At 47.4% G+C, this 100,624-nt stretch carries 85 protein-coding genes and 1 pseudogene (1 of these 86 only partly in view); 51 read left to right on the top strand and 35 right to left on the bottom strand.

The window, feature by feature from the left end:
• Window positions 1-317: 317 nt before the first annotated feature.
• A complete protein-coding gene (locus H8792_RS04390) occupies window positions 318-809 on the top strand; it encodes a hypothetical protein (RefSeq protein ID WP_185977719.1) in 492 nt (163 codons plus the stop codon).
• 213 nt (window positions 810-1,022) lie between these two features.
• The gene (locus H8792_RS04385) at window positions 1,023-1,862 is read left to right on the top strand and encodes a damage-control phosphatase ARMT1 family protein (protein WP_185977718.1); all 840 of its coding nucleotides are present in this window, start codon (window positions 1,023-1,025) and stop codon (window positions 1,860-1,862) included.
• 384 nt (window positions 1,863-2,246) lie between these two features.
• Here the strand turns inward: H8792_RS04385 and H8792_RS04380 are convergent, their stop codons facing one another.
• From H8792_RS04380 to H8792_RS04360, 5 genes are all read right to left on the bottom strand, one after another.
• On the bottom strand, window positions 2,247-3,452 hold the full coding sequence (locus H8792_RS04380) for an IS256 family transposase (protein WP_185977717.1): 1,206 nt from the start codon (window positions 3,450-3,452) through the stop codon (window positions 2,247-2,249).
• Window positions 3,453-3,570: 118 nt separating this feature from the next.
• Window positions 3,571-4,746, bottom strand: coding sequence for a Wadjet anti-phage system protein JetD domain-containing protein (locus tag H8792_RS04375; protein ID WP_185977716.1), 1,176 nt, complete (start codon window positions 4,744-4,746; stop codon window positions 3,571-3,573).
• Window positions 4,733-8,143, bottom strand: coding sequence for an SbcC/MukB-like Walker B domain-containing protein (locus H8792_RS04370; RefSeq protein WP_185977715.1), 3,411 nt, complete (start codon window positions 8,141-8,143; stop codon window positions 4,733-4,735). Before H8792_RS04370 ends, H8792_RS04375 begins: the two co-directional genes overlap by 14 nt.
• Complete coding sequence (locus H8792_RS04365) at window positions 8,133-8,750, bottom strand: DUF4194 domain-containing protein (RefSeq protein ID WP_185977714.1); 618 nt, start codon at window positions 8,748-8,750, stop codon at window positions 8,133-8,135. The genes H8792_RS04370 and H8792_RS04365 overlap by 11 nt, the downstream gene beginning before the upstream one ends.
• A gap of 1 nt (window position 8,751) precedes the next feature.
• The gene (locus H8792_RS04360; protein ID WP_185977713.1) at window positions 8,752-10,179 is read right to left on the bottom strand and encodes a Wadjet anti-phage system protein JetA family protein; all 1,428 of its coding nucleotides are present in this window, start codon (window positions 10,177-10,179) and stop codon (window positions 8,752-8,754) included.
• A gap of 117 nt (window positions 10,180-10,296) precedes the next feature.
• Between H8792_RS04360 and H8792_RS04355 the strand changes: the two genes are divergently transcribed.
• Window positions 10,297-11,106: a WYL domain-containing protein gene (locus H8792_RS04355; RefSeq protein WP_185977712.1), complete on the top strand. Its 810-nt coding sequence runs from the start codon at window positions 10,297-10,299 to the stop codon at window positions 11,104-11,106.
• 181 nt (window positions 11,107-11,287) lie between these two features.
• Complete coding sequence (locus H8792_RS04350) at window positions 11,288-11,734, top strand: thioredoxin family protein (protein WP_185977711.1); 447 nt, start codon at window positions 11,288-11,290, stop codon at window positions 11,732-11,734.
• A 76-nt stretch (window positions 11,735-11,810) separates the two neighbouring features.
• Here the strand turns inward: H8792_RS04350 and H8792_RS04345 are convergent, their stop codons facing one another.
• Window positions 11,811-12,728: a DUF4382 domain-containing protein gene (locus H8792_RS04345; protein ID WP_185977710.1), complete on the bottom strand. Its 918-nt coding sequence runs from the start codon at window positions 12,726-12,728 to the stop codon at window positions 11,811-11,813.
• 227 nt (window positions 12,729-12,955) lie between these two features.
• Here H8792_RS04345 and H8792_RS04340 point away from each other — a divergent pair, with 227 nt between their 5' ends.
• A complete protein-coding gene (locus tag H8792_RS04340; RefSeq protein WP_185977709.1) occupies window positions 12,956-13,759 on the top strand; it encodes an RMD1 family protein in 804 nt (267 codons plus the stop codon).
• Window positions 13,760-13,781: 22 nt separating this feature from the next.
• On the opposite strand, the gene H8792_RS04335 is transcribed toward H8792_RS04340, so the two are convergent.
• Genes H8792_RS04335 through H8792_RS04320 form a run of 4 tightly spaced genes read right to left on the bottom strand, consistent with a single transcriptional unit; the run spans window position 13,782 to window position 18,789 of the window.
• Entirely contained in the window at window positions 13,782-14,906 is a 1,125-nt protein-coding gene (locus H8792_RS04335) for a glycerate kinase (RefSeq protein WP_185977708.1), read from the bottom strand.
• A gap of 16 nt (window positions 14,907-14,922) precedes the next feature.
• Complete coding sequence (locus H8792_RS04330) at window positions 14,923-16,692, bottom strand: sugar phosphorylase (RefSeq protein WP_185977707.1); 1,770 nt, start codon at window positions 16,690-16,692, stop codon at window positions 14,923-14,925.
• Window positions 16,693-16,741: 49 nt separating this feature from the next.
• A complete protein-coding gene (locus H8792_RS04325) occupies window positions 16,742-17,953 on the bottom strand; it encodes a glycosyltransferase family protein (protein ID WP_185977706.1) in 1,212 nt (403 codons plus the stop codon).
• Window positions 17,954-17,961: 8 nt separating this feature from the next.
• Window positions 17,962-18,789, bottom strand: a complete 828-nt coding sequence (locus H8792_RS04320; protein WP_228766930.1) for an HAD-IIB family hydrolase — start codon at window positions 18,787-18,789, stop codon at window positions 17,962-17,964.
• 197 nt (window positions 18,790-18,986) lie between these two features.
• On the opposite strand from H8792_RS04320, the gene H8792_RS04315 reads away from it, so the two are divergent.
• The 5 genes from H8792_RS04315 (at window position 18,987) to hisI (ending at window position 24,027) form a co-directional block, all read left to right on the top strand.
• The gene (locus H8792_RS04315; RefSeq protein ID WP_185977705.1) at window positions 18,987-20,234 is read left to right on the top strand and encodes a DUF3419 family protein; all 1,248 of its coding nucleotides are present in this window, start codon (window positions 18,987-18,989) and stop codon (window positions 20,232-20,234) included.
• Window positions 20,235-20,237: 3 nt separating this feature from the next.
• Window positions 20,238-21,374 (top strand): GNAT family N-acetyltransferase, encoded by a 1,137-nt coding sequence (locus tag H8792_RS04310; protein WP_185977704.1) that lies wholly within the window; start codon window positions 20,238-20,240, stop codon window positions 21,372-21,374.
• Between the two features lie 104 nt (window positions 21,375-21,478).
• Entirely contained in the window at window positions 21,479-22,300 is an 822-nt protein-coding gene (locus tag H8792_RS04305; RefSeq protein WP_185977725.1) for a UDP-2,3-diacylglucosamine diphosphatase, read from the top strand.
• A 197-nt stretch (window positions 22,301-22,497) separates the two neighbouring features.
• Window positions 22,498-23,577, top strand: a complete 1,080-nt coding sequence (locus H8792_RS04300) for a 3'-5' exonuclease (RefSeq protein WP_185977703.1) — start codon at window positions 22,498-22,500, stop codon at window positions 23,575-23,577.
• 9 nt (window positions 23,578-23,586) lie between these two features.
• On the top strand, window positions 23,587-24,027 hold the full coding sequence (hisI, locus tag H8792_RS04295; protein WP_185977702.1) for a phosphoribosyl-AMP cyclohydrolase: 441 nt from the start codon (window positions 23,587-23,589) through the stop codon (window positions 24,025-24,027).
• A 28-nt stretch (window positions 24,028-24,055) separates the two neighbouring features.
• On the opposite strand, the gene truD is transcribed toward hisI, so the two are convergent.
• The 4 genes from truD to H8792_RS04275 form a co-directional block, all read right to left on the bottom strand.
• Window positions 24,056-25,156: a tRNA pseudouridine(13) synthase TruD gene (truD, locus tag H8792_RS04290; RefSeq protein ID WP_185977701.1), complete on the bottom strand. Its 1,101-nt coding sequence runs from the start codon at window positions 25,154-25,156 to the stop codon at window positions 24,056-24,058.
• A gap of 75 nt (window positions 25,157-25,231) precedes the next feature.
• A complete protein-coding gene (locus tag H8792_RS04285; RefSeq protein ID WP_185977700.1) occupies window positions 25,232-25,690 on the bottom strand; it encodes a hypothetical protein in 459 nt (152 codons plus the stop codon).
• 51 nt (window positions 25,691-25,741) lie between these two features.
• Window positions 25,742-26,668, bottom strand: a complete 927-nt coding sequence (locus H8792_RS04280; protein WP_324187592.1) for a Tim44 domain-containing protein — start codon at window positions 26,666-26,668, stop codon at window positions 25,742-25,744.
• 13 nt (window positions 26,669-26,681) lie between these two features.
• Entirely contained in the window at window positions 26,682-27,266 is a 585-nt protein-coding gene (locus tag H8792_RS04275; RefSeq protein WP_185977699.1) for a class I SAM-dependent methyltransferase, read from the bottom strand.
• A gap of 137 nt (window positions 27,267-27,403) precedes the next feature.
• Here H8792_RS04275 and rep point away from each other — a divergent pair, with 137 nt between their 5' ends.
• The 9 genes from rep to H8792_RS04230 all read left to right on the top strand — a co-directional run bounded on the left by rep (window position 27,404) and on the right by H8792_RS04230 (window position 40,086).
• Window positions 27,404-29,437, top strand: a complete 2,034-nt coding sequence (rep, locus tag H8792_RS04270; RefSeq protein ID WP_185977698.1) for a DNA helicase Rep — start codon at window positions 27,404-27,406, stop codon at window positions 29,435-29,437.
• 31 nt (window positions 29,438-29,468) lie between these two features.
• Window positions 29,469-30,662, top strand: coding sequence for an iron-containing alcohol dehydrogenase (locus H8792_RS04265; RefSeq protein ID WP_185977697.1), 1,194 nt, complete (start codon window positions 29,469-29,471; stop codon window positions 30,660-30,662).
• A 172-nt stretch (window positions 30,663-30,834) separates the two neighbouring features.
• Window positions 30,835-31,539 (top strand): OmpA family protein, encoded by a 705-nt coding sequence (locus H8792_RS04260; RefSeq protein ID WP_185977696.1) that lies wholly within the window; start codon window positions 30,835-30,837, stop codon window positions 31,537-31,539.
• Window positions 31,540-31,562: 23 nt separating this feature from the next.
• Window positions 31,563-32,243: a transglutaminase-like cysteine peptidase gene (locus tag H8792_RS04255; RefSeq protein ID WP_185977695.1), complete on the top strand. Its 681-nt coding sequence runs from the start codon at window positions 31,563-31,565 to the stop codon at window positions 32,241-32,243.
• Window positions 32,244-32,279: 36 nt separating this feature from the next.
• Window positions 32,280-34,211 (top strand): bifunctional diguanylate cyclase/phosphodiesterase, encoded by a 1,932-nt coding sequence (locus H8792_RS04250; RefSeq protein ID WP_185977694.1) that lies wholly within the window; start codon window positions 32,280-32,282, stop codon window positions 34,209-34,211.
• A gap of 217 nt (window positions 34,212-34,428) precedes the next feature.
• Entirely contained in the window at window positions 34,429-36,636 is a 2,208-nt protein-coding gene (locus H8792_RS04245) for a type I secretion system permease/ATPase (RefSeq protein WP_185977693.1), read from the top strand.
• Between the two features lie 82 nt (window positions 36,637-36,718).
• Window positions 36,719-38,011: an HlyD family type I secretion periplasmic adaptor subunit gene (locus tag H8792_RS04240; RefSeq protein ID WP_185977692.1), complete on the top strand. Its 1,293-nt coding sequence runs from the start codon at window positions 36,719-36,721 to the stop codon at window positions 38,009-38,011.
• A gap of 111 nt (window positions 38,012-38,122) precedes the next feature.
• Window positions 38,123-38,716, top strand: coding sequence for a response regulator transcription factor (locus tag H8792_RS04235; protein ID WP_185977691.1), 594 nt, complete (start codon window positions 38,123-38,125; stop codon window positions 38,714-38,716).
• Between the two features lie 41 nt (window positions 38,717-38,757).
• Window positions 38,758-40,086: a TolC family outer membrane protein gene (locus tag H8792_RS04230; RefSeq protein WP_185977690.1), complete on the top strand. Its 1,329-nt coding sequence runs from the start codon at window positions 38,758-38,760 to the stop codon at window positions 40,084-40,086.
• Window positions 40,087-40,166: 80 nt separating this feature from the next.
• Here H8792_RS04230 and H8792_RS04225 read toward each other — a convergent pair whose 3' ends face one another.
• The gene (locus H8792_RS04225; protein ID WP_185977689.1) at window positions 40,167-40,859 is read right to left on the bottom strand and encodes a sulfite exporter TauE/SafE family protein; all 693 of its coding nucleotides are present in this window, start codon (window positions 40,857-40,859) and stop codon (window positions 40,167-40,169) included.
• Between the two features lie 283 nt (window positions 40,860-41,142).
• Between H8792_RS04225 and H8792_RS04220 the strand changes: the two genes are divergently transcribed.
• From H8792_RS04220 to H8792_RS04205, 4 genes are all read left to right on the top strand, one after another.
• Window positions 41,143-41,541, top strand: coding sequence for a type 2 periplasmic-binding domain-containing protein (locus H8792_RS04220; RefSeq protein WP_185977688.1), 399 nt, complete (start codon window positions 41,143-41,145; stop codon window positions 41,539-41,541).
• On the top strand, window positions 41,538-42,719 hold the full coding sequence (locus tag H8792_RS04215; protein WP_185977687.1) for a hypothetical protein: 1,182 nt from the start codon (window positions 41,538-41,540) through the stop codon (window positions 42,717-42,719). The genes H8792_RS04220 and H8792_RS04215 overlap by 4 nt, the downstream gene beginning before the upstream one ends.
• Window positions 42,720-42,736: 17 nt before the next feature.
• Complete coding sequence (locus H8792_RS04210; RefSeq protein WP_185977686.1) at window positions 42,737-46,873, top strand: response regulator; 4,137 nt, start codon at window positions 42,737-42,739, stop codon at window positions 46,871-46,873.
• A gap of 62 nt (window positions 46,874-46,935) precedes the next feature.
• Complete coding sequence (locus tag H8792_RS04205) at window positions 46,936-48,024, top strand: response regulator (RefSeq protein WP_185977685.1); 1,089 nt, start codon at window positions 46,936-46,938, stop codon at window positions 48,022-48,024.
• On the opposite strand, the gene H8792_RS04200 is transcribed toward H8792_RS04205, so the two are convergent.
• From H8792_RS04200 to dprA, 6 genes are all read right to left on the bottom strand, one after another.
• A complete protein-coding gene (locus H8792_RS04200) occupies window positions 48,025-49,590 on the bottom strand; it encodes a YifB family Mg chelatase-like AAA ATPase (RefSeq protein ID WP_185977684.1) in 1,566 nt (521 codons plus the stop codon). It lies immediately after the preceding gene.
• Between the two features lie 12 nt (window positions 49,591-49,602).
• Complete coding sequence (locus H8792_RS04195) at window positions 49,603-49,848, bottom strand: accessory factor UbiK family protein (protein WP_185977683.1); 246 nt, start codon at window positions 49,846-49,848, stop codon at window positions 49,603-49,605.
• 79 nt (window positions 49,849-49,927) lie between these two features.
• Window positions 49,928-50,593, bottom strand: coding sequence for an SPOR domain-containing protein (locus H8792_RS04190; protein ID WP_228766938.1), 666 nt, complete (start codon window positions 50,591-50,593; stop codon window positions 49,928-49,930).
• A 21-nt stretch (window positions 50,594-50,614) separates the two neighbouring features.
• Complete coding sequence (gene argS, locus H8792_RS04185; protein WP_185977681.1) at window positions 50,615-52,375, bottom strand: arginine--tRNA ligase; 1,761 nt, start codon at window positions 52,373-52,375, stop codon at window positions 50,615-50,617.
• A gap of 207 nt (window positions 52,376-52,582) precedes the next feature.
• The gene (gene topA / locus H8792_RS04180) at window positions 52,583-55,039 is read right to left on the bottom strand and encodes a type I DNA topoisomerase (RefSeq protein ID WP_185977680.1); all 2,457 of its coding nucleotides are present in this window, start codon (window positions 55,037-55,039) and stop codon (window positions 52,583-52,585) included.
• 280 nt (window positions 55,040-55,319) lie between these two features.
• Entirely contained in the window at window positions 55,320-56,435 is a 1,116-nt protein-coding gene (gene dprA, locus H8792_RS04175) for a DNA-processing protein DprA (RefSeq protein WP_185977679.1), read from the bottom strand.
• Between the two features lie 61 nt (window positions 56,436-56,496).
• Here dprA and def point away from each other — a divergent pair, with 61 nt between their 5' ends.
• From def to H8792_RS04120, 11 genes are read left to right on the top strand one after another with little or no spacing between them, the layout of a single operon-like run.
• On the top strand, window positions 56,497-57,000 hold the full coding sequence (gene def, locus H8792_RS04170; protein WP_185977678.1) for a peptide deformylase: 504 nt from the start codon (window positions 56,497-56,499) through the stop codon (window positions 56,998-57,000).
• A 3-nt stretch (window positions 57,001-57,003) separates the two neighbouring features.
• On the top strand, window positions 57,004-57,957 hold the full coding sequence (fmt, locus tag H8792_RS04165) for a methionyl-tRNA formyltransferase (protein WP_185977677.1): 954 nt from the start codon (window positions 57,004-57,006) through the stop codon (window positions 57,955-57,957).
• Window positions 57,958-59,283: a 16S rRNA (cytosine(967)-C(5))-methyltransferase RsmB gene (gene rsmB / locus H8792_RS04160; protein ID WP_185977676.1), complete on the top strand. Its 1,326-nt coding sequence runs from the start codon at window positions 57,958-57,960 to the stop codon at window positions 59,281-59,283.
• Window positions 59,284-59,288: 5 nt separating this feature from the next.
• Entirely contained in the window at window positions 59,289-59,912 is a 624-nt protein-coding gene (locus H8792_RS04155) for a DUF4390 domain-containing protein (RefSeq protein ID WP_185977675.1), read from the top strand.
• The gene (locus H8792_RS04150; protein WP_185977674.1) at window positions 59,909-62,092 is read left to right on the top strand and encodes a sensor histidine kinase; all 2,184 of its coding nucleotides are present in this window, start codon (window positions 59,909-59,911) and stop codon (window positions 62,090-62,092) included. The genes H8792_RS04155 and H8792_RS04150 overlap by 4 nt, the downstream gene beginning before the upstream one ends.
• Window positions 62,089-63,429 carry a sigma-54-dependent transcriptional regulator gene (locus H8792_RS04145; RefSeq protein WP_185977673.1) on the top strand — a complete coding sequence of 447 codons (1,341 nt, stop codon included), beginning with the start codon at window positions 62,089-62,091 and terminating at the stop codon, window positions 63,427-63,429. The genes H8792_RS04150 and H8792_RS04145 overlap by 4 nt, the downstream gene beginning before the upstream one ends.
• 30 nt (window positions 63,430-63,459) lie before the next feature.
• Entirely contained in the window at window positions 63,460-64,863 is a 1,404-nt protein-coding gene (gene trkA / locus H8792_RS04140; protein ID WP_185977672.1) for a Trk system potassium transporter TrkA, read from the top strand.
• 27 nt (window positions 64,864-64,890) lie between these two features.
• Window positions 64,891-66,342, top strand: a complete 1,452-nt coding sequence (locus H8792_RS04135; RefSeq protein ID WP_185977671.1) for a TrkH family potassium uptake protein — start codon at window positions 64,891-64,893, stop codon at window positions 66,340-66,342.
• 14 nt (window positions 66,343-66,356) lie between these two features.
• Window positions 66,357-66,944, top strand: a complete 588-nt coding sequence (locus tag H8792_RS04130; protein ID WP_185977670.1) for a class I SAM-dependent methyltransferase — start codon at window positions 66,357-66,359, stop codon at window positions 66,942-66,944.
• A gap of 41 nt (window positions 66,945-66,985) precedes the next feature.
• A complete protein-coding gene (locus H8792_RS04125) occupies window positions 66,986-67,903 on the top strand; it encodes an SPFH domain-containing protein (RefSeq protein WP_185977669.1) in 918 nt (305 codons plus the stop codon).
• A 9-nt stretch (window positions 67,904-67,912) separates the two neighbouring features.
• Window positions 67,913-68,386, top strand: coding sequence for an NfeD family protein (locus H8792_RS04120; protein WP_185977668.1), 474 nt, complete (start codon window positions 67,913-67,915; stop codon window positions 68,384-68,386).
• Here H8792_RS04120 and H8792_RS04115 read toward each other — a convergent pair.
• The 3 genes from H8792_RS04115 to H8792_RS04105 form a co-directional block, all read right to left on the bottom strand.
• Complete coding sequence (locus tag H8792_RS04115) at window positions 68,383-69,285, bottom strand: lysophospholipid acyltransferase family protein (RefSeq protein ID WP_185977667.1); 903 nt, start codon at window positions 69,283-69,285, stop codon at window positions 68,383-68,385. The genes H8792_RS04120 and H8792_RS04115 overlap by 4 nt on opposite strands.
• Complete coding sequence (locus tag H8792_RS04110; protein WP_185977666.1) at window positions 69,282-70,115, bottom strand: tRNA 2-thiocytidine biosynthesis TtcA family protein; 834 nt, start codon at window positions 70,113-70,115, stop codon at window positions 69,282-69,284. The genes H8792_RS04115 and H8792_RS04110 overlap by 4 nt, the downstream gene beginning before the upstream one ends.
• A gap of 107 nt (window positions 70,116-70,222) precedes the next feature.
• Window positions 70,223-71,695, bottom strand: a complete 1,473-nt coding sequence (locus tag H8792_RS04105) for a RimK family protein (protein ID WP_185977665.1) — start codon at window positions 71,693-71,695, stop codon at window positions 70,223-70,225.
• Window positions 71,696-71,831: 136 nt separating this feature from the next.
• Here H8792_RS04105 and H8792_RS04100 point away from each other — a divergent pair, with 136 nt between their 5' ends.
• The 7 genes from H8792_RS04100 to H8792_RS04070 all read left to right on the top strand — a co-directional run bounded on the left by H8792_RS04100 (window position 71,832) and on the right by H8792_RS04070 (window position 78,649).
• The gene (locus H8792_RS04100; RefSeq protein WP_185977664.1) at window positions 71,832-72,914 is read left to right on the top strand and encodes a DUF2817 domain-containing protein; all 1,083 of its coding nucleotides are present in this window, start codon (window positions 71,832-71,834) and stop codon (window positions 72,912-72,914) included.
• On the top strand, window positions 72,911-74,032 hold the full coding sequence (locus H8792_RS04095) for a GNAT family N-acetyltransferase/peptidase C39 family protein (RefSeq protein WP_185977663.1): 1,122 nt from the start codon (window positions 72,911-72,913) through the stop codon (window positions 74,030-74,032). The genes H8792_RS04100 and H8792_RS04095 overlap by 4 nt, the downstream gene beginning before the upstream one ends.
• 150 nt (window positions 74,033-74,182) lie before the next feature.
• Entirely contained in the window at window positions 74,183-75,307 is a 1,125-nt protein-coding gene (locus tag H8792_RS04090; protein ID WP_185977662.1) for a polyamine ABC transporter substrate-binding protein, read from the top strand.
• Window positions 75,308-76,408, top strand: a complete 1,101-nt coding sequence (locus tag H8792_RS04085; protein WP_185977661.1) for an ABC transporter ATP-binding protein — start codon at window positions 75,308-75,310, stop codon at window positions 76,406-76,408. It begins immediately after the preceding gene.
• A gap of 2 nt (window positions 76,409-76,410) precedes the next feature.
• On the top strand, window positions 76,411-77,313 hold the full coding sequence (locus tag H8792_RS04080) for an ABC transporter permease subunit (protein ID WP_185977660.1): 903 nt from the start codon (window positions 76,411-76,413) through the stop codon (window positions 77,311-77,313).
• A complete protein-coding gene (locus H8792_RS04075) occupies window positions 77,310-78,140 on the top strand; it encodes an ABC transporter permease subunit (protein ID WP_185977659.1) in 831 nt (276 codons plus the stop codon). Before H8792_RS04080 ends, H8792_RS04075 begins: the two co-directional genes overlap by 4 nt.
• Before the next feature lie 257 nt (window positions 78,141-78,397).
• Window positions 78,398-78,649 (top strand): hypothetical protein, encoded by a 252-nt coding sequence (locus H8792_RS04070; RefSeq protein WP_185977658.1) that lies wholly within the window; start codon window positions 78,398-78,400, stop codon window positions 78,647-78,649.
• 68 nt (window positions 78,650-78,717) lie between these two features.
• On the opposite strand, the gene H8792_RS04065 is transcribed toward H8792_RS04070, so the two are convergent.
• The 3 genes from H8792_RS04065 to H8792_RS04055 form a co-directional block, all read right to left on the bottom strand.
• Complete coding sequence (locus H8792_RS04065) at window positions 78,718-79,482, bottom strand: sulfite exporter TauE/SafE family protein (RefSeq protein WP_185977657.1); 765 nt, start codon at window positions 79,480-79,482, stop codon at window positions 78,718-78,720.
• A gap of 114 nt (window positions 79,483-79,596) precedes the next feature.
• The gene (gene trmA, locus H8792_RS04060) at window positions 79,597-80,682 is read right to left on the bottom strand and encodes a tRNA (uridine(54)-C5)-methyltransferase TrmA (protein ID WP_185977656.1); all 1,086 of its coding nucleotides are present in this window, start codon (window positions 80,680-80,682) and stop codon (window positions 79,597-79,599) included.
• 126 nt (window positions 80,683-80,808) lie between these two features.
• On the bottom strand, window positions 80,809-81,708 hold the full coding sequence (locus H8792_RS04055) for a hypothetical protein (protein ID WP_185977655.1): 900 nt from the start codon (window positions 81,706-81,708) through the stop codon (window positions 80,809-80,811).
• Between the two features lie 156 nt (window positions 81,709-81,864).
• Here H8792_RS04055 and metH point away from each other — a divergent pair, with 156 nt between their 5' ends.
• Window positions 81,865-85,704, top strand: coding sequence for a methionine synthase (gene metH, locus H8792_RS04050; protein ID WP_185977654.1), 3,840 nt, complete (start codon window positions 81,865-81,867; stop codon window positions 85,702-85,704).
• 102 nt (window positions 85,705-85,806) lie between these two features.
• The gene (locus H8792_RS04045; protein WP_185977653.1) at window positions 85,807-86,946 is read left to right on the top strand and encodes a RelA/SpoT domain-containing protein; all 1,140 of its coding nucleotides are present in this window, start codon (window positions 85,807-85,809) and stop codon (window positions 86,944-86,946) included.
• Between the two features lie 342 nt (window positions 86,947-87,288).
• Here H8792_RS04045 and H8792_RS12785 read toward each other — a convergent pair whose 3' ends face one another.
• Window positions 87,289-87,624 carry a transposase gene (locus H8792_RS12785; protein ID WP_185977652.1) on the bottom strand — a complete coding sequence of 112 codons (336 nt, stop codon included), beginning with the start codon at window positions 87,622-87,624 and terminating at the stop codon, window positions 87,289-87,291.
• Window positions 87,625-87,648: 24 nt separating this feature from the next.
• Window positions 87,649-88,002 (bottom strand): VF530 family protein, encoded by a 354-nt coding sequence (locus H8792_RS04035; RefSeq protein ID WP_185977651.1) that lies wholly within the window; start codon window positions 88,000-88,002, stop codon window positions 87,649-87,651.
• Window positions 88,003-88,183: 181 nt separating this feature from the next.
• On the opposite strand from H8792_RS04035, the gene H8792_RS04030 reads away from it, so the two are divergent.
• Genes H8792_RS04030 through H8792_RS04020 form a run of 3 tightly spaced genes read left to right on the top strand, consistent with a single transcriptional unit; the run spans window position 88,184 to window position 90,913 of the window.
• A complete protein-coding gene (locus H8792_RS04030; protein ID WP_228766929.1) occupies window positions 88,184-88,720 on the top strand; it encodes a cytochrome P460 family protein in 537 nt (178 codons plus the stop codon).
• A gap of 55 nt (window positions 88,721-88,775) precedes the next feature.
• Entirely contained in the window at window positions 88,776-89,468 is a 693-nt protein-coding gene (locus H8792_RS04025) for a response regulator transcription factor (RefSeq protein ID WP_185977650.1), read from the top strand.
• 26 nt (window positions 89,469-89,494) lie between these two features.
• Complete coding sequence (locus H8792_RS04020) at window positions 89,495-90,913, top strand: sensor histidine kinase (protein ID WP_185977649.1); 1,419 nt, start codon at window positions 89,495-89,497, stop codon at window positions 90,911-90,913.
• Here the strand turns inward: H8792_RS04020 and H8792_RS12780 are convergent.
• From H8792_RS12780 to H8792_RS04005, 3 genes and pseudogenes are all read right to left on the bottom strand, one after another.
• Window positions 90,850-91,017 (bottom strand): annotated as a pseudogene (locus tag H8792_RS12780) (hypothetical protein); the annotation flags it as partial. The gene H8792_RS04020 and the pseudogene H8792_RS12780 overlap by 64 nt on opposite strands.
• Window positions 91,005-91,856, bottom strand: a complete 852-nt coding sequence (locus tag H8792_RS04010; RefSeq protein ID WP_407701662.1) for a pyridoxamine 5'-phosphate oxidase family protein — start codon at window positions 91,854-91,856, stop codon at window positions 91,005-91,007. The pseudogene H8792_RS12780 and the gene H8792_RS04010, both read right to left, overlap by 13 nt.
• 308 nt (window positions 91,857-92,164) lie before the next feature.
• Entirely contained in the window at window positions 92,165-92,536 is a 372-nt protein-coding gene (locus tag H8792_RS04005) for a hypothetical protein (RefSeq protein ID WP_185977647.1), read from the bottom strand.
• Between the two features lie 127 nt (window positions 92,537-92,663).
• Here H8792_RS04005 and H8792_RS04000 point away from each other — a divergent pair, with 127 nt between their 5' ends.
• From H8792_RS04000 to H8792_RS03990, 3 genes are all read left to right on the top strand, one after another.
• Window positions 92,664-93,560, top strand: a complete 897-nt coding sequence (locus tag H8792_RS04000) for a LysR family transcriptional regulator (protein ID WP_185977646.1) — start codon at window positions 92,664-92,666, stop codon at window positions 93,558-93,560.
• Between the two features lie 566 nt (window positions 93,561-94,126).
• Window positions 94,127-94,432 (top strand): hypothetical protein, encoded by a 306-nt coding sequence (locus H8792_RS03995; RefSeq protein ID WP_185977645.1) that lies wholly within the window; start codon window positions 94,127-94,129, stop codon window positions 94,430-94,432.
• A gap of 47 nt (window positions 94,433-94,479) precedes the next feature.
• A complete protein-coding gene (locus tag H8792_RS03990) occupies window positions 94,480-96,729 on the top strand; it encodes a hypothetical protein (protein ID WP_185977644.1) in 2,250 nt (749 codons plus the stop codon).
• Between the two features lie 149 nt (window positions 96,730-96,878).
• Here H8792_RS03990 and H8792_RS03985 read toward each other — a convergent pair whose 3' ends face one another.
• Window positions 96,879-97,442, bottom strand: coding sequence for a hypothetical protein (locus H8792_RS03985; protein ID WP_185977643.1), 564 nt, complete (start codon window positions 97,440-97,442; stop codon window positions 96,879-96,881).
• A 392-nt stretch (window positions 97,443-97,834) separates the two neighbouring features.
• Here H8792_RS03985 and rsgA point away from each other — a divergent pair, with 392 nt between their 5' ends.
• Window positions 97,835-98,869 carry a ribosome small subunit-dependent GTPase A gene (rsgA, locus tag H8792_RS03980; protein ID WP_185977642.1) on the top strand — a complete coding sequence of 345 codons (1,035 nt, stop codon included), beginning with the start codon at window positions 97,835-97,837 and terminating at the stop codon, window positions 98,867-98,869.
• Window positions 98,870-99,141: 272 nt separating this feature from the next.
• On the opposite strand, the gene H8792_RS03975 is transcribed toward rsgA, so the two are convergent.
• Window positions 99,142-99,663, bottom strand: a complete 522-nt coding sequence (locus H8792_RS03975) for a hypothetical protein (protein WP_185977641.1) — start codon at window positions 99,661-99,663, stop codon at window positions 99,142-99,144.
• Window positions 99,664-99,843: 180 nt separating this feature from the next.
• On the opposite strand from H8792_RS03975, the gene H8792_RS03970 reads away from it, so the two are divergent.
• Complete coding sequence (locus tag H8792_RS03970) at window positions 99,844-100,011, top strand: hypothetical protein (protein ID WP_185977640.1); 168 nt, start codon at window positions 99,844-99,846, stop codon at window positions 100,009-100,011.
• Window positions 100,012-100,039: 28 nt separating this feature from the next.
• Here the strand turns inward: H8792_RS03970 and H8792_RS12735 are convergent, their stop codons facing one another.
• Window positions 100,040-100,624, bottom strand: partial view of a TlpA family protein disulfide reductase gene (locus tag H8792_RS12735; protein WP_185977639.1) — the 3' portion only. 693 nt of this gene lie beyond the right edge of the window; the window shows 585 of its 1,278 coding nt (coding positions 694-1,278); its start codon lies off the right edge, out of view — the gene reads right to left on this strand; it ends in the stop codon at window positions 100,040-100,042.

Below are 100,624 nucleotides of genomic sequence, written 5' to 3'. Positions count from 1 at the left end.
TTTTAGTACAGATGATTTCTTTTAAGCAAAAAAATCGAGTATTTTTTTACCGCAATCGGATGCTGTAACTTAGCGGGATTTTAAAGGCTGTTGCAATGTTTGGGTTTTATTAGCAGAGCGAAGTTTCCACTTCTTGTCTATGTAGGAAATTTACTGAAAAACCCTGCAAAAAATAGGATTTCCTAAGTTAAACTTAATTGTGGGGAATTAAAATTTCTTATAGCTTGTCCTTTAGTACAGTATCGTTATTTATAAAAGCAAATCATAATAAAAGAAATTCAGGGGAGGGAGACATCCGATTACGGGTGCGCTGAGTTATGAAAGCGGGTTTAACAGAAAAATTAATCTGGTTGAAAGGGAAGAAGGTAGCGGTTTTCGACCCTGACGAAAGCAGAGTGGCGGTTTTAAAACGTTGCTTTGACCATTATGGCGTGGATATGTTGTGGATCGACAACTATCAGGCAGTTTCCGCATTGCTGGAAGCCAGACGTTACAGCACCCATCGAATCTTTTTAACGGTTTTCCTTTATGCCGGTTGGGTTGAAGCTTTCAACGAGACCTGGAGTGTCATGACCCAAAAAAATCCTCATCTGTTGCAGACTCCTCTACTACTGGTCGGTACAGACGAAGAAAAACACGCTTTGTCCGAAAGCATCGACTTGAGCATGTTTAAAGAAATCCTTCCCGAGCCTGTTACGCCAAGAGCTCTCATGCGCACCCTGATGCGTTCTTCTCCATGGGAAGTCGCGGCAGGTGATATTCCCATGGCAACTCTGCAGAGAGGCAGCTCTCATCGCTTGAAGTCTTAATCTTTCAGTCTTGACGTAATCTCGAATCTTTCCGGAAACCGCTTTTCTGTTTTCAAATGTCTTCAATCTTGATTGCACGTAATCTTAGCAGGACGGTTTCGTGGGACAATTTCTTTGAATAAAGAACGATTCACATAAACTTGCCTGTTTGATTCGTGAAAGCGGTTCATTTAACGTTAAACTCTTAATTAACGTCTTAAAGAGAGTTTTGTCATGAAATCCCAACCCGAGTGCTTTTCCTGTCTTTACGGCCAGGCATTGAAAACCAGTCGATTATTGAATTTGCCGGATGAGCAGTGCAAAGCGGTGCTGGATCGGGCGGCGCAGATTTTGCAGGCGCATACACTGGATTCGACCGCGCCGCAGATCGCTAAGGAAATCTATCAGGCGATCAGTGATGTCACCGGAATTGACGATCCGGTGGAAGAAGCCAAGCAGATTGCGATCAGGCAAGTACAAATGATCGACACTTCGCAAATTACCTCATTGGACGATGCGCTCAAATTAAGTGTGATTGGCAATGTCATCGACTTTGGTGCGCCGAACCAATTCAATCTTCAAGCGACGGTCGAGTCGCATTTTAAAGAACCCTTTGCCCGCAATGATATCGAAAAGCTGGAAGCTGATTTGCAGTCCGCTTCTTCACTGGTATTGATTGGGGATAATGTCGGCGAACACATTTTCGACCTGCATCTGTTAAAAGTGATCAAGCAGCAATACCCGCATTTGAAGCTGTCATTTTTTGTGCGCGGCAAACCGGTGATTAACGATGTAACGCTCAAAGAAGCCGAAATTTTTACCGGCACGGCGGAAGTAATCGACAGCGGCGTCGCCACGCCCGGCTATGACCTCAGTGAAGTCAATCAACGCTCTTTTGAAATCTTTAAAGAAGCCGATATTGTGCTTGCCAAAGGTATGGGCAATTTTGAAAGCCTCTTCCAGCAAACCCCGCGCGACGTTTATTACCTGTTTATCGTCAAATGCCAAGTCATCGCCAACGCCATTAATCAATCGGTCAAAGATATGATTCTGTGGAAGGAAGAAATTGATTAGGCGAAGTGTTGTGCTGTCTGTCAGTATTGAGTCGATGAAAGTATTTACTTAGATGCAATCACCGTTTGAGCAAGCCGTTAACAAAGCTAAAAACAACAGGGTAACCGTCAATATAGGTATGTAAAGTATTACATAAATTGCTTTTGCCCTGACACTGCGAAACTCAAAATTCGCAAGGCTGAAAGTGCCAAGGGCAATTCCAGCTAATAGAGCAAAGAAAGGGAGAGGGTCAAGCGAATTAAACCAGTAGGTACTCTGAGCGCTCAAAATAACAAGTATGGCTGGTAATGGAAAAACGCCAATCAATAAGAATATTTTTAAGTGATTTTTCATGGCTCAAAATAATTTTAGAGAGCGTTCAAAATTCTGTGTCAGTCTAGGGTGCTAAATATCCAGCACCCCATCTAATCTGCCTTCAAAGTGTATCGCCAGTTGCGACAGGGCGAGGTTCCAATTCTGGACAGGCATCGTCCATTTCTTGGACGCATTGAGTATGCCAGCATACAACAGCTTCAACAAGCTATTTTCATTTGGGAATCCGCCTTTGGTTTTGGTTAGTTTACGGAACTGGCGATGCACCGCTTCAATCGCATTGGTCGTGTAAATGACCTTACGGATGTAGTCTGGATAGTTAAAGTAGACGCTTAAATTTTCCCATTTACGCTGCCAAGCGTTAATCACAAGCGGATATTGCTTGCCCCATTTAGCATCCAATGCCTCTAGAGCTGTCTCAGCGGCTTGCTTAGTCTGAGCCTGGTAAACAGGTTTTAAATCGTTCATGAATTCTTTCTGATTTTTGGACGCCACATACTTCATTGAATTGCGAATTTGATGCACCACACACAGCTGCACTTCCGTATCAGGGTAAATACTGGCGATGGCTTCAGGAAAACCTGTCAGGCCATCGACACTGGCTATCAGAATGTCTTTGACACCACGGTTATGTAAGTCGGTGAGTACAGAAAGCCAGTAGTTTGCGCCTTCACTTTCTGACAGGTACAGGCCGAGCAGTTCTTTTTTGCCTTCAATATTCAATCCAAGAATCGTATAAACCGCTTTGCTGACATAGCGGCCATTATCTTTGATTTTGTAGTGAATGGCATCGAGCCAAATAAACGGATAGACCGCATCTAATGAACGAGATTGCCATTCTTTCAGATCAGGAATAAGCTGGTCGGTGACAGCGGTAATCGTGGCTTCAGAGACCTCAATGCCGTAGAGTTCTTCAATGTGAAAACGAATGTCTCGATAACTGGTTCCGAGTGCAAAGAGACCAAGGATCTTCTGGTCAATCTCAGGGGTGAGCTTGGTCTGATGCTTTTTGACCAGTTGAGGTTCAAAACTGCCATCACGGTCACGGGGCGTATCAAGCTCGAACTGACCGACACTGCTTTTGACGGTCTTTTTGGAAGAACCGTTCTTGCGGTTGGGCGAATTATCGTTTTCGAGATGCTGTTCCAGTTCTGCTTTGAGAGCGGCTTCAGTGAGTTGTTTAATGAGCGGTGTCAAAACACCATCTTTGCCTGTGAGCCCTTGACCCGCTTGTAATTGCTCAAGGGCTTTATTGAAATCAAAATCGTTTTTGCTCATGTGTCATTCCTTTACGGTAATCATAAATTAATGACACAGAATTCTGAACACTACCAATTCGTTCGGGATTTGTTGACCACTTCAATTTAATGAAAATCCGTGAGGTTTAATGATATGATCAATCCCACTTAAAAGACTCTTGTTCAAATTTCATCTTACATTCAATCGCTAAATTTAAAGCGTGTTCATTGTAACTACCAATTTTCATTCGCTTTAAAGTTCTCAGTTCATTTGTGGAGAAACTATCGTAGCTATTAATATATTGATTCGGCTCCATGTTAAATGCCTTAACAGGCTTATCAATACAAGCATCAAGCATATTTAGAATAGTGAAACCGCCAACATCAATATCACCCCAATGCTGAACGGTATTTGGCCGGCATGCTTCAATAATCATTTTGTATAAACGCTTGAAGGCTGGACTAGGAATTCCCGATGTGAACAGCACCACCTCATCGGTATCTTTTGATGGAACATATTTTTCAAAAGTAGCTTGGTTTTCAATAGTAGTAACAGTTCCAATCTCTAATAAGCTTTCTACTTTTTCCACATAGGATGCCCAGACACCAATACCACCGTCAAAACCCGCATTCAATTCCTTATCGTTCGACTTTAGAGAGATCTCTCCTGACAAATAGACCGGATGATTTAGTTGAACAACCCCATAACTTGTCAATAGTTCTTCAGCAGAGAGGTTTTCACAATTCTCGACGCTCAATTGTTTGATTGCATCGGAAACCTTGCCCTTGATGTCATATAAACGTTTGGAGTGACTTAGATAGATGGCTGAAAAATGGCGGTAATCTATATTGTTGTCATCTTCCCTGTTTAAGATGACAATAGCAGCTCTTACGATCTCTATCAGTTTTTCTGTGTCACCTACATAACACCCTAGAAAACTATTCTTCTTTTTCCATTTATCCTGAGCAAACTCTTTCAATCTTAAAATATAAGGCTGAAAGTTTTCAGCGAATGAAGTTTCAAATACTTCTAATGAATCCTGTATTTGGACGGCTAAAGGGGTGTGATTCAGTAGCTTTATAGCTTTATCGTAGTCATTTAATGATATAGATTTTATACCAGCAGAACCTTTGTATCTGACGACATTAATCAAGCCTGACTTTTCATATTCAGAAACAATTCTTTCAAAACCTAATTCCAAAGATGGACTATTACAACTTCCATATTCTGACAGTATCTTTTCGCTGGTTGATAAGCTCCCTCTGACACCTTTTTCCTGCTTATCAACCAAGGCTTGCAGTGCGATTTGAAATAGTTCATTAGGCTGTTTCATTTAATTTCTCAAGCTCGAAGTTGACCAGACTATCCATCAGTTCTCTGTTGGCTAGTGGGTTTTGTTTAACAAGATTTTTTGCCTTCTCTTTTCCTGTATCAACATCAACATCTATAACGTCATCATCCTTTGTAAGGTAGATGATTGTATTGATGCCAGCATCTCTAAAGCTGCCTTCTTTTTCATCTGGAGCTGCATAAATGGTCTGCAATCCAACATCTCCCATAAATCCTATAGCAGATTGCAAATTATTGAAATCCAGGTCCTTAAACGCTTCATCAAATAAAGCCAATGCCGCTCCATCTGAATGACTATCACAGCGCCATGCAGAGGAAAGTGCCGCAGATAAAGCAATGTACAAAGGAGATTGTTTTTCTCCGCCAGAACCAGAACTAAGTTTATCGCTCAAGTTATCTTGCTCGCCGGAAGAAAGATTTGTCAGAACAAACTCATAAGTGAAATAAGTGCGGTAATCACTACCATCACCGGTTTCAATAATAGCTTCAATCGTTTCCATGACATCATCTGGGATATGATCAAACAGATCATCAGTAGCTTCTAAATCTTCTTTGGAGGACTTTCTAATATAGCTAACTAGATTTTTATATGCTGAATCGGCCCTGTACTTTAATTCATAGCGATGGTTATGCAGTATCTTGTTCTTTAACATACTGTTTATCATCGATATCTGCTCTCGCATCTCTTGGAATTTTCCTTGGAGATTAGCCACGATATCTCTTCTGAATATCAGTTTTATTTCATTATTTACGTTGCTAGCAGATTTTTGGTAACCGGCTAAATTATCAGTCTCGAAAGACTCTTTTTGTTGAACAATTAATGCCCTCAAATCCACTAATTGGTGCTTATCATTGAGCTCAAACCCCCACAAAATTGGATAATAATCTCCATCCTGTTCAGCTTGAGCTAAAAGAGAGTTAAAATCACCTTGGAATCTGACAAATTCTTCAGCTGATTTAGTGTGTAGCTTTTGGGCTTTATTAGCCACGTCTTGGTAGGTACTATCTTCAAGCTCTCCTTGAATGTCATCATTCAATGCAGCATCAAAGAAAAAATCTTCAGCTATTTCGCTTTGTTTTTCGGAAAGCTTTTCAAGATCTGATTGAAGTTCTTCAAGTTCTTTACTCTTGGTTTCAATCAAACCCTCAAGACGACCTATCTTCGCTGGCAACTGTTCTATTTGTTCATCAAAAGGTATTTTCTGCTGCTTTAGTAAATCTCTTTTTGACTTAAGTCCATTAACATAATTTAGATCTATGCCATCTATAAGAATAGTGTTAGCATCAATTTCAGCTTGAATCGACTGAGTTTTTGACTGCAACTCTGAAAAAGAGAGCGGCATCTCACTATCTGCTGCATTCTCTAATAGGGTTATCGTCGTCTCAATATTTGCAGCACTTTCTAGTATTTTCCCATGGTGTTTGAATTGTTCATCAGCTAATTTAGCCAACCTTTTCCACTCAACCATATTGGCTTCAGAGTCTTGTGTAAACTTCCGCTCTGTTCGTAACTCTAATCCCGTTACAAACAAATCGTTTGACAGCATTCCGTCTTGAGTAATAGCAAATCGTTCAGTTCTTAACTGAGTTTCGCTTTCTACTCTTTTATAACGCTGTAACTTGTACTGCAAGAATTTGAGTGCCAAGACATTATCCGATTCTACAAACTCTGCAGCAGTACCATTCAGTTCACCTAGCTTTAAAGAAGCTGTTCTGGATGACTTGACGATTTTTACGCCACTGCTGGCCAAGTTTTCTCTGAGTGCTTGGCGATACACCTTGAAAGCATTTTCTTCATCTTCTAAGGAAACAATGAGTGCTTCACTATCCCCGCCAATCAATGCTTCAATAGCCGGTTGCCATTCAGGGTTTGTTATTTGTGCCAAATGACAGACTGGTGTAGCCTTAACCCCCTCTTTTTCTAGTAGATGGATCAGTGTTCTAGTTTTTGGTTTGATTGGGCTTAAAGGAGATGCAGTCGTAATTAATTCTTGGTAATCGTCGAACGATTTTTTATGCTTGCTTCTTTTTGGATAAGAATCACTTTTTATCTCTTCCAGTCGAACTTTAATTCTACTGACATAATTGAGAAGTCCTGCTATATGAGAGTCTGCATTAACCCGCTTATCTAAATCAGATAAAGCGGCCTGTATGCCTGCGGCAGATGATTTTGTCTTGGCTAAATCTAAAATATCGTAATCAAAAGTCTTTACCGTCCTTAAAATCTTGACCAAATCCTTTTCAGCCTGCTCGAATGTTTGCTTTTCTCTCTCATGGAGTTCGTTCTTCGCCTCTAAGTCTTTGACTTTCTGTTCCGCATCATCTTTACCAATATCGATATTCAATTGCTGAATATTAGCACCAAGCCTTCTTGATTCGAATTTTGCGTGTTCCAGTTCATCTGACTTACTTTTACTTTCTGCTGTTTTTTCGCTGATTTCACTTTCAAGTGAGCTTTCTTGTTCTGTCAATTCATCATTAAGCTTTTCAAAAGAAATCCAATGATAAGAAACCGATTTTGAGCAAAGTCTTATCACTTTATTTGCGTCTGTTGCTTGGCGCTCTAGTTTGACTATTTGCTGAGTAATACTTTCAATCTCAGCCTCAAGCTGCGCATAGTGTTTCTTCTGCGATTGTATTTGCGTGGTATCCAAATCACTTGGGTTTAAAATGAAGTTACGAACAAAACTGGATACATTACCAAGAGATTTGAGCTCAACCGATTTCTTCAAGACAGTTTCTAAACGGTTATGATCAATTTTATTACCTAGACTGGATGGGCTTAAAGCCCTTGCAACCATCTCCACAAATTCACCAGACCGCCTAGCGGACTCAAGGCTAACGATCCCTTCGGCATTATTTTTGTATATTTCAAGACGGGCAAACACGTCCTTTGGCGCGTATGTTCTATAGCTATCACCGTCTGTGTACTCCATAAAATCGTTCTTTGAAACCGATTTGGATGCTTTCATAATGCACAATAGTTGAAATGAAACGTTTTTCTCAGCGGCTCTCGCCTCAATACCGACGATAATGTTTGTAAAACCTCGTTCAGGATGTTCAAAACTTAAGGCAATATAACTGTAGGTATCATCTCTTTTTCGATACTTTCTATAATCCTCTGCATCATTTGGAACAGGACGGTGAACCCCTTGGCAATAAGCTTTAATTGAGCGATCCTCGCCTTTATTTTTTACAGAAGTTTGGGAGTTAAGATTTATCTTCTTCTGATTTCCGCCAAACAGTACGATTTGAATTGCATCAAGTAAACTACTTTTCCCGGCACCATTTTCTCCAACAAATGCAACGCTACCCACAACAGGAATATCAATTGGTTCATAGAGAGACCAGTTCACCAAGGTTATATTTTTAAGCTTCATCTGAGTCTCCCGCTTCTTTTTTTAGATTAGCAATTTGTTCCAATACACCTTGAGCAAACTCTTCATTGGCAATATCTTGAATTGAAGGCATGATAAAGATGTTGGGAAGGTTTGTTTCAACCTCTCTTTCCTTATCCAACTTAATAATCCTTTTATCCGCCAAAGGCTTCAGCATTGATTCAAAAGTCGAATAATTTGTGTCAAGTTCATCTCCTCCGGTTTGGTCCTTATAAACCTCTATAAGCTGACTACCTGTTATTAATACGATTCCATCATCTGAGTTTCCGGAAACTCTTTCTCGATGATAGATAATCCGTAAAACCAATAAGATATTGGTTTGTTCGCGGGGTATCTGAAAATACCTTCTTTTATCGGGCAGGTAACCAACATAACTGTATTCATTATTCACGACCAATTGAAAACCAAATAATGAAAATATATTTTCAAACATTGCTGAGTGAGCAGCGATCAAGTCGAAAACTTTTCTGTCTGTAGCATTTCCTGAACGAAATGCAAATTGATACTTCAAGAGGTGTGAGTTGGCATCAGCGATATCGTTAAAATCAATACCCTGGTTTTCTATAATCGTGTTGACTTCTCTGAACATTTTATTGAACCCTTGTTATCTTAAATGGACGACAATGACAAACATCATGTTCAGTCAGTTCATCAGATAAAATTTCGAATTGATATCGGCTTAAAGTGTTTTTGTAGAGCGACCTTCTTTTAGTAGAAGGGTGGCAAAGCCTTCTTAAAGATGAAAAACAAATATAATGATAATAGTCATCAATAATGACATCTTCAGAATAGAATAGTCTTCCTTCCTGGTCTTCAAACAAGCCTTCTAAGTATTCCTGAACTTTGTCATCATTCATTCGATACAGCTTTCGAAACTCTCGCTTTAACTGGGACCGAATCTTTTCACGTTTTGACAGAGGTTTTCTTGTGCCATCCTTTAACTGGATAGGTGGCTTCTTCCTTTTTGGAAGGTTAAAGTTATCTTCAAAAAAAGCAGTCTCAAGAGAATGAATTCCTGCTTTGAAGTCAAGGTCTCTATCGATGTTTTTTAATTCTTTAAGAGCCGTTTCAAATGCGCTAATTCCCTTGCCATATCGCCTTTGATAGCGGATTGAGTCATTCACTCGCTTAACAAGTTTTCCATGATTTCGGTCTACTCGATTCTTCAAGCTCTCTACACTGCTGAAAATCCTTCTGATTGTTTGTAAATCAGAAAAATATTGGGCTATTTGTTTGTCTGAAGCGCCACTTTCACGGTATTTCTCTAAAATTTCGTCTCGATGATTTGAATATTCCAGTTCATCTATCATCTTTAAAATTTCAGTCTTGTAACGGTATGGATGGTTGTTGCCATTGATTGAATTGAGTGCTTGAAAAGATGGCGTTTCAACAAACTCATTAAAGAAAAGGCTGGCTTTCAGGCTTAGCTCAGCCACTTGACCTATTTTTTCATACAGCTCTAACATTTCAGCACTTAAGGTATTCATTAACCTGCTAACACTGCGAGCTTGAATTACAGCTCCTTTTAGATTGCTTTGAACATCTTCTGCACTATTTCGTTTTTTTTCGGTCAAGTTAATAAGAATAGAGCGTAGAACAGAGACATGGCTACCCAGCTGATCCGACATCTCAAATCTAGATTGAGACAACATCTCTACAAGATTTCCAATTCTTGGTGACATGTAAACGCCAACTTTCAATCCATTCTTATCTGTTTTAAGCCAGCCACAATCCTTCAAGTATTTAAAAATTCGTGATGCTTCAATCTTGGCGGTATCTACAGTAATAAGGTTAACGTTTGAATCTTCCTCTGTGATTTCTACCCCGTTATCCAACACTCTGTCTTCTATGGCTTGACGGATTTCAGCTGAATCTACCATTGAATCTACAGAATCAGCTTCATCTGAATAAAACCCTTCATGTAAATCAGATATAAGATGCCAGTAGAACTCCCTGTTCTTACTAGCTAGGGGTTTGAAGATGTCGTCTGGATAAAACTCAAAAAGATTAAATTTCATAACCACAATTATACTTGCAATAAATTACATGGTTGCATTCTATTACAAGGTTGTAATATTTTGCAACCATAATAAAGTTCACATAGAATACCCCCAATAGATATAGAGCATAATATTATGAAAAAATACGTAAAGTACATTCTTTTAAAATCCTACTGGGAATACGAAGTTTCAAGAAAAGACCTGACTACTCTTTTCGGAGTTAATGAGAAACAAGCCTCAAACTACCTTGCTGAAGTAAGAAAGACATATCCAGATGCAATTGTGTATGACGCTTCGCTGAAAAGATATATTCCAGGTGTCAACATTGAAAAGGCATTACCGAGTAAGGATTTTCAAGAATACCTGAACGTCACCGAGAACAAGGGCTTTGAAACTTATAACATTCTTCCGAGTAAACCTGTTATCCCGGTGTTGTTATATCGTTTGATCTATAAGGCAATAAACAATAAGTTTTCAATTAGTTTTAAGTACCACTCTTTAAACAGTTCTTCAACCAAAGAAAGAAAGGTTTATCCTCACTCATTAATCAATTCAGGATACCGTTGGCACATCCGCGGCTGGGAAGAGGAATCGCAGAAATTTAAGGATTACACGCTCTCTAGAATGGAGCTTGAAGGAATTACGCTAGTTGAGAAAAAGGATGATCGCTCAAATATAGAAAATGACACTGCATGGAATAATGAAATCGGAATATTCTTAATTCCCAACCCTTCTTTAAGCCCTGAAAAAAGAAAAATCATAGCCTTAGATTTCAATATGAGAGATGGAATATTAAGCGTATTCTGTAAAGAAGCATTAATGCTTTATACGCTTAATTCTTATTTAGTCACCGATTTTAGTGAGAAACCAACAACAAACCAGTTATTAGCCATAGGAAATCTAAGCTTTATTTCCAAGTTTTTGCCTTCAAATCAATCAAAGTGAAATATTTAGATAAGTTCATTTGTAACTTCAATTCAAACAAAAGCTTATTATGAATTTAAATTGACTAATCCTAACTTGCCCGTTTCAACTAATGTAACTTTTAATAAAAAGTAACCATTGAAAATCACATCTAACTAATTGATTATTATCATTTGTTAAAAAAAATAGTTGACACAAACGGATGCTGGTAATGTTTATCTGCAACCACTGTCCGTATGTCAAAGCCATCCACAAACGTCTGGTTGAAGATACTCGTATGCTTCGAGACGAATTCGGCATCAATTCCATTGCGATTATGTCCAATGACCCGAACGAATACGCAGAAGACTCTTTCGAAAATATGCAAAAGATTGCCGAGCAGTGGGACTTTCCTTTCCCTTATGTCATCGACGAGACGCAGGAAATTGCCAAAGCTTACGGCGCCGTTTGTACGCCGGACTTCTTCGGCTATAACAAAGACTTGAAATTACAGTATCGCGGACGACTCGACGAATCGCGTAAAGAAACCGCTCAGGAAGGCGTGCGCCGCGACTTGCTGGAGGCGATGAAACAGGTCGCCCTGACCGGCCGGGGGCCTTTAGAACAGGTCCCGTCCATGGGCTGCTCTATCAAATGGAAAGAAGCTTAACCCTCTCATAAACAAAAAACCACGCTGTAATTCAATTACAGCGTGGTTTCCCTGAGCACCCATTTTGCCTGAATGACTACCAGACAAAATTAACTGTTGTCGTAGTATCTTTGATAACAGTTACATTATTAATCACGGTAAATTGCATATCTTCACCGGCCGCCGTCACATCATCAACATCGCTGCGACAAGTAAATGCCAAGGTGTAATCACCGGCCGGCAAGTAGCCGAAGTCATACTCAAAGTCGCCGGTACTATCACTGCGTTTAACCAAAGCGGTTTCCACCGGGTCAGTTGCGGCACCGCTGATATCGCTTGCTGTCGCGGCCGCACCGCTAAATAAATAAGCACTGTTGTAGGTGGTCGAATTGCCGTCCGAGCAGGTCGTTGCGCGAACATATTCATTATCAACTACCCCAACAATTCTACCGACGCTGTCCATCGAAAAAATATTCAAATCCGGCTTAAGCACATAAGTATCCGTACCGGCTTCTTGAACAGATTTACGCAGATCGAAATCGATCATAAAAGTACTGGTCGTATTTTTCTTGACGACAAAATTACCTTTCAGCGTCAAGCCGCCTTCCGATCCACTTGGAATGGTCAAAGGATAATCGGTACCGTCTTTAAAAACAATCGAAGTCTTGGTTCCGGCACCGGTATCGACAAGCAAACGAATTTCCTTATAGGTACCGACTGGCAGGGTGTAGTTACTTAAGAGTGAGACGAAGTTAATCCCCTGCAAGGTCAAAATATCCAATTCCGCCGGTGAGGTGAAAGTAACCTTTTCCCAAGTACCGTCCGACAACTTCAACTGGACTCCGGAAACCTGCACCCAGATATTAGCCGCATCATCAACCGGAGCATCCGACACCAAGAGAGTCATTTGCCCTGTATCGCCTCCGGTACTATCAATCGTACTTAAATCACACCCTTGCAATGCGAACGTCCCAAACAGCGTCGCAAACAATGCCTTTTTAGCCTGAAGTTTCATAATCCTCTCTCTATTTTTATAGTAAACCTCTGCGAACATCTTAATCTATTTACCGTGAAATAGAAACATCCCATATTTTTGGCAAATAGTTGTTTAAACCACTGTTTTAGCACGATTTCACCACTTCCGTTTTTAAGCGATTTCAGCTAAATTGATCACATCCACCCCCTTCGACTTTTTGATCGGCTATTCCCTTCAAAAGTCCAGCCACATCCCGAGGATTCAACATGGCAAACCTTAATCTAATATCCATTTCCCTGCCTGAAGACTTCACCTATCAACAACTGGCCGAACGGATCAAAACCCCGCTAAAGAAAGGAATAGAAGCAACCTATTACGCGGAATATGACGATCACGGAGAGCAACGCTGGCTGTTCTTTACCCAATTTGATGTACTGACCTTTATCAATTGGCCTCGGGAACAAATACTGGCAACCTTGCAAATCCTGGGTCTAAAAGCCAGTGAACCCTTCGAACAGCATTACCTGCATCAGGACTGGGCTTTGGCATGCGATCCCGAATTGCAGGAAGGTTTTACCGTCGATAATCAACAAATCACCCTGTCCGATCTCAGCCTTTGGCCTTTAATGATCGTTGCACTGGTTATCTCGCAAAGTGTCGGACTGGAAAAATTCGAAACCGAAGTTGATCGCTTTTACGCTAAAGGGCGTTACATGCTGGAGCATTCGGGGCGTTTAAGCTGGATGAAACGACATGAATTCTCAAGCTACGCTAAAGAACTCAGCCTGTTACACCACGACATGGTATTGGACCTGATGCTATTGGATAAACCAAACGCGCTTTGGGATAACGAATCCTACGAAAAGCTCTATAACACCCTGGCAAAATCACTGGAACTTCAAGAACGCTTCGAAATTGTCAGCTATAAACTCAATTCCCTGAAAGATGACATGACCATGATGCTTGACCTCTATCAGCATAAACACAGCTCTTTCCTCGAATGGATTATTATCCTGCTGATCTTTATCGAAATTCTGATGGGATTGGCTGACAGCTTCTCTTCCCACTAGAAGCATGGAAAAGAGAACAAAATTACTTTTTCAATAAAGCGACAATCGAAAACAACGTCTGTTTCAACAGCATCGGCGCGAAGCGAAACGCTTCAAACTCTTCCATCGGCCGGGACAAAATACTGAATACGGCTTTAAACTCCGGCAGTTCCGAAGGATGTGTTCCCAAACTGCCGCACACCGCAACGGTCGGAATGGAATATTTTGCACCCAGCTGCGCCATCTGCATCGGCAACTTGCCGAAACGAGTCTGCTCATCCAGACGCCCTTCGCCGGTAATCAACCAATCTATCGGTTGAGCAGCAAAGGTTTTCTCCAGTCCCAAAGCGCTGTTTAACACTTCAAACCCCGGCTCGATATGCGCACCCAAAAGACCGATAAACCCGGCAGCCATTCCGCCAGCAGCACCGGCACCCGGCAAGTCTTTCACCTGACGACCGGTTTTTTCCTCTATTCTCTGCGCCCAATTTTCCAAGCCGCTTTCCAGCGCATTGAAATTCAAATCACTGACGCCCTTTTGTGGTCCGAAAACGCTGGTCGCGCCGGTTTTTCCCAGCAATGGGTTGGTCACATCACTGGCGATCAGCCATTCCACATCCAGCAAACGTTGCGGAATTTCGCCAATGGAAACGATCTTCTTCAACGCCTGCCCACCAAGACCGATCTCTTTACCGCTATCGTCAAAAAACGAAACCCCCAAAGCTTGCAAAGCTCCCATCCCACCGTCATTGGTTGCCGAGCCGCCCAAACCGAGGATAATTTTTTTCGCCCCCAAGTTTAAAGCGGCATCGACCAACTGTCCGGTTCCGTAAGTGTGCGCCTGCAACGGATTCCGTTCGTCAGGCTGCAACTTCGGCAAACCGGAAGCCTGCGCCATCTCAATAATCGCCGTTTCGGTCTGCGCCTGCCAGGCAAAGGTTGCTTTGGTTTTTCGTCCGATCGGATCGGAAACCCATAAACTTTCCTTCTCCGCCAAACCGGCAAACAGAAACGATTCCACAAACCCTTCTCCGCCATCGGACAAGGGCAAGGTAATTACCGTGGAGCCGGGATCGCATTGCGCAATAACCGACTTGGCGATTTCACAAAACTGCACCGCAGACAAGGAACCTTTAAAGCTGTCCGGTGCAACCACATAGGTAGTCATATATCTCTCCCTTGCATTAATCGGTAGATAGCGCCCACAAGGCACTCTCGCCCCCGATCTGTTCCGGCATCAACCAGATCGATTGATACGGCTGCATCACGTAACGCTGTTCGCCGGAAAACACCCCTTGATTATCTAGCAGGTTTATCCAGTAATTGTGGCGATCAAACCCTTCGATCACACTCAAATCGAGAATTTTAATTTCCGGAGTTAAGTTGTGAATTGCCAATAGAGGAAATCTCAAACCTTCACCGTCGCGCCACAATGCAAAATAATCGCTCCCCAGATCCAGCACCTGCTGAGGCGTTTCCGGATGGAAAGCTTTATGTTTTTTACGGCGCTGCAGCAGGTTGGTCAAACGCTTGACGACTTCGGCATTCGAAGTACGCCCGCTCTCGATCAACGCCTGCAAATATTCAAACTCCCATTTACGGCGGTTAATCGAGCGGGTTCGCCCGGTTTTCTCAACTCCGTCATGGTCATTCGGCGTAGCCACCATGCTGTGGATATAAAAAGCCGGAATTCCCTGCAGCGTCATCATAATGTTCTGCGCGCAGATAAAGCGCTCCACCTGCCATTGATCAGGACCGTTACTGTTGTGCGTCTCGCGGAAAGCGCTGAACAAGGCGATATTGATTTCGTACGGACTTTCGGTCCCATCACCGTTGGCTTTCATAGACACGAATCCACCCAGACGGTGCATATTGGTTACCAGATCCTCCACCTCGCGTGGCGGCAAAATCCCTTCAACCGGACGCAAACCGATCCCGTCATGGGATGCCGTAAAATTCAAGAAAGTACACCCCGGAGGAGGTGCTTCAAGATTCAAAGCCCAGTCGGTCAAATAACTGCCGTCTCCGCGATGCAAAGCATGTAATACCAATGGCGCCAAACTGAACTGGTACACCATGTGCGCTTCGTCCTGACTGCCGAAGTAAGAAAGGTTTTCAGCATGCGGAACATTGGTTTCCGTCAGCAGAATGGCGTCGGGACGGACAATCGACATCACATCTCGCATCAACTTGACGACTTCATGGGTTTCCGGCAAGTGAATACAATTGGTACCGATACGTTTCCACAAGAAGGCGATTGCATCCAGACGGATAATGCGCGCACCATTTTTCAAATACAGCAACAGCACTTCGATCATTTTCACCAACACTTTCGGATTGGCGAAATTCAGATCGATCTGATCGGCACTGAACGTTGCCCAGACCTTCTTGCGTCCGCGATGGGTGTACGCCGGTACCAGCAAAGGTGTATTTCGGGGACGGGTAACCAGTGACAATTCCGGACGCTCGTTTTCTTCGATAAAGAATTCGTTGTAGGGAGCGATATCCGCCTTATAGTCGGTAAACCACAAACTTTCACGTGAAACGTGGTTTACCACCAGATCGAACATCAAGTCATATTTTTCCCTTAGGGCTTCAATATTCTCCCAGTCCCCAAGTTCCGGATCGACCATCGTATAGTCAATGACCGAAAAACCGTCGTCAGAACTATAAGGAAAAAACGGCAAGACATGCACGCAGTTGACCGCATCTTTAACATAGGTCGAAAGAAACTTCTTCAGGGTGGAAAGCGGCACTTCCTCTTCATTTAAGAAAGTATCGCCGTAAGTGATGAGCAGGACATCTTTCTGATCCCATTTCACCTCGCCGGAAGGCGGCGTAATCCCCGCTGCTTCTATTGCGGCCAGAACGCCCTGATAGGCTTCCTGTGCAGCCTCCTCGGCATAGACTCTATGTAGTCGCGCTTGAATCTGTTGCAGTACGGCTTGCGGCATCCGCTCCTCCTTGTTTAAGAAATTAGCGGCAGCAGATGCACGGCAACAGTTACTCGTTATCGCGCTCTACCGCCTCGTAAAGATCATCCATAATAGAAGGAACCGCACTGACCACACGGTTCCAATTCGGTAAAAACGGTCTTTCATCCGGGTTGTCGAGAAACGCTTCCCCGGCACTCATAATATTCTTGGCAAACAGCTCAACCGCCTGTTCTTCTCGGTGCACGTCCACTGTCAAACCATTCATTTCGGCATCAAACACATAGCTTTCCAACTGATCCAGCGCGGTACGGTGATAGACCGCTTTCACAGTGCGGATTGTTCCACGTGAAAACACATGACCGTGTGTCGACAACTTTCGGAATAACGACTTGGCAATGTCCTGACTCATGCGAGACAAGCCTTTGTTATGGTCCTCTCTCGACAAATCCTGATGCTTGTGATCGTAAACGTCGGCAATATCCACTTGACAGATGCGGCGATTCGAGTAATTTCGTTTCATTTCGGCCAGAATACCGACTTCAAGCCCCCAGTCGGCCGGAATGCGCATATCTTTCAGGGCGCTGGTCTTCATGGAGAACTCGCCGGCCAAGGCGTAACGGAAGCTATCCAAATAAGCTAAAAGCTCTTCCGGACCGAGAACATTTTCCAAAGCACGCAACAGCGGCGTTACCAGCAAGCGAACCACACGTCCGTTTAAACGGCCATCGGAGTAGCGCGAATAATACCCTTTGGCAAACACGAAGTTGAAAGTCGGATGCGCAACAGGAAAGAGCAGTCGCGCCAGCAAATCACGTTTATAAGTGATAATGTCGCAATCGTGCAGTGCAACCACATCGGCTTGCTTGGAGGCCAGTACATAGCCGTAACATCCCCAAACATTCGTTCCTTTTCCCGGTTCGGTCGGGGCAAGCCCTTTCTCCTTCAACTGATTCATCAGAGTTTGCATACGCGGACCATCGTTCCACAACACACGATGCTTTTGCGGTAATTCCGAGAAATACTCTCTGGCGAATTCAAATTGCGCTTGGTCGGCTCGATCCAGACCGATCACGATCTGTGACAGATAGGGGACGCTTTTTAATTCATTAACAATGTTCTTTAAGGCGGGCGCTTCCAGTTCGCTGAACAGGGAGGGAAGAATCAAGCCCATCGGGTTCTGTTGTGAGAAACGTAGCAAATCCGATTCCAAGTCTTCAATCGGACGATCCGTCAGGTTATGAAAAGTGGTTACGGTACCGTTTTGAAAAAAATCGCTCATGGTATCTCCTAGTTATTTTCGAGTGCTAATTGCTGTAAATAATGGCCTTCCACCGCTTCTACCCAGCCCCAGGGAGCAGCCTTCTGCGCATAATACGCATCCTTACGCCCTAATTCGAGGCAGCCGTTCGCAGCAGGAAGAACCATTGCAAAATCGGCGGCTTCAAGCATTGCACGGTCATTTTCACCGTCACCCAAAGCCCCGGTAAGAACCTTCACAGGCTCATTGGCGGATTCGATCGCCCGCTCTTTAATCCATCTTAGTGCATTTGCCTTGTCATGGTGCGCCATTACATGATAAAAACGTCCTCCCTTCAAGACACGCAAATTAAAGCGGCTTAACGCCGCTTTAAAATCCTCAAATTGCTCATCACTTCCGAACCACAATATCGGCTCGGAAACCGCCCGTTCCTTGGCTCTCCGCGCATCCTCGGCACGCAATCCGGTAAAATGAGACACATCCTGCAGTGACCAATCACCGAAACCGGCAAAGTCCCATGCATTCTCCTCTCTCAATCGAAGCAGAACAGAACGAATCTCCGAATAGGGGCGACCCAGCAATTCAGGTCGCCACACCGGCACTCCAGACTCGCTTTGCGGCCAATAGATCGCCCCGCCGTTTTCGGCAACATAAGGTGTCTGTAAATCCAGACGCTTAAGCCAGTCCGCCAGCTCTGCCGAGGTTTTGCTGGAGTTTAAAATAACGGTCACGCCTAACGCTTTCAAACGCGACAAAACGGGCAGCACCGGACGATATTCATAATCGTGATGATTTAACAAAGTCCCGTCTAAATCGGTAAAAAGATAATTCAACAGCATAACCTCTCCATTTGACATGCCCACCCCAACAAGCAGATTTCCGGCCAACTTTTTTCGTTAATGCCCATCACCAACCGTTCGAAAAATCGTCATCTAGCTGTTACACAAGGTTCATAAATCATTAAAAAATCGTCATTAAGATGAGCTGAATAACAAACATGCGCGAACGCTTTCGACTGCAAACACTATCCATCTAAACAAAGGTACTCCCCCAGATGCAAGTCGCTTCCGAAGTCAAAACCAAGAATCTTTTGGATAAGGCCGTTAACAACACCGGTATTTTCAGCCGAAAGGGCCTGCTTGACCGTTTATTTACCGCCTGGTTCGACCGTCTTGTCTATCCGCAGATCTGGGAAGATCCTCTGGTCGATATCGATGCCCTGCAATTGAACGAACAGTCGCGTATTTTTACCATCTCTTCCGGTGGCTGTAATGTCTTGAACTATTTAAGCGTGCAACCAGCCTCAATTACGGTGGTCGACTTAAACGAGGCGCATATTGCATTGATTAAGCTCAAGCTGGCGGCTTTAGAACACTTTCCTGATTTTGAAACTTTCTTTGATTTCTTCGGCAGAGCCGATCTACCGAAAAACCTCGATCGCTATCAGGCATATTTGCGCTCGCATCTTGACGAAAAAACCCGTCAATACTGGGAAAGTAAAGAGCATCCTTTTTCCAAAAAGCGTATCGAATTCTTCACCGACGGCTTTTATCGTCACGGGCTTTTAGGGCAGTTTATCGGCCTAATCCACTGGGTGAGCAAGCGTCTCGGCTATGATATTTCCAAAGTCATGCAGGCTCGTACCAAACAGGAACAAGAGAGTCTGTTCGAACAGCATGTCGCGCCGGTATTTGACACCCGCCTTCTTAAATTCCTATGCAACCGTTCAGTGGTTATGTACAGCCTGGGAATTCCGCCGGCGCAATTCGAAGAGATGAGTAAGGATTCCAAAGACAAGTCCCAGGGCATGCATGAACTTTTAAAAGAACGTGCCCGCCGTCTGGCTTGCGACTATCCGCTTACCGAGAACTACTTTGCCTGGCAGGCATACGGACGCGAATACGACACCCATCACCGCAAAGCGCTTCCTCCTTACCTTCAGGAACAGTACTTTGAAATTCTGAAACAGGATCATAACCGCGTACACGTTTCGCACCAATCAATGACCGAACGTTTGAAGCAGATGCCTGCCAACAGCCTGAATGCTTACCTTTTCCTGGACGCTCAAGACTGGATGAACGAAGACCAATTGGCCGAGCTGTGGAGTGAAGTCAACCGTACCGCCATGCCGAATGCTCGCGTCGTTTTCCGCACTGCAGGCTGCACGTCTCCCCTGGAAGAGAAATTACCGGCTGAGCTTCTTGCTTCATGGAACACCGATCAAGACAACAACCGTCGCTGGACTCTGCAGGATCGCTCGGCGATTTACGGCGGCGTGTTTATGTATCAGAAGCGAGCTTGATGGATGTTCCACGACTACCGTTACGACTCTTTCGGCGTTAATCCCGAACTGTTTACCACTTCGAGTACACAGCGGTTCGTTTTCGCCCTGCAATCGATGCAGGAGCTGAATCAGGGAATTCAAAACGTCACAACCGAGTTGGAAACAGTCGAGTTCGCCAATCACAGTTTGCCGGCCACCCGTAACGAAGACGAATACCACAACAGCTATGTCTGTTCTCTATACAACGCCTATATCGACTACGCGCGTGACGAACTGGGTTTATTAGAAAACCCGCTGCTGCAAAGAATCCTCAAGGGTATCATCTGGCAAGCCTCGGTTTTATTAAAGTGGGGCAAAATCAATCGCACACTTTCCATCAACAACTGGCTGTTTTCCACCAATGTGGTTCCGGATCTGTCGGCCTGCGACGTTCGCGCCGAAACCCGACGACTGGCTCTGGCCAATCCGCACCACAGTCTGACCATCCGCTCGCTGAACACCCACACCGACGCCGAAACGATCGCCGCTCTCAAAAATAACGGCTGGCTGTTAATGCCGGCCCGCCAAGTCTATCTTTTCCCAAACGGCGAACGTGAGTGGTGGAAACGCAACAATGTCAAAAACGACCAGCGTCTGCTGCGCAAAACAGAACTTCAACTGGTTACGCCAAAAGAACACAAACACGAAGACTTCGCCGACATTGCCAAGTGTTTTGAGAAACTGTTCATTGAAAAACATTCCAAATACAACCCGCAGTTCAGCGAAGAGTATCTATCCTGCCTGCATCGCCACAAGCTGGTCGAATTCTTCAGTTTCCGCGATGCCGAAGGACGGATTGTTGCCACCGTGGGAATTTTCACCCAGCACGATATCGTCACAGCTCCGATTGTCGGCTATGACACCGACCTTCCAAAATCACTCGGCCTGTATCGCCTGGTTATGGCCCAACTCCTGAAAGTCTGCTACGAGCGCAATCAATGCCTCAATCTAAGCTCCGGCGCCAGCCACTTCAAACGCCAGCGCGGTGGCGTCGCCGAGGTGGAATATACCGCTCTGTATGTGCGCCATTTGCCGTTAAAACAACGTCTGATTTTAGGCAACTTTGCCCGACTGTTAAATCGCTTCGGGCCCGGCTTTCTACAAAAATACGAACTTTAAGCGAATCAACTCCACCGGGGAAGACATCACCTATGAACAAACTCATCGAGCAAGCGCCGTTTTTCAATCAACTTGAGGACGAAATCGCCGGCGGCAACTTCGCAATGGAAGCGGATCATCATAAAGTCACCCGCTACAGAACCATCTGGTTTTCCGACAGCCATCTCGGTTCCAAAGGCTGTAAAGCGGAATTTTTAAGCGACTTCCTCAAGCACAACGATTGCGAGACTCTGATCATGGTCGGCGATATTCTCGACGGCTGGAAAATGCGCAAAAAAGTGTTCTGGCCGCAAGAACATACCAACGTTATCCGCCGTATCCTGACCCGTGCCAAACGCGGCACCAAAGTCATCTATATCACCGGTAACCACGACGACATGCTGCGCCGCTACTCGGGAATCGATTTCGGTAATATCCATCTGGTTGACGAATATCTGCACATTACCGCCGACGGACGCAAACTCTGGTGCATCCACGGCGATCAGTTCGACGGCGTGATTCAATGTCACCGCTGGCTGGCATATTGTGGTGACGTCATGTACGAATCGATGTTGCACCTTAACCGCTGGTACAACCAGGCGCGGCGCAAATTCGGTTTCGGTTACTGGTCGCTTTCCGCCTATCTGAAACACAAAGTCAAACGCGCGGTAAATTTCATTTCCGATTTCGAAGAAGCCGTTGCTAAAAGCGCCGTGCAGAAAGGCATGGATGGCGTTGTCTGCGGACACATTCACCACCCGGAAATCCGCGACATCCATGAAAACATCATCTACTACAACTGTGGCGACTGGGTTGAATCCTGTACGGCACTGGCCGAAGATTTCGAAGGCAAAATTCATTTGATCCGCTGGGTCGATATCGGTCACCAACAGGCCGACCAAGAGAATACCTCTTCCGAAGAAGAGACCGTACAATCACCGGCTTGAAGCTGGCAAACAATAAATATTTAACCACCCTCAATCCAAATTCCCGTCAAAATTGCTATGGCCGATTTTCCTTTCGGCCGATGCGACTTCCATCCGCAAGCGAATTCCTGCTCGCAATCGAAATTGCAACTGTTAAAATAGCTGTCACTTTGCCGGGAAAACAGGCACCTTTGTTTCAAAAAATAGAATTTATAACCATGAGCAATGCACAACTAATCCTCATCGATAAACGCAATCAACCCCTTAAAGAGTATTTGGTCGCAGTCGCCGCTTCCGACGGCCTGCAGATCAAGGGTGTAGAAGTTATGGCCTCTCCGGCCAAGGGCGAAACCTCATTGCTCAATGCACAGGTCATAATTCCGCCTTTGGAAGATTATGACTTCAAAGTACCTAAACTGGTCGACGCCCTGCTGGAACAGCTGATCGTTGAAGAAGAAACGCTGAAATTGGCGGAATTTATCGAGCGTTGCTCGGAAGACGACTTAGTCCGTCAATCCTTGAAACAATCCGAAAAACGCTTGCGTAAAAAGCTTGAAGAGCTACTGAAAGAGTTCTGCCAGTCTGAGGTCATCGACCTGATCCGTGAAAGACGCAACGATGCTCTCTACAAACTCAAAAAGCATTCCGACGAATTAAAAGGCAAAAAAGTCGTCTGTATCGATATTGAAGCGACCAATATCTCTACCGATCCCGAAGCAGATATTATTCAGCTTTCCGCCTGCGACGGTCACGGAAAGCCGTTGTTCAATCAGCTAATCAACCCGGGATATGACATTCCGGAAAACGAAAAACACAATATCACCACCGAAATGGTTCAGAACGAACCGAGTCTGGCGCAAGCCTGGGATGAAATCCACGACTGCCTGCGCGATGCAGACTATGTACTGGCTTACAGCACGGAAAGTGATTTCATGTACCTGGAAAAAAGTGCCGAAAAGAAAATGCTGCGTTTCGAGCTGGATTACAACAAGTGGCTGGATGTCGCCGAGTTAAGCAAAGATCTGATCGGCGCTCTGCGCTGGCACAGTGAACGCATGTACTGGTTCTACAAAACACCAAAGTTAACCGATGCCTATGCCCGCATTCTGAAAAAACCATTCCCGGGCGACGCTCACGACGCTTTGGCCGATGCACAAGCGACCGTCGATCTGTTTAACGAAATGCTGCAACTCGGCAAACAATCGCAGATTCAGGAAAAGAAAAAGTCGGCTGCCAAGAAAGAGCAGATCACCAACAACCTGTTTGCTGCCGCATTTGCCAATGCCAAGCGCAAATAAGGAGCCGGCATGAGTGAAATCACCTTTAAACAGTTGGAAAAAAGCGCTTCCGGCGATCGTTACGACTGGCAGGATCTGAAATCGCAGATCAAATTCGATGCCGACGGCCTGATTCCGGCCATCGCCCAGCAATACGACAGTAAAGAAGTCTTGATGATGGCGTGGATGAACGAGAAATCTCTCCAGGAAACACTGGAAACCGGCCGCGTCTGTTACTGGTCGCGCTCACGACAAAACTACTGGCGCAAAGGCGAAGAGTCTGGACAGATTCAAACCCTGAAAGAGCTGCGTTTCGACTGCGACGGCGACGCAATCCTTATGCTTGTCGACCAGACCGGCCCAGCCTGTCACACCGGACGTCGCAGCTGTTTCTATACTCTGGTCGATAAAGACCATGCCGAAATTACCAGCGACCCGCTGATCGATCCGGCAACCCTGTATAAAAAGTAACCTGCTTCACTTCAAAGAATACTAAATCCTAAGCCGTTCTCTGAACGGCTTTCAGATTCACCATCTCCCGTACCAGCATGGTCGCGAAACTGCCGGCCGGCAAGATGAAACTGACTTCCAGCACAGATTGCTGCCCCTCTTCAAAACTCAAACCTTCAAGCGCTTCGCCATCCAGCCAACGATATTGCAAATCGTCCGGCCATAAACGCAATGCACGTCGATCGGATTTCAGACGCCATTTTTTTAAACCTTCAATCCAATCGCTAAAGATCTCGGCAACCTGCATTTCCAGTTCTTCTGCCGGAGTATCTCCTGAAATGAGTTCGTCACCATACAAAGGCCCGGTCGGATGCAGATCCAGATCAATGACCCGCTGCTCAAGGTCCTCGGAACCGTCATCGGCAAACCAGCGTTGCGAGCCTTGCAACTGCAATTTATCTCCGACAAGCAAGCGATTCCAATTCCCCGCCGAGACCCTTTGACTCAAATAAACATTGAACATCCAGGAACGCAGTGAAGAGAGATAGAGGCTTTTCTGATTCGGCGAAAGCCGCATCCGTTTACCGGCCAGCATCTTCTCGGCTTGAAGCAGATTTTTTCCGGCATGCCCGAAGCGCTGCTCACCGAAATAATTCGGCACGCCCTGTCGGCGAATCGTTTGCAAGAGCGCTTCGACCTCGTCCTTCTCACCGTCAAAAGCCCGCAACCGTAAACTGAAACGATTGCCTTTTAAAGCACCTTTTTGCAATTTACGCTGGTGACGCTGCATCTGTAGAATTTTCACCCCTTCAACATCGAAAAGGGAACGCTCTGGGTTGTCACGGCCGGCCAGATTCAGACTGAACCACTGACGGGTCACCGCATGCCGATCTTTCTGTCCAGCCATGCCAACATTTCGTTTGGAAATTCCTGCCCACTCGGCCAATTTTGCCGCTACCCAATCGCTGTTTTGACCGATTTTTTCCACCCAGCACCATAGATGCTCTCCTTCGCCACTCAGCTCAAAGGCAATCTGTTCTTCAACGACAAAATCTTGCGGCAACCACTTTAAATAGGCACTGGCGGCAGGTCGCCCCCAAGCAAACGCCAGACGGCCAAAATCGACGCGATGCCAATCTGCATCATGCATAGAAATTCCTGTTACTGAGAATGAAGGATCAAAAGAAAAGATGCCTGCGACCCGACAGGCCGCAAGCGCTTAAATTTACAGATCGTTAAACACCCGCTCGCTGATCGGCAACTCTTTACCTTCCGGTTCCTGGTTATACACCTGAACCAGCAGCTGTTTAACGTTACCCGGCACAATAAAGTCCTTGATGAGCTGACGAGCATCAACCGGTGACGACTTATTGATATACAGATAGATATTACGCAGGTGGCACAGACTGTCCGGCGCCGAAGCTAAAGGCCGCAGAACACCTTCACCACTGAATTTAAAGTTATCATTCGTTACTATCACAATCTTGTGATAGTAGTCCGATTTCAGCGGTTTATCGAAGCAAATTTTCAAAACCCGGTCAAAATTGCCGGAACCTTTATCCAAGTCGGTAACGATCGAGGCACTGGTCAATTTAATCGGCTCTTTACTGCATCCGGAAACAAACATGACCAACAGAGCCAAAACTCCGAAAACAATATTTCTCAACACATAAGAATTCGTCATAAATGCCCCTCTTCGCTCGCGTTATCCAATGTCAGCTGACAGGTAACCTAATCAATGACCCGGTTGAATCCCTGCCAACTGCCAGTTTCCTTCGCCCTCAACCAAGCGACGAATATGCCAAACATCGTTAAAGGCATGTGCTTCGCCACCGTCTTCGGCAATAAAGCCGTTAAAACGGACACTGACAATAAAATAGTCGCCATCCTGAGCGGTTTCGATAATTTCCGCATGCAACGTATCGATCTTAGTTGCAAATTCATTAACGCCTGATCGCGTCAATTCCGCCTGTAGCTCGGCATAGAGTTCATCGGTACAATAGTCGCGCAATAAGGATAAATCCCCTTCATCCCACGCATGCTGCAGAACCGCAAAATGCTGCTTTGAACCCTGTAAAAAAGCGTGTTCGTCAAACCAACCCGGAATACGTTCGATGCTGACCGCATCCTGGCTCGGCATCTCTCCCAGCCCGGATCCGATGATCGACCCTTCTGCATGCGGATTATAAGCCGGAGTCGAATCACGGAAATATTCGTTTACCGGTTGCGATGAAACCGGTTGCTGTGGTCGACGGTAAGCCTCGGTCACCAGCGATTCACTTTGTGATTTTCTCGAGGCAAACAGCTTAAACAGCATGAAAGCAATCAGAGCAAACAACAAAATATCCAAAAATTGCAGACCCTCAAAACCGTCTCCGAACAACATAGCTGCTAGTAAACCACCAGCCGCCAATCCCGCAAGCGGCCCTAACCATCTAGACGCTCCGCTGGTTTTAGTCGTAGTAGCGGTTGAAGCGGTCGTTTTGGAAGAATCGACAGTCTGCTTTTGCGTTGGAGCAGGCTGGGTTTTCTGTGTAACCGGCTTGGTATACCCGAAACTGCCGCCTCCAAGACGTTTAGCCTGTGCAGTTTGCGATAAACTGAACAGCACAAAAAATACACTCAAAAGTAATGTAAAGCCCGGCGCTAAAATCTTTTTCACAGTGGTCTCTCCTTTAAGACTCTTTAACACATCTGGAAATAGTGTAATCCTTACCCTGTTTCACTTTTTCATAATTCCCGAACACTTCGGTAAAATTACGTTTCATATACTGGCGCAAACCGTTAATGGTTACCACCACCAACTGTCCACCCGGAACCAATTGCCGGTGAATATCGTGTAGCAGAATGCTCAACATCTCTTTACCGACTTTAGCGGGAATATTCGATACCACAGTGGTAAACTGAATCTCTTTCGGGACGGCACTCAAACCGTTAGACAGATAGGCTTTGGCATTTGTTAAACCATTCAATTGCGCGTTTTTATTGGCGTAATCGACAGCCACAAAGTCCTTGTCGACCATATGCACTTGCCCGGCCGGTGCATTAGCGGCAATCGCCAGACCGATCGGACCGTAACCGCAGCCGACATCCAGAGCGATTTCGTCTTCTTTAATATCCAGATGCCTTAAAAACAGGTCAGTCCCCGAATCGATTTCGCGAGGGCTGAAAATTCCCCACGTCGTTGCAAATTGCAGGTTTTTACCCATTAGATGGGCGTCGATATGCAGGTCTTTTTTTAAGGTCTCGATGTCGGCCACTTTTTTCGGATTCCAATTATCGTTTTTAGAAAAGATTCTTCCTGTTTGCGTCAATGTCTTTATCCACAGAACGCTTAAGATGAATTATCATATTGTACCCTTTTAACCGAGCGAATGTTTAAAGCGAATCCTGCCCGATGCATAGTCTGAACGAACGACAATACGAAGCTGTCACCCATATCGATACCCCGGCGCTGGTTCTGGCCGGTGCAGGTTCGGGCAAAACCCGTGTTATTACCGAAAAAATCGCCTATCTGATCCGCCGTTGCGACGTCAAACCGCATAACATCTATGCCGTGACCTTCACCAATAAATCCGCCAAGGAGATGAAGGAACGTGTCACCAAGCTGTTGAAGGACGAAAACACCAAAGGGTTGAACGTTTCGACCTTTCACAACCTTGGTTTGAATATTTTGCGCCGCGAATACAAAGCACTCGGTTACAAAGCCAACTTCACGATTATGGATGCCGCCGACAGCGGACAGATTCTGAAAGAGTTAATGCAGAAACAGACGCTCGATCCGGAAGTGCTTGACGGCGTTCAGTGGGACATTTCCAACTGGAAAAACGGCCATATCTCTCCCGAACAGGCGATTCAGGAAGCCGAAGATCAGCAGCAACAGGCACGGGCAATTCTCTATCAGGCGTATCAGAAACAGCTGCACGCCTATAACGCCGTCGATTTCGACGACCTGATCGGCCTGCCGGTTCGCCTGTTTCAGGAAAACCCACAGATTCTCGAGTCTTGGCAAAACCGCGTCCGCTATCTGCTGGTCGACGAGTATCAGGATACCAACGCCTCACAGTATGCGCTGGTGAAATTACTGGTCGGCGTTCAGGCGCGCTTTACCGTGGTCGGCGACGACGATCAGTCGATTTATGCCTGGCGCGGCGCCCAGCCGGAAAACCTGGCTCTGTTAAAAGAGGACTTCCCGGCCCTGAAACTGATCAAACTGGAACAGAACTACCGCTCCAGCAATCGCATTCTGCAATCGGCCAACCAGCTGATCGCCAACAACCCGCACGTTTTCGAAAAGACTCTGTGGAGTGAAATGGGACTCGGCGACCCGCTGCGCGTTATTGCCTGCGCCAACGAAAATCAGGAAGCCGAGCGCGTGGTGTCGGAAATCATCGTCCACAAATTCAAACACCACACCAAAAACCGCGACTATGCGATTCTGTATCGCGGTAACCATCAGGCTCGCCTGATCGAGCGCGCCCTGCGCGAGCAGAACCTGCCATATGTCATTTCCGGCGGAAAGTCGTTTTTCGACCATGCCGAAATCAAAGACGTTATGAGTTATCTGCGTCTTATCGTCAATCCGGACGACGATGCCGCCTTCCTGCGCGTCGTCAATACGCCGCGTCGAGAAATCGGCGCTTCGACTTTGGAAAAGCTCGCCACCTACGCAACCGGTCGAGGCATCAGTCTGTTCGACGCTACCCAGGAATTCGGTTTGACCAGCATCCTTAGCGACAAAGCCCTAAAGCGCGTACAGTTCTTCGGCCAGCAACTCCTCGGCTGGATTCAAGATGCCGACGCTGCCGAGGGTGAAGAGGTCGTCTCTTTAATCCGCCGCATTATCGAAGAGATCGAATACGACAACTGGCTGCATGAAACCGCCAGCAACCCAAAAACCGCCGAACGCCGCATTAACAATGTACGCGAACTTATCTTGTGGATCGAACGCATTGTCGCCAAAGCACTTGAAGAAGACAACGAGGAAAAACGTCTGGAAACCATCGTCACTCACATGATGCTGATGGATATGATGGAGCGTAACGAGGCCGACAAAGAGCACGACATGATCAGCCTGATGACGTTGCACGCTTCCAAAGGACTGGAGTTTCCGCACGTCTTCCTGATCGGCATGGAAGAAGAACTGCTGCCGCACAAGCAGAATCTTGAATCACCCGGCTTGGAAGAAGAACGACGGCTGGCATATGTCGGCATTACCCGTGCTCAGCGTTCCTTGACTATGACCTATGCCAATAAGCGTAAAAAATACGGCGAAGAGACCGCCTGCGAACCGAGCCGATTTCTGGACGAACTGCCGGAAGAAGCCTTAAAGTGGGAAGGCAAACCCGGTGTCGAGTTAAGCAAAGAAGAGAAGCTCGAGCACGGCAATGCCCACCTAGCCAACCTGAAATCCTTTTTAAAGAAAAACTGACCGACAGCCTATTCGCGACGGAGATTTTTGCATGAACACTTACCCGATCAATCCATTCCAGTTTGCCCCCATGCCTCATCTACATTTCGGCTGGGGAATTCGTTATCAGTTAAGTGAACACCTTCAACAAAGCTTCTCCGGCATTCTAATCTTGATCGCCAGTCCAAGCCTGATGAAAACAGGCCGTTTTGGCGAACAACTGCAACAAACCTTAACCGGGAGTTTCGATCTGAAAGTATTCACCGTCAGCGGCGAACCCTCTCCCGATCTGATCGACGACATCGTGTCTCAATGTCCGAAGGACGCGCAAGCCGTTCTCGGTTTAGGCGGTGGCAGCGTCCTGGACGCCGCCAAAGCAATCGCCGGCCTGCTTCCGAGCCAAACCTCGGTCATGGACTATCTGGAGGGAGTCGGAGCAGGTAAACAGTTGCAAGGACCGACCTGTCCGTTTATTGCCATACCGACCACCGCCGGAACCGGCAGTGAAACCACCAAAAATTCGGTACTGTCACGCATCGGTTTCTTTAAAAAATCCTTTCGCAGCAATCTGCTGTTAGCTCAATCCGCATGGCTGGACCCGCAACTTTTAGAAACCTGCCCACAGGAAGTTCTGTACGCCACCGGCATGGATGCTTTTACTCAGTTGCTGGAATCCTATACCACCTTAAAACCCAATCCGCTAACCGATGCTCTAGCATGGCAGGGCATGCAGATGTTCATCGGTAGCTTTGAAGCGATTAAAAGCCAAGATTCGCAGATTCGCCAACAAGGTTACTGTAATCTCATGTTGGCGGCCACCTTGTCCGGCACGACACTGGCAAACGCAGGATTGGGCGCGGTTCACGGTTTAGCCGGACCGATCGGCGCTTTCTTCGAAGCGCCGCACGGCATTGTCTGCGCCCGACTGTTGGCTCCGATCACTCAAGCTAATATCGACAGCTTGCAACAGTCCGGCTCGATTCAGGCTGAACAGACTTTGAACAAATACCGGATGGTGAGTCGTTTACTTAATCCCGAAGCACGGGAAGAGGACTTGTTAGAGTCGTTAATCGAGCGTTTAAAACATTACGCCCGCGACTATACCCCGCAAGGCCTGTCCGCTTACGGATTAACCTCAGACAACCTGCAACCGGTACTCGATAACTGCCGCAGCGGCAGTATGCTCGGCAACCCCTTGGTTCTCGAAGATGAACAACTTTTGGACGCCATACAGCAAGCTTTATAATATCCGCTTCAACATACATAGTTAACATAGATCAAAACGCCTTAAAAACTAAGGCGTTTTTTCTTTGCGCATTGCAAATCAAACTCTGTATAATCTAGGAAAATAACATCCAAACCGCGCCTGACCGGCACCTAACAAATCCTTATTGAAAACATCAGTGAAGAGAGTTCTTATGAAGCATTACAAAACCCCCTTAACTTTAGGTATTCTGACCTTTAACGCTTTATTTGCCAGTCAGGTTTTGGCCGAAAAACCACACGCAATTGAAGCCATCGAAAGTGGCAAGCTTGAAGCTCTAAGCTACTACGAAGATCTGGATCAGGATGGCGTAAAAGATACTGTCGACCAATGCCCTAACTCGGCACCGGGTGCAACCGTTAACCAGTATGGCTGCCAAAGCCGTAAAGACGACCTTGATATCAAACCTACAGAAGCGACTGCACCAGCTGTTGCACCTCAGCCGGTTGAACCAGTCACTTATACTTTAAGCAATGCGATCTTTGACACCAACAAACACACTATCCGCACCGACCAAGTTCATGTTCTAAAAGAAAATGCCGACTACCTTCGCAACCTGCCGGCCAACGAATATGTACTGATTACCGGTCACGCCGATGCTTCTGGACCGGATGCCTTTAACATGCGTCTTTCCTGGCGCCGTGCCAACAGCGTTAAGCAGTTTCTTGCAAAAGAGCTGGGCATTTCTTCGGATCGTTTCTACATTGTAGGTCGCGGTGAAACTCAGCCGATCGCCGATAACGCTACCGTTGCCGGACGTCAATTGAACCGCCGTATTACTCTGCAGCCAATGACAAAAGACATGATCCCTGCGGACGCTACTACCGTCATGCCTGCGGCGATGAACCGTTACAAATAAGACTGATTTTTTCAGTTTAATCGATGAAAAGCCCAAGTCGAGTTTTCTATCTTCAACTTGGGCTTTTTGCATTATTGCTGTTCCTCTCTTTTTCCCAATATCACTGGCTGTCGGCCAAAGAGCCTCCCCGAGTTGTTTCTGCCCAAGATATTCAAAAGGCGAAAACCAAGTATAACTTTCTCGCCGGACTTCGATTACAAGCCTGGCAAGACCTAGTCGACGAAAGCATCGATCTTCCCGAAAAGATCAAGCTGCAAAAGGTCAACAATTTCTTCAACGAAGTCCGCTTTGTTTCCGATCAGCAAAACTGGGGCAAAAAAGATTACTGGGCCACTCCGATAGAGCTGTTATCCGTCGACGCCGGGGATTGTGAAGACTATTCCGTCGCAAAATATTTCACCTTGAAAGCACTCGGCGTACCGGAAAGCAAACTCTATTTAACCTACGTCAAAGCCATACGCCTTAATCAGGCACATATGGTTTTAACCTATTATGAAACGCCTAAATCGGTTCCTCTGGTACTCGACAACCTGAATAAAAGAATCCTCCCCGCCACACAGCGTCAGGACCTGCTACCGGTCTACAGCTTCAATGGTGAAGGCTTGTGGAAAGCACGGCAACGCGGCAAAGGAAAAGAGATCGCCGGCGGTTCTCGGCAGTTAAAAGCCTGGGACAACCTTTTAAAACGTCTGGGACAGAATTAAACTATCAACGATCAGCGGGTCGTAAGGACTGAAAGCATGAGCCTTTACAAACAAATATCTCTACTTATCAGCAGCATTCTTTTGGTGCTCCTGGCCGGTATATTCATCTTGAATCTTGCCTCAACCAAACAGTTCCTGCAAGAACAGCTTGGCGCCCATGCTCAAGATACCGCGACTTCCCTCGGCTTGTCTCTCAGCACGATTCCCGATCCGAATGATCTAGCGGTGATGGAAACCATGATTAACGCCGTCTTCGATCGCGGCTATTACAAACAAATCACCCTGACAGACATGGATGGGAAAGTCTTATACCATCGTCAGAACGCCAAACAGATCGAAGGCATTCCCAGCTGGTTTATCAATCAAATCCCATTGAAAACGCCTGAAGCACAGGCAATGGTCCAAGCGGGCTGGACGCCTCTCGGAACGCTGAGCGTCACCAGTCATCCGGGTTACGCCTACGTTGAACTCTGGCAGAACTTTTTAAACCTAATGTCGAGTTTCGGTATCGCTGCGGTGCTATCAATCCTGCTGCTGGTATTGAGTCTCAAGCTCCTTCTCTCACCACTGAAACGCGTTCAGGAACAAGCCAAAGCCGTAGTCGACAAAGAGTATATCCTGCAGGAAAAATTACCTAAAACCATGGAGTTACGCCAGGTCGTCATAGCGATGAATACCATGATCGAAAAGCTTAAAGCGATTTTCGATCGCGATGCCGCAGCAACACAACGTCTGCAAAAACTGGCTTATCAGGATCAAGTCACCGAATTCAGCAACCGCAAACACTTCGAAATGGTCTTCGACAGCTTCCTGGACATCAAGCAGGAAATGGTCGACGGCAGTATTGCCCTGCTGCATATTCATAAACTTAAAGAATTAAACAACCACTTCGGCTACGCCAATACCGATAATTTCATTCGTCATCTGGCCGGCCTGTTGAAAGAGAATTTTTCACAGCACAATATTTCTTTCGGACGGCTGAACGGCAGTGAAATTGCGGTATTGGTTCCTGGAAAATCACCGCGGCAAATTCGTTCCGTACTTGAGGAGATCCTTTCCGATACGCCGAATACATTGCAGGGATGTTCCATTGATCCGCAAGCAACCTATTTATCGTCTTCGGTCTGCCGCTACTCGCCTGGAAAAAGCCGTGCCAGCGTCATGAGCCAGCTTGACTTCGGCATTCAACAGCTGCGAGATAAGCATGAAAACCTGATTTACATCGAGGATGCACAAAGCGAAAGCAATGAAGACCTGGCTCAGGAAAAACACTTGCTTGACCAATACCTGCAACAATCCTTTTTACTCTTCGAGCAACCCGTTGTCGACCGCCAAGGGGATCAAACCCAAATGGAACTGCTGCTTCGCATGCAGGAGAGCGACGGCACCCTGCGAAGTGCGGCATTCTTTATACCCCTGTTTGAAAAATTTGAACGCATGGCCGAGCTGGACTCGAAAACCATCGAGCTGTGTCATCGTTATCTTGAAAAACATGACGGATGCATTAACCCGGCAGTCAATATTTCACTGCAATCGCTCCAGGATGAGAGTTCACGTAGTCGCTTGCTGGAGCAGCTGGCTCGTTTACCTTCACCAAATGCTTCTATCGAATTGCCTGAACAGCTGATACTCAACAATAAAACCCTGGTTACCGGATTTATTCAACAAGCAACAGATCTTGGCATCCGTATCGGGATCGATCATTTCGGCAGCCACTTCGCCAATATTCTCTACCTGCAGAAACTGAAACCGGATTACATCAAACTGGATGCCTCTTTCGCCCGTTCGATCGAGAGCAATGAAATGACGCGCAACTATGTCGAAAAACTTCGCGATATGACAAGCCACTTTGACATTAAGATCATTGCTATGGCTGTCGAAACCGAAGCACAAAGACAGGCCTTTGACGAACTGGGCATCGATGGCTTCCAAGGCTATCTGTTCGGAGCGCCGCAAAAACTCAGCTAGGCTTTTCACCGGATCGGCAAGTATCTGCCGATCCCTTCACGATTCCCTGTTCACTGCAAAAATGAAGACAAGCTTAAGTTCACTCCCCTCTCGAGAGAAAAAACTTAATATCTTCTTGCACCTGCCGAAACAACTCTTACAGCGGGGGGCAGTTATGCTAATATTCGGTAACCCGCACAAATGTTAAGAATATATAAAAGAAATAACGAGGAAAGGGATGTCTGAAAGTACACAGAATGGCGTGCATTCTCCCGATGCTAAAGCGGCTGACTCGACGGTAAGCTCCTCTGGCAAATCAATACACAAAGAAATCCAGAACGAATTACTGGACTGTCTGGTTCTCTATACCAAGCTGAATCGCAAATCCCATTCAAAAGACGCTTTAATAGCCGGTTTGCCGATTCATAACGAGCAGATTACACCGGAACTTTTCATACGAGCTGCCGAAAGAGCCAATTTGATCGCTGCTTTCAAAGAACGTCCGCTTGAGAACATTCCCAACCTGGTTTTGCCCTGTATTCTGGTTCTAAACAACGATCGCGCCTGCATTCTGGAATCGATCGATGTCGATAGCGGCAGTGCCAGCATCATTACGCCGGAAGCCGATGAAGGCGAAATCATTATTCCGATCGAGAAACTGCAACAGGATTACAGTGGCTACGCAGTCTATTTAACCAATAAGATTCACCACGATAAGAAAAGAGAGAACCTGATCGGTCTGGAAGAGGGACACTGGTTCTGGAGCACATTATGGGAATCAAAGTCGATCTACCGCGACGTTTTACTTGCCTCATTTATTATCAACGTCTTTATCGTTGCCACACCATTGTTCGTCATGAACGTCTATGACCGGATCGTTCCGAACGATGCGACCGAATCACTCTGGGTATTGGCGATCGGCGTCAGCGTAATATATATTTTCGACTTCGTACTCAAGTATCTGCGTTCCTACTTCCTGGAAATCGCCGGTAAAAAAAGCGACATACTGATGTCTTCCCGTCTGTTTGAACAGACGCTTGGTTTAACCATGTCCAATCGTTATGGATCGATCGGGGCTTTCGCCAATATTCTGCGCGAATTCGATACTATCCGGAATTTCTTCACCTCGGGGACCATCGCCGCAGTGGTCGATTTGCCGTTCGTTATTATCTTCCTACTGGTTATCTTCTATATCGCCGGCAGCATCGTCTGGGTACCGATTGCGATTATCTCGATCATTCTGCTCTACAGCCTGTTCCTCACCGGGCCGATCCAGCGCAGTATCGAAGCGACCTACGAAGCCAACAACCAGAAAAATGCCGTTCTGATTGAAACCTTAACCGCCATGGATACCATCAAATCCCTCGGCGTCGAAGCCCGTGCACAATGGCAATGGGAACAGGCTGTCGGTGAAATCGCCCAAGCCAGTGTCAAATCCAAAATGCTGCAGAATTCCATTGCACGAGTAACCGAATTCTTCCAGCAGCTCAGCACCGTAGTCATTATTATCGTTGGTGTTTACCTGATTACCGACGGTGATCTGACAATGGGTGGACTGATCGCAGCGGTCATGCTGAGCCAGAGAGCCGTTGGCCCTATGGGACAATTTGCCAGCTTGGCAACCAGCTATCTGCAAACCAGAACCGCCCTGAACTCTTTGAACGAATTGATGGAAAAAGAAGTCGAGCGTCCATTAAATAAACGCTTCATTCAACACCCCAAATTCGAAGGAAAAATCGAGTTCAATAATGTCAGTTTTACTTATCCGGGCGAGCGCAAACCGGCACTGAACAACGTCAGCTTCGTTCTGGAACCGGGTGAAAAAGTCGGGATTATCGGCCGTATCGGCTCTGGCAAATCGACTATTCAAAAATTGATTCTGGGCTTTTATAAACCGAATGAAGGCAGCATCCTGATCGACGGTATCGACATCACCCAATTGGACCCGGCCGAGCTGCGTCGCAATATCAACTATGTACAACAGGATGTCACTCTGTTCAAAGGCGATGTCCGCGACAATATCGCTTACCGCGCTCCTTACATCGACGATGAAGCAATTATTAAGGCCGCCAAGCTTGCAGGCGTGGACGATTTCATTCGTAAGCATCCGTCCGGCTATAGCTTAAATATTACCGAAGGCGGTAAATCGCTATCCGGCGGTCAGCGTCAAAGTATCGGGGTCGCACGAGCCCTGCTGTTTGATGCTGCGATCTATATGTTTGACGAACCGACGAATGCCATGGACGCCCGTTCCGAGCAGACCATGATCGAACGTTTGAAGAAAGGCATCCTCAACAGCACGACTCTTGTCGTAACACATAAAATGAGCATTCTGCAATTGACCGAACGCTTAATGGTTATCGACAACGGCAAACTGATTGCCGACGGCCGTAAAGAGAACGTCTTGGAAGCTCTGAAAACCGGTAAATTGAATAAAAACGAATAAGTCTCGCAGGACATAGCTAATGCAGTTTAAAAACTTGATAAAAAAATCGAAAACGCAGCTACAAGAAAATGACCTCGAGTTCATGTCAAGCTTGAGTCAAGCGACCTTGGAGAAGCCGACTTCCCGCTCTCAAATTGTGGTTTGGGTCGTATTATTAGTTCTGATCTGGTCGGTGGCTTGGGCCAATTTTGCTGAACTGGATAAAATCGTTCGCGGAACAGGGAAAGTCGTTCCTTCCACTCAGATCCAAATTATTCAAAACCTGGAAGGTGGGATTGTTGAAGAGCTCTATATCCATCCCGGTGATAAGGTAAAGAAAGGCCAAACTCTTCTTAAACTGGACAACACACAATTTGCCAGTTCTTACGGTGAAAGTGAAATCAAGGAAGCGCAGTTAATTGCCAGGGCACAGCGTTTGGCCGCCGAGGCTTTCGACAAACCGCTTCAAAGAGTCACCATCACCGATAACGAACCTGTTCAAGCACTCTATAATCGTGAATACGAGCTGTATCTTGCCCGCCAGAAACAACGCGAGAGCGACGACGCAATTATTATTGAGCAGATTGAACAAAAGAAAATCGAACTGCGCGGAACACTAGGAGAACAGCAGCAGCTGAAACGCTCCCTTTCTCTTATTTCAAAAGAAGTAAATTTAATGCAACCTCTGGTACGCCAAGGCGTTGCATCAGAAGTGGATCTATTGAAATTGCAGCGTCAGGAAAACGATGTTTTGACAAAGCTCAAAGGCGTGCAAAATAAAATTCCTCGACTGCAATCGCAAATTACCGAGAACCGTGCCAAGCGAATCGAAGCAAAAGAGCAATTCATGAACGATGCACACGAGGAATTGAACAAGGTCTTGGCCGAGAAATCCCAACTGGAAAAGTCCAAAGTCGCTCTGAAAGACCGCGTTAACCGTACCGACATCAAGTCACCGGTACACGGTACAATTAAACAGATGTTCGTCAACACGATCGGTGGGGTTGTCCAGCCAGGTAGCGACATCGTCGAAATCGTTCCTGACGACGACTCTTTAATTCTGGAAACGCGCATTAAACCGGCAGACATTGGTTTCTTGTATCCGGGCTTAAAAGCAAAAGTAAAATTTACCGCCTATGATTTCTCGATTTACGGCGGTCTAGACGGTTCAGTGATAGGCATTTCCGCCGATACCATTACTGACGATGAGGGCAACAGTTACTATTTGGCTAAAATCAAGACCGATAAAAACCATTTAGGAAAAGAGAATGACCCTCTATATCTACTTCCTGGTATGACAGCTGATGTAGATATTATCGTTGGAAAACATACTGTGCTGGATTACATTCTGAAACCGATCATCAAAACCAAAGATTTGGCATTGAGAGAGTCGTAATACAATATAAAGGAAGCTGAATTACACATCAGTCTTTAAAATATCCATCCGGCCATTATCCGTTAAAATAGCCAGCTAGTTTCACGATGGCTGAGATTAAGGTCATGAATAATGAAGCGAACACTACTCTATGCTTACGAAGAAAAAGCTCTGCCTAATTGGTTACAAGCATGTGACAATGATGCAGAGGTGTTGAAATCATTAGCAGAATTGGGACATAATGCAGCAAACGGGCAATTGTTAATGATCCAGATTGGCAGGGAAGTGCAAATAGAGCAAATTAATAAACTATGTCAATTAAATTTTGATATATTAGCTCTAAGTAACACACCCACAGACTCTGAGGGATTAAAGCTCTTCCAACTAGGGATCAAAGGATACCTGAATACTTATTCGACAATCGACCGTATCAAACAGGCCATTGATACGATCAAATCGGGTAATGTTTGGTTAGGGCAATCCCTGATGCAAAGCATGTTTGCCGCCATGCAGCCGGCAAAGCAAGCGAATGATAATTGGAAAAACTTATTAACAGTGCGAGAATTGGCGACCGCTGAGCTCGTGCTTGAAAGTCTTAGTAATAAACAGATTGCTAAGCAACTGAACATAACAGAACGAACCGTAAAAGCCCACTTGCATAATATTTTTCAAAAGCTTGAGGTATCGGATCGTTTGGCCTTAGCCCTAAAAATAAAAAACTGGTAATATTATTTCTACAGAGAAACCGTAATTGGAGAAAATTAATTATGCGCAGACGTTTCCCAAAATTATTTGCGGCCTTAAGCAGCGCTTTCATCCTGAGTAATCTCAGTGTTGGTACTGCTCATGCTATTGAACTTGTCCCAACGGTTGAAGATGCTATTTTGCATAATCCCGAATTTAGAGAACAGGTAAAAGCCCATCAAGGTGTGCAAGCTGATCTGCGCGGCGCTGAAGGTGGTTGGCTACCAAAAATCGATTTGGGCGCAGGGATTGGTCAAGAAAAAATCACCACTAAAACGGCTGATACCGATCTTACCCGAAAAGAAGCCGCAGTAACGGTCTCACAAAACTTATTCGAAGGTTTTGCAACGCAATCCGAAATTACACGTCAACAAGCCCGTTTGGATTCTGCAGGTTACTCTGCACAAGCAAAGGCGAATGAAATTGCTCTAAGCATGGTAGAAGCCTATGTAAACCTGCTAAAGGAACAAGAGCTTCTACGTCTGGCACAACAAAGCCATGAAACCCATCAGCGCATCCTTGATCAAATTATCCAACGTAACCAAGCCGGTGTCGGTAACTCTGTCGAAGTCGACCAGGCTAAAGCACGTCTTTCTCTAGCAAGCTCAAACTTGATTGCCGAACGTAATAATTATCGCGATACCCTGGCCCGTTTCGAACGTGTTCTAGGTCGTATGCCTGATTCCGATCTTGTCAAACCAACCTTCAGCTACAAATTCCCGGAAAAACTGGAAGATGCCGTTAACACTGCTTTGATCGAGCACCCTGCAATGCGTTCAGCAAATGCCGACATTGCAACTGTTCGCTATCAGTATGACGTTGCCGAAAGTGCTTTCTACCCACGTGTCGATGTAGACGTGAAACAAACTTGGGATGAAAACATTAACGGAATTGAAGGCAAAAGCGAGAACTTCCAAGCAATGTTGCGCGTCAGTTACAACCTTTTCAACGGCGGCAAAGATGACGCTAACCTGGACAAAGTAGCTGCTTCTGTTCACCAAGCGGCTGAAGTTCGAAACACAACACGTCGTCAAATCATTGAAAACATGCATTATGCTTGGAACGCTGAAAAATATATCCGCGACCAGCTTGAATTCATGCAAAAACACAAAGACCTGACCTTGGCGACTTTGCAGGGTTACCGCAAACAATTCAGCTTAGGACGTCGTTCACTGTTGGATCTATTGAACACCGAAGACGAGTACATCAGCGCACAGCGTGCTTTGGTATCAAGCCAGCATGATCACTTGATCGCTGAATACCGTATTCTTAACGGTATGGGCTTATTGCTAAACGCTTTGAACATCAAAGTAGATTACGCACTTGCTGAAAACGATTACAAAGAAGAATAATTGAATCCTCTACATTCAAGCATTCAATAAAAAAGGCGCTAAAAGCGCCTTTTTTATTGCCCTAAATTCAAATTTAAGAATTAATTAACCCTCAAGGCTAAAGCCGAATACAATTCCCATAAACCAAACAAGGCCACAGTCAGACCTGCGATCCTCCGCACCCAGACTGCTCGGGCCAATCGAGTAAAGTAAAAAGCGAACACCCCCATCAGAAGCAGATTCGGCAAGGTTCCCAGACCAAAAAACAGCATAATTAAAGCGCCGTCCAGTAATCCACCTGAACTCATTGCCATGATCAGCATGCTATAGACCAATCCGCACGGCAGCCATCCCCATAGAAAACCGTAAATCCATGCTTGGGTATAGTTTTCCACCATCGAGTATTTTTGTACTTTCGGTTTGAGTTTCTCCCATAAAGATTGTCCGAAACGCTCAATTACAACAATTCCGTTCCACCAGCCACCAAGATAAAGCCCAAGAGCAACCATTAGCAAACCAGCCAACATCTGGAGACTCACTTGTATCGGCAACAAACCATCCAAAGTCATTAAACCGCTTCCAAGGAAGCCGAAAAAAGCACCGATCAACGCATAACTCAAGATTCGTCCCAAGTTATAAGCCAGCTGAAACTTCAGCATGCGGAAACGACTTCTTTGGATGTCTGCTTTTAAACCGAATGTCAAAGCGCCAACGACACCGCCGCACATACCTAAACAGTGAACACCGCCCAGCAAACCAACAATTAATGCCGTAACCAAAACCGACTCACTCATACAATCATTTTTTCCTTGCAAAAATTGTGACCGTTATTCTAACGGCATTCATTGTCATAAGAAGAAAAGCCATAAACAAAGTAATGATAAAAACTTCTTTTCATTCGCTAAATAATTTCATTCATAAAAAACTTATTCAAGCAGCCATAAAGAGCTATGATAAGGTGTAAATACACTAAATATTACGTACTATCTTTAAATAATACGTTAGCGGATGGCGCTGGGATAAATGACTAAACATACACTTTATTTCAAAATTGCGCTATTAATTAGCGTCTTAATAATGAGCACCCCGTCAAAGGCCGGCGACGTTCAGCTTCTGTGCAACTTGAATTCGCCTACCGAGATTACACTTTCACATCTTCAGCTTAAGCGTATCTATACGATGAAAACCAAAGTCTGGCCGGACGGTACGCCAATCACAGTCTACACATTGGAAACCGGTAATCCACTCCACAAAGCATTCGCACAAGAACTACTAAAAACCGATATCTACCAATTGGACCGAATATGGAACCGACTGACCTTTAGCGGCCAGAGCAAACCCCCGATCATTTTGGAAAACGAAACCGAAATGCTGGAAAATTTAAAAAACACTCCAGGTTCCATTGGTTACCTATCAAGTAAAGTCAATATTGACCATGCCTTGCAAACCATTCAAATAAGCGGGCCCCAACAATGAAATTACGTAACATACTATTCACTTCCCTCTTACTTTGTATCAGCTCGTCTCCGCAAGCGCATGAAGATTTGGAAGAGCTATCGGTAAAGGGTTTTGTTTCTCAAGCTTACTTTAAGAGCACAGATAACCCCTATGCAACCAATGCAACTCTTAACGAGGGCGGCAGCTTCAATTTCAGAGAATTGGGACTGAACCTTAACTGGGAAGTAAACCATGAACTGAGGTTTGCGACTCAAGTACTTTCCAGACAATACGGAAATGTCAGCAACGGTTCGCCGATTTTCGATTTGGCCTTAATCGATTATTCTCCGGTCCATACCCTCAATGAAATTGCCGGCATCCGTATAGGCAGAGTCAAAACACCTTACGGCATCTATAACGACTCCAGAGATTTACCTTCCACTCGCCCTGGCGTATTACTCCCGTCAATTTATTTTGAAAACCTTCGTGACCTGATGCTATCAACCGACGGAGGCAGTCTCTATTTTGAGCAGGACAACGATCATGGTCATTTAGCAGTAAATGTTTACGCTGGACAAAGGGACCTTGAAGATAAGAGTCTTGAGTACAAGCAATTCTATGCCGACATTCCTGGCGGCGACTTCAAGAAACTAAATAAGCAAGGTTTGAAGGTAGAATGGAGCCCATTTTCACTACCCGGCTTGAGTTTCGCCTATAGCATGTTGAATTGGGACACGGATTTAGTTTTTTCCACCCCTTTTCCATTAAGCAGCCAATATTATACCGGGACGGTCAACTCAACCAAATTGAAGACACTACATCACCTGTTATCCGCTCAGTATCAACTACGTTCCCTCACCTTCACAGCAGAATGGATGAAGGCGGACGGAAGTTTAAATGTTAAGGGTTCCAGCGGTACAGGAAAGGTTAATATCGAATCCGAAGGATATTTCCTGCAAGCGGAATGGACACCGGTTCCGAGACTTACCGGCTTGCTGCGGTACGAAGCCTACAAGCCATACAAAAACCACTCATCCATTGATAGTAACGCCATCACCCTTGCAGGGCGTTGGTACTTTAATCCTCAGTGGCTATTAACCAGCCAATATTCATGGCATGAAGGAATTGCCGACATTCCGACATACGAAGGAATTGATTTTAGTAATTTGCAGGAGAGCTGGGCGCTCTTTGCACTGCAACTCACCTATCAATTTTAATCGTTAAGAGCCTTGAAATGACCAGACCCAGCTCCATCCGACAACTCAACTACGCTGTAGCTTTCCTTTTAGTCGGGCTAAGCGTGATTTTTATCTGGGTGCTGACCGACGGCTACCGCCAGTTCGATGCCGATCAAAAACGCCTGCAGAATATCAAACAGGCGGAAATCGAGCTGCACGTCATCAAACTCCTCGAGACCGAAGCCTACTTCGCCTACAAAATCTCCTACGACCATAGCAAAGAACTTTACCGAAAATGGACCGAATCGCAAAAACAAGTCGATCAAATTATTTACAAACACTTTTTCAATAAAGATCAATCTCCGATTTTCTGGCTTGACGAAGCTTGGCAAAATCAGCTGGAACTTCGTCAGGGATTAATCGCCTGCTCAGCGACTTCAAGCTGCGATAAAATTTTCAACGGCGCATGGGAATATCCGCCAAACGAACTGCAAAGCGTGTTTATAAACAGCAATATTAAACATCTGTATCAGTTCACTGAACAAAATCTGGCCAGTCTGTCGCAATTTTACGTCCGATTTCTGCAGTGGAGTCTCCCGCTGGATCGCCTTTTTGAGATGAGCGAACACTATAAGCTGCATCCCCACGCCAATCTCAAAGATGAAATTGCCAATCTGCACCTCATCATTCAGCACAACGGATACTACCTTGATGTTGATTCGGACTTAATGAAAGAATTTCCGCAACTGGGGCAAAAGCTGGCAAATATTCGTCAGCTTTATTTAAAGAGCATGGATGCAAGCATATTTCCGATACTGTTCCCCGAAAAATTGTCGCAAAACCCGCAGCCAGCCACGACAGAACAACAACTCCTCGACGAAAACTGGCAATTACTGGCGTTTCTTCAATCCCTCATTGCGGCTAAAGCAGAGAAACTGACCAGTGACAGGTTCACCTATATCAGTATTCAAAAAACCATCTTGGCGGCCATATTCATCGGATCCATTTTTCTGATTATCTTGTTCCGAAAACGCGCTTTATTCCCGCTCAGGCAAAACGAGGCGATCCTGCAAGGAGCCGCGATAGGAATTATGCAGACGGACAGCAAAGGAGTAATTAAACGAGTTAACCAAGCGATGGAGACCATCTTCGGCTATCCATCGCAAGAACTTATGAATCAGCCGCTGCAAATGCTGATGCCGACTCACTCTCCTGACAAACATTCTTCCGATCTGTTGCAAGACTGCTTAAACCATAATAAAGAATTAAACGGCCAAAAAAGTGACGGCCATGTTTTTCCGATTGAGTTAACGGTCAGCGCCATTCAGAGAAGCAGTGAGAAAGAGTTCATCGTTCTGGTTAACGATTTAACGGAACGTAATGAAGCCAAAAGGCAAACCGAACTACGAAACAAACTGCTCAACGCGCTCAAAGATGCGATTGAAACCTTTATGGCTCACCCGGAAAATCAACAGGAGGTATGGAAACACCTTTTAAATGCACTTTTAGACATCAGTGAAAGCCGGTATGGCTTTATTGGCGAAGTTATCTACTCTGACGACAATCAGCGATGTCTTAAAATCTGTGCCGCCTATTGCCAGGATGCTCAATCTGAGCCTCAGAGTTTCCGAACCGGATCTGCGCGAAACTCAGATATTCTTTGCCAGTCCGACAGTTTCATCGACGAACTTTTTCAAAATCAAAAGGGAATCATCATCAATGACGTACAAACGCCTATTGAGCAAAATAGCCCGTACAAAACAACTGAAATCAAACGCTATATGGGCGTACCGATCTACCAGGGGAAAAACCTTGTCGGTGCCTATCTGATAGCTAACCGTCAAAGTGATTATCTCCCCAAAATGATCGATTTCCTAGAACCTTTTCAAGCGACTTGCAGCGTCTTGATGGCAAGCATTCATCAGAATGAGTCACAGAAAACGCTGATGCATGAACTTGAAATTGCCCGCGACGATGCCCTGCACTCCAAACAACTTGCCGAAGATGCCGCACAGGCCAAATCGATCTTTCTCGCCAACATGAGTCATGAAATCCGCACGCCTATGAACGCCATTATCGGCATGGCTTACCTTGCGCTGCGTACGGATCTAAATCAACAGCAGCACGACTACATCGATAAAATCCACCGTTCCGGACAATCTCTACTGCATGTCATAAACGACATACTCGACTTCTCCAAAATCGAGGCAGGGAAACTGCAAATCGAAAACATCCCCATGCAGCTTGAACATGTCATCGCCGACAGTGTGCAGCTTTTGGCCGAAACCGCAAATAAAAAAGGGTTGGAACTGGTGGTCACCTATCAGCCTACCGAAAGTCTGGGAGACGGTGGTCAAGTCCTTGGCGACCCTTACCGATTGCAACAGATTCTCAACAATCTACTGTCAAACGCGATCAAGTTCACGGAAGAGGGATTTATCCGAGTGGATGTCAACGCTCTTCCCAAGCGCAACCATCTGGATATTCAAATCCTCGTCGAGGATACCGGTATCGGCATGAGCCAGCAACAGTTGCGAAATCTGTTTCAGGAATTTACTCAAGCGGATAGCTCTACCACCAGAAGGTACGGGGGAACCGGCCTGGGTCTGTCCATTTGTAAACGGATTATCGATTTGATGGGCGGAGTAATTACAGTCGAAAGCACACCGCAGCAGGGCAGCCGTTTTACCGTCAGCTTACAGCTTCCTCTTGCTCCGCAATTAAGCCACCCTGATTTCTCCGGTCTTCGAGATAAAACCGCTTTAATTGTCGATGACTTGCAAATTCTTAGAAGCAGCCTAAAAAGCCAGCTGCAACTATTTGGCATTCACACTTCCAATGCCGGTAGTGTGCGTGAAGCAATCGCAATCCTCGAAACCGGTAATTTCGATTTCATACTGCTGGACTGCGTCATGCCGGAGGAGAGCGGAGACATCTTACTCGAGCACCTAACAAAACACCGACCCGAATTACTCGGGAAAACTCTATTAATCAGCGCTTACGGCACTGAAATCCTCCGCGAGATCTGCCAGAAATACGCCCTGAACTCGCGACTTGAAAAGCCAATCTTGCCAAGCTCTTTATACGAAGCTCTTCTGCACATTCAGCAAGGCAAACTTCCGGAACACTCCGCGAGTGAAGACAAACAACTCAGGATGAATTTGAACGGGGTCCGAGTACTGCTTGCCGAAGACAACCAGATTAATCAACAAATCGCGCTCGAATTGATGCAATCGCAAGGAGTAGAAGTCACTGTCGCGAATAACGGCCAGGAAGCACTCGATAAGTTATATGAAAAAGGTCCACGCTACTTTGACCTTCTATTCCTCGATTTACAGATGCCGGTCAAGGATGGTTACCAAACTGCGAAGGAAATACGCACCAAGCCAGAATATGACGATTTCCCCATTTTCGCCATGACAGCCCATGTCTTGGATCAGGAAAAACAACAAACCAACGCGCTCGGCCTGAACGGCCACTTGGACAAACCGATCGATCCGGACAAACTCTACCAGACACTCGAGCGCTTTGCTTCTCAGAAAACGATGTCATCCTCCCCGGAAAAACCTCGCGAAAAACATCAGGACAAGTTACCGGAAATAGAAGGGATGAACCTGAAATTCGCTCTAAAAATGACCGCCGGCAATCGAGAACTGCTGGATAGATTGCTTGAAGAATATTGGGAAAACTACCACGATCTGGCAGACGAGCTAGATATGAGCAAGCCTCCAATGACTTCGCAAAGCTTAAAAGAACTTCTGATTTTAGTGCACTCATTCAAAGGTGTGTCAGCAAGCCTTGGTGCGGATCAATTAGCGGAGAAAGCCCAGGCTGTCGAACAATTACTGAAGGATGATAAACATCAATCAAACACCCCGCTTCTGAACGAAACGATCGAAAATTTACTGTCGACGCATCGGGATGTTTTTAAAGCCCTCAAACAGTATGTAACCGGCCTACAGTCAGCCGAAGAAGTCCAAGAACCGTCGAAAGAGCCGCCGCCTTTTTCCGAGCTCGACCCATTCCTAATCAGCTATGACAGTCAGGCGTTAAAAATCTGGCATACTCATAAGCAAGACTTCAAAAAACACCTTGGCTTCTCGGATTACAAAAAAGTCGATCGCGATATTGAAAATTTTGAGTTTGATTCAGCACGAAAAATTCTCAAGCAATATTTTGCAAAGAACGAGTAATTACTTTCTTAATATTACGTTAATATACTATGTATAGTGTAACAAACATCAGGGTTTAGATCATGGACTCGCAAATACACCCCAAACTGCTATGCGTTGACGATACTGCCGCTAATTTAAAATTGTTGATAGAGCTGCTTAGCCCGTTATATGAAATCAAGATTGCAACCAACGGTCTCAAAGCTTTGGAAATTCTGCAAACCTACCCGGCGGATTTAATTCTTCTGGATATCATGATGCCGGAAATGGATGGTTATGAAGTCTGCAGACGCATCCGCAGTAATCCTGAAACGAAAGATACGCCGATATTATTCCTCACAGCCAAGAATCAGCCCGAAGACGAAGAAAAAGGTTTGAAATTAGGCGCCAACGACTTTGTTTCCAAGCCTCTTAACCCCCGAGTATTACTCGCCCGCATCGAAACCCAAATCAAACTGCACTTTGCACAGCAGAAGCTCCAACAGCATAATCAAAACCTGGAAGAACAGGTGGAGAAGCGCTTGAATGAAATTCAGCGATTGCAGGACAGTACGATCTTTGTTATGACTTCGCTGGCAGAATTTCGCGACGAATGTACCGGCAACCATATCCAGAGAACTCAGGATTATGTACAGCTTCTCGCCAAAGCGGCTGCTCAAACACCGCAATTCCGCAGCCAGCTCTCACCATCCAAAATTGAAATTATCACCCAATCCGCACCACTGCACGACATCGGTAAAATCAATATTCCCGATAACATACTGTTAAAGCCCGGAAAACTCACCAGTGAAGAGTTCGAAATCATGAAAACGCATTCTCAAAAGGGCTATGAAATACTGCATCAAGCTTCCCTGAACATGGGAGAAAGCGGAGACTTTCTTGAAATCGCACAGCAGATCGCTTTAAGCCACCACGAAAAATGGGATGGAAGCGGCTACCCTCAAGGCCTGAAAGGCGAGCAAATCCCTCTTCCAGCCCGTTTAATGGCTTTAGCGGATGTCTATGACGCCTTGACCAGCGAACGACCATACAAAAAGGCATTCAGCTCCGACAAGGCGCTGGAAATCATCCAGGAAGGCAGAGGCAGCCACTTCCAGGAAATCCTTGTCGATCTGTTTATCTCACTTAAAGACGATTTGGAAAAAATCGCTGCCAAAAATCCCGATCGATAGCTAAGTCTTTTTTAAATCCAGCGTTCGATAACCGATGGCTTCGGCAAGGTGGTCGACAGTCACATTCTCACTACCGGCCATATCAGCCAAGGTTCTCGCTACCCGCAACAGCCGATGATAAGATCTCGCTGAAAAACCCAGACGATCAATCGCCGACTCTAGCAGGCGTTTTCCTGAAGCATCCAGCACCACAGATTTCTGTAACAAACGACTGTCCAATTCCGAATTAAGGCAACTCTGCCTTTGATACTGTAGCTGCCGACATTTTTCTACTCTCTGTCGAACGTTGGCACTCGTCTCGTTTTGATCTATCTCCGGTCTAGACAACAACGATTTGGCATCCACCGGCGGCAATTCCAGATGCAAATCGATTCGATCCAGAATCGGACCGGAAATTTTCTTCTGATAATGCGCAATTTGATCAGGGGTATCACGACAGCGACCAAGCGGATCATCCGGAAAAAATCCGCTCGGCGACGGGTTCATAGCCGCCACAACTAAACTTTTGGCTGGATAGACAACTTGCGCATTGGCACGGCTTATCATGACTTTTCCTGATTCAATCGGTTCTCTTAACGCCTCCAGTGCAGATCGCTGAAACTCAGGAAGTTCATCTAAAAACAGTACGCCTCGATGAGCTAGAGTCACCGCCCCGGGTTTTGGAATTCGCCCTCCACCGACCAGTGCAACTGCCGATGCCGTGTGATGCGGGTGCACAAACGGTCTTTGTCTGAATTTATCCGGTGGTACCATCCTGCCTGCAACCGATTGAATGACCGCCTGCTCGATCGCTTCCTGAGCCGTCAAAACAGGCAGCAGCGTAACCAATCGCTCGGCCAACATACTCTTTCCTGCACCAGGCGGACCAACCATCAACAGAGAATGTCCTCCGCTGGCACAAATCTCCAGCACTCGTTTGGCTTGCAGCTGGCCATTTACATCGGACAAATCGATTGCATTGCTGTCGTCAGCTCTTTCATCAAACGCATCCGTCGGAGAAATCGCCGCAACGTCATTTTGATTTCTGCCATTTCTCAGAATGGCCTGTTGCAAACGAATGACATCCAGTAGATTGTCGACGGCATAAATGGCAAGATCGTCTTCAGTTTGTGCAAGAATTAATCCTGCCTCATCGGCATTTTCTGTCGGCAAAATACAAACAGCCCCCTGCTTTCGGGCAGCAATAATCGCCGGTAAAATCGCCTGTATATAACGGATTTCTCCACTTAACGCCAATTCGCCATACAGCTCGAAATCTTCAGGGAAATCACCTTCGATTTGCGCGCTGGCAATCAGAATTCCCATGGCAATCGCTAAATCGTAGCGTCCGCCGCTTTTAGGAAGATCGGCCGGTCCGAGGTGAACGGTAATTCGTTTAGGAGGGAGAGTGAAACCACTACTGATCAGAGCACTGCGAACACGTTCTTTGCTCTCTTTAACAGATGCTTCCGGCAAGCCGACAATATTAAACGCCGGCAAACCGTTGCTGATATGAACTTCGACACTGACCGGAGGGGCTTGCAAACCGTCTATTGCACGGCTGTACAAGCGGGCCAATGTCGTCATCGCCGGATCCGCTTAAATTTCGCGGTTTTCCAATTCGTCCAAGCGCTTCTCCAGCGCTTCAAGTTTAAGGCGGGTTTTCTGCAAAACGGCAGTTTGGCGGTCGAATTCTTCACGGCTCACCAAATCCATCTTTTCAAAGCTCTTAGCAAGCAATGCTTTAATCTGATCTTTCAGATCATCCGGAAATCCGCCAAATCCTTGCGGAATCAAATCGGCAATCTTTTTTGCCGCTTCTTCTAAGTGATTTGGTTGAATCATTGCCAAGCTCCTTGTTTTGCCCCACAACCAATATACATAATTTTACGTACAATAAAAACCTAAAAATAACCGTTTTTAATTATTTGTCCGCCACGGGTGCTTTGACTTTAAGCGTATCCACACCCAATCTGCGTAACTCGTTTCTACGCTTGTTCAAAATCAGCCGGTCCGTGAAAGGACCGATTCTCAAGCGGTAATAGGTACGAGTCGCCGTTTTATACTCCGTCAAATCAACGATCTGACCATACTTGGCCAAACGGGCCTGTTCCTTTCTGGCCACTTCCATCGAACCGAAAGTACCGGCGATAACATAGTAAGGGGCATCGAGCTGCACCGACAGAGGTTCGGCATCGACATGCATTTTTTGCTCAACCAGATCATCGTAAAAACGGTACGGAGACTTTAATTCTTCTTGCGGCGGCAGCTTCTCTTCCATACTTGGAACTTTCAGAGCCTCTACTTCGAGAGGCTGAGACTGCGTCCCAGGATTTAGCAAACTTGCACTCTTTTCATTCGTCGACTGATCGAAAATGCTCACTTTCTGACTATCGTTACCGGATTTCAGACCCAGCGTCACAAAGTGATCGGCAATAAAATAACCGGACAGCAGACCGAAAGAAACCATGAAACCGCCGAACCAGATCCACTTCGACGAACTGCTTTGCGTCTGCACGGCTTTTTGCTGTGAACGACGCTGATAGGCCTGCCTAGGTGCGGCGTGTCGATGTCGATAATCACGGGCCATAGACAAGACTATACCTCTCAATTACATGGATTGCGGTGCGGAAACATCCAAAATAGTCAAACCATTCTGCAGTACTTGGCGAACGGCAACAATCAGCGTCAAACGAGCCTGACGGAGGTTATCATCCTCAACGATAAATTGGCTGGCGTTGTAGTATGAATGCAATGCGTGTGCCAAATCTTTCAGATAATACGCAATCTGATGCGGTTCATATGCCAGAGCACCGCGGGAAATAATTTCCGGAAATTTCGCCAGTTCAACAGCCAGCTGGGTTTCGTGTTCTTCAACCAGCAAAGACAGATTCTCCAAACCGGCCTGCAGATCCAATGTATAACCTTTCTCTTCGGCCTGCTCCAGAACCCGGCAAATACGTGCATGCGCATACTGAATATAATACACCGGGTTTTCGTTGGACTGCGATTTGGCCAGATCCAGGTCAAAATCCATATGCTGTTCGGATTTGCGTTGTACGTAGAAGAAACGCGCGGCATCCGCACCGACCTCTTCACGCAGTTCACGCAGAGTCACAAACTGACCGCTACGCGTCGACATGGCTAACTTCTCTCCTCCGCGATACAGAACGGCAAACTGCACCAGAAGAACTTTCAAAGCTTCCGGATCTGTCTGCATCGCTTCCATCGCCGCTCTAACACGCGGAATATAACCGTGGTGATCCGAGCCCCAGATATCGATCAAAATATCAAAGCCGCGTTCCAGCTTGTTGAAGTGATAAGCAATATCGGAGGCAAAATAAGTTTTTAAACCGTTATCACGGACGACCACTCGGTCTTTTTCATCACCGTAATCGGTGGAACGGAACCATAAAGCACCACCTTTTTCGTAAATTTTATCCGCCTTTTGCAACTTCTCAATTGCGGCATCAATCACACCAGAATCCATTAAAGAGCGCTCAGAGAACCAGTTATCAAAACTGACTTTAAAACCGCTAAGGTCGTCTTTAATATCGGAAAGGATTGCGTCAACGGCAATCTGGAACACTTCCAAATAGTGGTTGCCCAGTAGATTTTTCGCCTTGGCGATCAAGTCGTCGATATGTTTCTCTTTATCACCGTTTTCCTGACCTTCATCCGGCGTAACACCGGCGAAAACTTCCAATGAGGTGCGTTTCAAGGTATCGGCATATTGCTCATGTACCTGATCGGCAACTTCCAAAATATAATCACCCTGATAAGCGTTGGAAGGGAAAACCAGCTCTTCACCGCATTTAGACAGATAACGCAGCCAGACCGAGGTCGCCAGAATATCCATTTGTCGACCGGCATCGTTGACATAATACTCTCTGGAAACACGGAAACCGGCCGCATCTAACAGGTTAGCAACACTCGCCCCATAGGCTGCTCCGCGACCATGGCCGACATGAAGAGGTCCGGTCGGGTTGGCGGATACGAACTCAACCAAAACCGAACGCCCCTGTCCTACATTACCGCGACCGAACTGATCCTGCTTCTCCAACACCTCGGCAACCACCTGAAACTTGGCGGAATCGTCAACGAAAAAGTTGATAAACCCTGGCCCGGCAATTTCAACTTTCTTAATTACCGAACGCTCGCCGATCAAAGAGACAATCTGTTGCGCCAGATCGCGTGGCGGCATGCCGGCAGCCTTAGTCAACATCATCGCCAAATTGGTCGCAAAGTCCCCGTGGCTCTTGTCTCGAGCATTCTCGATATTAATATTTGGGCTTAAGTCTTGCGGAATAATTTGCTGTTGTTTTAGTTCTTGAACGACTTCGCTCAAAATCTGCGCAATTTGCTGCTTCATGCACTGTCTCTATTAGGTCAGGAAAAGGAAAACTCAAACGTTACATTTTACTAAAAATCCGAATGTAATTGCGAAGGAATTCCCTTAGGAATGAAATGAAAATGAAACCCAAGCGCTTAGCGGCATTGTTACAAGATTAAGAGAATTAAAAAATCGGGTAATCAGAGAACAGCCGTTTGAAAATCAAGACTGCTCTCTGCACTTTGACTAGGAACTTTTAGTTTTGGCAGTTGTTTTTTTAGCCGGGGTTTTCTTTGCAGCAGCTTTCTTTGCCGGCGCCTTTTTCGCAGGAGCTTTTTTGGCAGCGGCCCGACCGCGTTTCTTCGGTTCCGGCGCTTCATCCAAACGCTTCTGACACTCTTCCAGACTTAACTGCAGCGCATCTTCATCCTTAGCGATTTTCGCGTTTTTCTTGGTAACCAGATCGGTAATATAAGGTCCCCAACGTCCCTTAAGAATTTTGACGTCGGTACCCGGAAACGTTTTTACGATCTTATCGGCTTCCGCCTGAATTTTCGCTTCCACCAACGCTGCCGCCTCTTCCAAGGTAATATTCAGCGGATCAAACCCCTTAATCGGCGCATAGCATTTAGGCCCGTATTCCAAATAAGGTCCGAAAGGCCCCTGCTTGGCGATCAGCTTCTGACCTTTTTCCACCGCGAAGAGCGTGCCGTCAACCGCCTGCGCCGAATAAGATTCCGGCATTAAACCGACTTCACGCGGCAATTTGAACAATTCCAAAGCATCATCCAGCGTAATCAGATCCATTTTCTGGCCCGGCATCAGACTGGCGAAAGTCGGTTTCTCATCGTTTTCGCCATCACCGATCTGCACATAAGGCCCGAAACGACCGATCTTGACGTACATCGGTAAAGCGCTTTCGGGATGATTCCCCAACAGTCGGGCCTGACCGGCTTCCTCACGTGAAACGTCTTCCGCCGCTTCAACCTTCGGATGAAATTGTTTATAGAAATCGTCCAGCATCGTCTGCCACGGCATATTACCTTGAGCTATGACGTCGAACTTGTCTTCCACCTTGGCGGTAAACTGATAATCGAGGACTTCACCGAAATGCTTGGTCAGGAAATTGGTGACAATTCCGGCAATATCCGTCGGGAAAAGTTTGTTCTTTTCACTTCCGGCCATTTCCGATAGCGTCTCAGCCTGAATACCACCGACATCCAAAGTAATTTGACGGTAATCACGCGGCTTCCCTTCACGGTCTTCCTTTACCACGTAACCGCGCTGCTGAATGGTGTCGATCGTCGGAGCATAGGTTGACGGACGGCCGATTCCCATCTCTTCCAGAGTGCGCACAAGGCTCGCTTCGTTGTAGCGTGCCGGGGGGCGGGCAAAACTCTGTCTGGCAACCAGAGAACCGAGCTGCAATGCCTGACCAATCTTCATCGGCGGCAAACGGCCTTCCTCGGATTTATCGCCGAAATCGTATACTTTCAAGAAGCCATCAAAGGTAATGACCTCTCCTTTTGCCGTCAGTTTATCACTCGGCAGAGAATCAATTGCAATATCAACGGAAGTACGCATCAATTGGGCGTCCGCCATCTGCGAAGCAATCGCTCGTCGCCAAATTAACTGATACAAACGCTGCTCGTTACGTTCACCGGTCACTTCCTGGACATTGAAATCGGTCGGGCGGATTGCTTCGTGTGCTTCCTGCGCATCAGCCTGTTTGGTTTTATAACGACGAACATGGACATATTCCGCCCCGTAAGCACTCTCGATCGACTGCTGTGCCTGAGCAATGGCCACTTCCGATAAATTCACCGAGTCGGTACGCATATAGGTGATTTTCCCGGACTCGTACAGACGCTGGGCAATCATCATGGTTTGCTTGACCGAAAAACCGAGTTTCGAAGCCGCCTCCTGCTGCAAAGTCGAAGTGGTAAACGGCGCTTTAGGACTACGCTTGGCCGGTTTTTCTTCCAGAGATAAAACACTCAGATTCGCCGCTGAAACCGCTTGCAAAAAGGCGGTCGCATCTTCTTCGTTGTCGAAAGTGGCACTGCGTTTTACTTCCACTTCACCAGTCTCGAGGCCCTGATCGTCCAATAAGACCAGCTTGCCTTGAACACGGAATGAGAAACCGGCTTCAAAAGCTTCGATTTCTTTTTCCCTTTCAACAATCAGGCGTACCGCAACAGATTGCACTCGCCCGGCAGAAAGGCCGGTACGAATTTTCTTCCATAGAATCGGTGAAAGCTCAAAACCGACAATACGATCCAGAATGCGTCGCGCCTGCTGTGCGTTGACCAGATCCATATCGACTGTACGCGGAGCCGCAACCGCAGCTTCAATCGCCGGCTTGGTAATCTCATGAAAAACGATTCGACGGGTATTAGAAACATCCAGATTGAGAGCTTCGGCCAAATGCCAGGCGATCGCCTCTCCCTCGCGGTCCTCATCCGTTGCCAACCAGACACTTTCCGCCTCTTTGGCGAGTTTTTTCAGTTCGGCGACATTCTTTTTCTTGTCGGCGGAAATTTCATAATTCGGACTGAAGCCATTTGCAATATCAATCCCCATCCCTTTTTTCTGTATATCGCGAATATGACCGTAACTGGATCTTACGGTAAAACCTTTGCCGAGGTATTTCTCTATGGTTTTCGCTTTCGCTGGGGACTCGACTATCACCAAATTTGTCATCTATATTTAGCCCTAAAAGTGAGGTTTCAAATGATTTCGATTACTTTAACTCGATATATCTCGTATGCAGGAAAGCGGTGTATTGAAAGGTAAAATAGATTACTCATGACGACCTTGCCGATTTCCGACCTTTCTGTAAGGTTGCAAAATTTTTTTGCGTTTTGCAATCATTAGCATACAAATTTATTTATCGACAAAAATGAAAGACCTATTAATACGTGTTATTCCCAGGTAAATATGTTGAAAAGCATCTGTTGTATTTTCAACCATGCCTGACAGACTATTTAATCCGCCTCCAACGCCCGCCGGAAAGCGCTTCTATTCGCCCCGACAACTCCAATATCAATAACTGAGATTGCAGCTCCGAGACCGGTTTCTTGGTCACGACCACCAGTTCATCCAGACCGACCGGTTCGAAGTCGATAAACGCCAATAATTTATTTTCTGCACCCTCTCCATAAGAATGATCACTCTGCCGAGGCGCTTTATATTCTATAGAGGCCTGCATTCCCATTTGCAAGGACGACGATAACTCCTCCAGGATATCATCGGCGCTTTCAACCAGTTTCGCGCCCTGCTTGATCAGCTGATGACATCCCTTGGCCTGAGGGTTATAAATCGAACCGGGTATGGCAAACACTTCTTTACCTTGCTCCAGCGCCAGGCGCGCAGTAATCAACGAACCGCTTTTTAAAGCGGCTTCGACAACCAGCGTTCCCAAACTCAATCCACTGATAATCCGATTACGTTGCGGAAAGTATTGCGCCAGCGGCTTGGTTCCGAGCGGTTGTTCCGAGATCATCACCCCCTGCTCGGCAATCTTTCTCGCCAGAGGTTGATTACTGGCCGGATAGACCCGATCCAACCCGGTCGCGACTACCGCAACGGTTTTGCCGACGCCTCGTAAGCCTCCACGATGCGCATGGGTATCAATTCCTGCAGCCAAACCGCTGGTAATCGTAATCCCCTGTGAAGATAAAAAAGCGGAAAAATCTTCGGCAATCATCGCCCCCTGCTTCGAAGCATGTCGACTGCCGACCACCGCCAATTGCGGATCTTTAAGCATGTCGATATGGCCGCGTGCACCGAGCAAGATCGGCGGATCATCAATCTCGCTCAATACCGGAGGATAAGCATCACTCTCCCAAGGAATCCAGCACTGATTTTCCTCTTCACCCCAGCACAAAGCTTCTTCGACTTTTGTTTCCACTCCATCCTGAAACAGATGTTGCAGCTGTTTTTCGCTCAGTATGGAGGCATGCAGCCAAGCGCTTTGCGGAGCCTCAAGTGCAGACTCAACCGAGCCGAAATACGCCTTAATCGCAAGCAACTGCTTAAGCGAAGTTCGACATAATTGTAGACGGATAAACCCGGTCAATTCGGAAAAAGGATCCATAGAAGAATGCATAGTTCGGCTATAATTAGGCAATTATTGATTCAGAAGTATAAACGACGCTATGCAAAAACTCGATATTGTTCTCTATCCCGAACAAGGACTACGAGAAGTCTGCTCACCGATCGCGGAAATGAACGACGACCTGGACAAATTGATTGACGACATGTTCTATACCATGTACGACGCTCCCGGCATCGGCCTTGCTGCACCGCAAATCGCCGTTCAGCAGCGCCTGATTGTAGTCGACGTTTCCGAAACCAAAGATCAGCCGATCGCTTTGATCAACCCGAAAATCGTTGCTTCGTCCGGAGAAATCATCTGGGAAGAAGGCTGCCTGTCTCTGCCGGGTGTTTATGCCAAGGTCAAACGGCCAAGCCATATTCTGGTTCAAGGCATGGATCGCGACGGCAAAAAGATCGAAATGCAGGCCGACGATCTGCTGGCAGTCTGTATTCAGCATGAAATAGATCACCTGAACGGCAAGCTGTTTATCGATCACCTCTCGGGACTGAAACGCACCCGCGCCCTGCAAAAATTCCGCAAGATGCAGGAACAAGAGGATTAAAGATTGTCACAGTCATTGAAGATTATTTTTGCCGGCACACCGGACTTTTCGGTCGCACCTTTAAAAGCTCTACTTGCATCCGAACACCAGGTCATCGCAGTCTATACCCAGCCGGACCGTCCGGCAGGCCGCGGAAGAAAACTCACTCCAAGCCCGGTAAAACAGGTCGCTCTGGAGCACGATATTCCGGTCTATCAACCGGAATCATTACGCAACGAAACAGCGCAACAGGAGTTGGCGACCCTGAATGCCGACCTGATGGTGGTGGTTGCCTATGGCTTGATCCTTCCTAAAGCGGTATTGGATATGCCGAAATACGGTTGCCTCAATATCCATGCATCACTATTGCCTCGCTGGCGTGGCGCTGCTCCGATTCAGCGTGCGATCGAGTCCGGTGACGCCGCCAGCGGCGTAACCATTATGCAGATGGACGTGGGCCTCGACACAGGTGATATGCTGTACAAGGTTGAAACACCGATCGGTGTCGAAGACAGTGCGCAAACTCTGCATGATCGCTTGAGTGTGCTTGGCTCAGAAGCGCTGATGGCAACCCTGAAAAATCTGCCTGGATATCAAGCCGAGGCACAGAAACAGGATGAATCATTGGTCACCTATGCGGAAAAGCTGAATAAAGCCGAAGCGGAAATCGACTGGAATCAACCCGCGGCGACGGTAGTGCGACGTATTCAGGCTTTTAATCCCTGGCCGGTTGCCTTTACCGACTTCCAGGGTCAGCCGTTGCGCGTCTGGCAGGCCCGCCTGTTGAATTCACAAGAAGCTCAAGCACTGAATACATCGGCGGCCGGCGGAACCGTCCTCGCAGTTGAAAAATCCGGCATGATCGTCGCTTGTCGCGATCAGCCGATCCTGGTGCAAAACGTGCAACCAGCAGGAAAGAAAGCGATGGCGGCGTATGATTTCGCCCAGGCAAGACAACTCACTGGACACCGTTTTTAAATGAACGCAAAAAGCGAAATCAACAGCCGCTATGTCGCTTTAAAAATGTGTTTAAGCGTCATTGAAAACGGTCGTTCTTTAAGCCAGGTTCTGCCGGAAGGTTTGGCACAATTTCATGACGGGCGTGATCGCAGTTTTACGCAAAATATCGTGCTTGGCGTCTTGCGCTGGCAGTTGCGTCTGCAGGCAATCTGTGATCAGTTATTGAAGAAAAAACTAAAAGCGAAAGACGAAGACGTCAATCAGCTGATTCTACTCGGCCTGTACCAGATCCTGTATATGGACACTCCCGATCATGCGGCGGTTTCCGAAACCGTTGCTCTGGTCGGCAAGCTAAAAAAACCTTGGGCAAAAGGTTTGGTAAACGGCGTTTTGCGGAATTTCCTGCGTGATCGCGAAACCCTCTGCGCCGAAGTGGACTTGAAACCATCGCAAGCCTATTCGCACCCGCAGTGGTTTTTCAAAGCGATGCGCAAAGCTTATCCGCAGCAATGGCAGGAGATTTTGACCGCCAATAACGAGATTGCTCCGATCACGCTACGCAACAACCGTTTGCAGCAGAGTCGAGAAACTTTACTCGACTTGCTCAACGCAGAAGAAAAGATTTCCGAAGCACATCCGCAATGTCCGAACGGGATTGGCCTATCACGTAGTATGGACATTACCGCACTGCCCGGCTTTGAAGATGGCGCTTTCAGCGTTCAGGACGGCGCGGCTCAGCAAGCGGCGGAACTATTACAGCCGCAACCCGGCGAGCATGTTCTGGATGCCTGTGCCGCTCCCGGCGGTAAAACGGCCCATCTTCTCGAATACAGCGGCGGCCAGCTTGATTTGCTGGCGATCGAAAAAGAACCGGAGCGTCTTGAACGCTTAGCGGAAAATTTACACCGTCTTGGGTTAGAATGCGATTATCAGGTCGGCGATGCTTCCGAACCTGAAGACTGGTGGGATCAACGCCCATTCGATAAAATTCTTCTGGACGCACCCTGTTCGGCAACCGGTATTATTCGTCGCCACCCGGATATCAAATGGCACAGAACAGAAGAAGATATCGACGCGCTTTGCGATTTACAAGCGCAGATTCTTAAAGCGCTCTGGCCGTTAGTCAAACCAGGCGGGCGCTTGCTCTACGCAACCTGTTCGGTTTTACCGCAGGAGAACGGTCTGCAAATACGGCGTTTCCTGCTGGAAACAGCTGATGCACAGGAAATACCAATCGAAGTAGAATGGGGTTTATCGCAGGAATTGCCCGGTCGGCAAATACTACCCGGAGATAACGGCATGGATGGCTTTTATTACTGTTTACTGGAAAAAATGACGGGATAGAGGAAATGGAACAATCGGCTCGATCATTTTGCTTTTGGAGTACATTCGGCAAAAATCTACGGGCCGGGCTGGGTATTTTCCTGCTACTGTGCCTGTCGTGCGCCGGCTGGGCCAGCGATGAAATATTGATCGTTCGCGTCTCGGACTATCAGAACCAGCGTGAACTGCTGATCGACTCCGAAAGCAAATTCCATCTACCGGAAAAAGTCACCGCCGCCATCCACCACGAAATTCCGCTGCTCTTCACCACCACCATCGTCTTGACCGAAAGCGCCAGTTTTCTGGGAATCAAATACCAGCGCACCCGACGTACGATCGAATACCAGACTCAGCTTTACGCCTATGGCGTCAATCACCACTATGTGCTGTACAACACCCGTAACCAGAACGTCCAAAGCTTTCCAACCCTGGATGCGGCATTGGAAACGCTAGGCACCTTGCAATCCTTCCCGATCGCCACCCTTTCCGAACTCCATCCGCAGCAACGCTACACCATTAAAATGCGCATCAAACTCGATTACTGGAAACTACCCGCTCCTCTGATTATCGATGCCATGATGGATTCCGACTGGCGTATCAACAGCGGTTGGTTCGAGACTTTCTTGAAGACGCCTCAGAGCTGGCAATGAGTAGTTTAATCGGCTTATACCTGAAGCAATACGGCTGGATTACCTTGCTCTCCGGCGTCCTGCTGATCTCTCTGGTGATTATGAGCCAGATTCTGCAAAACGCTTCCAGCTTTGCCGAAAGCTATTCGGCCTTGCTGTTTTTCACCTTCGGCGGGGTATTTATTCTGCTGATTGTTTTGGTTCGTACCCTGTGGAATCTGTACAAACAGTACAAAAAACGCATTCCCGGAATCAAAATCACCATCCGTCTGACCTTCCTTGCCACTTTGTTGATGGGCTTGCCGACCGCAACGATTTTCTACTTCTCGCAAAGTTTTATTCAACAGGGCATCAACCAGTGGTTTGACGTCAAAACCGAAACGGCCCTGGAAAACGCCTCGACTCTGGTGCGCATCACCCTCGACAACAAAACGCGCGAAAGCCTCAACCGTACCCTCTCCACGGTCAAAGAAGAACATGACCTGCTGGCAGACTCGCCGATTATCGGGGTGAACAGGTTACGAAATCAACTCGGCGCTCAGGAAGTATCCTTCTACAATACCAACCAGCAGTTGATCGCTTTCAGCAGCCCTGATGGCAGCGATATCCTTCCGACTCCACCCGGAGATAACCTGTTCCAGCAGGTGCGGCAAAAAATCACCTATGCAGCGATTGAAACCCGTCCGGGGGCAACGGTACCTGAGAAGTTTATCCGCGTAGTCGTACCCATTACCGATTCCAACATCAACACCCCCTATGTTCTGCAGGCAACCTTCCCGATTCCGAGCAACATCACCGAACTTGACGAATCGGTCGCAACCGCTTCGGGACAGTATAAGGAACTCTCTTACCTGAAAGCGCCACTGACCACCAGTTTCACTCTGATTCTGACCATCGTACTATTGCTGACACTACTCACCTCGATCCTATTTACCATCCAGGCGGTACAGAACTTCGCCCGCCCGATCCGTACTCTGGCTCGCGGAACCAAGGCAATTTCCAAAGGGGACTACAGCATCCAGATGCCGGTCAAAGAACATGACGAATTCGGCGAGCTGATCGTCTCCTTCAACGACATGACTCAGCGTATCGCTCAGGCGCGAAACGAAATCAAAATGGGACAGCACCAGGCGGAAGTACAGAAGCTCTACTTGCAGGCGATCATTCAAAACCTGACCAGCGGCGTAATCACTCTGGATATGAAACAGCGTATCCGCACTATGAACGATGCCGCCAAACAGATTCTGAATACCGATCTATCGCCGTTTATCGGCTACTCGCTGAGCGAGGCGGTCTCAACCAAGCACAACGAACATTTAAGCGAACTCTTCTCGCAGATCACGCCGCATTTCGACGACCCGGGACAAAATTGGAACCTGCAGAAGGAATTCGCATGCAAAGACGGCCAGAAACGTCTGCTGATTCACGGTTCGACCCTGCCGGGTATCGATACCCAGACCTCGGGTTACGTCATCGTTATGGACGATATCACCGAACTGGTTCAGGCTCAGCTGCATGCTGCCTGGAGCGATGTCGCCCGCCGTCTGGCGCATGAGATCAAAAACCCTCTGACACCGATCCAGCTGTCGGCGGAACGTTTGAACTTCAAACTTCACGATAAACTGCAGGATAAAGACCAATCACTGCTGACCCGTATGACCCAGACCATTATCGAACAGGTCAATACCATGCAGACTCTGGTGCAGGCATTTACCGACTACGCCAACACTCCGGAGGTCAGATTAAGCCGACTTGACCTGAATAGTTTGATTAAAAGCATCGTTGACATGTACTATGACCCTAAAGCACCTTGGCAGGTTAAGGCGCTTCTGGATCCGAAGATGCCATTTGTCGCCGCCGACGGCTCTCGTCTGCGCCAGCTGTTCCATAACCTGATTAAAAACGCCTTGGAAGCGACGGAAAATCAAGAAAGCGGCTTGATTGAAATTCGAACCGAAATCGAAAACGCCAAACAGGTTAAGATAACCGTTTGCGATAACGGTCCTGGAATTCCCGAACAGCACAAAAACTGGATATTCGAACCTTATGCCACCAATAAGCCTAAGGGAACCGGTTTGGGCTTAGCCGTTGTGCGTAAAATCGTTGACGAGCATCACGGACAGATCCAGCTCAAGTCTTCACCGCAGCAAGGCACCTGCTTTATAATCAAACTCCCCCTGACATCGAGAGAGCGTGAATGAAAACCGCCAAACTACTGATCGTAGATGACGAAAAAGATATTCGAAACCTGATGGATGAAATTTTCTCCGAAGAGGGTTATCAGGTTGAAACGGCCGCAAATGGCGTGCAAGCACAACAAGCCTGGCGCAAAAATCTGCCGGATGTTATTTTTCTGGACGTGTGGATGCCGGACATAGACGGTATTTCCCTGTTGAAAGAAATGCAGAAAGAGGGGGTTCTGGAACACACCAAAGTGATTATGATGTCCGGTCACGGCACCATCGAAACCGCCATAGAAGCGACCCGTCTCGGTGCCTACGACTTTTTGGAAAAACCGCTGTCGCTGGCCAAACTGATCGTTACCGCCGAGCGCGCTATCGAACACAATCGCCTGCATCAGGAAAACCGCCAGCTCAAGCAGAAAGCCCCGGATCAATTCCTGCCGATCGGCAAAAGCAAGATGGTGGTACAACTGAGAGAAACCATCGAACGGCTCTCCAAATTCACGATGCCGGTACTGATCACGGGAGAAGCCGGGGTCGGCAAACACCATTTCGCACGCGCCCTGCATAAAACCAGTCACCGTAAAGACGCTGTCATCAAAGAGATCACCTCGATCGATCTGAACCGCCTGTTAGAAGAAGAACGCACTGAAGAGCTTAAAAACCTCTTGCGCGACGCTCATCAAGGTACTTTGGTGATTGCCAATATAGAACAACTGCATTCTGTCAGCCAGGATTTGGTTGCCGATCTGGTACTGCATCAGAAAGTCTTTTTAAAAGGCGAACCGGAAAGTCTATCGCTGGACATTCGTGTTATCGCCCTCACCCGCGGCGAACTGGAAGAAATCGTTCTGCACCGTCAGTTCCGCGACGATCTATTCCAGCGTCTGAAAGTTATGCCGATCCACGTGCCGGCGCTGCGCCAGCATACCGAAGACATTCCTGAATTGATCGACTATTTCGTCAACTATTTCGTTACCCGCGAAGGCTTGGAATACCGGCATTTTAGCGTTCCGTCGCAAAATAGCTTGCGTCAGTACGCCTGGCCGGGCAATATGAAGGAGTTGCAAAACCTGATCCAGCGTCTGCTGATTCTCGGCACAGAAGAAGTCAGCGACGAAGAGGTCAAAAAGGCGATTATGCAATCGGATCTTGCTCAGCAAAATCAACCGCAAATCGATACCAGTTTGAGCTTGAAGGACGCCAAAGATCAATGGGAAGCGGCTTATTTAAGTCAGCTGTTAAGAGAAACCGGCGGCAACGTCAGCGAAACCGCCAAACGGTCTGGAGTGGATCGAACCAACCTGTACCGTAAATTGAAAAGTTTGGGCATAGACCCGAAAAATCCGGTGTAAACTCCGGGCATAACAACGAGCACACGCTGTATGAATATCGTAATTTTGGGTGCCGGACAAGTCGGCTCGTCTTTGGCGGAATTACTTGCAACCGAAAGTCACGACGTAACCGTAGTCGATCTGGATCGCCTGCATTTACAACGCCTGCAAGACCGTCTGGATATCCGCACTATTTGCGGCCATGCTTCGCATCCGGACGTTTTGCTTCAGGCCGGCATCGAAGAAGCCGACATGCTGATCGCCGCGACCCAGAACGACGAAACCAATATTCTCGCCTGTTATCTGTCACACACCATGTACAAAACCGGTACTAAAATCGCCCGCGTCCGCAGCCGTTCTTATCTGGAACACCCGGAACTTTTCGATAAATACCGCAATACCAACGCCATCCCTATCGATGTCCTGATCAGCCCGGAGAACCTGGTTACCAGCTACATTCTGCAGCTGATCGAATATCCCGGTTCCTTGCAGGTAATCGACTTCGCCGATGGTAAAGTCCGTCTGGTCGCGGTTCGCGCTTACGCCGACGGCCTGCTGGTAGGTAAGCAGATCCGTAATCTGAGCCAATACCTGCCGAGCCACGTCAAGACCCGCATTGCCGCCATCTACCGCCGCAACGAAGTCGTCATGCCAACCGGCGATGCCGTCATTAAAGCCGGTGACGAAGTCTTTTTCCTCGCCGAACCGAAGCACATTCTTCCGATTGTAAACGAACTCCGTCAGAAAAAAGAGAAACCGTCGCGCAACATTATGATCGGCGGCGGCGGAAACATCGGATACAGTCTGGCAAAGTCACTGGAAAAAGCCCATCAGGTCAAACTGATCGACCACAATATTTTGCAGGCGCGTGAAGTCGCCGAAACACTAAACAACACCATAATCATTCACGGCGACGTCTCCGATAAAGAACTGCTGCTTGAAGAAAATATCGACGAAATCGACCTGTTTGTCGCGGTTACCAATAACGATGAAGCAAACATTATCTCCGGCATGCTTGCCAAGAAACTCGGCGTGCGCCGAGTCATTGCACTGGTGAACAACCAGTCCTATGTCGAACTGATTCAATTGAACGGGATCGACGTCGCCATCTCGGCCGACAGCATCACCACCAGTAATCTGCTGCACTATATGCGCCAGGGAGATACGGTTAAGGCCGTTACCTTGCGCCGCGGGGCGGCCGAAGCGATGGAGGTTATCGCCCACGGAAGCGAAAACAGCTCAGATATCATCGGAAAAACCATCGGCGAAATCAAATGGCCCAGTGACATTACTGTCGGCTGTATTATCCGCAACGACAAGGTGATTATTTCCCACCGCGATCTGGAAATCGAAGCCGAAGATCACATCATACTGTTCTTGACCGATCCTGGTAGCGCCGCAGAAGTAGCACGATTGATTTCTCCGGATCCGAAACAGAGCAGCTGGTTCGGTTAACTTTAAGAATCGGGAAGCCTGATTAGTATGCATTCAAAAACGATTTTTAAAGTTATGGGGCTACTGCTGATGGTATTCAGCCTCAGCCTGGTTCCCCCGATCCTGATTTCTCTCTACTATCGGGATGGCGGCCTTTCTGCTTTCTCCAGCGTCTTTATCGGCCTGCTTTTTCTAGGATTATTGCTGTGGTATCCGGTTCGCAACTACCGCCCCGACCTGAAAATTCGCGACGGTTTCTTCGTAGTGGTGATGTTCTGGGTCGTGCTCGGTATGGCAGGATCATTACCCTTCTATATCGAAAAAGACGTGCCGCTCAGCCTGACCGATTCAATCTTCGAATCCTTCTCCGGTTTGACGACGACCGGAGCCACGGTCATTACCGGACTAGACAACCTGCCGCATGCCATTCTCTGGTATCGCCAGCAGCTGCAATGGTTGGGCGGGATGGGGATCATCGTTTTAGCAGTTGCGGTTTTGCCGATGCTCGGAATCGGCGGCATGCAGCTGTATCGTGCCGAAATGCCGGGACCGATGAAGGATTCTAAAATCGCCCCGCGCATCTCCGAAACCGCCAAAGCCTTATGGTATATCTATACCGGTTTAACGCTGGCCTGTGCCATTAGTTACTGGTTCGCCGGCATGGACTGGTTCGACGCCTTCGGGCACAGTTTCTCCACCGTCGCAATCGGCGGTTTCTCTACACACGATGCCAGTATCGGTTATTTCAACAATGTGCATGTCGAGCATGTCGCAATATTCTTTATGTTTCTTTCCGGCATCAACTTCGCCCTGCATTTCAGCGCTTTCCGCAACCTCAATACTTCGCCGTACCTGCTGGATCCTGAGTTCAAAGCCTATTTCATCCTGCTCCTCGGCGCAGCAATTGTCGCCATCGCCTATCTCTACCTGCAAAACATCTACCCGACTTTCTGGGAAGCGGTTCGATATGGCCTGTTCCAAACCGTATCCCTAGCGACCACCACCGGTTTTGCCAATGCCGACTTTGCAGCCTGGCCGGGATTCCTGCCAACGCTATTGATTATTATGAGTTTTATCGGCGGTAGCGCAGGTTCAACAGCCGGTGGCATGAAAGTAATCCGTTTCATCCTGCTCTTCAAACAAGGGATGCGCGAAATTCAGAGTCTTCTGCACCCGAATGCTATCATGCCGGTTAAGCTGAATAATAAAACCATTCCGGAAAAAGTCATGATGGCCGTATGGGGCTTTTTGTCGGTATACGTTTTTACCTTCACCATTCTGATGCTGATGGTTATGGCGCTCGGCGTCGATCAGATTACCGCCTTCTCTTCCATCGCCGCCATGATGAATAATCTCGGTCCGGGTCTCGGCGAGGTCGCCGCCAACTACCAGCAAATGAGCGATCCGGTAAAATGGGTTCTGACTTTTGCCATGCTGCTGGGCCGCTTGGAAATTTTTACCCTGCTGGTTCTATTCACCGCGGCCTTCTGGCGTAAATAATCTAAAGGAAAACCATGAGCCTGAGCAGTGCCGAAAAATGGGACCGCAAATATGCCGATGCCGATCTGAACACTCCGGTCGCACCTTGCTATGTTTTAAAACAGCACAGCCGGTTGCTGCCTTTTAAAGGACTGGCTCTGGATCTGGCCAGCGGTCTCGGCGGCAATGCGCGATTTCTGTCCCAGTGCGGCTTGAAAGTCGAAGCTTGGGATATTTCCGATCAGGCCTTAACCATTCTCAACAACTGGGCCAGCCTCAATCATCTGCCGATTGCACCGCTGCTCACCGATCTGGATCAAATGCTGTTTCCCTACCAGCGCTTTGACGTGATCGTCGTCAGCCGTTTTCTCAACCGCCAGCTGTTTCAGCAGATTGAACAAGCGTTGAAACCCGGCGGATTACTGTTTTATCAGACCTTTCTCGGGCCGGTCTATCCGCAAGGCATACAAAATGCGGATTTCTATCTGCAAAGTGGTGAACTGATCAAAGCTTTTCCCTCTCTGCGCGTCCAAGTCTACGGGGAAGGCTGGCTCGCTTCGGAAAATTCTCTCGATCAGGAGAACAAACAGCGTTATAGTTGGTTGGTCGGCAAAAAAACGTAATAGAGCCGATCATAATCTCGATTCAATCTCAGGAGGATAAGATGTTTGAAACGCAGCTAGCCGATAACTCTCTGGTCATCATTCTCTTTATCGCCGTTGTGTTTGTTCTTATGCGCGGCGTCAAGGTTGTCCCTCAAGCGGAAAACTGGGTCGTAGAACGCCTCGGTAAATACAACAGTACTCTGGAAGGCGGCCTGAATTTCATTATTCCGTTCATCGATGACGTCCGCGTCAAATACAACATGCAGGAACAGACCATCGATATTCCATCGCAGCGCGTTATCACCAAAGACAACGTCTCGATCTTTATCGATGGCCTGGTGTTTATCCGCATCACCGACGCCGAAGCCGCCACCTACTCGGCGCTGGACGTCAAGCAAATGATCAGCCAGCTGTGCCAGACCACGCTGCGTTCGGAAATAGGCTCCCTGGAACTGGACGAAACCCTCAGCTCGCGCGACGATCTCAACGCCTCCCTGATGCAGGCCTTGAACAATGCCAGTAACGAATGGGGCGTCAAGGTGACACGTGTCGAAGTCAGCGACATTTCGGTACCGGAAGAGGTGCAGAAAGCGATGGAACTGCAATTACAGGCAACACGGGAAAGACGCGCCATCGAGACCAAAGCGCAAGCAGAAAAGAACGCCGTCATTGCCGACGCCGAAGCTCTGAAACAAAAGGCCTTCCTTGAAGCAGAAGCGCTGGAAAGAACTGCCGACGCCGAACGTTATCAACAGGAGCAAATCGGTATCGGTCAACAGCTGGCGATCGAAGCCGTGAATAAAGCGATGCAGGAAAACCCTCAGGCGGCCGAATATCTTCTGGCCAAAGACCGGGTTAAAGCCTTCTCCGGCTTGGCTGCGTCCGACTCAAGTAACAAGATCGTCATTCCGGTCGAAACCAGTGAACTACTCGGTTCCATGAGCCTATTGCAAGGCCTTTTGAAACAAGACAAATAGGAGGGCGCTATGTTTGAGTTGATGACCGACTCTTCAATCAACCCATCGATTCTGATCATCGTCGGCATCCTGCTGATGCTAGGCGAAGTGTTGATCATCGGAACCTTTGTGCTTTTCTGGGTGGCTCTGGCCTTTATCCTGATCGGATTATTCGGCTTCTACCAGCCGGTCGACTGGCGCTTTCAGCTTCTCGCCATTACCGTTCTGGGCGGCCTCTTCACCTGGCTTTTGAACCCGTATTTGAAGAAAGCCAAACACACTCACGAAGCCGACAGTTTCGCACCGACCAACCCGCAAGAGTTCGGCCGCCTGCATCAGGACAAAAACGGCAACTACTCGGTCTTCTACCGTGGGACCTACTGGCTGATCGACCCGTTAAGTCCGCCGGATAATGCTCAACCCGAAGAAGAGGTTCTGATCGTCGCCGTCAAAGGTAATTTTGTCACCATCAAACCGGTAGAATCCGTCAAAGAAACGGCTTAACGATAGACGTCTTTCCATCCAGGAGGCGGTTTGCGATAGCGCTTGTAGGACCAGAGATACTGTTCCGGTGCGACCGCAATACATGCCTCTACCCCTCGGTTCAATGCTCCGGCAGCGATCAATTCATCCCGATCGGTCAAGGCTTCTTCAGCCGGTAAAAAATGCAAATGAAACCGTCCGTTCGGCAAGCGCTGCATCACGACATACATCACTGCACAATCGGCTTTTTGCAGTAACTTGTTTACCAGCGTCATGGTTCTGGCCGGACGTTTGAAAAACGGCGCGTAAACGCTACCCTTCTCGCCGGGGTCCTGATCAGGAAGAATCACCGAAATCTGTCCCTGATTCAAAGCCTGAATCAGCTTGCGCACTCCGCGAAGATCGGTCGGTGCCAAATCGGCTCCAAACCGGCCGCGCGATTCGACCATGAAATCATCCAATCCGATCAAATTCGGCGGACGATACATAAAAGTCGACGGGAAGCGACTAGAAAGATAAGGGCCGATCAATTCCCAGGCACCGAAGTGTGGCGCAAGAAACAGAATGCCTTTTTCTTGCTGCAAAGCATCGTTCAGCAACGCTTCACCGCTGACTTTCTCGATACGTTCCATCAACTTGTCTTTCGGCCAGATCCAGAAAGGGCCCAGTTCGAAAATCGACTGCGCTGATTGCTGCAGCAAATCTTTTAAAAGTATCTGGCGTTCTGCACCGCTTAAGTCCGGATAGGCCGCCGCCAAATTACATCGCGCTACCTCTTTTTGGCTGTTCGGCAGCCAGTACAGAAGGCGTCCCAATCCGCGTCCCAGCGCCTGCGTAACGGAAAACGGCAAGGCGGCCAGCAGTTTCAGAAAAGCGATGACCATTGCCGCAATCAGACGGTCTTTAAAACTTAGTTTCACAAGTCAATCTCGTCCAGGTCCTCGGCCGTGACACGACTGAGCTCGGCATCGCCGCCATGATTGTCGTCGGCAATCAACGGCTGCATCGCCGTCCAGAGATTGGCGTACAAATGCTTATTCTTTCTCTCTTGTTCCAACAACAGCTGCTTGGTTTCCGCGCGAGCCTGCGGTTTGGCGTAACAGGCCGGACAATTATCGGGAATAATCGGCAAACCGGCCGATTCGGCAAAGTCACGGGTCTGGTTTTCGCGTACGCGCACCAGCGGACGGATAATACGCACATCTTCGTCGTCATTCAGATAGTGCGCTTTCATGGTTCTCAGCTGCCCGGCATTGAACGCCGACATAATGAAACTTTCGGCCAGATCGTCGAGATGCTGTGCCAATGCCAGCACGTTGTAACCTTCACGGCGGCACACCGTATACAGAATACCGCGTTTCTGGCGGGCGCAGAAACTGCAGAAAGAGTCGCCCTTCATACGTTCTTCCGCCAGCCCGACCATATCTTCAGTCTCGTAAAAATATGGGACATCCATCTTCTCGCACCACTCTTTCAACGGCGACGGATCAAACCCCGGAATCATCGGATCGATGGTACAGGCGGCCAGTTCGAACTTGATCGGCGCGTGACGCTGCAGATGTTTGAGAATCACCAGCAAACTGAGCGAGTCCTTACCTCCGGACAAACCCAACAGCACTCTGTCGCCGTCACGCAGCATCTTGTACTGCGCCATGGCTCTGCCGACCGGCTTCATAATCGCTTTCGGCGGTTTAATCCAATCTTTGGTGCGTTCTTTTTTGGTTAATTTAGTCTCAACAGCGTCACTCATGGCTGGCGTCTAATCCTCAGGTAAATTCAGCTGCCTATTTTACATGATTCGACCGGCTTGCTGCGCCGCAATCGAAATCTGCCGCCTGAATCCATCTCCGTAACGCTTCAACTGCGGCCACGAGTGTCCAGCCGGCGTAAAAACTCGCGCATGATTTCCACATACAGTGCTTCGCCAAGATAATCGTCTTCCACCCCCGAATCGATACTCGGATTGTCGTTGACCTCAATCACCACCACACGATCGCCGCTCTGCTTCAGGTCGACGCCATAAAAACCGTCGCCCACCAGACGCGCCGCCTTCACAGCAGCGTCCAGCACCTGCTTTGGCGTTTCGAAAGTCGGCAATGTATCGAAAGCGCCCGATTCAGGCGAATCGCCGCCATCATGCTTGTAGATCTGCCAGTGGTCGTCAACCATATAGTAACGGCAGGCAAACAAAGGCCGGTGATTGAGAATACCGATTCGCCAGTCGTACTGAGTGTACAAAAATTCCTGGGCGAGCAAGATCACCGATTTTTTCAGCAGCTCGGCCGCTTTATGCCGCAACTGCTGCATATCTTCCACCTTGACCACACCAAGCGAAAAAGCGCCGTCCGGCACCTTCAATACCATCGGGAAACCGATCTGCTGCTCCAGTCTTTGATAGTCTTCGTCATGCGGACGCGATAACAATACGGTTTTCGGTGCCGGCACCCGATGGGTATTGAACAGGTCGGCCAGGAAAATCTTGTTGGTACAGCGCACGATCGATTCCGGATCGTCGATCACTACCAAGCCTTCGGCGCGCGCTTTTTTGGCAAAACGGTAAGTGTAATGATCCACCGAAGTCGTCTCGCGAATGAAGAGAGCATCGAACTCTCCCAATCGCATATAATCCTTGCGTCCGATGCGCTCGACACCGATGCCCAACTGATTGGCGGCCTTGGTGAATGATTGCAACGCCTTCTCGTCGCTCGGCGGCAAAGCTTCCTCAGGATTAACCAGCATGGCAAGATCGTAACGGTAAGCCTTTCGCGCTTTCGGTTTTCGCCACATCTTCAGACTGAAGCGTTCGAAAGCGTTGGCAAACCCCTCCTGATCTTCGGGTGTATCCAGTTCACGCAGCGACAACGGCAACACTTTACGCACCTGCCACTGACCGGATTTGATTTGCAAACCGATGCTCAGCAAAGGGCAGGGAAAGCGTTCGAACAACTTAGCCGCCAACTTTTCGAATCGCGGATCGGAAGCCTGACCAAACCAGCATTTCAGCTCCATACGATCCCCTTCCGCACCTTGACCGGCGGCCGACAGCCATTTATCGCCGTCACCGAGTTGCAGAATCGACAGCGACTTCCGACTCAGATCGTTAATTGTGGTCAGAGACGGCATGCAGCGATGACCGCGAGCCTCCGCCAGCAGGGAGCAGTAATAACCGGTTTTCAGATAGCGGTAATCGCGGCACAGATTGATAACCCAGACCCGTTTGTCACCTTCCACAACGCCCTGCATGTACTGATCGAAGGTAATCACATCCTGACTCGGATAGTAGGGTTTCCAGTCCTGCGGACGCTCCACCACGACATAAAAACGGTTCATATAGGCTCCTTTTGCAATGCCCCCGCTGAAGGTCAGATTTTCCTCCCAAAATCGACAAACCACAATAAAAAAATTGATTGCCAGCCCGAGAAATTTAACGCTATGATTGAGTGATTCAACGCAGAGAACGAAACCGATGAATCTCCTACTGAGCCCCTTCCATTTAAGCGATTTCGACAACGACTACCAAACCAGCCGCAACGGCTTCTTTAATGCTCTGGAATCAGTCCCGGCCGCATGGCAGCACCATCGCCAAAGTCATTGCCACCCTCTGCTCGGGCCGAGCGGCGAAAATCTGTATTGCGACAGCGTCCTGATCTCGGCAAACCCGGAACCTAAACACTTGCTGGTACTGCAATCCGCGACTCACGGCGTAGAAGGCTTTCACGGTTCCGCCCTACAGAAAGACCTTTTGCGCCGAAGTGTCGATTTGCTGGAGCTTTTCCCGGATAACGGTTTTTTATTGATCCACGCCCTGAACCCGTGGGGATTCGCCTGGCAAAGACGCGGCGACCATAAAGGCATTGATCTGAACCGCAACTTCGTCGATTTTTCCCAGGCTTTGCCCGCCAACCCGGGTTATGATCGCTTTGCAACGGCCATCGAGGCAGGAAATCCGGTATGGCAGGCAGACGGCTTTCAAACTCACTTGGCAGATTTGACTCAGGGACAATATCGCTATCCGCAGGGCATCTTTTACGGCGGTCGGGATGCGAGCTGGTCACGCCGCACTCTAGAAGAGATCACCTCCGGAAGCTGGCTGCAAAATGCCGAAAAAATTAACATTATCGACGTCCACAGCGGACTCGGCCCCTACGGCTACGGCGAAATCATTAACGACCACCCGCTCGGCAGCCGCGGTTTCGAATGGGCTAAGAGCGCTTATGGCGACAACGCCCTGTCCGCTTATCTCGGCGAATCCAGTTCGGCACCTAAAGTCGGCCTGCTCGATTTTCACTGGCATCAATTGATCGGCGAGCGCGGTTGCTTTACCACCCTGGAATTCGGCACTTACAGCAGCGCCGATCTGATTCGCCTGCTGATCGAGGAACAAATCTACCAAAACGGCTTAAACACAGAGAGCGATCGCGATCTGCTGGCCCCGCCGGTACGCGCTTTAAAGCATTTCTTCTACCCGGAAGAAACTTCCTGGCAGGAGCAGGTCCTGTTCCGCGGCCGCCAGGCAATCGATTTGGCTCTCAGGGCAATGGCGGCATGAGCGACATTCGCCCTGCGACCAATCAGGATTTGAACGCTCTGTTGCAGATAGAACGCGATTGCTTCCAAAGCGACCGCCTGTCAAAGCGCAGTTTTCAGCGTTTTATCAAACCCGGTTCCCATCGGTTGCGCATTCTGGAGATGGATGGTCAAACGATCGGCTATGCATTGACGCTGTTTCGCAGCGGTACCAATCTCGCTCGCCTGTATTCGATTGCCCTGCTGCCGGAATACCGCGGGCGCGGCTTTGCCAAACAACTTTTAAGCGATGCCGAATCCGAAGCGGCGGATAGCCTGTGCGCGTTTATCCGTCTCGAAGTCAGTGAAAGCAATCCGGCGGCAACGCGGCTTTACCAAAGCAGCGGCTATAAAGCGATCGGTAAAATTCCCGCTTATTACGAAGACGGCAGCACGGCTGTACGCATGGAGAAGCGTCTGCACAAACTCGGGCAAGGCTTCTGTTCGAATTCTCCTTACTATCAGCAAACCACCGAGTTCACCTGCGGTCCGGCTTCACTGATGATGGCCCTCAAAGAGCTGCAAACCGACTATCAACTCACTCCCAGTCTTGAGCTGGCTTTGTGGCGCGAAGCAACCACCATTTTCATGACCTCGGGACACGGCGGCTGCTCGCCTCACGGCCTGGCTCTGAGTGCCTGGAAACGCGGTTTTGCCGTGAAACTCTATGTCAGCAGCAGTGATATTCCGTTTATCGATGGCGTGCGCAATATCCACAAAAAGGAAGTGATCGAACTGGTACACGCCGACTTTGTCCGCCAGATTGCCGCAACCGACATCGAGAGCTACGACCAGACTCTAAGCTTCGAAGAATGGAAAGAAATTCTCGCCCGAAAGCAACCGTTACTGGCACTGATCAGCACTTGGAGGCTGAACCGCAACAAAGCACCGCACTGGGTGTATATCGCCGCGTCCGACGACCGTTTCGTCTATATCAACGACCCGGATCCCGACGAAAATCCTTTGGCTTCGCCGGCCGATTTTCAGTGTGTGCCGATCGAGCACCAGCTGTTCTGGCAGATCGCCCGTTTCGGCCAGCAGAAACTGCGCGCTTTGATTCAAATATCCAAACATCAGCAAGCAAGCGAAAAAACTGACTAAATCATTGAAAAAAAGCTTTTGTTTTTTGACGTTTTTGATTACATTTCCAATTGTTCAGTGAGCATTCCTAAAAGTCGTTTTTTGACCCATCGATAAACGCTCAGGCAAACAAATCACCTTTTCTTTTGTCCTCTTCCTGGAGTGATTGCCATGATTTTCCGTAACCGTAAAAAAACTTTGTTCCGCAGCCTGTCTCTAGGTGCAATTGCCCTGTGCGCCCAACTTTGGGGAAGCGCCGTTAGCGCAGCGGAAGAACTTCACGTTTACAACTGGTCGGACTACATTACCGACGAAACCCTAGCCGATTTCGAAAAACAGACCGGTATTAAGGTCGTCTACGACGTATACGATTCCAACGAAGTATTGGAAGCCAAACTGCTGGCCGGAAAAAGCGGCTACGATCTGATTTTCCCGACCGCCCGTCCGTTTGTCGACCGTCATATCAAAGCCGGCCTGTATCAGCCGCTGGACAAAGCCGCTATTCCGAATTTCAAACACCTTGATCCGGTCATTATGCAATCCTTGTCAGACATCGATCCGGGCAACCGTTATGCCGCACCTTACATGTGGGGAACCACCGGTATCGGCGTGAACACGAAAAAAGTCAAAGAGATTCTTGGCGACGACATGCCACTGGACACCTGGAAACTGCTATTCGATCCGAAGATCGTTGCCAAGCTGTCCAAATGCGGTGTCACCATGATGGATGACGTCACCGAAGTCTTTGCCGCCGCACATGCTTACCAAGGCGAAGACAGCAACGATTACGGCAAAAAATCGCTGCAATCGGCCAGCGAAACCGTTAAGGCGGTTCGTCCTTATATCCGCTACTTCCACTCTTCACAGTACATTAACGATCTTGCCAACGGCGATATCTGTGTGGCACAGGGTTATTCCGGCGACATTCTGCAGGCTCGCGACCGTGCCGACGAAGCCAAGAACGGTCAGGAAATCGCTTATTTTGCGCCTTCCGAAGGTGCGGTAGTCTGGACCGACGTTATGGTAGTTCCTGCCGATGCGCCTAACCCGAAAGCCGCCTTTAAATTCATCAACTACCTGCTTGATCCGCAAGTTATTGCGCCGATTACCAACTATGTCGCTTATGCGAATGCGAACAAGGATGCGACCGCTTTGATCGACGAAGAAATTCGTCAGGATCCGGGTATCTATCCTCCGCAAAGCACCCGCGACCATTTCATCGTGATTAAAACCCCGACCGACCGTCAGGTTCGTGAAATGAACCGCGCTTGGACACGTCTGAAAACAGGGCAATAAATGACTTTGCAAGAGACGCCGATCGTTCAGCTACAACAAGTAACTAAAACCTATGGCGATCTCTATGCCGTAGACGACGTTAGTCTGGACATCTATCCGGGAGAATTCTTCTCTCTGCTTGGTGCCTCCGGCTGCGGCAAAACCACCTTGCTGCGCATGCTGGCCGGTTTCGAAACCCCGACCAGCGGCAAAATCTTTCTCGGCGGCGAGGACGTAACCGATCTTCCGCCGTACGAACGCCCCCTGAACATGATGTTCCAGTCGTACGCGCTGTTTCCGCACCTTAACGTTGCCGACAATATCGCCTTCGGTCTGCGTCAGGAGCGCATGCCGAAAGCCGAGCGCGACCAACGGGTTCAGGAGATGCTACAACTGGTGCAGATCGAAAAACTCGGTAAACGCAAACCGCATCAACTCTCCGGCGGTCAACGCCAGAGGGTGGCTTTAGCACGTGCTTTGGCCAAGCATCCGAAACTGTTACTGCTCGACGAACCACTCGGCGCTTTGGACAAGAAGCTTCGTGAACAAACACAGTTCGAACTGGTCAACCTGCAGGAGCGCCTCGGCATTACCTTCATCGTGGTGACCCACGATCAGGAAGAAGCCATGACCATGTCGTCGCGGATCGCCTTGATGCGCGAAGGCCGTGTCGTTCAAGTCGACGCCCCGCGCCGTCTGTATGAATATCCAAACAGTCGCTACTGTGCCGATTTTATCGGTTCGATCAACCTGTTCGATGCAGAAGTCGTCAAACAGGAAGACAATCTGGTCACGCTGAAAAGTCCGGATTGCGATCAATTACTGCAGGTTTATCACAGCCAGCCTTTGCTGGAAGGGATGACGGCAACCGTCGCGGTTCGCCCGGAAAAAGTCCAGATTACCGAAAACTGTCAGCCGCAACGCAGCAACCAGCTTCGTGGCGTCATCAAGGAGATTGCCTATCTCGGAGACGTTTCGGTATATCACGTCGACCTTCCGAGCGGTAAACGTATCCAATTCACCCAATCGAACGTCCAGGCGCTGGCGCAACAACCGCTTGATTGGGAAGAAGAGGTCTGTTTGCACTGGCAGGCGGACGCCTGTAATCTTCTGCTGGAATAAGCATGCGTAGCCGCGACCGATTCAATCTGGGAAAACGCGCTTTAATCGGCCTGCCCTGGCTGTGGATGGCTGTGTTCTTCCTGTTACCCTTCCTGTTTATCCTCAAGTTGAGCCTGTCGGAAGCGGCCTTGATGCAGCCGCCTTATCTGCCGTTTATCCGCGAAGTCAGCGACGGCATGGTAACGATGGTGGTCAACTTCGGCAATTATCTGTTGCTGCTGGAAGACCCGCTGTATCTCAACGCTCTGCTGAATTCGATTGAAATCGCCGCCTGGTCGACTCTGCTGACGCTGTTGGTCGGCTATCCGATGGCGTATGCCATCGCCAAGGCGCCGCACAATTGGCGTCTGCCGTTGCTGATGCTGATTATTCTGCCGTTCTGGACCTCGTTCCTGATTCGCGTCTACGCCTGGATCGGGATTCTGAAAAACAACGGTCTACTGAATAATCTGCTGATCTATCTGGGCATTATCGACCAGCCATTGGAAATCCTGTATACGCCAACTGCGGTCTATATCGGTATCGTCTACTCCTATCTGCCGTTTGTGATTTTGCCGCTGTACGCCACCCTGATTCGCCTCGACGACACTCTGCTGGAAGCGGCTGCCGACCTCGGTTGTCCGCCGTGGAAGCAGTTCCTCACTGTCACTCTGCCGCTGTCCATTCCGGGCGTGATTGCCGGCACCATGCTGGTGTTTATTCCGGTGATGGGCGAATTCGTTATCCCCGACCTGCTCGGCGGGCCGAATGTGCTGATGATCGGTAAACTGATGTGGACCGAATTCTTCAGTAATAAAGACTGGCCGGTCGCTTCGGCGCTGGCGGCGGTTCTACTGCTGGTACTGATCGTGCCCTTTGTGCTGTGGCAACATTTTGAAAGCCGTAACCGGGAGAGTCTGGGATGAGTCTGGGCGTAAAAAAATCAAGAATTGCGCTTTTCAGCCTGTTGGCCTTCGGCTACGCCTTTCTGTACGGACCGATTGTCAGCCTGATGATTTATTCGTTTAACGAAAGTCGTCTGGTCACGGTTTGGGGCGGCTGGAGTACCAAGTGGTACGGCGAATTAATGCATAATCAGCAGATTCTCGATGCAGCCTGGCTGAGTTTGAAAATTGCCGCCATCAGTGCCAGCTTTGCAGTGGTATTCGCCACCCTTGCCGCCATGGCTCTGGTACGCTACAAACGGTTCCGTGGCCGCGGTTCACTCCTGCTCATGCTGACCGCTCCTCTGGTCATGCCGGAAGTCATTCTCGGTCTGTCTCTGTTATTGCTGTTTGTCGCCATGAGCGAATGGCTCGGCTGGCCGGCAGGTCGCGGACAAACCACCATCATCATCGCTCACATGACCTTTGCCATTGCTTATGTCACGGTAGTGGTTCGTTCGCGTCTGGCACACTTCGATTTCAGTCTGGAAGAAGCGGCAATGGATCTGGGGGCCAAACCGGTCAAAGCGTTTTTCACCATCACCTTACCGCTGATCTCTCCGGCCCTGATTGCCGGGTGGCTATTGGCCTTTACGCTGTCGCTCGACGATCTGGTGGTCGCCAGTTTCGTGTCCGGCCCCGGTTCGACGACTCTGCCGATGGTGGTCTATTCCAGTGTTCGCCTGGGCGTCAGCCCACAGATCAATGCGCTGGCAACCATTATTGTCACGCTGGTCAGTCTGGCCGTGGCGATTGCCGGTTACGTCTTCTACCGCCAGGAAAAACAGCGTCTGAAATCGCTGCAGTAAGCGGCCGAAATCTGTAATAAAGAAAAGTAAAAACCGCCGTTGCTTTCAAACACGCGGCGGTTTTCCTCCCAATATCCGTACATCCGTATTACTGCTGTCTCAATAAACCTTTGAAGTTTATATCAATTCTTAAGAACCTCTTGAAATGTCCTCGACGGTCGAGCCTCTCTATTGCACCCAAAAATCAGTGTTCTAAACTGGAGCCAAGGTTAGCCGCCTTATCCCGATCCCAGTTACTCTCTCGGAGGTTTAATATTATGCGCATCCAATCAAAAATCGCTCTCGGATTACTGACCGCTTTTGCCAGCGTCGGTATCAGCAGCCAGGCTTTTGCCGCAGAAAAGAAAGCAGAAGACTCTTATGTTGCCGGAGTTGAAGCCTATGCCAAGACCAATCCTGCACTGGCTCCTTCCATGCAAGCCTATGTCCAAGACCTGAAAAAAGCCATGAAGGTCAACCCAAAACTCGATGACACTCTCCCCGGCAACCAGAATGAAACCAGCTCTTGAAAATCGCTTTCTGCAAAAAGCAAAACGGCGCTGTTAAGCGCCGTTTTTTATGGGTAAAGGAGTGATCATTAGCCGAGCAAAGCCGGTAAATTCTTATACAGAATAAAGATCCCCATCAAAAGCATAAAGATGGCGAACCCTTTCTTAAGCGCTTCCTGATCAATCCTGGAACTGATCTTGTGCCCCAGCCAGCCGCCGAAGATGCCGATTGCCGAGAAGATGCCGATAATGCTCCAGTCCAAAGTCAGATCCAAAGCTTTCAATACCGACAGATATTCAACAAAACCGGCAAACGATTTCACCGCAATAATCACCAGACTGGTTCCAACCGCCAGACGCATCGACAAACCGCCAAGCAGTACCAGCGCCGGAATAATCAGGAAGCCGCCGCCGACTCCGACCAGACCGGTAACACCGCCGACAATAAAGCCGTCAATGGCGATCTTGTAAAACGCGCGCGGCTCATGTTCGCCGTCCTGCAGTTTCATAGGCTTGTACATGAAGTAAGCGGCAACCAGCAACAGCACGGTAAAAATCAACATCTGAATCGCATCGGAGACGAAATGCGCACTCCAGGCACCGGCTACGGCACCGGCCATTCCCGGAACCCCGAACAGCACCACCGTCTTCCACTGCACCAGTTTCTGTCTCGCATACGGGATCGCCGAAAAGACACTGATAATCCCGACGATCATCAAGGACCCGGCAATCGCTACCTTGGTTTCCTGACCGACCACATAGGTCAAAACCGGTACCGTTAAAATCGACCCACCCGATCCCAACAGACCAAGGGTAAGCCCGATAAATAGTGCGCCAATCCAGGCTAATACCATAGGGGTTCTCCTAAAAATTATCTAAACGCCAACCGTAAAAATTGGCTCATTCTACATAAAGCATCCCGGACAGATTATGACGATAGTATGATCGTCACCTGCCGAAACCCCGCATCAGGCTTTGCGGGTTAAAAAGACACCGCTTTCGATGTGATGCGTGTACGGAAACTGATCGAACAGCGCCGTCTGCTGAATTTCATGGGTCTGCGTCAAAACTTCCAGATCGCGCGCCAGCGTTTCCGGATTGCAGGAAATATAGATAATGCGCTCATAGTCGCAGACCATCTTGCGCGTCAAATCATCCAGTCCGGAACGCGGCGGATCGACAAAGATGGTCGAAAACTCATACGCATTCAGATCGATTCCCTTCAATCGATTAAACTCACGCCCGCCGAAAGCCTCGGTGACCTCTTCCGCAGCCATTTTTATAATCTGCAGATTCTCGACACCGTTGGCAGCGATATTGATCTGCGCCGAAGCCACCGAGGTTTTGGAAATTTCCGTCGCCAAAACCTTACGGTAACAATCCGCCAACGCAATCGAAAAATTGCCGTTACCGCAATACAACTCGATCAAATCACCGTCCGATTTGCCTGAAACCGCGCGCGCCCAGTGCAACATGTGCTGCGCCACATACGGATTCGGCTGGGTAAAACTGTTTTCGATCTGCTGGTAATGCAGCGGCTTGCCGTCCACATCTAAGGTTTCGGTCACGAAATCCTCGTCCAACAGAATCTTCTGCTTACGCGCCCTGCCGATAATATGATCGATCGGCAAAATTTCACGCAAACGGTTGGCTCCTGTCAGCCAGGCTTCGTCGCCCTCGATCGAACGACGATAAATCAAAGTCACCAGCATCTGCCCACTCAACGTCGCCAGAAAATCCACCTGAAACAGCTTGCTGCGCAGCGCGTCGTCTGCCTTGATCGCGTCCATCAACTTCGGCATCAGTTCGGCAATCGGTTTAATCGCCATCGGACATTCGTCGATGCGTACCTTCTGCTTGGTTTCCTGATCAAACATGATATAAAACGTATCGTCTTCCTCATGCCAGATGCGGAATTCGGCACGCGCACGGTAATGTTCGGCAGGCGATTCAAATACCTGCAGATTCGGCGCCTGCGGCAGCAGGGTTTGCAAACGCTCTACCTTTTCGGCGAGCTGTTGCGCATACTGTTCGGGAAACACTTGGCAAAGCATCTTGGCTTACACTGACCTTTTCACAATTCAAAAAACAGCGCAATTATACGCTATTTGCCGTTGCGATTATTTCTAAAAGCAGGCCAGCCACTTGTAAGCCGTTGGAAATACACGGAAAGCACTCGACTACAAAGCGTAACTGACACCAAGATAGAGAGAATGACTCTCCAGACTCAGCTCGGTTTTCGGAATGGCGTAATTCATGCCACTCAGGTCAAGATTAAACTTCTGCAAATGCAAACGGCTGTATTGCACCCCGAAATCCAATCCCAAACGCGGTTCAATATTCAGTAAACCAAGCGAATAACTGCTCTTCATCAACTCGTAGCGAATCCCCAGAGCATAATGAAAATAGTCACCGTCGATGTCGATGCGGTAATCCAGATTTTTATTACGGATCGACAGTTGCTGAGGCGCATAGCTGATTTCACCATACACTGCCGCCCGATCACCGAGCGCTTTCGACAACAACAACTTCGGTCCCAGTTTATAGCCCAGGAATTCGGTGGTACTGGCAACCAGACTGACCTCCTCGGAATCGCCTTCCTCTACATATACCGGCGCTCCCTGATTGGGCATCCAGTCGGCCGACGGAACATCAATCCCGGCATTCTTAATCACCGGCGCGGCAATTCCGAGAGACAGCCCCAAACCGATGTAATCGCGTTCGCCCCAACGAAAAAGGTCGTAACCGAGTGTCGCCTGCGCATCGATCCCGCTCCATTCGAATTCGGCACCGATAATGTTCATCTCTCCGCCCTGCAGGTTCTTAACGCTGATCGATTCGTTAAAACTGCTGGTCGGCGTAAGATAAGCAATCGAATAATCATAAAACAGCCGTCCGGAGCGGATGGAAGTATGCTCGGTCTTGTAGTTCAGCCACTCGCCGTAGGATTCGACTCCACCTTGCAATCCTAGTAAACCGCCTTGCAATTCCATACCGGCACTACCGATCAGAATTTCCGAAGCTTGGGCTTCATCGCTCAAAGCGATCAGCAGCATGAAACCCAGCGCACGCAAATGCATAACTTTTCCTTATCTATACATAAGCAATTAATTATATACTTTCACAGGACAAACAAAAGAGCCAAAAGGCAAATTCTCTCCGCGCATGACGACTGAAGACGTCATCCTCTAAATCAGGTAAAATAGCGCGATTAAATTTTTGATACAGGTATGGCCATGACAGCACGTCAACAACGTTTAACCGCCCTCAAATCACTGCTGAACGAACGCATCGTCATTCTCGACGGTGCGATGGGAACCATGATCCAAGGGCTGAATCTCAGCGAAGAAGACTTTCGAGGAGAGCGTTTTGCCGACTATCACATGGACATCAAGGGCAACAACGACATTCTGGCGATGACCAAACCGGAAGTGATCCGCGATATTCACCTGGCGTTCCTGCGCAAGGGTGTCGATATCATCGAAACCAATTCCTTTAACGCCACCACCATTGCCCAGGCCGACTACGACATGCAGGAACATGTCAGTGAGCTGAACCTGGCCTGTGCCAAGGTGGCGCGCGAAGCCTGCGATATTGCCGAGCAGGAAGACGGCAAACCGCGTTTTGTCGCCGGTGTGCTTGGGCCGACAAACCGTACCGCGTCGATTTCGCCGGACGTCAACGATCCGGGTTTCCGTAACACCTCTTTCGACGAACTGGTGACCGCTTACAAACAAGCAACCCACGCCCTGCTGGAAGGCGGCGTCGACACCATTCTGATTGAAACCATTTTCGATACCCTTAATGCGAAAGCTGCCATCTTCGCAGTCAAAGAAGTTGAACAAGAACTACGCGAAGCGTGGAATAAACGGAAAGATGAATATTTCGCTCAGAACGCGACGGCAGTCGAAGTAGCAGCGGAGTTAACTGAAGTTAATGAGCAGCGCAGTGAGGCTGCCAACAAAGTGCTGAGTGAAATAGGCGCTTTCCCAGAAGTTCCGATTATGTTGAGCGGTACCATTACGGACGCGAGTGGAAGAACTCTGTCAGGTCAAACCACCGAAGCTTTCTATAACGCCGTTGCTCATGCCGAACCACTGTCGGTCGGTCTGAACTGTGCTTTAGGACCGGAAGAACTGCGCCCTTATGTGCAGGAACTAAGCCGCGTATGCGAAACCTATGTGTCAATTCACCCGAATGCCGGCCTGCCGAACGAATTCGGAGAGTACGACGAAACGCCGGAACAGATGGCGGCCGAAATCCAACATTGGGCGGAACACGGCTGGATCAATATTATCGGCGGTTGCTGTGGCACCACACCGGATCACGTCGAAGCGATGGCGCAAGCCGCTCAGGCACATCCGCGTCGCGAACTGCCGGAAATTCACGCCGCCTGTCGTCTATCCGGTCTTGAGCCCCTGAATATCGACGAAGACTCGCTGTTCGTTAACGTTGGTGAACGTAACAACGTTACCGGTTCGGCCAAATTCAAACGCCTAATTATCGAAGAAAACTACGAAGAAGCGATCGAAATCGCCGTTAAGCAGGTAGAAGACGGCGCACAAATTATCGACGTCAATATGGACGAAGGGATGCTGGATGCCAAGGCGTGCATGGTCAAATTTCTCAATCTACTCGCCTCAGAACCCGAAGCGTCGCGCGTGCCGATTATGATCGACTCCTCAAAATGGGAAGTCATTGAAGCCGGTCTAAAATGCATTCAAGGTAAAGGGGTGGTCAACTCCATCTCGCTAAAAGAGGGCGAAGAAGCCTTTATTGAACACGCACGCAAGGTCAAACAGTACGGTGCGGCAGCGATTATTATGGCCTTCGACGAAGACGGTCAGGCGGATACGTTAGAACGCAAAATCGAAATCTGTAAACGCTCTTACGAAGTTTTGACTGAAAAAGTCGGCTTCCTGCCGCAAGACATTATTTTCGACCCGAATATCTTCGCGGTCGCGACGGGTATTGAAGAACACAATAATTACGGTCTAGACTTTATCAATGCGGTGACCTGGATTAAAGCCAACCTGCCGCACGCCAAGATTTCCGGTGGGGTTTCCAACGTCTCCTTCTCGTTCCGTGGTAACAATCCGGTGCGCGAAGCGATTCACTCGGTGTTCCTGTACTACGCCATTAAAGAAGGCATGGACATGGGTATCGTTAACGCCGGACAAATGGCGATTTACGATGACCTGCCGGAAAAACTTCGCCTGGCCGTTGAAGATGTCATATTAAACAAAGACCCAGAAGCGGGCGAGCGTCTGCTGGAAGTCGCCGAAGAGTTCCGTGGCGACGGCACAGCCGCCAGCAAAGTGGCCGACACCAAGTGGCGTGAAGAAAGCGTTGAAAAACGTCTGGAGCACGCGCTGGTTAAAGGCATTACCGACTTTATCGAAGAAGATACCGAAGAAGCCTACCAGAAACTTGGTTCAGGGCTATTGGTTATCGAAGGGCCGTTAATGGACGGCATGAACGTGGTCGGCGACCTGTTCGGTTCAGGGAAAATGTTCCTGCCGCAGGTGGTGAAATCGGCGCGAGTTATGAAACGTGCCGTGGCCTATCTTGACCCTTATCTACTGGCGGCGAAAACCGAAGGCCAAGCCAACGGTAAGATTGTCATGGCAACCGTTAAGGGCGACGTGCACGATATCGGTAAAAACATTGTCGGCGTGGTACTGCAATGTAATAACTTCGAGGTTATCGACCTAGGCGTCATGGTTCCGGCGGAAAAAATTCTCGATACCGCAGTTGCCGAAGGCGCAAACGTCATCGGACTTTCCGGTCTGATTACCCCGTCACTGGAAGAGATGGTGAACGTTGCCAAACTGATGAAAGAGCGCAATATGGACTTGCCATTGCTGATTGGTGGCGCGACCACTTCAAAAGCGCATACCGCAGTGAAAATCGAACCGCAATACGACCATCCGGTGGTTTACGTTAAGGATGCTTCGCGTGCGGTCGGTGTCGCGCAAAGTCTGATTTCCAACGACCTGAAAACCGACTTCGCCGCGAAGATTCGTGCCGAATACGAAACCGTGCGTGAAGAGCGTAAAGCGCGCGCCAAGCAGGTGAAACGTGTGCCGATTAATAAGGCGCGTGAAAACCGCATCGAGATCGACTGGAACGGCTATACGCCGGTGAAACCGAGTTTCCTTGGTTCGCGCGTCATTGAAGACTTCCCGCTGGAAAAACTGCTGGAGCGTTTTGACTGGTCGCCGTTCTTCCAATCTTGGGAACTGCACGGTCTCTTCCCGCGAATTCTCGACGACAAGGTGGTCGGTGAAGAAGCGCGTAAAGTTTATGCCGATGCCAAAGAGATGTTGGAAAAAATTATTGCCGAAAAATGGCTGACCGCCAAAGCGGTGTATGGTTTCTATCCGGCGAATGCGATTGGTGACGACATTGAAGTTTATACCGACGAATCGCGCACCGAAGTATTGACCGTTCTGCACAATCTTCGTCAACAGGCGGAGAAAAAACGTGGCGGTTATAACCAGTGTCTAAGCGATTACATTGCACCGAAGGAAACGGGCATTGCCGACTATGTTGGTCTATTCGCGGTTTCCGGCGGTATCGGCTGTGATGAAAAAGCGGCGGAATTTGAAGCCGAGCACAACGATTATGAAGCGATTATGCTCAAAGCACTTGCCGACCGTTTTGCCGAAGCCTTTGCCGAAACTTTGCATGAAATGGTGCGTAAAACCGAATGGGGCTATGCGCCGGATGAAAATTTGGATAACGAAGCGTTGATTCGCGAGAAATACCAAGGGATTCGTCCTGCACCGGGCTATCCTGCCTGCCCAGAACATACCGAAAAAGGCACCATTTGGGAACTACTCAAGCCGTCGGAAAGCATCGGCTTGGATTTAACCTCAAGCTACGCAATGACACCAACTGCCGCGGTTTCAGGTGTCTATTTCTCGCACCCGGGATCGAAATACTTCGGTATCGGTTCGGTCGGTCGCGACCAGGTCGAAGATTACGCCCACCGCAAAGGCTGGACAGTCGAAGAAACCGAGAAATGGCTGGCTCCGAATCTGGGTTACGATCCGGAAGATTTTGCGCAGTAAACAAATCATTATCTTTTATTATTTAACACACTGAATAATCATGCTCTGGTGCGAATTAGTATTTCAAGATAGAGTACAAGTAAAGAAGATTGAGTAAGATTAGTGACATATACTGGCAACGAGGTTAAAAAAGCAGGTGAAGCTTTAATAGATGACAATATTTTTCACGACAAAGAAAAGTACGATAAAGCCATGGATGTATTATCTTATTGGCGCTCGCAACATGAAATTCCTCTTGAACACGCTTTGTCTCTAGTAAAAAAAGTTACTCGAGAAATCGATAATGAAGCAATCTTTGCTAAACGCCTGAAACGAACACCTTCTATCATAAAGAAACTTAAACGATTTAGCTCTTCAAATATGAAACTAAAGAGTATGCAGGATGTAGGAGGATGCCGCGTCGTAGTTTCTTCTCCTAAAAAGCTTCAAAAGCTATTTAAAAAACTAAAAAAACTGCCGTATTTCAATAATTCTGAAGGTAAGTTGCGAGTAAAGGATTATGTAACACATCCCAAAGATGATGGATATAGATCCATTCATTTAGTTGGACGTTTTCCAGATAGAAATCAAAATACTAAGCAAATTGAGATTCAGTTAAGAACAAGACTTCAACATGACTGGGCAACAACATTAGAGATTGTCGAATTGTTTACCGGAGAAGCATTGAAATCAAATGGAGGCAGTATTCGATGGAGACAATTCTTCGCTTTAGCTAGTGAACAATTCGCTTTAATGGAAAATATTCATATATTTCATTCTCTTAATTACAAGAAACAACAAGAACTCTATTTTTCTCGTCTCGAAAAACACCCGGAGAAATTGAAAAGTTGTTTAGATGTAGCTTCTTTAGATAGAACACTAGGTGTTTTAAAAAAATTACACCACTACACAGAGTCATTAAAAATAACAAGCAAGTTTATTGAAGAAGCTCCCGACACTCACTACATGCTATTACTAGTAGATACTAAAAAAAATCAGCTAACATACGAAAACTTCACAAAAGAACAATTTATTGAAGCAGAAGAAGCCTATACCGATGCTGAAAAAGAATATAGTCATAATCAAGGCATCACCGTAGCATTGGTTTATGCTAGCGCTCTCGGAGGAATAAAAGAAGCTTATCCCAATTATTTTGCAGACTCTAGAGAATTTATAAGTTATTTAACACACATAAAAGCTGCAGAATCCCAATTGAATCCGGGTTTCATTCAGAAGTTCTTTGACGGTTTGCCAAGATTCTGATAACCGAGAATAATAGGAATCATATATGGACACGCCACTGGTTTCAAGTAATAAAATTCCGTAAGTACGTTTTCAGCACTCTGTTTTGTTTAATGACTACCTTTTTGTTCTGCTGTTTGGCTGGGTTAAATGCGAGTTAAGCGGTCGTATATTCGGCTCTTAAATATCAGCCATTCGAAGTATTCTTGAATGCCTGACTAGCCATCATGTTATCCGCACCTTGGCACCTATTCAGAGTAACGAGACCTGCGTCTCAGACCCCAAGTTCAGGTCTTGCCAAAGTGGGATTAACCCGTTTTACCATAAGCATCGCTTTGCAAGGTAAACTGTTTCAGTGATGTTTTAGGACATCACTTGATATTCTTTGTTGTGTGCCATCAGTGACCATATAATTCTGGCCGTTTTATTGGCAAGCGTGACGGCCGCGACTTGAATACATTTCGTCTGCCGTAATTTTCTCGCCCAGCGTATTTGATTGTCATTCCCCTTGCTCCGCACTATCGCCGTTAGAGCACCTTGTACTAATAACCTTCTTAAATAGCCATTGCCACGTTTGCTGATGCCGAGCAGAATGTTTTTACCGCCTGTTGAGTTTTGACGAGGAACTAAGCCTAGCCAGGCAGAAAACTGCCGTCCGTTTTTAAATTCCAGTGGGTCATTGATTGCAGCCGGAAACAAAGGTGTCAGAGTAAAATTAAATCTCTAGTCTTTAGCAGTTTGTGAACGCCGCTCGGCTTTGCTATGACGAATAATTTCACGTTGGGTAAAGAGGTAGAGCTGTTCGATTTTGTCACGCGCCCAAGGCGTTTTACGCAGGAAGGTTAGACTCGATTTAATCGATGGATTACTCTTAAAGCAGTTCATCTTCGTTTTTTCAAACAGCCCTTGCCAGCCATAATATTCATGTAATTCAGTGACTATGGTTTTTAAGGTAATGCCATGCAGCGGATTATTACGCTGTGTGGCACTTTGCTGCAAGCGTGACTTCGGAGAATAGGGGCTTTTAGATGGATGGCTTTCCGGTTTATTTTTCGTGGTGTTCGATTGATCTGTCATATGCCTCTCCTTAAAGAACAACTTTCTCCTGCAAGAATCAACAGGGTCAGACACCATTGATCTTAAATCAGCCAGTGTTAATTTGCTTAATAATAGATAACTTTTGTGAAGGTTTTGTGAGGATTTAAGTCGTTTGAATATTGATAATCTTTGTGAAGCCAACACAAAGAGGTATCCATCAATGTTTAAGCAAATGAGTAAAACCGCCTTAGTTACTTTAGGGCTGGTTTCCGTATTAAGTTCTTCGGTTTTTGCCGAAGAAAACAAAGTACCAGAACCTACTGCGAATGGTATCGCTTTTCCTGTAAATTATCAGGACTGGGATATTGTTTCTGTCTCACATCGTGAGGATCATAAGAGTGTCCGCGCGATTATCGGCAATAAAATTGCTGTTGAAGCGGTTGAGAAAGGTCAGACTAATCCATGGCCGGATGGCGCGGCATTGGGAAAACTGGTTTGGAAAGCACGCCACGACGAACACTGGAAACCGGCTGTGGTACCAGGCGAGTTTATTCATGCCGAATTCATGTTTAAAGATGCCGAAAAATGGAAAGATACTGCCGGTTGGGGTTGGGCTCGCTGGTTGGGAACAGAGCAAAAACCGTTCGGTAAGGATGCCGCTTCTGCCCATTCTTCATGCATAGCTTGCCACACTCCGGTGAAAAACCAGGACTGGGTCTTTACTAAACCTGCCATTTTGCCAAAACGTATCCGTTAAGGAATCGTTATTCGTTTTATCAGCCCTCTTTACTGAGGGCTTTTGGGTTTAAAAAATGAACGTTTTAATCGTTGAAGATGATGTTGATATTGCTCGTTTAGTCGCTATTCAAGTAGAAGAATTGCAAGGGCATGCCTATAGCGCCAATACCTTGGAAGAAGCGAGTCTGATCAGACAACAACATGATTTTGACCTGATTGTTCTGGACCTGTCGCTTCCAGATGGCGACGGCATTGATTTTTGCCGGGAGTTGCGCAAAGAAGATGAGAACACTCCGGTTTTAATGTTGACCGCTCGCGGCAATGAATTAGATCGGGTGGTGGGCTTGGAAATAGGTGCAGACGACTACTTAAGCAAACCATTTGGTTTGGCAGAACTTAAAGCCCGGATGAAAGCACTTTTAAGACGTGTTAAACGGGCACAGAAACCGGCTGAAACGGATGTCATTGAAATTGGCGCTTTAAAAATTGAACCCAATTCACATCAGGCCTGGTTAAAAGGTGAAGCTCTGACACTGACGGCAAAAGAGTTTGCTATTCTGGTTATCTTCGCTCAGCACCCAACGCAGGTTTTCAGCCGTTCGGATTTGTTGAATCAAATTTGGGGTATTCAGCATGAAGGCTACGAACACACCGTTAATAGCCATCTCAATCGGTTACGCAAGAAAATCGAAGACAATCCGAATCAGCCGCAAATTATTGAAACCGTTTGGGGCGTTGGCTACAAATTAAACCCTGACACTTTGTAATCCATACGCAAACGAGCCAGCCTAATATGAAAAAAGCTTTGCAATCAAAATTATTTCGCCAGTATAGCTTGATGCTGGCGAGCGTCTTTTTTATTTCCAGCGTGGTTTACCTGTTCGTCAGTTACGGCATGGCGCATTATTATCTGCAACAGGTGCAAACCCGCATCCATCTAAACATGGCAGATACTTTGATTGAAGACCACCGGCTGGTCGAACACGGCAAACTCGATGAAAGTGCGGTCTCCAAAACTTTTGAGCGCTATATGCTACTCAACCCCAGTTTGCAGATTTATCTGTTAGATCAACAAGGCAATATCCTGCGTTATGCGGCGGATAAGAAGAAAATCCTACGCTCTCAGGTCAGCATGCAACCGATTAAGGCAATGCTGAATCAGCCGGATTCCGGTAAATGGCCTTTAGGCGATGATCCGCGTAGCCTGCAAGAGAAAAAACCTTTTTCGGTGGCGCGTTTACCCAATAAAAATGGTGAGGAAAACTATTATCTCTATGTGATTATTCAGGATAGTATCGAAGAGGATGTTAATCGCCAGCTACAAGAGAGTCTTATGCTCAAGCTTGGTGTTTACGCCCTGGGTTTTAGCCTGTTGATCGGACTGCTTTTAGGGGTATTGCTGTTTTCGCGATTGATACGCAGAATCGCTTTTTTATCTGACAAAATTCAGCGTTTTCGTCAAGACTTGGCCCAAGATGTTCCGCCCGCGAAAAAAAACCGGAATGAGTTGGATCAACTGCAAAACGATATGAGTGCCTTGAGCAGTCAAATTCAAACCCAGGTGCACCAGTTGGAACAGTCTGACGAACAGCGACGATTTCTACTTTCACGGCTGTCGCACGATCTACGAACTCCGTTAACCAACCTACTGGGTTATATGGAACAAGCCGAAAAACAGGGTACTGATCCCTACCTCAGTACCGCTTATCAAAACGGCTTAAAGCTCAAACATTATCTTGATCAGCTTTTTGATTTTGCCAAGATTGACCTCCAAAGCTTTATGCTCACAAAAGAAGAGTTATCCCTAAGTGAATTCTGTTTTGATCTTTTTTCGGATTACTTGGCGCGTAATCCTAATCCTGACTGGAAAATTGACGTCTCAGATAACTACCTTTATGAATTTGATCCGGTGTATATGGAAAGCGCTTTGATTAATCTGTTCGATAACGCCTTGAAATACGGACAAGGCGAAGTGTGTTTCGCTCTGAAACCGGTTGATGAAGGTGTTGTGTTAAGCGTGTGTAGCCAAGGCGAACCGCTTGAAGCCTCTACCGAGAAGCAGTTAACCTCATCTTCATTTCAAATCGACTCCGGTCTTGGGCTATCGATTGTTCGCGTGATTACCGAAAAACATGGCGGGCAGTTTTGCTATGTTCGCAGAGCAGAATACAACTGTTTTGAAATCCGCCTTCCTGCACTAAAAGGATCGTGAACCAGGGATATTAATCTCTCTTGTGTAGAGCATAAATAGTGAATTGACAGCCCTGCTCCGATCGGTAATGACGAAGCTTCTTTCGAAAGATTTATGATTTGCCAGTGCCGCCAGCCGCTACCGGTTGGCGCATCGGGATCATAGGCAAAAACGGCGAATACTCAAGGAATTCCCATTTCAACTCTATTGGAATCACGCTCTCTTGCCAGCTTTCCAGCTTAAACTCCCAGTAGTACGGCTGGCTGAATTCTTTCTCTCCTTTTGCGTATTCATGCCATAAAACTTCAACTTGTCCCGTTAATTGCAGTATGCGATTGTTCTCAAAGTCTGGAAAAACAAGACCGGCATAGGGATAGCTTTCAAAATTTCCGAGAGTATTGAACATACCGTTTCCTGCGTATTCTGGAATACGCAGTCGTTGAGCATTCAGAACTTCAATAAAACCGGGATGACCACCGCGATGTGACGCATCGCAACCCGCTTTGGGGTGCGCGCTGGCGACAAAAAAAGTATCGGCACGCGACAATTGTTTGCATTGTTCTGGTGTCAGTCGTTCTCCGCTTGCCGTATTTGTTTCCCGTGTATTCATAATATTGCCGGTCACAGTCAGATTTCGTGTCTGGATATATTTAGGGCAATTCGGGTAGAAACGATCAACCTCTATCAAATAGCTGTTGCTATCCTGACGAACTCGTCCGTTGATACGTAGACGCCTGCGGCTACTCAGTTCTATGAGCAAAATCCCGATTTCAGGATCCTGCTTAAGGTTTTGCCAGACCGGGTCACCGGTTGCGGTAAAACATAATATATGGTCAAGACGTAACTGTCTCTCAGTTTCAGCATTGAGGAATCCTGGTGAACCAAATAACATTGATGCCCAGACATTACCTTCTGCATCCCGACTGGAAACCACAGCCATAGTCTGCTGACTGATAAAGTACATCGCAGCCTCAGGTATAAACCGCTGGATCACTCTTTCGGTCGAAACAGCCTGTGCTCGAGCTCCGATTCGTGTCTGCATAGACAGTTCACCTTCGTGAAATAGAGAATCATTATTCATCGTGTAGGTACTCGTATGAGAGGCGCAACAGCATGAGCCCCTGTTAGATTATTCACACATCGAAGTAGCAGGAATTTGATGTCGGTCGAATCCTCTTTAGACACCATTTGCTCTCTCTTTGTATCCCTTATTCGATCGAAGTCGTATGCCGTAGCGGTTCACTACGACACACGATCTGTTATCAATAACGGTCAGTACACCAAAATGGTAAAACCTTCGGCCATCAATCTGGCAACACTGGGAAGCCCCTCTGTGCCTGGTATCAGGTTGTCGTTGAGAAAGTTGATATCGGATGCTTTCACTTCATCAGACGCTCCAAACACAACGGCACAGCCCTGCGAAGCGCCGGCGACTTTGTCCTTGACGAGTTCAAACAATCCGTGGACAGGATGCTCCGGCTTGTTCAACTCGCTAATCCAGCGTGTGCCTGTACCAAGAAACATTACCTGCACAGTTTCGTTTTTCTGTTTGAGATCATGCGCGACTGCCAGTCCGTTAAAGACACGCCCAAGCGCTTCTTCACCGGCTTGTGGATCGGAATGAATGAGGATTGCTGTTTTCATTATTTACTCCATTGTTAAGTTTAAATTGACGGTCACCCCGTCAAGAAACTAGTATGTTTTTTTCTTTAGAACGAATAAATATCGAAATTATCATTAAACTATTGCAAAAAACGGAGTAATAAGCGCCATGGACAAACTTCAAGCAATGAATACTTTCGTGCAGATAGCGGACCACGGGAGTCTTACCTCGGCTGCAGAAGCGATGGATAAATCCTTACCATCAGTGGTGCGTGTGCTTGCTTCTCTGGAAGACTCATTACAGGTGCGCTTATTTAATCGAACGACACGCCGTATAGCATTGACGGAAGAAGGCAGGCTTTATCTTAAGCAGTGTCGGAGAATACTGGCGGATGTTGAGGAAGCGGAAAGATCTCTAGGACAACATCAGTCAGAGCCTCAGGGTTTGATTACCATAACTGCGCCCGAGCGCTTCGGTGAGATGCATGTCGCCCCTGCGGTATCTGCATTCTTAAAGCGCTATCCGAACACGCGGGTTAATTTGCTGTTGCATGATCGCTTAGTCGATCTTTTGGATGAGGGAGTGGATATCGCTGTACGCATTGCGCACTTGCCTGATTCGAACTTGATTGCAAAACCGGTCAGTGCTGTTCGACAAGTCGTTTGCGCAAGCCCGGCCTTGCTGGAACAAACCGGCATACCGCAAAGCCCCGCAGAGTTATCGGATTTGCCCTGTATACAGTTCACAGGAATGTCGAGCAGCCCCGAGTGGGAATTTTTTCGAGTTGATCAGCAGCACCGCATCCCCATCAACAACATACTGAACTGCAACCAGGCGGGCGCATCATTAGATGCCTGTATGTCTGGTGTAGGTTTTGGTCGATTTCTCTGTTATCAGACCGCCCCCTATGAGAAAAATGGGCGACTTGTGAAAGTTCTATCCGATTACGAACCGCCGGCATTGCCATTAAGTCTGGTCTATCCTCATGCCCGTTTACTATCCATAAGAGTACGGGCCATGGTTGACTGTCTGGCCTCCTCGCTACGGACTTCTTTAGGAGAATAAGCAAAGTAGCAAATGAATGTATAAGGGCACTGAACCCTATCCCGATACCACTTATCCAATGGCCTAAAGTTCAAACATTATGATCAGCTTTTTGATTTTGCCAAGGTGACCAGGCGCCCCCTTTGAAAGGTCTATCAAAAAACAGTTTGTTTCATCATCATTTCAAATCGACTCCGGTCTTGAGCTGTCAATTATTGACGTGATTACCGAAAAACATGGCGGACAATTCTGATTAGCTATTTTTCATTAACATTTAACCAGTCACAGCTTAATTACAACCCCACCAATCGCTTTTTACTTTTGCCCCCAATCTTTCCACAGGTATAAAACGCCGCCTTCTCAACCAAGATTCCCCCCTTTAAAAACTGATTTTGATTTCTAAAAATGACCGTTTAAGTGCTGCTGAAGAGGAGTACGTTTCTGATGTCGTGCATGTGACTAAACCTATTGGGGAACAGAAAAGTGCCGAAATTGTGAACCTCCTGTGAGGAATTACCAATGGGTGCTTTTGATAATAAGACTCAGCCACACGGCGATGATTCACGTTGTACCTAAAGGAAAGTCTTATGAAAACACGAGCATTATTTTCAGTTTTTTTAATGGGGAGTTGCTTTTTAACTTCCAACATTGCAATTGCATACGATGAAGAGCTTGATGCCATTCCGGTATTTGCACCAGGCGATTTTCATGAAGTGAAAAATAGCGGAGATTCAAGTTATGTTGACTTATTTTCGGAAGATTACAGCTCAATTCTTCCCTCGGAAAGTGAGGAGGCAAACAGTTCCGACAAGATGGTTTCTCAGAGAGTGACGGATCAAACCAACTTTGCTGAGCTAGGTTTTTGTGCGGAAGACTACAGCCCTCTTTTGTAAATGATGACTGAACTGGTTTAGTAAATTTAAAGTATCGAGGAAATAAAATGAACCTTATAAACAAGACGGCTATTTCAGCATCCATTACATTGGCACTGGGCTTGACTGCGAGTGCATTGTCAGGCTGTTATGACAGTAGCAGTAACTACTCCGACACAAATACGGATACAGTTGACATTGATCCCAATGCGCCATTTCAAGATGAAGAAAACATTTCAAGCTATGCTAAGAAAGCTGTGAATAGCCTGAAAGCCCAAGGCTTTCTTCCTGTTGAAGCGCGTTTTAATCCACAAGACCAAGCCGACCTCACCTTTGCTGAAACGCTTTTAAATATTAGTGATTTAGGGTCTGGCTATCTGACATACGGCGATGCAAAAAAACTGATTAACGACTATTTAATTATTGGGCATTCCAATGAAAATGTGTCCATTGAAGGTTTTTTGTCTAAAAAAAACAAGTCATATCAAGACAGTATCTCGCGTGAAGATTTTGCCTATATGGTGTCTCAAGCCAGACAGGCCAATTTCTTAGAAACGGGTTTACCTATTCACAACCCTGCTATTGCGACTCCCGGCCCTCTGCTTGGTCCTACCGTGTTTCAATCAGGAGGAACGAGCGAAAACCCGGAGTACGATGGAAGCACGGTTTCTATTTTTCATAGAGCAAAAAACGGTGTAAATACCACTTTTGCCGACTCCCCGGTATTCACTCTACAAGTTCACCCGGAGGTCTTTAAATCGGTTTCAATTGGCGGTATTGATGTTGATTCACTTCAGGATCTTTCTGCACAACTGGAAGTTGAATTAACCGATGGAAGCATTCACCGTACTCCATTAACATCCATGATTCCATTTAGTATTCATGGTGCAGATGGCAAGAAAGGGGTTATTCGCATTGAAGACGGAATTTTGGTTTTGGTTGAAGATCTTCAAGGGAATATCGATGCTTTTGATTTAAATGGAAGAACCTTCTCTGTTCAAGATGTCATTCATCAAATTCAAACACAGTCTTACTACAATGGCGAAACCACCAATACCGATGTAGCAAAAGTTATCACTGATGAGCTCTCGGAACATGGTTTTTCGTTGCAAGACAGACGCATTATGTTGCACAACCTCATTTTGGCGAAAACCGCCCTGCAGCAATCAAGCCTGACGCCTTTGAGCGCACCATTTAATACCATCGCCGGGCCAAGCAGTCGTTCGCGAGGCTTTTCGGGAAGTAGCTTATTCTCTACTTATCGGCTAGTCGATTCTCTGTTAAGCAAAGTTCAAAACGGTCAGATGGATGAAGTTCGAAGTGATTTAAATAGCGATGACAATCAGCAGAACCTTTTAACGGGAACCAAAATACTCACTGCTGCTACCTTATTGCCACATATTTCTTCACTCGCGAATGCGCCTTTTCTTCCTAACGAAGAATTATCATCCAGAGTGAAAAAGTCGGGTGCGCTGCTTCCAAGTGAACCTATCGTATTTCAATTTGATCGATTAAAACGAGCGGCATTTATACTGTTGGATGACGCTTTATCACAAGGAAATGCCGCTCATTTGGTTACCAAAGGAGAGATTGTCAAAGACAGCAGTGCCGAGAACCCGGCTTTCTCGCTGAGTGCAGATAATTTTGAGGCTGTTCCGATTCAAATTAAAGAGTCTGTTGTTGTTGATGCCTTGTGGGATTTTAAGAAATCCTATGAAATGCTAATTCAATTGATTTCCGGTGTTGATGTTACAGAGTCACTAACCGTGTTAAATGAGCAAGAGATTGCGTTGCTGGAAACAGCCTTTTCCAATCCTGTTATGAATAACCAGATGGCAGACATTAAAATTGGCGACTTAAATTTTAAGATGGATATGCTTGCGACGCCATCTCATATAGGAGACGCTTTTGCTCCGGCAAACGATCTCACTCAATTTAGAGATTCTGAAGCGTTTGGCTTAGCGGATGCGTTACAGCCATTTCCAGAACGCTTGATTCAGTATATTTGTGAAGGAAAGGTGGTTTCTGCGGAAGGAAATATTTTAGGAGATGCCAAAATTGCTCCTGATCAACAGCTTGACCTGATCACCGATGTTTCCTCCGACGCTCCCCTGCAATGTACGCAAGCGTTATCATCAAGTCCTAGATATAAACAGCTGTTGTTTGTGGATAATTTTCAACTTCCGCCTTTTGGCCCGGAAGCCAAGTTCATTTCAACCCAGGGAATTGAGATTATAAACAGAATTCTATTTACACCCGAAAATCCTGAACTTGATATTGCCGATATCCGATTAACTTACCGTTTGAGTAATCAGTAATACACAGAAAATGAAAAAGGCTAGGGAAACCAGCCTTTTTTGTCTATTTAAAAATCGTTTTTATTGGGCATCACAAAAGACTTAACAAAAGCCGAATTGATTAACCTCACCTGATCTCCTGCGTTTGGATTGTTCTCGCCCGATCGTGATCAATAATTCACCAATAAATCAACCAAAGTCAAAATCAAAAAGGTTTTTGGGTCGTATACAACAACATAACCTTGATAATAGCCAATTACATAACCGGCAGGAATATGCGGTATGCGTTTTTTCAGCGAATAGGGCGCTGGAGTAATGTAAGGTCGGTATCTGACCGGAATGACCCGTTCTTGAACAAACTGTGGTCGATGCTGACGGTTTACACTCCCCAGAATTTTCCGGTAATGATGATGCATGACTTCTCTATTCCGAGAGTTCACAGTGTAGGAAGCGCGAGGCTGGTTATTGGATTTAGCCGCCCCGGGGTAACTTTGTTTAGCAACCGGGGCTTTATTGTTTGGCGCCTGTTTATAAGAATTAGGCTGATTTGACGGCCCTTTATATTGCTCCTGCCCTTTTTGATAATTCGACTGTCCTTGCCCTTTATGCCCATTATCTTTTTGGGATCTGGATTGTTCCTGTCCCTGTTGAGGCGGTTGAGCGTATGCCGAACTAATGCTTAAGGCGCTTATTAAAACACTTGCGACCGTTGTTGCCAGTAATGCTTTTTTCATAACAATGGTCCTCCATCTTGAGGTTGAGAGTGTTCATATGAACTGGCGATTGCCTGCAGTTAACATCTAAACCGCCTTTGGCAATAAACTGAATACACTCTAGCACAAGAAAGTGCAAAAAAATTGACCTTGATTAACCATATCAATGGGTTCAAGCCTTGGTTAAGACTTGCAGATCACTCGACTATTTCCTGCCACCTTTTAAAAAGTCATTGCTATAATAAAAGCTGATTTCATATTTCTATTTCGAACGGAGGATTCTGATGATTGTTGTTAAAAGCCTCCGGGTAGATTTCTCGTAGATTTATTCTGCTCTACCCGGTCAAAGTACCGGGGCGCTCTCAGCCCCAGATATTTATCTCTTACAACGCTTAAGCGTTATGGGGCTTATGATGACACCACATTTTTCTCTACACCAATTAGGGTGGAAACCCTTTTTTCAACTGCAACTTTCTCTTGAAGAACTGGAAAACTCGATTCCCGCTCGCGTGTTTGGAGTCGAACGATCATTGATCTATTTACTCTCTTCCGAAGGTTCACTGACGATACCGGTGATCAAATCCATGCCTGACCTGGCGGTCGGAGACTGGGTTGTTGTGGATACCGAACATCGGTTTATCCGCTTACTGGAAAGAATGTCACTGTTTTCTCGTAAAGCGTCGGGGACACAGGTTTATCGACAATTGATTTCCGCGAATGTGGATACGCTTCTAATCGTCAGTTCTCTGAACAACGACTTCAACTTAAACCGCATTGAACGTTATTTGGCATTGGCACATGAAGCAAAGGTAGAACCTATTGTTCTGCTGACAAAAGCCGATTTATGCGAAAACCCCGAACCGTTTGTGGAAGCGGTTCAGGCTCTGGACAAAATGCTGCCAGTGTTTGCAGTAAACGCGCAAGATCAAGCCTCATTGCAAGCACTGGATCTGTGGTTATCGCCCGGGCAGACTCTGGCTTTTCTGGGTTCGTCCGGCGTAGGGAAATCAACGTTGGTAAATACGCTCCTTGGCGGTGCTTTACAAGAAACCAACGCTATTCGTGAAGCGGATAGTCGAGGAAGGCACACCACAACTTCCCGTTCACTGCATTTAACGCCTTCCGGAGTGTTGTTACTGGACACGCCAGGCATGCGGGAGTTGCAGTTAGCAGATTGCGCACAAGGTGTGGATGAAACCTTTGCCGATATTTCTGCTTTGGCAATGCAGTGCAAATTCTCCGATTGCCAGCATGAATCCGAACCCGGTTGTGCGGTTCAAGCGGCAATTCAATCCGGAAAACTGGATCAGCGCAGATTGCTGAACTATCGGAAATTAATGAAGGAGCAGGCCTTTAACGCCGGCACTTTGGCGGAAAAACGTGCTGAAGACAAACGGTTCAGCAAGATGGTTAAATCCGCCAAAAACATCAAGCAACGAAAAACGTAGGATTAATTTAATCACCATTCGATGCTTATCTAATCAACAAAACCACCCATTCTGGTGGTTTTTATTATTGGGTGTTGTCGCTCGCGACATACACTCATTCGTATTCGGAAATAGCCTCAAGAAAACTTGTTGGCAGGGTTGATCGTACAAGACCGTTTTCTTTTTGACTGGTCCAGTATGACTGAAAATCCCGCTCTCAAAAGAAAGGAAAATCCCTTAAATTGAGGCGAATATTCAATATTAAGAGCCCAATGCTTTAAGATCCAAACAAATTACTTCACTTGACCGTAGTTGCCCAAGATCTGATTTATCTGTTTACGTTTAGGGCGTTGAGCTGCAGGGTTATTTAGACCTTCGTCCATTGCTCCCGCGCAAGCCAGACGGAAAACATCCGCTTCCGCTTCGGATTCTGATGTGGGTTGAAGATAAAAATAGACGTAATCAATGACACCTTCAGACTCATAGTCTTCGCTCCCAAAGCGAACTTTTTCAATTTGAAACGGCCCCGGATAGAAGGAGGTATCTCGATCCACTATGTCGGATAATTCGATCGTGCAGTGCGGTATATAGTGATCGAACCAGGCACCCGCAATTTCCCCTTCTTGGAAATGGACTCTTGAGTAACCGTTTTTAACCGCTATGGCCTGCTCAAGGTAAAAAGTGTCGCCAATCTGTACATCCATTTGCTGCTGGGAAGGCGAATTTCCGCAAGCACTGACAAGTACGCTAATAAAAAACAGCGTTGAAGTTTTTAAAATGCGAAGAACAGGCTGTGAAAAAGTTAAATCGGACATGCAACCACCCTCTAAACAGGAAAGATAAATACGGATTACTATTAATTTAGAGTAATCGGCGTCAGAGTAAAGTTAAATTTTATTCCAACGAGATGAAGCGCCGAACATCGTAAAAACGATTTCATTTTCTCATTGAATCGGTATGATGGACCAAATGACTTTCTCGAAGAGAACCCTTGAATGAAGCTGTTAAACGCACTGTTCCGCCTGTTCGGCTACGAGTGGGTCAAAGATGAAACGCCTTACGAAAGACAGCGCGATGATCCGATCACCGACGAAGGCTGGGATGATCTGTATGAACATTCGCCACGATATAAGCTGCGCAAGATCGATCAAAACCCCAGATAACCCTCGAACCTTCCGAATTCGATGCAGCTCACTTATCGTTCAGCAGCTGATTAATTACGGTTTTCACTTCTGCATCGTCCCATTCAATCGCGGCATTAACCGAATAACGCAAATTGCCCTTGGCATCGATCAAGAACGAGCTGGGAAAAGAAAAGATTTCATAGTCGGCGGCGACCTTGCCGTCCAAATCGATCAGAACCGGGAAATCGACCTGCACCTGTTTCAGAAAATCTTTGACGGCCTTCGGCGATTCTTTAAAGTTAACCGAAACGATTTCAAAACGCTTTGCATCAAACGACTCGGCCAAACGGTTCATTGATGGAATCTCTTTGACGCACGGCGGACACCAGCTGGCCCAGAAATTCAACAACACCACTTTGCCCTGTTTCTCTTTAAGGTTGATGGCATGACCGGAAATATCGGTGAGTTCAAATGCAGCAGCCGAACGGGTTGGAATCGGAACCAGACCTTTTTTGCGTTCGGTTACTTTCGCTTCCACCAATTCCTGCGCGGGTTTAAATTCCCGATTTTTCTCCGGGCGACTGACTTGTAACCACATTCCAAGCTGAGCCGACAATGCATTGCTGGCTTTGGTTTCAACCTCGTTGACTTC

This window comes from Thiomicrorhabdus heinhorstiae (assembly GCF_013391765.2).
GTDB classification, from domain to species: domain Bacteria; phylum Pseudomonadota; class Gammaproteobacteria; order Thiomicrospirales; family Thiomicrospiraceae; genus Thiomicrorhabdus; species Thiomicrorhabdus heinhorstiae.
This window is presented reverse-complemented; position numbering and strand designations above follow the sequence as displayed.

Bases quoted from the DNA above. Each gene is read 5' to 3' on its own strand.
- H8792_RS04380 (WP_185977717.1), bottom strand. From the start codon at position 3,452: ATGAGCAAAAACGATTTTGATTTCAATAAAGCCCTTGAGCAATTACAA.
- H8792_RS04190 (WP_228766938.1), bottom strand. From the start codon at position 50,593: ATGGCCCGTGATTATCGACATCGACACGCCGCACCTAGGCAGGCCTAT.
- H8792_RS04310 (WP_185977704.1), top strand. From the start codon at position 20,238: ATGTTCCACGACTACCGTTACGACTCTTTCGGCGTTAATCCCGAACTG.
- H8792_RS04070 (WP_185977658.1), top strand. From the start codon at position 78,398: ATGCGCATCCAATCAAAAATCGCTCTCGGATTACTGACCGCTTTTGCC.
- H8792_RS04135 (WP_185977671.1), top strand. From the start codon at position 64,891: ATGCATTCAAAAACGATTTTTAAAGTTATGGGGCTACTGCTGATGGTA.
- H8792_RS04095 (WP_185977663.1), top strand. From the start codon at position 72,911: ATGAGCGACATTCGCCCTGCGACCAATCAGGATTTGAACGCTCTGTTG.
- H8792_RS04390 (WP_185977719.1), top strand. From the start codon at position 318: ATGAAAGCGGGTTTAACAGAAAAATTAATCTGGTTGAAAGGGAAGAAG.
- H8792_RS04315 (WP_185977705.1), top strand. From the start codon at position 18,987: ATGCAAGTCGCTTCCGAAGTCAAAACCAAGAATCTTTTGGATAAGGCC.
- H8792_RS04150 (WP_185977674.1), top strand. From the start codon at position 59,909: ATGAGTAGTTTAATCGGCTTATACCTGAAGCAATACGGCTGGATTACC.
- H8792_RS04005 (WP_185977647.1), bottom strand. From the start codon at position 92,536: ATGAAAACAGCAATCCTCATTCATTCCGATCCACAAGCCGGTGAAGAA.
- hisI (WP_185977702.1), top strand. From the start codon at position 23,587: ATGAGTGAAATCACCTTTAAACAGTTGGAAAAAAGCGCTTCCGGCGAT.
- H8792_RS04340 (WP_185977709.1), top strand. From the start codon at position 12,956: ATGGCAAACCTTAATCTAATATCCATTTCCCTGCCTGAAGACTTCACC.
- H8792_RS04230 (WP_185977690.1), top strand. From the start codon at position 38,758: ATGCGCAGACGTTTCCCAAAATTATTTGCGGCCTTAAGCAGCGCTTTC.
- H8792_RS04285 (WP_185977700.1), bottom strand. From the start codon at position 25,690: ATGACGAATTCTTATGTGTTGAGAAATATTGTTTTCGGAGTTTTGGCT.
- H8792_RS04025 (WP_185977650.1), top strand. From the start codon at position 88,776: ATGAACGTTTTAATCGTTGAAGATGATGTTGATATTGCTCGTTTAGTC.
- H8792_RS04240 (WP_185977692.1), top strand. From the start codon at position 36,719: ATGTCAAGCTTGAGTCAAGCGACCTTGGAGAAGCCGACTTCCCGCTCT.
- H8792_RS04065 (WP_185977657.1), bottom strand. From the start codon at position 79,482: ATGGTATTAGCCTGGATTGGCGCACTATTTATCGGGCTTACCCTTGGT.
- dprA (WP_185977679.1), bottom strand. From the start codon at position 56,435: ATGGATCCTTTTTCCGAATTGACCGGGTTTATCCGTCTACAATTATGT.
- H8792_RS04305 (WP_185977725.1), top strand. From the start codon at position 21,479: ATGGAAGCGGATCATCATAAAGTCACCCGCTACAGAACCATCTGGTTT.
- H8792_RS04105 (WP_185977665.1), bottom strand. From the start codon at position 71,695: ATGAACCGTTTTTATGTCGTGGTGGAGCGTCCGCAGGACTGGAAACCC.
- H8792_RS04130 (WP_185977670.1), top strand. From the start codon at position 66,357: ATGAGCCTGAGCAGTGCCGAAAAATGGGACCGCAAATATGCCGATGCC.
- H8792_RS04110 (WP_185977666.1), bottom strand. From the start codon at position 70,115: ATGAGTGACGCTGTTGAGACTAAATTAACCAAAAAAGAACGCACCAAA.
- H8792_RS04300 (WP_185977703.1), top strand. From the start codon at position 22,498: ATGAGCAATGCACAACTAATCCTCATCGATAAACGCAATCAACCCCTT.
- H8792_RS04360 (WP_185977713.1), bottom strand. From the start codon at position 10,179: ATGAAATTTAATCTTTTTGAGTTTTATCCAGACGACATCTTCAAACCC.
- H8792_RS04330 (WP_185977707.1), bottom strand. From the start codon at position 16,692: ATGCCGCAAGCCGTACTGCAACAGATTCAAGCGCGACTACATAGAGTC.
- H8792_RS04385 (WP_185977718.1), top strand. From the start codon at position 1,023: ATGAAATCCCAACCCGAGTGCTTTTCCTGTCTTTACGGCCAGGCATTG.
- H8792_RS04325 (WP_185977706.1), bottom strand. From the start codon at position 17,953: ATGAGCGATTTTTTTCAAAACGGTACCGTAACCACTTTTCATAACCTG.
- H8792_RS04345 (WP_185977710.1), bottom strand. From the start codon at position 12,728: ATGAAACTTCAGGCTAAAAAGGCATTGTTTGCGACGCTGTTTGGGACG.
- H8792_RS04035 (WP_185977651.1), bottom strand. From the start codon at position 88,002: ATGACAGATCAATCGAACACCACGAAAAATAAACCGGAAAGCCATCCA.
- H8792_RS04075 (WP_185977659.1), top strand. From the start codon at position 77,310: ATGAGTCTGGGCGTAAAAAAATCAAGAATTGCGCTTTTCAGCCTGTTG.
- H8792_RS04350 (WP_185977711.1), top strand. From the start codon at position 11,288: ATGCTGGTAATGTTTATCTGCAACCACTGTCCGTATGTCAAAGCCATC.
- rsgA (WP_185977642.1), top strand. From the start codon at position 97,835: ATGACACCACATTTTTCTCTACACCAATTAGGGTGGAAACCCTTTTTT.
- trkA (WP_185977672.1), top strand. From the start codon at position 63,460: ATGAATATCGTAATTTTGGGTGCCGGACAAGTCGGCTCGTCTTTGGCG.
- H8792_RS03990 (WP_185977644.1), top strand. From the start codon at position 94,480: ATGAACCTTATAAACAAGACGGCTATTTCAGCATCCATTACATTGGCA.
- metH (WP_185977654.1), top strand. From the start codon at position 81,865: ATGACAGCACGTCAACAACGTTTAACCGCCCTCAAATCACTGCTGAAC.
- H8792_RS04155 (WP_185977675.1), top strand. From the start codon at position 59,289: ATGGAACAATCGGCTCGATCATTTTGCTTTTGGAGTACATTCGGCAAA.
- H8792_RS04055 (WP_185977655.1), bottom strand. From the start codon at position 81,708: ATGCATTTGCGTGCGCTGGGTTTCATGCTGCTGATCGCTTTGAGCGAT.
- H8792_RS04090 (WP_185977662.1), top strand. From the start codon at position 74,183: ATGATTTTCCGTAACCGTAAAAAAACTTTGTTCCGCAGCCTGTCTCTA.
- H8792_RS03975 (WP_185977641.1), bottom strand. From the start codon at position 99,663: ATGTCCGATTTAACTTTTTCACAGCCTGTTCTTCGCATTTTAAAAACT.
- H8792_RS04000 (WP_185977646.1), top strand. From the start codon at position 92,664: ATGGACAAACTTCAAGCAATGAATACTTTCGTGCAGATAGCGGACCAC.
- H8792_RS04335 (WP_185977708.1), bottom strand. From the start codon at position 14,906: ATGACTACCTATGTGGTTGCACCGGACAGCTTTAAAGGTTCCTTGTCT.
- rep (WP_185977698.1), top strand. From the start codon at position 27,404: ATGCATAGTCTGAACGAACGACAATACGAAGCTGTCACCCATATCGAT.
- H8792_RS04210 (WP_185977686.1), top strand. From the start codon at position 42,737: ATGACCAGACCCAGCTCCATCCGACAACTCAACTACGCTGTAGCTTTC.
- topA (WP_185977680.1), bottom strand. From the start codon at position 55,039: ATGACAAATTTGGTGATAGTCGAGTCCCCAGCGAAAGCGAAAACCATA.
- H8792_RS04355 (WP_185977712.1), top strand. From the start codon at position 10,297: ATGAAAAAATACGTAAAGTACATTCTTTTAAAATCCTACTGGGAATAC.
- H8792_RS04260 (WP_185977696.1), top strand. From the start codon at position 30,835: ATGAAGCATTACAAAACCCCCTTAACTTTAGGTATTCTGACCTTTAAC.
- trmA (WP_185977656.1), bottom strand. From the start codon at position 80,682: ATGCTTTGCCAAGTGTTTCCCGAACAGTATGCGCAACAGCTCGCCGAA.
- H8792_RS03970 (WP_185977640.1), top strand. From the start codon at position 99,844: ATGAAGCTGTTAAACGCACTGTTCCGCCTGTTCGGCTACGAGTGGGTC.
- H8792_RS04245 (WP_185977693.1), top strand. From the start codon at position 34,429: ATGTCTGAAAGTACACAGAATGGCGTGCATTCTCCCGATGCTAAAGCG.
- H8792_RS04265 (WP_185977697.1), top strand. From the start codon at position 29,469: ATGAACACTTACCCGATCAATCCATTCCAGTTTGCCCCCATGCCTCAT.
- H8792_RS04085 (WP_185977661.1), top strand. From the start codon at position 75,308: ATGACTTTGCAAGAGACGCCGATCGTTCAGCTACAACAAGTAACTAAA.
- H8792_RS04100 (WP_185977664.1), top strand. From the start codon at position 71,832: ATGAATCTCCTACTGAGCCCCTTCCATTTAAGCGATTTCGACAACGAC.
- H8792_RS04120 (WP_185977668.1), top strand. From the start codon at position 67,913: ATGTTTGAGTTGATGACCGACTCTTCAATCAACCCATCGATTCTGATC.
- H8792_RS04080 (WP_185977660.1), top strand. From the start codon at position 76,411: ATGCGTAGCCGCGACCGATTCAATCTGGGAAAACGCGCTTTAATCGGC.
- H8792_RS04215 (WP_185977687.1), top strand. From the start codon at position 41,538: ATGAAATTACGTAACATACTATTCACTTCCCTCTTACTTTGTATCAGC.
- argS (WP_185977681.1), bottom strand. From the start codon at position 52,375: ATGAAGCAGCAAATTGCGCAGATTTTGAGCGAAGTCGTTCAAGAACTA.
- H8792_RS04255 (WP_185977695.1), top strand. From the start codon at position 31,563: ATGAAAAGCCCAAGTCGAGTTTTCTATCTTCAACTTGGGCTTTTTGCA.
- H8792_RS04375 (WP_185977716.1), bottom strand. From the start codon at position 4,746: ATGAAACAGCCTAATGAACTATTTCAAATCGCACTGCAAGCCTTGGTT.
- truD (WP_185977701.1), bottom strand. From the start codon at position 25,156: ATGCATGATGCAGATTGGCATCGCGTCGATTTTGGCCGTCTGGCGTTT.
- H8792_RS04250 (WP_185977694.1), top strand. From the start codon at position 32,280: ATGAGCCTTTACAAACAAATATCTCTACTTATCAGCAGCATTCTTTTG.
- H8792_RS04235 (WP_185977691.1), top strand. From the start codon at position 38,123: ATGAAGCGAACACTACTCTATGCTTACGAAGAAAAAGCTCTGCCTAAT.
- H8792_RS04030 (WP_228766929.1), top strand. From the start codon at position 88,184: ATGTTTAAGCAAATGAGTAAAACCGCCTTAGTTACTTTAGGGCTGGTT.
- H8792_RS04010 (WP_407701662.1), bottom strand. From the start codon at position 91,856: ATGTACTTTATCAGTCAGCAGACTATGGCTGTGGTTTCCAGTCGGGAT.
- H8792_RS04125 (WP_185977669.1), top strand. From the start codon at position 66,986: ATGTTTGAAACGCAGCTAGCCGATAACTCTCTGGTCATCATTCTCTTT.
- H8792_RS04020 (WP_185977649.1), top strand. From the start codon at position 89,495: ATGAAAAAAGCTTTGCAATCAAAATTATTTCGCCAGTATAGCTTGATG.
- H8792_RS03985 (WP_185977643.1), bottom strand. From the start codon at position 97,442: ATGAAAAAAGCATTACTGGCAACAACGGTCGCAAGTGTTTTAATAAGC.
- H8792_RS03995 (WP_185977645.1), top strand. From the start codon at position 94,127: ATGAAAACACGAGCATTATTTTCAGTTTTTTTAATGGGGAGTTGCTTT.
- def (WP_185977678.1), top strand. From the start codon at position 56,497: ATGCAAAAACTCGATATTGTTCTCTATCCCGAACAAGGACTACGAGAA.
- H8792_RS04320 (WP_228766930.1), bottom strand. From the start codon at position 18,789: ATGTCAAATGGAGAGGTTATGCTGTTGAATTATCTTTTTACCGATTTA.
- H8792_RS04225 (WP_185977689.1), bottom strand. From the start codon at position 40,859: ATGAGTGAGTCGGTTTTGGTTACGGCATTAATTGTTGGTTTGCTGGGC.
- H8792_RS04195 (WP_185977683.1), bottom strand. From the start codon at position 49,848: ATGATTCAACCAAATCACTTAGAAGAAGCGGCAAAAAAGATTGCCGAT.
- H8792_RS04365 (WP_185977714.1), bottom strand. From the start codon at position 8,750: ATGTTCAGAGAAGTCAACACGATTATAGAAAACCAGGGTATTGATTTT.
- H8792_RS04205 (WP_185977685.1), top strand. From the start codon at position 46,936: ATGGACTCGCAAATACACCCCAAACTGCTATGCGTTGACGATACTGCC.
- H8792_RS04220 (WP_185977688.1), top strand. From the start codon at position 41,143: ATGAGCACCCCGTCAAAGGCCGGCGACGTTCAGCTTCTGTGCAACTTG.
- rsmB (WP_185977676.1), top strand. From the start codon at position 57,958: ATGAACGCAAAAAGCGAAATCAACAGCCGCTATGTCGCTTTAAAAATG.
- H8792_RS04370 (WP_185977715.1), bottom strand. From the start codon at position 8,143: ATGAAGCTTAAAAATATAACCTTGGTGAACTGGTCTCTCTATGAACCA.
- H8792_RS04200 (WP_185977684.1), bottom strand. From the start codon at position 49,590: ATGACGACATTGGCCCGCTTGTACAGCCGTGCAATAGACGGTTTGCAA.
- H8792_RS04145 (WP_185977673.1), top strand. From the start codon at position 62,089: ATGAAAACCGCCAAACTACTGATCGTAGATGACGAAAAAGATATTCGA.